The organism is Haloglomus irregulare (genome assembly GCF_007421925.1).
Lineage (GTDB): Archaea > Halobacteriota > Halobacteria > Halobacteriales > Haloarculaceae > Haloglomus > Haloglomus irregulare.
In genome coordinates this window covers 200,073-312,741 of record NZ_QMDX01000003.1, presented here as the reverse complement: position 1 = coordinate 312,741, position 112,669 = coordinate 200,073, and the positions used below count along the sequence as shown (strand labels likewise).

The window sequence follows — 112,669 nt, the reverse complement described above, 5'->3', positions numbered from 1 at the left end:
ACCCCGTACCGGTCCGGGCTCTTCCGGACGACCCAGGTGTCCAGTTTGGAGAACACCGCCTCGTCGACCTCGCGGTCCCGGAGCATCGTCGTCAGCTCGTCGTGGATGGAGGGCGGCATGTAGCAGGAGACGTTGAGCTCCAGCCGCGCGGTCGCGACGAGCTCCAACAGCCGGAGCACCGCACTCTCAAGCGACTCCCCCTCCTCGCGGATCCCCTCGGTGATGAACAGCGACGTGTCGAGGACGAACTGCTGGCGCGGGGGTTCGCCGGCCATATCCGCCCGTTCCGGAGCGACGTACAAAAGCATCCAGCCCACTCGCAGCCCCCCGACGCTTCTCACCGCCACCGGCAACCCCGCCCACGACCTCGATGAGGTGCTCGACGACCGCCGGGAGGGTCACCAGCGCGTCGTCGGGGTCCTGAAGCGGTCGGCGGTGACGGCCGACCGCATCGAGCAGTACCTCTCGGGCGGGACCCGCGACGAGTCGCCGGCGGGCGTTCCCAGTCCCTGGGAGTCGGTCGGGGCGTCAAGGGCCGTCCGGACCCTACGGCCGACGATGACGGACGAAACGGACCGGACCCCCGACACGGACGGCCGTCCGGCATGGACCGTCGTCGATGCCCCGCGCGCGGACGACCAGCCCGAATGGGAGCTGTTCGTGCACGAATCCCCGACCGACCCGCTGCGACACGCCGGCAGCGTGACGGCCCCGACCGCCGACCTCGCCCACGAGCAGGCCACGCTCCTCTTTCCCGACGCGACGACGTTGTGGTGCTGCCCGGCCGCCGAGGTGACCCGCTTCACCCGGCGGTCCCTCGGCGCTGACTACCTTGAGGACGACGACGACGCGGAGGACGCGGGTGAGCACGCGTGATCTCCATCAGCAAGCTGCTCCACGGGCTGGACGCGGCCGGCGACCGGCTCCGGTACGACGCCGAGAGCGGCGCCGAGCAGATCCGCGAGCGCAAGCAGCAGCGCCCGGTCGTCGTCTGGAACGCGACCAAGCGCTGCAACCTCTCCTGTGCGCACTGCTACGCGGGGGCCGACACCGGGCGCGCCCCCGGGGAGCTGTCGACGGCCGAGGCGAAGGGGATGCTCGACGAGCTCGCCGACTACGGCGTCCCCGTGGTACTGTTCTCGGGGGGGGAGCCGCTGGTCCGTGAGGACCTCCCGGAGCTCGTCGGCCACGCCGACGATGTCGGGCTCCGGCCCGTGCTCTCGACCAACGGGACGCTCCTGACCAGCGAGCGGGTGCGGGAACTGCGGGACGCGGGGCTCGCGTACGCCGGCGTCTCCGTCGACGGCTCCCGGGAGACCAACGACGCGTTCCGGGGGCGGGAGGGTGCGTTCGACGCCGCGGTCGCGGGCATCGAGGCCTGTCTCGACGCCGGCCTGAAGACGGGACTGCGCTACACCGTCACCCGGGACACCGTCGACGACATCCCCGAGGTGGTCGACCTGCTGACCGACGTCGGCGTCGACCGGTTCTGCTTCTACCACCTCTCGTACGGGGGCCGCGGGGTCCCCGAGGTCGACCTGACGCCGGCGCGCCGGCGCGAGGCGGTCGCCGAGCTGGTCGAGTTGACCCGCGACTACCACGAGGCGGGCGCGGGCATCGAGACGCTGCTGGTCGGCAACTACTGTGACGCGGCGTACCTCGTCGAGCACGCCCGCGAGGCGTTCGGGCCCGAGCGCGCCGAGCGGGTGCGGCGCTACCTCGAACGCAACGGCGGCGACCCGGCCGGCGAGCGCGTCGCCGACATCGACTACCAGGGGGCCGTCCACGCGACCCAGTTCTGGCAGTCCTACGCGCTGGGCAACGTCCGCGACCGGCCGTTCGGGGCCATCTGGGACGACGAGTCCAACCCGCTGCTCCGGCGGCTCCGCGACCGGCCCGACACCCTCGACGAGCAGTGCCGCGACTGCGCGTACGCGGACCTCTGCCGTGGCGGCTCCCGGCTCCGGGCGCTGGCCGTGACGGGCGACCTGGCCGCGCCGGACCCGCAGTGCTACCTCACGCCGACCGAGCGCGGCGAAGGGGTCGACGAGCCGTCGGCTGCGGACTGAGGGACGGTCCGGGACTGACGCAAAGAACGGTGGGGGGACGGTGGGCGGTGTGGATACCCCGGTTCAGGGGTGGTGGTGGGACGGGGGGTGGTGATCGGTCGGTGCTTCGGGACGGCGCCTCACTTGCCGGCCGCCGTTTCGACCGGCACGACGTAGTACAGGTCGGACGACACTGGGTTCGCCCCCCGAACCCTGTGGGTATTGAAACCAGGGGTGATGGGGAGCGGGGGCCGGAGCTCACGCCCCCAGCAGGGCCGCAGTGTTCTCCGCGCCCCAGACGAACTCGGCCCGGCGGCGGTCGTCGAAGGAGAGGTACTCGCCGACGGTGCGCAACGCCAGCGCCTCGGGGCCGACCTCGGCCGTCCGCGCGTGGGTGACCGCCGGGTCCTCGACCGACCCGTCCGGCGCGACCCACTGCTCCTCGATCACCTCCTCGCGCTCGCGGTAGCGGAGCCGCGCGCCGTTTCCGAACCGGACGTCGACAGCGTCGTCGCCGTCGACGACGACGCGGGTCCGGACCTCGACGATGGCCGGCAGGTCGGTCGTCTCCTCGGGTGCGGGTGTCGCACGCGTCGCTTCCCGTGACATACCGGAAGGAGGGGTCGCGCGGGCATCGCGGCGGACCCCCGATACTGCGGGGGTTGAAACACCCCTCACTCCGCCAGGACGTCGGCGAGCAGCTTCCCCTGTGCGGCCGCCAGGTGCTCCGCCAGCGCCGACAGCCCGATGTCGAGCTCCTCGGCCACGGCCGTCGCGTTGGCCTCGCGGGGGTACTCGAAGTAGCCGAGTTCGTATGCCGTCCCGAGCACCTCGCGCTGGCGCTCGGTCAGCTGTCCCCGGTCGACGACCGTCCGGTCCGTGCCCCCCTCGCCCTCCGCCGCGGCGTGGACGAGGTAGCGGACGGACACGTCGTCGGCGACGGCGTCCAGCTCCGCGACGATCTCGCGGAGTCGCTCGACGCTCTCCATGTGGAGCGTCAGCACCAGCGTCCCGTCGGCGACGCGGACGTCCGCGACGGGGGTTCCCAGCGACTCCACGACCTCGCAGGCGCAGTCGTCGGTCCCGCGGGTGAACTGGTAGACGCGCTCGTCGCCGACGTCCAGCACCGGGTCGGCGTCGGCCAGGGCCGCCGCGTCGGCGTCGACCGCCTCGCCGACACGGAACTCCTCGACCGGCGCCCCGTCGGCGCGGCTCCAGGTCACCTCCGTCACCGGCTCGTCGGCCTCGCGGGAGAGCGCAGCCACCGGGCAGTTCGACGGCCCATCGACCGCCAGCTCCGCACGGACGCCATCGGTCATACCGAGCGGTACGGCCGGTCGGCGCAAAAACCTGGCCCGCCGCGGCGGGTCAGGCCGCCGACGGCGGGGCCGTCTCGCGCCGGCCGAACGCCGCCGCCGTCACCGTGGCGCCACAGCGGATGCAGCCGATATCCAGCAGCTCCTCGCGCGCGCGGTCGTCGACGGCGAACGCGGCCGGGCAGTCCGGACACGTGAAATCGTACCAGGGGCTCATAGCTCGGGAGAGGGGCCCGCGTCCGGTCGGTCCAGCCCCACAGTACTGTGGGTGGCGAGGTAGGACGCCACAGCGGGTATCGGGAGCCGTGCGCCAGCACGCTCGACTCCTCCGTGCGGTACCGCTGACGACTGCCGCGGTCCTGTTGAGCCTGGCCGCGGCCGACGGCCTGGTCGACGCGACCGCCGCGGCGACGGACGCGCCGCTCCCCGGGGCGCCGCTGAACCGCACACTCCCCGCTGCAGCCCTGGTCGCGTGTGTCTCCGTCGTCGCCATCGGCGAGGTACACGGGGCGGACCGTCCCACGGGACGGCTGCTCACACCGGACCGGACGGACGCGGCGAACGGGCTCGCGGTGGCCGCGGCCGCCCCCGTGACCCGGTGGCTCGCCGTCGAGGTGGGACTCGGTGTGGTCGTGGCGTCGGCGCTCGTCGGCCTCCTCGCGGGCCTGCTCGTCCCGAACTACGCCGCCCCGGCCTACTGTGGGTCGTTCGTCGGGATGGCGGCCCCGGGCGTGTTCCCGGGGTACCGACTCGTGACCGCCGCCGGCCTCGTGGCCGGACTGGTGTACGTCGCCGTCGACGGCGTCTTCGACGGGGTCGGCGGCAAGCTCGGGACGACCGCGTTCGTCGGCTGCGGGACGGTCGCCATCGGTGCCGGCGTGACCCCCGGGAGCGGCACGATGCCGGGGGCCACGGCGGCGGCGCTGCTGGTGGCCGTCGCGGGCGCGGCCGCGGTCGGGACGTTCGCCCTCAGCGTCCGGCTCGAGTACGGTCCAGTCGTCGGGTCGGCGGTCGTCGGGCTGGCGGCCGGCGTCGCCGCTCCCCTGCTCCTCCCGGTCGGGGAGGCCGTCGCCGCGGCGGCGTTCTGTGCCTCCTTCGCCGGGATGGTCAGTCCCGATCGGCTCCCCAACGAGTCCGCCACGCTGCTGGCCGGGCTGGTCTCGGGCGCACTGTTCGTCGCGGTGACGCCCGCCTTTGCCGGGTTCGGCGGGAAGCTCGGGACCGTCGCTTTCACCGCCTGTCTGGTCACCGTCGGGCTGCTCTCCGCCGGTCGGGTCGTCGATGCCGCCCGGCGCCGGGCGGCCTCCGGTTGACGGCGCCCGGCGTCGGCCACCTGAACCACCGCAGTATTCGGGGACCCCGCACAGCCGACTCGGGTCACAACCACACGAGCACGGTATGACTGACGACCCTGACCGCGAGTTCGACGCCCAGCCGACGGTCTGTCCGTTCTGTGGTGTCGGGTGTAGCATCGAGTACGCCGGCAACGGGACCACCGGCGGCACCGACGGCCCGGTGAACGAACGAGGGGAGATCTGTCCGAAGGGCGCCGCCGCCTTCGACGTGGTCGCCCACGAGGAGCGGCTGACCGAGCCGCTGGTCCGCGAGCACGGCCACACCGTCACCGCCCCCTGGGACGTGGCCATGGACCGGGCGGTCGAGGGGCTCCGCTCGGTGGTGGCCGAGCACGGCCCCGACGCCGTCCAGTTCTTCGCCTCCTCGAACTGCACGAACGAGGAGAACTACGTGTTCCAGAAGCTCGCCCGCGTCCTCGGGACGAACAACGTGGACAACTGCGCCCGCCTCTGTCACGCCTCGACGGTGGCGGCGATGGGCGAGCGGCTGGGTGCCGGCGCCATGACGAACACCCTGGACGACCTCGCGACGACCGACTGCCTGCTGGTGACCGGCGCAAACCCGGCCGAGCAGCATCCGGTCGCCTTCCGGTCGTACCTGCTGCCGGCGGTTCAGGACGGCGCGACGCTCGTCCACGTCGACCCGCGGGCCAACGACACCACCGACGCCGCCGACATCCACCTCCCGGTCCGGCCGGGGTACGACATCCAGCTGCTGAACGCGATGACGGCGGTCCTCCTCAAGGAGGGGCTCGTCGACGAGTCGTTCGTCGCCGAGCGGACCACGGGCCGCGAGGCGCTGGCCGATCACCTCGCCGACCTCGACGTGGCGGCGACGGCCCGCGAGGCGGGGGTCGACCCCGACGACCTCCGGGCGGCCGCCCGCGCCTACGGCGAGGCAGACGCCGCCGCGGCCGTCACCGGCATGGGGATGAGCCAGCACCGCTCCGGGACGGACAACGTCCACGCGCTGTTGAACCTGGCGCTTTTGACCGGCAACGTCGGCCGGCCCGGAACGGGCGTCAACCCGCTCCGCGGACAGAACAACGTCCAGGGGGCCGGCGACGTCGGCGCCCTGCCGGGGGTGCTCCCGGGCTACGAGCCGGTCACCGACCCCGAGGCCCGCGAGCGGGTCGCCGCCGAATGGAGCGTCGAGCCGCCAGCCGAGCCGGGGCTGACCGAGGTGGCCGCCACCCACCGCTTCGGCGAGGACGTCCACGCGGCGGTCGTGTTCGGCGAGAACCCCGCGGTGACCGAACCGAACGCCACCGACGTCGCCGCGGCGTTCGAGCGGCTGGACTGCTGTGTCGTCATCGACCTGTTCGAGACACGGACGGCCGAGCTCGCGGACGTGGTGCTCCCCGGGAGCAGCTGGGCCGAGAAGGCCGGCACCGTCACCAACACGGACCGGCGGGTGCTCCGGATGCGGCCCAACGCCGACCGCCCCGGCGACGCCCGCCGCGACCTCGACGTCCTGACCGAGCTGGGCCGACGGCTGACCGACCGCCCCGGGGCGTTCCGGTACGACGGCCCCGAGGCGGTCTTCGACGAGCTGACGCGGGTGAGCCCGCTCTACGCCGGCATGAGCTACGAGGGGATCGGCGACGGCGCCCAGCGGTGGCCGTTCCCCGCCGACGCCGAGTCGGGGACTGACGTGCTCCACGCGGAGGCGTTCGCCACCGGGGACCGGACGGCGCCGCTGACGCCGGTCGACCCCGTCCCGCCGGCGGACGAGCTCGGTCCGGACGAACTGGTGTTGACGACCGGGCGCGTGCTCCAGCAGTTCAACAGCGGCGCGCTCACCCGGCGGTCCCCTCGTCTCATGGCGATGCGCGACGAGGACACGCTCCGGATCCACCCCGAGGACGCCGCCGCCCGGGGTATCGAGGACGGCGACCCGGTCGTCGTGTCGAACGACCGGGGGCGGGTGCGGGTCCCCGCGGAGGTCACAGCGGCGGTCCGCAAGGGGACCGTGTTCTGCACGTTCCACTACGCCGAGCCGCTGGTGAACGCCCTGACCGGCGACGCGCTCGACCCGGTCGCGGAGATCCCCGAGTTCAAACATTCGGCCGTGGCCGTCGCCCCCGCCCCGGCGACCGAGGCCGCCGCCGAGGACGCCGAGGCCGACTGAACCGAACCGTGGGCCGGGGCAGCAACACTGCACCCTCCAAACGCGCAGAACACGGGCTGTGAGCAGGCATTCCGGCGAACGGCGTCGCACTGTCGACCGTTGCGTCGAGACCGCGACGCTCGAGCAGCGCCCGCGTCGGGCCCCCCGTGAACCCAACCCGCGGCGAGCGTAGCGTGCGCCGAGCCCCTCCCCCCGACGTACCGACGCACCCACCGGTCCGGAAGCATGACGCTCCGGGTCGCTCCCGCCGACAGGTCGACACGCAGCAGGCGTGTCGTCGGCTCCGACATAGAGCACCGTACAGACGACAGCCCCAAAGCCACGGCCCGCAGCCTTGCAGGAATCGACGTGAACCGGGAGGCGCCGTCCCCAGCCGCTTCAGACCCCCAGTACCACGGGTTCCGACTCACGTGGATGCGGACCGTAGCGGGAACCGATGTCCGAACCCGACGCCCCGCGCAGTATCGCCGAGGGCCACGGCCGAACCACGAGCCCACAGATGACCGTCGTCGGGCTCGTCGTCGCCGCCGGCACCGCCCTGCTGCTGTTACCGCTGCTCCCGGCCATCGCCGTCCTCTGGCTGCTCGCCGACGATGAGGACCGGCAGGTCGCTGTCGAATAGTCGAGATAGTGTGGGGTTTTTCGAACGATATTCCGAATCCGGGTAATAGATCGAGGGATTTGCGGATATAGGCCTACCTCTCGTCGTACCGCGTGAGCGGCTCCAGCTCCTCGGTCGGCGGATGGGCGAAGGCCTCGCGGGCGATGACGCGCTTGTGGACCTCGTCGGCGCCGTCGACGAAACGGAACTGGCGGGCGGTCGTGTAGAAGTCGGCCAGCGGGAGGTCCCGGGCGATGGCGTTGCCGCCGACGAGCTGCATCGCGGTATCGACGACGTCGTTGACGACGGTCGCAGTGAACAGCTTCGACATCGAGACGTCGACGCGGGCCTCCTCCCCGTTGGCGATACGGTCGGCCGTCTCCCGGACCAGCGCGCGGGCCGCCCGCAACCGGGTCCGGGCCTCGGCCACCTCGAACCGCGGCTGCTGTTTCTCGGCCAGCGTCCCCCCGAACGCTGCCCGCTCGTCGGCGTACGCGACCGCGATGTCCAGCGCCCGGCGGGCCATCCCGGCGTAGCGCATGCAGTGGGTCAGCCGCGCGGGGCCGAGCCGCTGCTGGACGTGGGTGAACCCCTCGTTCGGCGTGCCCAGCAGGTGCTCCTCGGGGACCCGGACGCCGTCGTACCGGATCTCGGCGTGGCTCGTCCCGCGGGGCCCGCCGCCGATGTGGGGGATGTTGCGGACGACCTCGACGCCCGGCGCCTCCGCGGGCACGAGGAACAGCGAGCAGCCCTCGTACGGGTGGGCGTCCGAGTCCGTCCGCGCGAGCACGATGAGGAGGTCGGCCTCGACCCCCTGCGTGGTCCACCACTTCTGCCCGTCGATGACCCACTCGTCGCCGTCCCGCTCGGCGGTGGTCCGGATCATCGTCGGGTCGCTCCCGGCACCCGGTGTCGGCTCCGTCATCGAGAACCCGGACCGCATCTCGCCGGCGACGAGCGGCCGGAGGTACTCCTCCTTCTGGAGCGGCGTCCCGACCAGCTCGAGGAGATGCATGTTCCCCTCGTCCGGCGCGGCGACCCGCATCGCCGTCGGCCCCAGGAGCGACCGGCCGGCCGCCTCGAACGCCGGCAGCACCGTCCGGAAGTCGTGGCCGAGCCCGCCGTACGCCCCGCTCACCTGCGGCGCGTACACCCCGTACTCGCGGGCGGCCTCACGGAGTTCCGTCACCGTCCCCTCGGACACCGTCGCCCCCGGTGGGAGGTCGCGCTCGATCGGCAGCACGACCTCCTCCATCAGCTCCCGCGTGCGGTCGGCCAACTCCCGTGCCGCCTCCGAGTCGGTGTGCATACTGGACCGTGTGCCCGCCGCGCCTCTCATCTCCGACCCACAGCAGTGGGGGGTTTCATACGGCCGGCTCCCCGTCATTTGAATCCCCGCAGTATTCGGGGGCCGCCACCAGCCGCGAGCCGGGCGTAGTCGCCGACGATGCGCGTCACACGTGTACGCGAGGTGGCGTCCGGAAGCGTAGAGTGGACCGTGTTGACCGTCTCGTGGGCGGCGCTGGCCGGGCTCACGCTCCTGTTCGGCGGGCTCCGGCTCGCCGGCCACACCCCCTCGCTGGAGACGCAGGCCGCCGTCTACCTGGTGGGGATGGTCGCACTGAACCTGCCACACGGCGGCTACGAGCACTTCGCCAACCTGCGGCGCCGGGTCGCCCGCTTTCGCTACGGCTACGTCGGCGCCTACCTCCTGATGGCGTCGGCGTTCGTCGGCCTGTTCCTGCTCGCGCCGGTCGCGGGGCTGGCGCTGGCGGTCACGGTCGCCGTGCTGAAGGGCGGCGGCGGGGACCTCCACGTCCTCCGGGCGACGACGGGGACGAGCCACCTCCGGTCGCGGGCCCAGCGCGCCCTCGCGGTCGCGGCCCGGGGCGGGGCCGTCATGGCCGTCCCCGTCGTCGCCTTTCCGGGGCCCTTCCACACGTTCAGCGCGCTGATGGTGTCGATGGTCGACCCCGGCGGGCTGGCGCCCGCAGCCCAGCATTTCGATACGACGCGCTGGCTCGTCGGCGCGGGCTACGGTGCCGTCGTCCTGGCACATCTGGGCTGGGGGTTCCGCCGCCGGACGGGCGACGGCGCCTGGCTGGCCGACGCGGCCGAGACGCTGCTGCTGGTCGGCTACTTCGCGGTGGTCCCGGTGGTCGTCGCCGTCGGGCTCTACTTCCCGCTGTGGTACTCGCTCCGGCAGGTGGCCCGCGAGTTCGCCGTCGAGCCGCCGGCGTTCGAGGGCCGGGACCTGCTCGGCGGCACCGACGCCGCGCCGGGGACCGTCGCGCTCCGGGCGTGGGGCGTGCTCGTTGCCGGGGCGCTGGCCACGGCGGCCGTCGCGGGCGGCTTCTGGCTGGCCGTGCCGAACCCGCTGCCGTCGCCGTCGCTCCGCTTCGGGCTGGTCGCGTTCTGGAGCGTCTTCATCAGCGTCATCGCGCTCCCGCACGTCGTCGTCGGGAGCGTGCTGGACCGTGGCCGGGGGATCTGGTACGTCCCCTGAGGGGTCAGAGGCGGCGCGACATCCGGAGCGCCCCGCCGGCGGGGCGCTCCCGCTCGAAGCCCGCGCGCCGGTAGACCGCCCGGGCGCGGTCGTTCCCCCAGGTGACCGAGAGCCACACCCGGGTGACGCCCGCGGCCCGGGCGTGGTCGAGCCCCCGCCGGAGGAGTGCCGTGCCGACGCCCGCGTCCTGGTACCCCTGGTGGACGAAGATGGCGAGTTCGTGGGCCCCGTCGCCGTCCGGGACGAACAGCACGTGGCCGACGACCCGGTCCTCGTGCCATGCCAGCAGCGAGGGGCCCTCGAGGACGCTGTCGAGCCACGACTCGACGGCGTCCCGCCGGACCGGGGGGATGCCCTGCGCGCGCTGTGTCGGGTCGAACGTGGCGTACATGTCGACCAGCGACTCGCGGGCCGCCGGCTCGTAGGGCGCGAACCGGATCGCCCGGCCCGACCCGTCCTCGATCGTCGCGGGCGACACCCCCTCGGCGTCGGTCGTCGACGCGTCGCCGCGACGGGACGAACCCTCACGCGTCCGTGGACGGCCGCCCGACTCCGGGCGGGCCGTCTCGGAGGCCCCCGTATCGGTCACGAGCGTATTAGACACCTGACACGGATAAACCCTATTCCAGTTTTACATACGTTGTTAGCGAGCGGCCGGGGAGCGGGTCGGAGACGAGCACGGGAACGCCGGGGTGGCGGCGTTCCGGGCAGGTGCGATGTCCGGTCGGCCGCCTCAGTCCGACCGGAGGCCGACCCGTGCGAGCGGGCCCGAGGCCGCCGTCGTGGCGTCCGCCGCGACGGCCGCGGCGGCGTGTTCACCGCTGATGAGGCACATCGGCATCCCGATGCCGGGCTCGGTGAACGAGCCGGCGTAGTAGAGGCCATCCATCGCGGCCGAGCGATGGTCCGGCCGGAGGGGCCCGGTCTGGGTGAGCGTATGCGCCAGGCCGAGCGCGGTTCCCTCGGGGTAGCCCAGCGCGGCGAACTCCGAGACGCAGGCCGACGCCTCGACGACGATGCGGTCGCGCAGGTCGACGCCGGCGTGCCGGGCGAGGTCGTCGAGCACCTGCTCGCGGTAGCGGTCGCGCGCCTCGGGCCCGTCGTCCAGCCCCGGCGCGATGGGGACGAGGACGACGACCGTCTCGTGGCCGGGCGGCGCCACCGCGTCGTCCGTCCGGGAGGGGACGTTGACGTAGTAGGACGGGTCCTCGGGCCACGCCGGCTCGTCGAAGATGGCCGCGAAGTGGTCGTCCCAGTCGGTCGGGAGGACGAGGGTGTGGTGCTCCAGCTCCGGGAGCGCCCCCTCGACGCCGAGATAGCAGATGAACGCCGACGGGGCGTAGGTGCAGTCGTCCCAGTCGGCGGGGTCGCGGTCACGGGCGTCCGCCGGGAGCAGTTCCCGCTCGGCGTGGGCCGGCGTCGCGTTGCAGACGACGCGGTCGGGCTCGAAGTCGGGACCCTCGCCCGCGGTCGAGACGAGGAGTCCGTCGGGGAGCCGCTCGATGGCGGTCACCGCGTGGCCGAACCGGAACTCGACGCCCAGTTCGCGCGCGAGGTCGGCGATACCGTCGACGACGGCGGCGACGCCGCCCGTCGGGTAGTAGACGCCCTCGTTCATGTCGACGTGGCTCATCAGCGAGTACAGCGCCGGCGTGTTGTACGGCGACCCGCCGAGGAAGACGAGCGTGTACTCGACCAGCTGGCGGAGCTTGGGATGGTCGAAGAACCGCCCGACCTGGTCGTCCATCGACCCGAGCAGGGTGACCCCGCGGGCCGCCCGCAGCAGGTCGGGGTCGAGCCAGTCGCGCCACCGTGGCCGGCGCTCGTAGACGAACTCCTCCATCCCGACCTCGTAGGCCTCGCGGGCGTCCGCGAGGTAGTCCTCGAGGGCGTCGGCGGCGCCGGCCTCGTAGGACTCGAACAGCTCGCGCTGGCCGGCGCGGTCGGCCGGGAGGGCCGCCGTGTCGCCGTCCTTCCAGTACACCTGGTAGTTCGGGTCGAGCCGCGTCAGGCCGTAGTAGTCCGACGGCGCCCGGTCGAACCGGGCAAAGAACCGTTCGAACGTCGACGGCATCAGGTACCACGAGGGCCCGGTGTCGAAGCGGAACCCCTCGCGCTCGATGCGACCGGCGACACCCCCGGGTTCGGCGCGCTGTTCGACGACGGTCACGTCGGCACCCGCATCGGCCAGATGACAGGCGGCCGAGAGACCGCCGAACCCGGCGCCGACGATGACGACTGACTCGGAGTCGAGGCTGCTGGTGGACATGAGTTGACACGTGGCCGGACGGGGCCGGCCGCACGTGCCCGAACCTACGGTCGGAGGGTGCGTGCTGGTGGCCCCGCAACACTGGGGGTCTCGACCCCCCTGCGGCCGAGCGCCCTCGACTCGGGCGCCACGGGCGCCCGGCGGGTGGACGTCCGGCCCCGTGTCGAGCCGGTCGGCGACGAACGCCTCGGCGCGGTGGATGGTCTCGCTGGTGGTGGAGGCGGCCATCCCGAGGTCGTCGGCCAGCCCCGAGAGGGTGGTCGTCCGCGGCGTGTCCTGATAGCCCCGTTCCAGCGCCGCCAGCAGCATCTCACGCTGCCGGTCGGTCAGCGGCGACGCGGCCCCGACGGACCCGTACAGCCGGTCGAGCGAGTAGCGTAGCCCCGGGTCGCCGAGCGCGGTGATGCGGTCGCGGGAGGCGGTCGCTGCCAGCGCCGCGCGGCCGTCGGCGATCTCCGCGGGGAGCGAGATGGGGACGCCGGAGGCCTCGGCGGGCAGCAGCAGGGGCTGGGTCGTCTCGAACTGGACCACGACGGCGTCGGGGTCCCGGCGGATGGGCTCGACCGCGGTCACTGCCGCGGCCGCCTCCATCCCAGCGAGGACGTCGTCAGGGTCGTCGGTCCGGACCGCGGCCCGAACGTCCTCGGGGAGCGCGCCGACACCGTCGTTCCCAGTCACTGGGAGCCAGCGGTACCGCCGTCAGGCTCCCGGCCCCAGGAACGGCCATGGGACCGACCGACATCGACACGAGCGAGCGGCCGTTCGTCCTCGTCTGGGAGGTGACCCGGGCCTGCGACCTGGCGTGTGACCACTGTCGGGCGAGCGCCCGCCCCGAGCGACATCCCCGCGAGCTGTCGACCGCCGAGGGCCGTGACCTGCTGACGGCGGCGAGCCGCTTCGGCGACGACCAGCTCGTCGTGCTCTCCGGCGGCGACCCGATGAGGCGGCCGGACCTCGTCGACCTCGTCGCCCACGGGACCGACGCGGGCTGTCGGATGACGCTCACCCCCTCGGGAACCGACGGGCTGGACCACGAGGCGCTGGCCGAGCTCCGGAGCCACGGGCTGGGGCGGCTCGCGCTCAGCTTCGACGGCGGCGACGCCGACAGCCACGACGCGTTCCGCGGGGAGGTCGGCAGCTTCGGGACGACCGTGCGGGCGGCCGAGAGCGCCCGCGAGCTGGGGCTCCCGCTCCAGGTCAACACCACCGTCTGCGCCGAGACCGTCGACCAGCTCCCGGCGATACGGGAGCTGGTGGCCGACCTCGGCGCGGCGCGCTGGGCGGTGTTCTTCCTCGTGCCCGTCGGCCGCGGCGCGCTGCTGGACCCGGTGTCGCCGGAGCGCGCCGAGCGCGTGATGCGATGGCTCCGCGACGTCCGCGACGACGCCCCGTTCGGCGTGAAGACGACGGAGGCGCCGTTCTACCGCCGTGTCGCGATGCAGGCCGGCGAGGGCGGGAACGGAGCCACCGCGGACCCGGCGACGAGCCGCCGGCCCGGCATCGTCGCCGGCGACGGCTTCGCGTTCGTCAGCCACCTCGGCGACGTCTACCCCTCCGGGTTCCTCCCCCGGCCCGCGGGGAACGTCCGCGAGGACTCCGTCGTCGACGTCTACCGGGACGCCGACCTGTTCGAGCGGCTACGCGACCGCGACGCCCTGTCGGGGAAATGCGGCGCCTGCGGGTTCCGCCGCGTCTGTGGCGGGAGCCGGTCGCGGGCCTACGCCCACACCGGCGACCCGCTCGCCAGCGACCCGCTCTGCCCGTACGTGCCCGACGGCTACGACGGCCCGGTTCCGGGGCCGGCCCACGAGCCGGCGGACACCGCACACGGGGAGTAGCCGAGAGACGAGCGCAACCGGCGTCGTTATCGAGATGTACTGACTGTAAGTGCACAACAAGACGGACGTATCGAAAACCGGGAGTCGCGTCCACCGCCCGGGAGCGGGGGCTCAGCGCTTGCCCAGCGCGGCCTCGAACTCCCGCTGGGCGCGCTCGTAGCCCTCGTTCCGGTCGACGATGGGGTGGTGATACTCCGGCGCCAACTCCTCGCGCTCGCCGTGCGAGAGGGTTGGCCAGGCCGCGATGCGGCCGGTCGGCACGTCCGCCAGTTCGGGGACGTACTCCCGGACGTAGCTCCCCCCGTCGTCGTACTTCTCGAACTGCGAGACGGGGTCGAAGATGCGGACGTCGACGCTGTCGGTCCCGGTCGAGGCGGTCCACTGCCAGGAGCCGTAGTTGACCGCAGGGTCGTGGTCGATGAGCTGCCGGGTGAAATGGCGGGCCCCCTCCCGCCAGTCGATGAGCAGGTGCTTCGCCAGGAACGAGGCGACGTTCTGCCGGGTGCGGTTGTGCATATACCCCTCGCGGTCGAGCTGGCGCATCCCGGCGTCGACCAGCGGGTAGCCGGTCTCGCCGCGTTTCCAGGCTGCCAGGTCCCGCTCGGCGGCCTCGTCCTCGCGCCAGTCGATCGGGCGCTCGAACCGCTTGTAGTTCTCCGACAGCAGGCGGGGGTTGTGGTACAGCAGGTGGACCATCTGCTCGCGCCAGGAGAGCTCGTAGCGGTACTTCTCGACGTTCCGGTGCTCGCCGCCGGTCGCGGCGTCGAGGCGGTCGCCGACGGCCCGCCACACCTCCCGGATGCCGATGAGGCCGTTGTTGAGGTAGACGGACATCCGCGAGGTGGCGTCCTCGCCGAGCGCGTCGCGGTCGTCGTCGTAGCTCCCGATGCCGTCCCGGAGGAAGGCGTCCAGCCGGTCGCGGGCGGCCTCGTGGCTCGCCTCCGGCAGGGGCACGTCCACGTCGGGTGCCGGGAGCGTGGTGCCGTCGCTCACGGCCGCCAGCGAGTCGGCCTCGGGCGCGGACGCGGGCGGGAGCTTGTGCTGGTCCCCCCAGTCGTCGTAGAACTGCCCGTGGTTCGGATAGCGCTCGTCCAGCCGCTCCGGGCTGACCAGCACCTGGTCGGTGAGCGTCTCCGTCGGAACCCGGTCGGCGAGGGCTCGGGCGCGGTTCCGGCGGACGGGCCGGTAGCAGCGGTTGTGGTATATCGTGTCGGCGCCGTACTCCTCGGCGAGGTCGGTCAGGACGTCGACGGTCTCGCCCTTCCGGACCACGAGGTCCGAGCCGTGCTCGCGGTACGCCTGCTTCAGCCGCCGCCACGCCCGGAACCGGAGCGCGCGCTGGCGCTTGCCGACGTACTTCAGCACCTCGGGGTCGTAGACGAACACCGGGAGGACGGTGTCGTCACTGGCCGCGGCCGTGAGTCCACGGTTGTCGACGAGTCTGGGGTCGCGCTGGTGCCAGAAGATTCGCACATGTGCTGTACGCCCGCCGGCGGTTTGTCGGTTGCGGCGGCCGGGGCCCGCCGGACGGGGCCCGTGGTGCCGGCGCCGGACCGCACCCGTCCACTTCCGCCCCGGAACCCGACCGCTTTTGTCGTCGCCCGCGCCATCCTGCTGGCATGACCGACTCGCCCGACGACGGGGACCGCGACTGGTTCGGCACCGGGGAGCCGACCGAGGCGTCCGGTATCGTCGGCGAGTACATGACACTCCGACGCGGGGCCGAGGCGGACGTGCTGGCGATGCAGATGGGCGACTTCTACGAGTTCTTCGGCGAGGACGCGGAACTCGTCGGCGAGGAGCTGGACCTGAAGGTGAGCCAGCGCTCCTCTGGCGGGGAGTCGTACTCGATGGCCGGCGTCCCCGTCGACGACCTGGCGCCGTATCTGAAGGCGCTGGTCGAGCGGGGGTATCGGGTGGCCGTGGCCGACCAGCACCCCGTCGACGACGGCCACGAGCGCCGGGTCGACCGCGTCGTCACGCCGGGGACGCTGCTGGACCCGACGGGCGACGACGCCCAGTACCTCGCCACCCTCGTCCGGGACGGCGACACGGTCGGCCTGGCCTTCCTCGACGTGACGACGGGCCGGTTCCACGCGACCGCCATCTCGGGGCCGGACGCCGAGGCCCGCGCGCTGACGGAGTGCTACCGGTTCGCGCCGACCGAGGTGCTGCCGGGCCCCGACGCGCGAACCGACGAGGCGCTCGTCGAGCGGCTGCGCGAGCGGAGCGACGCTCGACTCACGCTCCACGACGCCGAGGCGTTCGCCCCCGGCCGGGCGCGACACATCCTCGGCGAGCAGTTCGGCGACGGGGCGACCGAGAGCGTCGGCCTCGACACGGATGCCGCGGTCCGGGCCGCCGGCGCCGCGCTCGGCTACGTCGCGGAGACGGGCGCCGGCGCGCTGGCCTCCGTCTCCCGGCTCCGGACGTACGTACCGGACGACCACGTCGCGCTGGACGCGACCACCCAGCGCAACCTCGAGCTGACGGAGCCGATGACCGGCAACGGCCGGTCGCTGTTCGCCGTGCTGGACCACACCGAGACGAGCGCCGGCCGACGCCTGCTGAGGGAGTGGCTCGGCCGGCCGCGCCGGGACCGCGCCGAACTCGAACGCCGGCAGGGCGCCGTTGCCGCGCTCGCCGCGGACGCGATGGCCCGGGACGCGGTCCGGGAGACGCTCGACGGCACCTACGACCTCGAACGGCTCGCCTCCCGGACCGCGTCGGGCAGCGCGGGACCGGACGCCCTGCTGCGGGTCCGGGAGACGCTCGCCGCGCTGCCGGCGCTGGTCGAGACCGTCGAGGGCTCACCGCGGCTCGCGGATTCGGCGGTCGCCGACCGCTTCGCCGACCTGGACCGCGAGGGCGCCCGGAAGGTGCGCGAGGAGCTGGCGGCAGCCCTGACCGACGACCCGCCAAACTCGTTGACGGCGGGCGGACTCGTCCGCCCCGAGTACGACGACGACCTCGCCGAGCTGGTCGGGCGCCACGACGAGGCCGCGGAGTGGATCGACACGCTGGCCGAGCGCGAGCAGCGCGAGCACGACCTGACGCACCTCTCCGTCGGCCGGAACAGGACGGACGGCTACTACATCCAGGTCGGCAAGAGCGAGGCCGACGACGTCCCCGACCACTACGAGGCCATCAAGACGCTGAAGAACAGCGAGCGGTTCGTCACCGACGAGTTGGCCGAGCGCGAGCGCGAGATCATGCGGCTGGAGGAGGAGCGCGGCGACCTCGAGGCGGGGGTGTTCCGCGAGCTCCGGTCGTGGGTCGGCGAGCGCGCCGACCTCCTGCAGGCGGTGGGGCGGGCGTTCGCCGAGCTGGACACGCTGTGTTCGCTGGCCGAGCACGCGGTGCGCAACGACTGGACCCGACCCGAGCTGACCGACGACGACGTGCTGGACCTCCGCGCCGCGCGCCACCCGGTCGTCGAGCAGTCCGTCGAGTTCGTCCCGAACGACCTCCAACTGGACCGCGACCGCCGGTTCCTGCTCGTCACGGGACCGAACATGAGCGGGAAATCCACCTACATGCGCCAGGCCGCGCTGGTGACACTGCTCGCGCAGGTGGGGTCGTTCGTCCCCGCCCGCGAGGCCCGCGTCGGGCTCGTCGACGGCGTCTACACCCGCGTCGGCGCGCTCGACGAACTCGCGGGGGGGCGCTCGACGTTCATGGTGGAGATGCAGGAGCTCTCGAACATCCTCCACAACGCGACCGAGGACTCGCTGGTCGTCCTCGACGAGGTCGGCCGCGGAACGGCGACGCACGACGGCATCAGCATCGCGTGGGCCGCGACGGAGTGGCTTTCTTCGGCACAGGCTACCGCCCCGTCACCGAAGGTGCTGTTCGCGACGCATTACCACGAACTGACGATGCTGGCCGACCACATCGACACGGTGGAGAACGTCCACGTCGCGGCCGACGAGCAGGACGGCGACGTGACCTTCCTCCGGACGGTTCGTGACGGTGCCGCCGACCGTTCGTACGGAATCCACGTCGCGGAACTCGCAGGTGTCCCCGACCCGGTCGTCGAGCGTTCGCGGGAGGTGCTCCGGCGCCTGCGCGACGAGGAGGCCATCGACGTGCGCGGAAGCGAGGACGAGGTGACCGGCGAATCGAAACAGGTCGTTTTCGACCTCGGGTCGGGGCAGTTCCGTGGGCAGGCTTCCGCCGACGGTGGCGAGGGAGAGACGGTCGACCCTGTCACCGAGTCCGTGCTGGAGGAGTTGCAGGGTGTCGACGTGGAGGATACGTCACCCGTGGAGCTGTTATCGCAGGTACAGGAGTGGCAGCGACGGCTAGACGACTGACCACGGCTCCTTCGGGACGAGCTGGTAGATGTCTTTCCGATACCTGTCTTCGATATCCCGGTAGTACGTGTGGAGGTAGTGGTGCATCGCCGAACCGTCACTCACGGGGTCACCCACCCGGTCGCCACGCATGTACTGGACGAGTTCTGACTGGAGGCCCTGCTCTTTCTTCCAGTAAGTGGTGAAGTAGTGGCGACCGAAGTGCGATGACACGGCTCGGTACTCGTTGGTCTCTCCGTATTCGGGGAGAAATGCATCCTGCCAGACGTTGTTGATGTGGCGGCCGCTGGGCCGGTCGTGGCGCTGCGAGATGGGCAGGTGTTCGTCGTCGACAGATGGCCGGATCAGCAGATAGCGGACGAGGATTCGACGGACTTCTTCATCAATTGGAAGAAGCCGCCCGACGGTCGATTTGTTTCCGTCGCGTTCTGTCTTCGAGGGGATGTAGAGGATATCCGGTCTATCGGTCACTAATTCGTGGGTTCCGAGTGCGGGATAGACCGCCGCGAGCTCTTCGTCCGGGATGTTCAGATCCCTGAATCGGACGTTCCGAACTTCCCCGACCCGGAGCCCGAGCTTCAGCTGCAGAAGGACGCAGGTGTAATCGAGCAAATCTGTGATTTCACTGATCCGCTCACGGATTGCTTCGATTGGTATCGGGTGTGGGCGTTTCGTCTCGGTATCCTCGAACTCGCTCCAGTCGATTTTGTTCCGGGCTGAACGGACGATATCGTACTCCAACGTATGTGGAAGGGTGGGTTCCTCCTGCCAGAAGCGATATGCCCGATTGAGTTTCTGGAGTTTCTGTCGGATCGTTACCACCGATTGGTTTCCCAGATCCTCCTGCAGCCAGCGTGCGAATCCCTGCACGTGCTCTTCGCTCGGGCAAGCAGGGTGTCGACCAACCTCGCTCATGTATTCGCGCCACTGCTGATATGTGACGAGATGGCCTGCGATGGTCCCCTCTTTCAGACCGGAATTGAGCAGGTCTTCTTCGATGAAGAACTCGAGCGGGTCTGCTCGAAGCTCCTCGAAGACCGGCTCGAATGCCGATAGCGGGTCAGTAGTACGCCCGAAGGCCTCTCCGAACGCCTCCTGTGAGTCCCCGCTCTCACTCATCGTCCCCGGCCCTCCATTTTGGCCTTCCAGATGGTCGCTGTCGCATCTCCATTTGCGGCCGCCATCCAAACCGGATGGTAGCAGTGTGGGTGGTCGCGATGTTGCTGCAGCCAGGTGTAGAACGGCTCGATTCTGGTGAAGTATATCTGATAGGCGGAAACTGGAACACAGCGGTTCAGGATCTTCTCACACCAGGAGTCGATATCGTCCGGCCTCGCGAGAGCGTGATGTCGGTCTTGTGCCTCCATGTGTGCTCTCCACGACCGTTCTGTACGGTCGGTGTACTGTGCATAGCGGTCGCTCTGGTGTTGGTCGGTCGCTATATCCGCCCATTCGCCCCAAACGTCGCGGTTCTCGTACCAGTCTTCGTACTGCGATAGCCGCCGATCTGCGGGCATATCCTCCAGCCGTTTGTAGACGCCCATCCAGTCTGTCGGGTCCTTTGATTTCAGTTGGGTCATTGATTCACGGCTGCGCGCTGACAGCCTGCACCCATTGAGGGCGAGACAAACTGTCGCAGGTTCGTATTTGAAGATGAGCTCGCGCTACTACCCGAACAGCCACTGAAGGAGCCCCATACTGTTGCTTCGCTCAGATGAATCGGCGTCCGGAGTCCTGTGTTCAGTCTTCGTCTCTCTCCTGGCGCCGTCGTTTTCCATTTGCTGCTCGAGTGCCTCGATTCGCTCCTGTTTCAGTTTGAGCAACGCCTCTAGTTCACGGACCCGTGTTGCTCCAGCAGTTGGGCTCGTTCCGCCTCGTACTCCTGCCTAACTCCATAGTGAGCGTCCGCTGTCGACCTTTGGTACAGTCGTTCGCCCGAATGACTCTCTTCGGACCTGTGCCCTGATTCGAAGAACTCGTCTTCACCGGCCTGTAGGTATAGGCCGTCAGGAATTCGCCTGGATGAATCAACGCTCCACAAGAGGCACAATCAGGGCAGTGCTCAACAGATCCGGCCGGATGGCCACTGAGCAGTCGACGGTACGTATCGGGGCCGATTCTGTCGGCCACGGTCACTCCTCTCGGCAGTATCCCGTCCGAAAATCTCGGCGCTGCATCGCCTCTCGTCCACATCGCTCACAACGGAAGTACCTCGCACCAGTGGGCTGATTGTATTGGTCGAATTCCCGATGCGGGCCGCTGATTGCATGCTTCCCAGTCGCAGACGGTTTCGACGAGGTCTGTGTGGCTCCACCACCGTAGATGGCGATTCGTGGTTCCGGCTTCGGGAGCCGTCCGTCCGGACGAGGGACTGCTCCTGCGTGGATGTCCAGATCGACTCGGCGCATGTGCTTGCATCCCCCCTCTGGTTCGTTCTTCACCCAGTCCGGACAGGTGCAACTCCGCTCGAAGATGTTGACATGGTACGTGTGGTCCGACTGACTGTGGACGGTGTAGACACCGACGCGAAGGAGCGCAACGTCCATCGACTCCTTGCGTGCTCTCTGGAGACGGTAGAGCGATTCTCGACTGGGGATACTGGTGTTTGGTGGCTCTGGTAGTTGTTCGCTCATAGTTGGTGAGCGGCATTTGCTTGGATGCCCCTCGCCCGTCAGGGGCAGATAGAACTCGGCGTCTCTGTTTCATCGGGAAAGCATTCGACTGTGGTGTTTCGGCAGAAAGCCAAGTGGCTCAGGCCTCTGAGAACTCCGGCCGCTCGGCGTACGCGATGGGGTCTCGGGACCCGGCGTTGCGGAACGCCTGCAGGCGGAACGCACAGGAGTCACAGGTCCCGCACGGGGGGATCGATACTCGGAGAGTATCGGTGCCACGTACGCTCTCGCGACGCGGCTGGCCCCAATAGTCACCGAAGCTTCATGCCCCGTACCCAGCTGGGTGGGGTATGGCAAGCGCGGCGTCGTTCTCGGAGCCCGAAGTGCTCGCCCACGCGAAGCGGCGGCTCTTCCCTGACACCGACGAGCCGGGCAGCTACTCGGTCGTGGACACGCAGTTCGCGATGGACGAGTGGCTGCCCGGCGAGCCGATCGCGGCGAAGGTTCGCGAGGCCCTCGCCCCGTTCAACCACGTCCAGGTCGGGTCGGGCTACCCGGATCTCGTCGGCGTCCGGGTCCTCGACTCGGACCTGCTGGCGGTCGAGCGCCTCGGCGACGACCCGCCGCTCGTCGCCGTCGAGGCGAAAGGTCGGACCGCATCGGGCACTGTCGACGTTGAGCGCGGCATCGTCCAGGCGTACGACCGGCTCCACGAGGCTAACGCCGCCTACGTGGCCGCCCCGGCAGGGGCCGTCTCGTCGTCGAACCGGACGCTCGCCCGGGAACTCAACGTCGGCGTGCTCGGGGTCGAATCCGGGGGTGCGGTGGAGCCGCTGGAGGTGCCCCGCGTCGTCGGCAACCGGACCTCCGACGAGGCGACGGCCATCCGGTTCCAGGCGACCGCGCAGGGCGTCGCGGACCGGTCGTTCGGCCTGAACCACCCGAAGAACTACCTCGGCGTCCCGCTGGCCCGCTATCACTCCGGCGACACCGATGACCTTCTGGCCGAGTACGTGGTCGGGGCGACCGACGACGCCCACCGCGGTGCGGCCTTCCTCGGGCTGATTGAGGACCGACACGGACGGACGGGCCTCACCCCGCTCGGCGAGGAGGTCGTCCGGTTCACCCTGGACCGGTACGGCTCGGTCGGGGCCGCGCTCCGGGCGTTCGAGGACTGGCAGGGGTCCCGGAAGCGGTTCTGCGATCTCGCGCCCGAGTGGGGGCTCCTGACCCGGCGCGTGGTCTGGGCGTACCCGGCGACGCAGCTGCTCGTCGAGGAGCTCCAGACGATGCACGACGACGGCATCACCGACCCGTCGCTCGTGGACCTCGTGGAGTGGCTCCACGTCCAGCACCCGACGTTCACCGTCGAGCTGTTCCTCCGCGGGACCGACGACGCCCGGAGCCGCGTCCTCACGGAGGACGGTGGCCTCCGCGCCGACGAACTCGCCGACGGGAGCGTGTATCACTCACCGACCGTCTTCCAGTTGAAAGCGATGCTGTACCACGCTGGCATCCTCGCCGAGCGCGGCGCGGAGCCCCACCGCCTCGACCCGGAGACGGACTCGTGGCGCCTCCGCGAGCCGTTGGCGTCGATCGGAGAGGGCTGATTGGGAGGCTCTGGTGCTTGATTCGCCTGTATCTCGGCGGAGCACAGTACGACCCCTGACAGCAACTCAGAATGTCGTCGACTCGAATCGCTCCCGTAACATCGCTTCCCGCGCTTCGAACTGCTCGGCTTTCTCTCTAAGATCCGCCTCCACGCGTTCCAGCTGCGCCAGTGCGACCTGACTCTCGATACCCGTCTGTCCGCCGACTGTCTCCGCCTCTGCCTGCTCGCGGTAGGTCCGCTCGACCACCGAGAGCGTCCGCTCGGGATTGAACAGCAGATCGTTCGCTGCCCGCACATACCTGTCGAGCGACCCGCCCTCTCTCCCCCGGAAGAAGTGCGTGAGCGCGTGTGTCGCGCCCGAGTGGAGCATCCACAGGTCAACGACGAAGCCATCGCTCGCGGCGAGCGCGTCGTCGGCCGCCCGCTCGGCCAGATACTCGGGGAAGCCGATCAACTCGTAGAACTCGGCCACGCCGAACGGCGTCTCGGCGAAATCGATATCAATCTCCTGGGCGTCTTCTATGAACGCGTACAGGTCGTTGCTCACGAGTGCGAGTGCCTCGAGGATGCCCTCCCACCACTCTCCGAAGTCACCGATGTCGCCGACGTGCTTGACGATCTGTCTGTCCGTCAGCGACCGAATCGAGTTGGCACAGGCGTTGTCACGGGCGAACCCTTCGACATACACGGCGTGGCCGCCGAAGAAGTCGTATCCGGAGGTCAGCCCCATCGTGATCGGCTCACGTTCTCCGGGCAGCTGTACCTCCAGTCCGTCGAACATGATGTCCATGTGGACCTCACCGCCACCGCGGTACTGACGTATCTCGCCGAACATCACCTCCCCGAGCGTCCGACCATCTAGTTCCGTGTCCCGGAGCACCGTCTCCAGGGGAGCGTAGACGTCAGTCGGATTGATGATAGAATAGCTGTCAGTAGGCACGTGAAACAGCGAGTCCACGCTCTCGTCTCTGACCTGGTCCATCGCCCGCGAGGGCTCGATGATGGCGTTGAACCGGTCGGTCTCGACCCACTCGTTCGAGTAGGGGTTCTGGTAGGCGACGCGTGTTCTGGTCGCTCGCGGGAGCTGTCGGACTGCCTGTGCGAACGGCACTGGGTCCTCCGCGTCTGTCTGTCCACGATACCACTCCGGAAGCCGGCCACCTGTTCGTCCGTCCAGTCCCGCAAAGACCGTCGTCTGCTCGGTGTTGTTCATCGATGTACTCCGCGAGGCACGCTACTACGTCCCCCGCACCCCTCAGGGGGCTACAAAATCGGCGGTGGGCTATCCGGGGCAGGCGAGAGGGTAGGGTGGGTCCCTATCACGTCGCCCGTGACAGCTGTGGGTTGGTCGCCGATACGTTCGCAGCCCTGACGGTTCCGTGTGGAACTCTCGCTATTCTCGATTGAGAATACGCCGATACACCTAATACACTTGTAGACAAAAAGATACACATGCCCATCGACATCGAGACCTTCGAATCCGCTTCCGAGGATCGACTCCAGCACTCCGGGGAGACGAACGCCGACCGCGTGATGCGGTTCCTCACTGCACATCCGGATCAGGCGTTCACGCAGAGCGAGATCCGCGATGCAACTGAAATCAAAGCTGGGAGCATCAGCGTCGTCCTCTCTCGACTCGAAGACCGAGGGCTCGTCCGACACAAGGGCAACTACTGGGCGCTCGGTGAGGTCGACGATGTCGCCGCGTATGGAAGCATGCTCGAGAGTACGCGAGCGGCCAACGACCGCTTCGGTGAGGAGGACATGGACGAGTGGTTGGAGCACGCCGTCGACGACGAGGACGAGGCAACTGAATGAGCTATCAGCGCGGAGATGTCGTCTGGGGACCCGACCCGTTCAAGCCGGGTGAGAACCCGCGTCCGTGGCTGATCCTCAACAACGATACGCACCCCTTCGACGACGAGGAGTACATAACGGTCACCCTGACGACGACGCCCCACGACGAGGGGATTCCCCTCGAAGACGCCGACTGGGTTGAGGGCGGGATGCCCAGACAGAGCTACGCCTCGCCGTGGGCAGTTGCGTCGCCGAAGCACGCCGCGATCGTTCGGCGGCAGGGTCGCCTCAACGAGTCGTTCGTCCAGACCGTTGTCGAAGCGCTCGGAACGTATCTCGAACCACCGACCGAGGAATGACGAACTGGCTATCGGGTCCGTTGTCGAGATGGCCAGCGTCGGAACCGCCGTATGCGACGGACACGCCTCCGTCCGGGATTCGGCCGTGCTCTCGTCCCCGAACGGACTGATTTCCCAGTCTGGGTCGGTCGTCACGGTCCTGCACCCGGTCCTCCGACACCGGAAGGTCGGAATCCGGTGGCGCTCCGCATCGACGCGCGTCACAACACCATCACAATCAGGACAGCACGAATTCATCGGCGACCGTCCCTGCGGAATCAGATATGAACTTCAGTCCCTGCGAAACAGGGCAATTCGACCCAGCAAACAGACTACCGACTATCGTACTCGACGATCGCCTCGCGGCCACAGTTCGAGCAACTCAGGGCACCCGGTTTGGCCGTCCAGCCACACTCGCGGCACTCGAAATAGCGCTCTCCCTCGCGGAAGAGGTCCCGGAACCACTCGCACGGACTCATCGACCCTCCAGTACGTCTCGAATTACGTTCAGACGCGCCCGAAGCGTCACGGTCGTCACGTCCGCTTTCTGGGCCAGTTCTGCCTGTGTGATGGACACCTCCTGCTCCTGTGCAGCCGCATAGATGCACGCTGCAGCCACGCCCGTCGGTCTGGTCCCGGTGTACGCCTCAACGGGGAGTGAGGCCACAATCTCGGTTGCTCGCTCTCGAACGCTATCGGGTGCCTCCACCGCAGACACCAACCGTGGAATGAACGCCGTGGGCTGACGAGGGGGAAGTTCGAGGCCCACCTCCTGTCGTGCGGCCTGGAGCGTCGCTCGGAAGAGACTGCGGTCACAGTCGGCCACTTCCAGCACGTCCGTCTGTGTCCACGGGAGTTCGTTCACCCGGCAGGTCACGTAGACGGCGACGGCCGCAATCGCGTGGAGCGAGCGCCCCTGTGCCAGGCCTGCGTCGTGGAGTGTGGTGAACAGCGAGCAGGCCTGGTTTCGGAGTCCCCGACCCAGCTCAAGCGCACTCGTGAGCCGTCGGACCTCGTAGAGGCCCTCCATCCGATACCAGTCCTGTTTCGAGTGCTCTGTTGAATAGCGACCTCTAGACGGAAGGAAGCGCCGCAGAGTTTGAGGCCACGCCCCTCAACCGCTCACAAGCCGCCTCACATTCTGCCTGCCTACTCAACTACCGCTATTCAACAGAGCAGTTTCGAGTCGAACTGACTTCGACGGTGGAGGTGTCGGAGACGAGAGAGCTGTCGCCGTCGCTTTCCAGATGGCTGACCCGGTCCGTTCTGTCGCCAGCCGATCTCCGTCGAGAGTCCTCCATCGTGGCGTGTCGGAGTCCAAGGAGCACCCGTTCGGGACGGATCTGTCTCCTCATCCCCGAATCGAGTTCGCTCGGGCCCTCTGTCGAGGCTCTCGTCCCTGAAGACGAGTCCACAGTCGTCACAGACGGTTTCGTGTGTGTTCGTCGTTACGCGCCCCTCGCACTCCGGACAGTCGTTCGGTGCGTTCGCTACGTCCTCGTCGAATCTTCGCTCGTACGGTTGTGTGATTCCCATCTCGGCTCCGCGAGACCTCCGAAGGCCCCGCACCCCTCAGGGGCCACAAAATGACGCGTTAAACAGGCCTAAACGAGAATTTCACCGAACTACAAGACTCCGTATTGGATGTCAACTCTGCGCTTAAGCGCGTAAGGTTGGAAACAGCACTGAGAACCCAAGGTTACGCGGGAAACCGAATCTTTGCGCAGGAATGAACCTCGAGGTGATCCCAGTGAGGGTGCCCATCCTTTGACCCATTATTTCCTGATGCGGAACACGGCGCGCGATGAATCGGCGCGCCGGTTGCGCGCCGAGAACGCGCGAGGGGCGGAGCCGGAGCGAAGCGGAGGGCCGACGGCTGGGGAGGGTGGCGAAGAGCGCATCGCGAGGGCGGCATCCTACCACCGCCTTCCAGCAAAAGGGGGGCGAGCGCGGCTACGAAAGCTGTTCCTGCCACGACTCACGCTCGGGAAAGACGACCCGGCTCCGCGATGTCAGTGCGACCGAGACGCGCCCCTGATACCAGCCCTTTGCCGCGCCGTGGATCCGGACACGCTCGCCCTCGTCCATCCACGGCTGGTCGCTGGCGTCCCAGACTGTCACCTTCACCTGGCCCGTCTCGTCCCCGACGAGGCCCACCTGCTGGATCGAAGGGTGCGCTGGTTCCCAGAGCACCACGACTTCGCCCTCGAAGTCGACCTCACCGTGCGGCACGTCGCCCAGCCGCGAAATCGGCGTCACCGTCCCCGGTTCGGTCGTGAGTCGATCAGCCACCGCCACGGTCGCGCTCAGCAGGTCGCCCGTTCGCAGGACCTGCTCTGCGAGTTCACGCGAGATAGCCGCCGTCGATCCCGCTCCGGGGATCCCGGTCTGGATGCGCTTCGCTTCCTGATTGACCGCCGCCAGCTCCTCGCCGCTCAGCCGCTCGCGCGGGTCCGGGGCATCCGGGTCACGTCGGTCGTCCACGCTGGCCGCCCGTCGCTCGAAGGTCACGCGTTGCTCGCGACTCTCCCGTTCCACCACCTGCGCCGTCCGGGTTTCCCGGTCGGACTTCGGTGACCGGTCCATCCGCGTCCGCGTTCGCTCGATCTCCCACTCCCACGCCTCCATCCGCTCTTCTGCTGCGAGTGTCAGCCCCTTCTTCCGGGTGTCGGGGTGGTTTGTGTCGACCTTCGCACGAATCTCCATCTCCACCGTCGCGTGCAGTTCCGGCCGCTCGTCGACGATGTACGCCTCGTCCTCGTCGAGCGCCTCGGCTTCGAGCCCCGCCTCAGCCGCCCACGTCGCCCACTGTTCATTGTCTGTCCGACCCGAAACGTCATTACCGAAGATGTCTCTCGTACTCATTGGAGTTCCTAGGCTCCTGAAGGCGCTCTCAACCGCGTCTTCTTCCTGAATGACTCAGTTCACCCAGCTACGTTTCTCGCTCGCGCCCTCGCCCGGCTTGCCGGGCGCGAGCGAAACATCGTTGAGAGAGCATACACACACAAGCCGCGCAGTGGCGCCCCCGCGACGGGGCGTGGCCAACTTCAAGTCAGTTCTCGGTCCGGCCCGCTTAACGAGTCGTGTCCAGTTGAGGGGTACCGAGCACCTGCGCCGCGGAGTGGCGCGGGCGCGCAGGGGGCCCCGAGACTGGAACGCGAAAGCTCGTCGGGCCGCAACCGAAACTGCACTTGATGCTGGCGGCTGATATGAAGGCCGAAGGCCCCGAGCGAGTGGGCGCCGCGCGCGGCGACCGTCCCTAACTTGGTGCGCTCCAGAGAAGACGCCACGGACGAGGCCGCCTTCTGCCAGTAACGAGTGTTGATATCCGAGCACGACGGGCCCCGACGCGCAACCGGGTGGGAATGAAAGGGCCGGGCGGTCGGGCCCTCCCGGGCGAAGTAAGCACCGGAGCGAACGGAGTGAGCGAGGAGCGCAGCGAGCCCCGGAGGTGAGCGCCACCGGCGCGAACCAGGGAAGTCGCAGTCCGCGCAGGCCAAAGGCCGAGCAGGAACGTCTTCCCGTGGGTCGAGCGCCCGGGGGCTTTCGTAGGGCCTCGAATCACCCCCTCCACCGACAACAGTTATGCTGATAGCTCGCCCTCTGAGTAGCGATTACACGTGGCTGCCGTCGACGACTCTATCTCCACGCCTGCTGCGACACCTTACTTTACGATTCGGCCTGCCGACGTTCCGCTCGACCCTGCGACCGTCGAGACGCATCTCCGGCGCCTCCACGGACTGGCCACCTCGGCGAAGGGTGGCTTCCTCACGGGAGCGCCACGACCAATCGTCGAATGGTTGCTCACGAGTACTGGCGACGAACGCGGTCTCACCTACGCGGTCGGTGTCGACGACGAGGGCGCCCACTCTTCACTCGAACACGCTATCCGCGGGCTCTTCCCCGACAGCTACGCCATCGCTGAAATCGACCGAGAGACACTCCTCGAACCGTTCGCAACTGCCGAAGACGCTGACACAGTCGCACTCGCTTTCGAAGGCAACCCGACACACCGCAAGGACTGGCAGACCTGCCTCACGCCCTTCGCCGACTTCCACGAATCCGAGCGCGACAGAAATCACGTCCGCGCTCCCCTCGCGTCCGTCGCGGAGACGCTCGCCGGCAGCCCGCTTCCGATCTGCTATCAGGTACTCCTCCGTCCGAAGCCCGACTGGTCCGTCGAGGCCGACGAGCGCCGCCTCGACCTCGAACAAGGTTCGGACACGTTCGGCGGGGAACTGATGAACGCGCTCGTCGGCCCGCCGCCCGAGGATGAGCTCGTCATGCTCGGTGTCGACGAGGAGCGGGTCGTCCACCTCCGAGAGCGAGACACACACCGCTCATTCGAGGTGAACGTCCGGGCGGTCCCCGGCCACAGTGCCGATCCGGTAGACGCAGAAAGCGTTCTGTGCGACCTCGCACTCGCCTTCGAGGCAGTGAGCGGCCCGTTCTACCGCGTCGAGGGTACCGTTTCGACTGGATCCGACGCCCAGCAACTCGTCGAGGCTCTCCACGACCGGACGCTGCACCCACCGGCATACGGCCGCACACTCACCAGTCCCGGCCGTCGAACCAGTCCGGGCTTGGTCGTCGACGCTCGCGAACTCGGCTCGTTCTGTGCACTCCCCGGTGACGCCCTCACGAGTGCGGGCGTCCGCGGGGTAGGGGTCACACCGAGCGAACGCACCGGGCTCTCGCTCCCCCCTACCGACCAGCTCACCCCGTACTCGGGTGCAGGCATGATGCTCGGCCTCCCGCTCACCGACGATGACCGAGCCACAGACGAACCACTCGTCCTTCCCCCCTCATTACAACCGCTCCATGTCGGCTGGTTCGGCCGAACTGGTGCTGGCAAATCGACAGCCCTCGTCAACGCGATGCTCGCGAATCACCGCGCCACCGACGGCGCGAGCATCCTCGTCGATCCGAAGGGTGACGGGATGGGCGAAGCCTACCTCCGGGCGCACTTCGCCGAGTACGGCTCGCTGGACGATGTCTGCTATTTCGATTGCGCGGCAGTCCTCCCGGCGATCTCCTTCTTCGACATCCGCGGCGAACTCGAGGCGGGCATCCCCCGCGAGACGGCCGTCGAGGACGCCGTCGACCACTATATCGAGATCCTCCGGGCAATCATGGGCCGCGACCGCTTCGACCAGGCCGTCCGCTCACCGGATATCATCCGGTATCTGGTGAAGGCGCTGTTCGACCCGGTCCACGGCTCGGATCACTTCTCACACCGCCAACTCCACGAGACCGCCCGCAGGATGCACGAGCGCCAGTCCGCACCCGCCGTCTCCGACGACGACCTCGAACGGATGCTCGGGGGCGTGGTCGCGAACCGTGCCCGGACGTTCGACGAGATCATGCAGGGCGTCGCGAACCGCATCGAGAAGGTCCCGGTCGACCGCCGACTCGCCCGCCTGTTCAACCACGTCTACGACGAGGAGAGCAACGGCTCCCACTTCGACCTGGTCGACTTCCTCGACGAGAACGTCGTTATCGTCTTCGACACGGGCGGCCTCCGAACCGAAGCGCAGCGTGTCTTCGCGCTCCTTATCCTCTCGGAGTTGTGGACGGCACTCAAGCGTCGGCGAAAGCGTGCGGTCACAGAGGACCTCCCGCTCGTCAATCTCTACATCGAGGAGGCTGCGAGCATCGCCGTCTCCGGCCTGTTGCAGGAACTCCTCGCGCAATCACGCAGTTTCGACTGCTCGGTCACGCTCGCGATGCAGTTCCCCGCGCAACTCCGTGGCTACGATCAGGATGTTTACGACGAGATTCTCAACAACGTCTCGACCATCCTGACGGGGAACGTCCCCTCGGACGCACGCTTCGCACAGCGGCTGGCGACCGACGACATGGACCCACAGCAGGTCGGAAACCGGATGCGGGCGCTCCGACGCGGCCAGTGGCTCGTCAGTCTCCCGGCCGCGTTCGACCGCCCCGAGCCGCGGCCGTTCCTTGTCCAGTCGGCGCCGCTCCCGCCCGGGCACCCGGACGGCGACCGTGCGCTCTCGTTCGACGAGCAGTCCGCGCTCGCGGCTGCACAGATCGACATGCAGGCTCGGACACGAGCGGCGTACGGTCTCGGGCTCAGCTCACCGAGTGTCGTTCGCGACGGGCCACCGGTTCCACAGGAAGCCGTGGGCGACGGATCCGCCGAGAGTGCAACCCCTTCGGTTCGAGTCGACAGCGCCCTCCCGCACACGAAGCGGATGCCCCCGACGGTAGAGTATGACGGCTCGATTCACGCGCTCCGGTGTACGCAGTGCGACAACCGCTACGACCCCTCTATCGACGGGATGAAGCGCGCCATCGAGTGCTGCTCGTCTATCGACGCGGTCGACAGCGACGATGTCCCCGTCTGTGAGTTGAATCTGAAGCTCACCGAGGCCGAGCGGCTCGACTCCGAGTGGTCGGATGCCCAGCTCATGTTCCTGCAGGCGGTCTACAATGCCCAGCAGTTGCGCTTCGACCCGCTTGAGTACGACCTGCTCTGGGACTCGATGATTCGCCTTCAGGAGTACGTCGGCATCGAGAGCGACGCCGTGCAGGACCTCATCGACGCCGACCTGCTCCGACACGATACGGATCGGCCACATCGGTTGTACACGGTGTCACCCGAGGGGCGGAAGGTAATCGGCGAGAGCTACCGGCAGGGTGTGGATTACGGCCACGGACAGGGCGACCTCGAGGAATCGAGCGATCACGTCCTGGGTGTGGAGATCGGCCGCCGGTATCTGGAGGGCAAGTACCGGGATGACCCAGAGTCCGAGGTGGCTGAGGTGATTCCGTACTACGACCTCGGAGAGAACCAGCGGCTGGATATCGCAGGGGTCGACGAGGAGGGCGGTGTGGTGGTTGCAATCGAGGTTGAGCGGGTGAATCACGACATCAAGCGAGCGGTCCCGGAGGACTTCGATAAGATGGCTGCGTGCGATCCCGCAGAGGCCATCTGGATCGTCATGTCGCACACGGAGGGCCACGAAGTGCTTGCCGCGCTCAACGAACCACTTGAGGGGGAGGTTCGTGTCGAGAAGACCTACGCGAAGACCTCGCCCGTCAGCTCGTTCAAGATCAGCGAGCCTGGACTGACGGCGATGTACACCGTCGAGCAGGTGCGTGAGGCACTCGGTGGGAAGGGACCTGCCGCGTAAGGTCGGTATTCCGTCTCTTGGCGTAAGGTTACGTTCGGGCGTGGTTGTTGGTCCTCCTCGTATCCCAAGGCCGTTAGCCGGTGCTCAGGCATCGGAAGGTTGGCTGCGTTTCCCGCTAGAGTGGGATGGGGTGGTGGCGAAGAGCGACGGTGATCTGATTCGAGGAGCCGCTTCGCTCGGAGACAGGTAGAACGGCTACTGCTTGCAGAGGGGGTCTTGCCGTCGAAATTCCGCGTTACTGTGGTGAGTGCCGATTCCGGTTGCTCTCAGATGAACCGCATATCTCGCATCTTGTTGGTGTAAGGTTGGCGCTGTATTGCGATTCCATGCATCCTTACGTCGATACAGAAGTCTGCCAAGTGGCTTCCTCCCAATTCGAGCGGCCGCTCAACCGCCCGAAACTTCGGGGGTCAAGCCGCGCTGCGATTGGGGCTTCCCATTCTCGCCTCTGATTCTGTCTGTTACTGATTTCAACTCCACACAAACCACTCTAGCGGGAAACGCAGACAAGGTTAGACTGTCACAGCAGCCTTCATACTGTGAATAGAATGGTTTCTATCGTTCATTTCTCCCCGCAGTACCTATGCCCCCTTCCCTGCGAAACAATACGAGGAGCCACGGGTGGGATGTGAATACTACTTCCCAGCAGGATTCCCCATGGCTCTAACTACTTCCGCTACGACGCTCGCCGCTAAGTGAAGTCAGTCGAGAGGGTCTGGTATGAGTCACTACGGAGGTAACTCATGGACGAAGTGCCCGAAGTGCGGTGAGAAGCAGAAAGTCTCGTCGGGGCAGTGGGTAACCTGCCGATCCTGCGGAGAGTCGTTCCACTCGTGATTGGGGCACGGGAGTGGCTTGGGTACTATCTTGGGCGGCAGTACTAACTGACCGGTATCGTACTCGTTGGGTATGACCGATGAATCCCCGGACCTTTACTCTACGTTCATCGACTATCGACAGACGGAGAACTGGGACACCAGAACGGTAAACGACGGGAACGTCATCCGGCGTATCGCGGCCGAGAACTTCGAGATGGAGAAACGACGGTTGGGCGAAGTGATGCAGGACCAGTTGTTCAACATCCCTGAGTACCAGCGGGTATACTCGTGGAAGACAAAGCATCACAGGCAGTTCTGGTCTGATATCGAACAGTTCATCCAGGCGTCTCTGGAACCCGGCGACGACAACGTCTCCGATGTCTTCTTCAGCTCGATGTACTTTGCCGTCGATCCTGAGAGCGAGTCATACGATGTTATCGACGGCCAGCAGCGACTCACGACGACTCATATCCTACTCCGGGTTATCGAGGAACACTTAGCCGAGCTTGACTCGGAGAATATTGAGGACGACGCGCTCCGAAACCTCTGGGAAATCGGCCAACAGAGCATCCACCAGCTACTCTACCGGCACGAACCCTTTTCGGGGGAGAGTCCTCGGCTTACTCTGAACAAGCACGACGAGGCGTTCTTCGAGGCTCTCATCTCGGATGACGAAGCGCGAGTAGCCTACATCTGCGACGACGACCGTGACTACAGCATTCACGGAAACAACAGTAACGCGATACAGGTCTCGGACTGTCTCGACCAACTCGGTATTGACGACGATGACCTCGAATCTCTCGATACGAGTGACCTGCGGTTTTCGGCCTTCTTCAAGGTCAACAACTCACATCAAAAGCTGCTTGACGCGTACGAGTTCTACCGCAAGCAAATCTCCACAGTCGTCGATGACGCCGAAGATTCGTCAGATGCCGCTCGCGCACTCCTGAATATCAGCCACTACGTTCAGTATTCCTATCATGTGGGCGAGTTCGTCATCAGGGAAGCTGAGCCCGACTTCCGGATGCAGATATTCGAGATACTGAACGATCGGGGTGTCGAACTGACGAAGATTGATCGCATCCGGGCCGCAGTGGTGAACGCGTTCTACGACACAGAGCACCAGTCCGAGTACGTCGGCAAGTGGGAGGACATCGTTGAGGCGTTCGCGACCGATGACGACCAGATCGACGAATTCCTCTCGATTTATCTGAGTATCGTCGATGAAGGAGTCGATACCATCGGCGATGCGAGTTCGGAACTAACGAACGCGTTCGACACACGGGCTATTGATCCGAAGGTACATCCGAGACTGGGAGATCTGGAGGAGGCTAAGGAGTTCATTGACTATGCACACGAGCTAGTTGGTTACTATCAGGACATCACTGACCCGAACCTGGAAGCAAAAGACCTGAAACTCGCGGATTATCGCGAGCAGTGTCAAGAAGTCCTCGTGCGATTGAACGACCAGCAGATGGACCAGTGGCGCCCGTTCGTGCTCGCGCTCTATCATCACACGGACCCGGATTCGCGGGCGGATGCGGCGGACTTCTACGATCTGCTCGACACCATCGAGAAGTTGAACTTCCGGCGTCTGCTGGCCTCCGAGCGGCCGAACGTCTTCCAGGAGGTCTTCATCGACGCGGTCCACGAATTCGGCCTCGCTCCGGGGACGAACGAACCGCCGAGTGACCCCTACACGCCCTCGAAGCAGTATCTCATCGAGCAGTTGCGCTCGTCGGCACCACGGCTGTTCGGTGATCGGTTCGTTGATATCATCACGCAGATGCCGTCGTGGAGTACGAAATCCGCCAAGCTGCTCTTCGGGAAGATTGCTCATCACCAGTTCCGCGAGGAGGACGATGTGCTTGAACGCCGGCTGAACATGAGCAGTATTCATCTCGAGCATATCCTGCCGCAAACACCGATCGACGACCCTGAGGACCCCGTATGGCTCCGTAATTTCTTCCGGCTTGAATTGGCTGACACGGAACTCGCTACGGATATCGAGACGTACATCGACTTCGCTCAGCGAGAGACGCTTGATGAGGACGAGGTACGGCATAGAGATAGTATCTTAGAGTCGGTCACTCAGCGGTTTATCGACGATATCGGGAACTTCCTCCTGCTCCGGGATAGCGACAACATCCGGGCGAGTAACCGACCCCTGGCGGAGAAGCTCCCCCAGTACTACCGGAACGTCGACGGGTTCACGAGCATCCACCCGAACCGCTATTTCACCCCTGATGAGGGGCCGATCGACCGGGACAGGCTCGACGAGCTGCTGGAACAGCACCAGCAGGTGGCGGACGAAGAGCGGGAGGCGATTGACGAGGAACTGCTCGAGGAGTTCAACTCGCTGTGGACATACGAGACGCTGCAGGAGCGACGAGTAGACCTTCTGCTTGATGTTCTCGATATCCTCCAGTTCGATGTGATGTCGGATGAATTCGGTCTGGAATCCGACGAAGACGCAGTTTCTGAGGAGATACGCCGGAAGAGCGAGGAGGAGTTCGAGAAGCGGCTTTCAGCGCGTCCGATGTGACGCCGGTACGGACGGCGGGTCGTATGCCGAGGTCCGGGCGAAGACGCTGTTCGCCACCCACTACCACGAACTCACGTCGCTGGCCGAACACCTCCCCCGCGTCGAGAACGTCCACGTCGCGGTCGACGACGAGCAACGCTCGTCGTCTACGGGCGGGACGGAGTCCCGCCCTGCGGACGGGTCCGGCGGTGACGTGACCTTCCTCCGCACCGTGCGCGACGGCGCGACCGACCGCTCCTACGGCGTCCACGTCGCGGACCTCGCGGGGGTGCCGGTGCCCGTGGTCGACCGCTCCCGGGAGGTGCTGGACCGGCTCCGCGAGGAGGAGGCCATCGAGGCGAAGGGCTCGGGCGACGCGACCGACCCGGACGGGACCGTGCAGGCCGTGTTCGACCTCGGCGGCGGGGAGTTCCGGGGCGACGAGGCGACCGCTGACGGCGGTGAGCGCGGGGCGCGAGCCTCGTCGGAGCGGAACTCCGATGCCGGGTCGGACCCCGCGGCACTGGACCCGGCGACGGAGTCCGTGCTGGAGGAGCTACAGGACGTCGACATCGAGGACACCTCCCCCGTCGACCTGCTCTCGCGGGTGCAGGAGTGGCAGCGTCGGCTGGAGGAGTGACCCGCCGACCCGTCACGGGTTACGGGTCGACGTCGTGTAACTCCCAGATGGTCACATCCAGCTCCCGGACCGCCGCGGCTCGCGAGTGGTCGGTCACGAGGTCCCTCCAGGCCGTTACGCCCGGGAACACGAGCGTCCGGGTGTGCTCCGGCACCGCGTTCCAGTCCACACGCCCAGCGTCCGGGACCCGGGTCGCGGTGATGGTAGCGCGGTCGGCGTACCGCTCGGCGGGGGAGGTCGGCTCGGTGCCCAGTCCGAGCCGGTGGGGGGAGCCGACCCAGTGCCAGCGCTGCCCGGCCCCCGCGTGGACCGCCGGCGCCCAGTCGTAGACGCCGCCCGGACGCAGTCGCGTCGTGTCGCCCGGGTGGTCGGTCCGCAGGGCGCGGCGCATCTCGACGGTCCAGGTGGCGTCGGCCCAGCGCCCGCTCGCGCCCCAGTCGGCGGCGCTACCGTGCGGCTCGTGGAGCGGGCGACGCGGGATCATCGCCCCCTCGCGCTCGGCGACAGCGGGGTCGTACGGGACCGTCACCTCCGGCGTCAGCGCGTACGCTCCCGTTCCCTGCGGCGGGTACGTCCCGTCGAGCGCGGCCTGGTAGTCCAGCGCGCCGCCCGCGACCACTGCCGGGTCGGACATCAGCTCTGGTCCCCTCTCCGGGTCCCAGCCCTGTGTGGTGTAGCTGTCGCGTCCGGCATCGGTGTGTCGGTAGTCCAGAACGTGGTGGTCGGTGCCGTATCCCAGTGGGTCCGACCGGTGAGCACGCCACATCGGCAGGTCTAGGAGGACCCCCTGCCGCTTGAGCGCGGCCAGTTCGTCGGGCGGACCGCCCGCCAGTCGTCCCCCGACGTCGAGCGCGCCCCGAGGACAGGAGGGTGGGGGTGCCCCCCCGACGACCGCAACGGATAGCACCGGGGCGGGCCACGGGTTCGTATGCCCACCGTCGACGAACTCCGGGACAGCATCCGCGAGGCCGTGGGGCGACACGCGCGCGTCGAATCGACCGCGTTCACCAAGGAGATGCTCGCGGCGCTCTGCGGGGCGCTGAACGCCGACATCGACACCTCACCGACCCCGCCGAAGGGGGCGATGCGTGCGGCCGTCCTCCGGGCCATCGACGCCCCGGGTGCCGACGCGGACGACGCCGGCGACGGTCCGTTCCGCAAGGCCGAGCTGGTCGCCATCGCCGACGCGGTCGGGGTCGACGAGTCGTAGTCCGGTACGTTGCGGGGGCGGAATCACCCGTGTCGTGCCGGCTCGCGGGCCACGCCCGCATATGTGGGGGTCCAATGAACGTACCAGCAACTGCCGGTGAAGGGCTCACACGGCTGGAGCACGACCGTCCGACCAGCATGAGCGACACCTCAGCCCCGTTCGGCGCGGTCGTCAGTACGCAGCGGCGGTTCATCGACGGAGCCATCGAGGCCCAGCGCAGCCTCTCGCGGGGCGGCCTCCGGCTGACGCGGCGCTCGGCGACGGCGGTCGTCGGCATCGTCCCGGACGACGAGGACCGCGCGGCCGAACGCCTCGACGAGTTCTTCGACGGGATAGCGTCGGCGCAGGACGACGTCTTCGACGGCCTGCAGGACGCTATCGGCGGCGGCCTCGACCGGGTCGAGGGGACGACCGGGGAGGCCGTCGACGCCGCGGCCGATGTCGCCGAAGGCGTCGGGGCCGAACTCGGGGACGCCACCGAGACCGTCGAGTCGGGCGTCGAGGGCGCCGTCGGGGCGGCCGACGAAGCGGCCGAGAGCCCCTCCGTCGAGACGCTCTCCGGCATCGGCTCGACCTACGCCGGGCGCCTGTCCGAGGCCGGCCTCGGTACGGTCGCCGCCCTCGCCTCCGCGAGCGCCGACACGGCCGCCGACGCCGCACAGGTCGGCGAGAGCCGCGCCAGCGAGTGGATCGAGGCCGCCCGCGACCTGAACGAGTGCTGACACCGGCGCGCCCACGGCGCCCGCCGACCCGTCCGTCCGCCCTCCTGCCCCGGCGATTTATGTCGCCGCAGTGAGAGGGGTGGCTCATGTCAGCGAGCGACGACGGCGACGACGGCGCACCGTTCGGCCTCGGCCGGGTCCTGTTCGGCCTGGGGATGGCGCTGCAGGCCTCCGAGGACTTCCGCGACATGGAGGACACCGTGGATTACGCCGAGTCGGCGGGCGTCCCGATGCCCGAACTCGCCGCCCCCTTCGCCTCCGGGATGATGTTGGTCAGCGGGGTCCTGGTGGCCCTCTGGAAGCTGCCGAGGCTCTCGACCGGCGCCATCGTGACCTTCCTCGCCGTCGTGACCACCACGATGCACGACTTCTGGAACGCCGACGAGGACGCGAAGGAGGGCGAACGGCTCGCCTTCTGGGGGAACATGGCCATGTTCGGCGCGGCGCTGGCGCTACTGCGCGAGGCGTACAACTGAGGCCGACGTCCGCTCCTGCGGCGTGTTCATCGTTCCCATCGGTACCAGGGATGCCGATGGGGCGTGCGGGCTTTGTCTCGTTATCCGGGATGGAAGCGTTCAACACTGCCTCCATATCCACGATTCCGTGCTTTGATTCGCAATACCGGTTTCTGGTCCATAATCATCGGGCCCGACGGCGCGGCCGTGACCGCTCAATCCCCGTGTCCGGTCGGGCGCGTCTCCTCGCGGACGAAGGTGTGGGAGCCGGCGCGGGCCTTGGCGCCCTCGGTGACCCGGATGAACTCGACGCCGTCGCGGGCCTCCGGGAGGGTGTGGCCGCCGGCGTAGCTCACGCCCGAGCGGATGCCGGCGAGGAACTCCGGGACGACGTCGTCCAGCGGGCCCCGATGGGGGACCAGTCCGGCGACGCCCTCGTCGGCACCGGGCGCGGCCTCGGCGGCGGTCTTGTCGGAGCGGTCCTCGTTGGCCGCGGTGGAGGCCATCCCGTGCGAGCGCTTGTAGCGCCGGCCGTCGCGCCCGACGACCTCGCCGGGGGCCTCCGTAGTGCCGGCGAAGAACCCGCCCATCATGACGGTGTCCGCGCCCGCCAACAGCGCCGTCACGGCGTCGCCCGACCCCGAGATGCCCCCGTCGGCGATGGTCCGGACGCCGTGCGTGTCGGCGGCGCGGGCACAGTCGCGGACGGCAGTGAACTGCGGCACGCCGGCGCCGGCCACCTCACGGGTCGTGCAGTGGGAGCCGGGCCCGATGCCGATCTTGACGCAGTCGGCGCCGGCGGCGGCGAGGTCGGCGACCCCCTCCCGGGTGGCGACGTTGCCGGCCACGAGCGGCGCGTCGAACTCGTCGGCGACGGTCGCGACCGCCTCCAGCGCGGCCTCCATGTGCCCGTGGGCGACGTCGACCATCAGGCAGTCGGCGCCGGCCTCGAGGGCCCGCTCGGCCCGGTCGAGGTACTGCTCGTCGATGCCCAGCGCGGCCCCGACGCGGGCGCCCGCCCCGACCGTCCGCTCGACGGCGGCGACCTGGTCGGCGACGGTCTGGAACCGGTGGATGGTGCCGAACCCGCCGCGTTCGTGCAGCGCGACGGCGAGCTCCGGGCCGGTGACGGTGTCCATCGGCGCGCTCAGGAGCGGCGCGTCGAGACGGATGCCGTCGGTGAGGTGCGTGGCGAGCGAGACGTCGCTCCGCGACTCGACGGGCGAGCGGGCGGGGACGACCAGTACGTCGTCGTACGAGAGCCCGGTCCGCAGTGCCGGGTCGGCGTGGGATGTCATGACCGCCGCGTACGACGGGATGGAGCCGTTTAGCCGTTCCGTACGCGACCGCTCAGCCCAGCAGCCGCCGGACCCGAGCGAGCAACCCGGACGCCGCGCGCGCCTCCGCCAGCCCGAGTTCCGCGGCGATGGCGTCGAGTTCGGCGTCGTCGAACCGGTCGTCCGCGCGGGCCTCGGCGAGCCAGTCCTCCCACTCGGCGTCGGTCAGCACGCCGCGGGCGTCCTCCCACTGCTCGACCAGCGCGGCGCGGTCCGGGAAGGGGACGTCCATGTCGCCGCCGCCCCAGTGCAGCGGGACGAGGTAGAAGCTCACCTCGTCGGGTCCCGGCCCGGGACCCTCGGCGCGGGCGGTCGTCCCGTCGCGTGCCTCGGCCGGCAGGAACCGGTACGGGTACCCCTCGTAGCAGAAGACGTCCTCGGGTGTCACCGTCTCGCCCGTGGGGAGTTCGAGCGTGTCCATAGCCGACGGTTGGGGCTCCGGGCCCAAAGCCCGACCGGCCGGTCACCCCAGCGACGGCAGCCCGCCGCCGTCGAACACCTCGTCGGCGATGTTCTCCAGCATGATCTCGTCGGTGCCCGCGGCGATGCGCCGGCCCCGGGCGAGCCGATGGAGATACTCCAGTGGGTGGCCTCGCTGATAGCCGGTGGCCCCGAAGGTCTGGAGGCAGTCGCTGACGACGGCCTCGGCGGTCTCGGAGGCGTGGAGCTTGGCGATGCTGGCCCGGAGCCGGTCCGGGTGGGCCGGCGCGGGGGCATCGGCCGTCGTCGACGCGTCACCGCCGTGCGTGTGGGTGGCCGCGTCGTGGGTGAGTGTCCGCGACGCGGCGTAGCGCTTGACCGCGTCGGCGACCTCCCAGCGGAGCCCCTGGAACTCGCCGATGGGCTGGCCGAACTGCTCGCGGTCGCCGGCGTAGTCGACGGCGTGCTCCAGCGCACAGCGGGCCATCGCGGTCGCGTACGCGGCGCTCCCGACCCGCTCCCAGTTGAGTGCCTTCAGTTGCTCCTTCAGGGCCCGCTTCCCCCGGACGAGCACGTGGGACTCCGGAACCGGCACGTCCTCGAAGAACAGGTGGCTCTGCGTGTGGCCGGCCATGTTGGTGTAGTGCTCGTGGACGTCCACGCCCGGGGCGTCGAGGTCGACGAGGACGGTCCCGAGGTTGCCGTCGGGGAACCGCGCCCAGACGACCGCCGCGTCGCTGGCGGGGACGTAGCTCAGCCAGATCTTCTCGCCGTCGAGGACGAGACCGTCGTCGGTCTCGCGGACCTCGGTCGCCATCGCACCGGCGTCGCTGCCGGCACCGGGTTCGCTGATGCCGATGGCGATGGCCGACTCGCCGGCGCAGACCGGCGGCAGGTACTCCTGTCTCAGTGCCTCCGAGCCGAACATCTCGACGGCGCGTGGCGCGACCATCGTCTGCCCGTAGAGCGCGTTCGCCGTGTCCGGACAGACCGCGCCGACCGTCTCGATGGCCAGCACCGCGGCGAACTCGGACATCCCGCCGCCGCCGTACTCCTCGTCCAGGTTGACCGCCCAGAGGTCGTGGTCGGCCAGCGTCCGGACGTTCGCCCACGGGAACCCCCCGTGGTCGAAGGCGTCGGCGGCGAACTCCGCCCGGGCGACCTCGTCGAACACGTCGACGAGCATCCGTTGCTCCTCGGTGAGCGTGACCATGTCGGACCCGGGGCTGGCGGCGGCAAGTAGGTTCCCCCGCGGCGGGAGCCGTCGCTGGGCGGGCGGAGGTCTCGGGGGAGTGGAGCGGCGACCGCTCCGGCCACCCCGGGAGCAAGGGAGCGTGTGTGCGTCCGTGAGGATGACCCGGGAGGGTATAAACGCCGGCCGTCCGCGGTGGAAGTGAAAACCGCACGCAGGGACCGTGTCTGACGGGACGGCCGTCGGACACGGGGCCGTAGCGGGGTCGGGCGTCGCGGTCCTGGGGCGCGGCGGACAGCACCGGTCCCTCCGGTCCCGCCCGGAGTCAGAGCTATACGCCACACGACGGTACGGCGGGTATGGGCGTCGAGGTGACCGTCTACGGGCCGCTGCGGTCGGCCACCGGGGAGAAGCAGATGACACTCTCCCCCGATGGGGGGACGGTCCGGGCGGTAGTGCGTGAGCTCCGGGCCGAGTACCCCCGCACGGAGTCACACCTGCTCGACGACGACGGGGCGCTCCGGCCGAGCGTCCGCGTCACCGTCGACGGCGAGACCGTCGACCTCGACGACCCGTGTCCGCCCGGGGGCGCGGTCGCCGTGTTCCCCGCGATGCGGGGCGGTTAGGCGTACTGCTCGCGGACGACGTCGGCGAGGCCGGCCGCCTCCAGCCGGTCCAGCGGGGCGAGCATCGACAGCTGGACCACGCCCGGCAGCCGGGCGATCTCGACGCCGCCGGTGAAGGTGCAGCGGCTCCGGACCTCCCCCTCGGTCATGTCGAGCAGGGTGCCCGCCCGCTCGAAGGCGGTCTCCGTCGCCTCGTTGACCGTCGCCCCGGAGCCGATGACCTGGATCGGCGCGGCGTCGTGGAGGTCGTCGACGCCGTACCGCTCGGCCACCTCCCCGCCGGCCGCCCGCTCCGCGTCGGTGTACGGCTTCGCGATGTGAGGGAGGTCCGACTCGTTCGGGAGCAGCAGCGGGCCGCCCAGCTCGCAGTCCTTGATCACCTCCACCCGGAGCTCCGTCCGGCCGCTCACATCGGTCGTGTGCAGCGAGAGCTCCCCGTCGCCCTGGTTGGCGTGGAGGTCGCCGACGTAGAGGCCCGCCCCCTCGACCCGGACCGGGCAGACGAGCGTCGCGCCGGGCCGGACCTCGTTGGAGTCCATGTGGCCGTCCGTCCGAGCCTCGAGCGCCGCCTCGTCGGGCAGGCCCCAGTCGTGGTCGGCGCCGATCAGGAACTGGCCGAAGTCGCCGGCGTTGTGCGAGTCGGGGAACTCGCGGGCCGGGGTGGTACCGATGTTGCCGATGAACGGCCGGAGCCGGCCGAGCGTGCCCGGCATCTCGTCGGGACCGTACAGCAGGATGGGGTGCTGCCGGGAGTGCTCCGGGAGCGCCATCGCCGCGTCGGCGTCGTCGGCCAGCATCCCGGCCCCCTCCTCGCCGACCGTCACGCCGACACTGCGGTCGTCGTCGAACGCGACGGTGTAGCCGTACTCGAAGCCGAACGAGGAGGCGTTGGCGCCACACTCCGCACACCGGACGGCGTCCTCGCCGGTCCCCTCGACCACGCTCTCGGGCCACTCGGTGCCACACTCCGGGCAGACGTGGTCGACGAACGGGTCGTCGCCGAAGGCGTCCGCCCGCTCGGCCATGCTCCCGGTGCTGGTGGCGGCGCTGGTCACCTCCACGTCCTCGATGTGGACGACAAGGGCGTCGCCCGGCTCGGCGTTCTCCACCCGGATGGGTCGGGTCACCTCGTGGCCGCCCCGGAACTCCGGCGTGATCATCGGTCCCCAGCACGCCGGCGGCGTGTGCGTCCGGACCGTTCCGCCGTCCGCGACCGTCCCGGCCCACTCCTGCTCGGGCCCGACCAGTCCGAGGGTGAACGCGTCGACCTCCAGCTCCTCCTGGATCTGCTGTGACATACGCTCTCGTTCGGCAGCCGGGCGCATAAATCCAACTCGGGCACATGGACCGCCGGCCGGGCCGACGGGCTCGACGGCGCCCCGGAGATGGCTCACAACGCCCGCTCGTATACCGACGCCGACCTGCGCGACCGCGTCGCCTTCCGCCGGGGGGAGTTCGAGGACCGCCCGTTCGACGACGACTCGCTGGACCACTGTTCCTCCATGGAGTGGAGGACTGAGGAACAACAGTTCCTACTGTTCGGGCGCGACACCCACCGTCAGCAGCGTGCCGAGCTCGCGGTAGCGCTCGACCATCGCTTCGCGAGTCTCGAAGCCCTCCGTCGGGAACGCCGCCGCGGGTGGAATCTCCGTCTCCCGGTCGGGGATGTTGTCCTGCTCGGCGACGAACAGCCCAGCGTCCCGGAACGCCTCGCGGTACTCCCGTCGGTCCCAGCGAGTCATCTCGATCGAGATGTTCTCCTGCCAGGCGTGGGAGTGGACGTTCTCCTCGTAGTAGTTCACTGCACAGTAGAACGTGCCACCGGGCTGGAGCACGCGTCGGATCTCACCGAGAGTCTGGAGCGGGTCTACCGCATAGTAGAACGCTTCCATGGAGAAGACATGATTCAGCGAGTCGTCAGCGAACGGGAGGGCATCGAAATCTCCGCGAATGAACGCGATTGCCGGGTCGTCGGTGTAGGAGCGGGCGTTCCGGAGCATCTCCGGGGCGCCATCCAGTCCGTATCCACGTCGGATATTGCTCGCTTCACGGAGGGCTCGGAGTGCGTAGCCCGAGCCGGTGCCCAGGTCGAGCACGACATCATCCGGCTCGACGGGCATCCGCGCGAGGACGTGCCTGGCGGTATGCCAGTGGCGTTCCTCCATCCCCTTGTCTCGCCCGTCCGACGCCCAGGTATCGAACTCCTCGCGCACGCTCATTGGTTGCTCTGTGAACTCGGTGGCAGAAAGCGCTAATCATCTACAATCGGCCCGCGCGCGGCCCCTCTGATGGGTCTGTCATCGCATCAGAGAGCGACCCATAGCTATGCATGTACTCTGTGGATATTCGAGATTGGGCGGTGTCAGAAGGCCTGACGGGACTGATATCATCGTTCCTCGATACCCGGTATGGGCAATATCCGGGCGACTCTACTGTACGGAAGGGACCGAATCCTTCCCGCACGGTCCGTTCTGCGTTGACTCACGCACGCTCGTGGCAGGCAGGCTCGTCCCGGAAGCGTTCGATGAGGTGACTGAAGCCCTCATCATCCTCGAATACGTCGTAGTCGTCATCAGGACCAGCGAGGAGAGTCGCGGGCCGCTCCTCGTCGTTATCGAGGTCTCTGGCGGCGGCGACGGCCTATGCGTCCCCGACAGATGGGCTGTATGTGGACTTCAGCTCCGACCCATGTTCCCGGAGGTCCTCGATGTTGTGCCCGGTCACGCCCGTATCTCGGAGGGCCTCGATGTGGGCGTCGGCCCGCTCTGGGGATGTCTCTCGGGCGGCGATATACCGGAGTTCGGCGAGGGGGCCGTGGATACGTACCCGTCGGTCACCTTCGAGGGGCACGACCTCATCACCACCGCCACGGAGATGGTCGAGAACCCCCGCGAGAACATCCCGAAGGCCATCTTCGTGAGCCTCGCCGCGACCGTCGTCTACATGCTGGTCGTGACGGTCGCCATCGGGACCCTCGGGGCCGACGGGCTCGCGGCGGCCGGCGAGGCCGGCATCGCTACGGCGGCCACCGCGTTCATGCCGGCCGGCCTGCCGGTCATCCGGAACGGCGGCGCGATCATCGTCTTCGGCGCCATCTTCTCGACGGTGACGGCGCTGAACGCCGTCGTCATCGCGTCCTCGCGGGTTGCGTTCTCGATGGGGCGTGAGGGGCAGCTACTTCCCCGCTTCGGCACCATCCACCACCGCTTCGGGACGCCGTTCCTGGCCATCCTCGGCAGCGCCGTCGTGATGCTCGGCTCGGTGGCGCTGCCGACGCAGAGCGCGGGGAACATGTCCAGCCTCTTCTTCCTGCTGTCGTTCATCGTCGTCAACGGCGCGCTGATCAAGCTCCGCCGGGAGCGCCCGGACATGAGCCGGCCCTACGAGGTGCCGTACTACCCGGTGCCGCCGGTGCTGGCCATCCTCCTGAACCTCCTGCTCACGGGCGTCCTCATCGAGTACCTGTTCCGGACGGACCGGCTGGCGCTGGCGCTGAGCGCCGGCTGGATCGTGCTGGGCGTCGTCGCGTACTACGCGCTGGAACGGCGCCGGGCATCGGCCACCGAGGACGCGCCCGCCGCCGGCATCGGGCCCGCCGAGGAGGGCGACGACTGACTGGCGGGGCCTCAGAGCGACCGCGCCAGCCGCTCGCCCGCCTCCACCCGGGTCTCGAGGGTGTTCTCCGGCGGTGCCAGCGGACAGGCGAAGGCCTCGTTGTAGACGCAGAACGGGTGGTACGAGAGGTTGAAATCGAGCGGGAGCGACTCGGCCGCGGCGAGATCGCCCGCCACCTCGAACTCCATGTACCGGCCGGCGCCGTAGGTGGTGTCGCCGGTCGTCCCGTCGCGGAACGGGACGAACAGCGTCGTCGGGCCCGCATCGGTACCGTCACCGCCCTGCGCCTCGGCCTGGCGGTAGGCGTACAGCGCGCGCTCCTCGCCGCCGAGTTCGAAGGCGAGCCGGGCGACGCGCTCGTACTCCCGAGGCTCGCCCTGCGTCATCTCCAGCTCGATGGTGTCCGTGCCGTCGACGGGCTCGACCCGGGCCGGGACCCGGAACGAGGGGTCCGGGTCGTAGTAGGTCAGCCCCTCGAAGTCGGGCTTGTCCGCCTCGGGGAGCGGCGACTGCGGGTGGTCGGCGAAGAACTCGTCCTTCTGCTCGCGGTGCTCCTCCAGTTCGCGGACCCAGGCGTCGGCGTCGAACTCGGCGTCGTCGGTGCTCATGGACTGATATTACACGGGGGGCGTGGTAAACCGTCGGACGTTGGTGACGCCCGTGGTGCCGGCGGGGGGTCAGGACGGGTCGTACGGCTCCCCGACGACCTCGCGGACCTGGGTGGCGGTCACCTCGCCGACGCCGTCGACCGCCTGCAGCGCGTCGGTGTCGGCGGTCATCACGGCCTCGACGCTGCCGAAGTGGTCCAGCAGCGCCCGCGCGGTGACCGGGCCGACCTCCGCGACCGAGGAGACGACGTACTCCTGCTGCTCGGCCAGCGTCTTGGATGACTTCTCCCCGTGGACCCGGACCTCGCGGTCGTCGCGGTCCTGCTCGCGCCGGGCGATGACCTCCAGCAGATCGGCGGTCTCGTCGGCGTCCCGGGTCTGGAGCACGCTCGTGCCGAAGTCGACCGCCAGCGAGGAGAGCGCCCCCCGGATGGCGTTCGGGTGGACGTTGCGCTTCTCGTACAGTCCCTCGCCCTCGACGATGACGACCGGCCGGGCGTAGTGCCGGGCCGCGTCGCCGACCTGGTCGAACATCGAGCGGTCGTTGCCCAGCAGCGTGTCGAGGAAGTCCTCGACGGCCTTCCGCTCGACGGCGACGCGGTCCGAGAGGACGTAGTCGCCGACCGCGAGCGTCTCCAGCCGGGTCGTCACGCCCTCGCGCGTCGAGAGGTCCCGCGCGATGTGCGAGTCGAGTTCGCGCTGGTCCGCGACGATTTCGACCGCCTCGGCATCGGGGTCGCCGCCAGCGGTCGCAACGAGGCCCTCGTCGCCATCGGCGTCGGCATCCACGGGAGCGTCATCGGCCTCCGCGTCGTCGCCGTCGCTCCCGGCGAAGTCGCCGAGTCCCGGCTGGCTGTCGGGAGCCGAGTCGGTATCCGTGTCGGCGGCTGTAGCGGCAGCCGCCCCGTCGTCGTTCGGGTCCGCGTCGCCCTCGCCACCGTCGTCGAACGCGTCGAGCGACTGCTGGGAGTCGTCCAACTCGGCCACGATGTCGTCCTCGGCGCCCTTCAGCGACCGGAGCTCCTCCTCCATCTTCTGCTCCTCGTTCTTGGAGATCCAGTAGAACGCCTCGTCGCGGGTGTCGTTGGCGATGAGGACGACCACGCGGCCCTCCTGTGCGCGGCCGGTCCGGCCCTTGCGCTGGATGGAGCGGACGCCCTTCGGAACGGGCTCGTAGAACAGCACGAGGTCCACGTCCGGAACGTCCAGCCCCTCCTCGGCGACACTGGTCGAGACCAGTACCTCGAACTCCCCGTTCCGGAAGGCCTCGAGCGTGTCCTTCTGCTCGGTCTGTGTCATCCCGTCGGAGCCCTCCTTATCCCCCTGGCCGACGAACCGTCGCACGTCGAAGCTCTCGCCCAGGAACGCCGTGAGCGCCTCGGCCGTGTCGCGGGACTCGGTGAAGACGATGACGCGCTCACCGTCCCGGATACCGAGCGTCTCGGCCAGGAGGAGCCGCGTCTTCCGGAACTTGGGGTGGAGGTCGTCGAACGCCTCGGCCTTCCGCATCGCCGACTTGACGCGGGGCTCGGAGACGAACCGCTGGGCGGCCTTCGACGCGCCCGAGGATCGGGCGGCGTTGCGCTGGCGCTCGAAGTAGCGGCGCAGCGAGTCGACGCTCTGGGTCTCGACCAACTCGACCGCGCGCCGGAGCTTCATGATCTCGGCGTGGGCGCTCATCCCCTCGTACCCCTCCGACTGATCGTTGTTGATGAGCTCCTGCAGCTTCGCGCGGACCGCGTTCAGCTGCTTCTGTGACATCGAGGGGTCCGTCGAGTTCGTCACGCCGAGCTGCTTGAGCTGCTCCAGCCGCTCGCTGATGACCTCGTTCAGCCCGTCACGGATCTCCAGTACCTCGTCGGGCAGGTCCAGGTGTTCCCAGTCGACCTCCGTCGTGTAGGTGTGCTCGGCCACGTCGGCGTCGGCCTCGGTCATCACCTCCACGTCGTCGATGCCGAGGTTCCGGCAGACGACGAGGATCTCCTCCTCATCGCCGCCCGGCGACGCGCTCATCCCGGTGACCAGCGGGCGGTCGGCGTCGGCGTGGTAGCGCTCGGCGATGTAGTTGTAGGCGTAGTCGCCGGTCGCGCGGTGGCACTCGTCGAAGGTGCAGTGGACCACCGGCGCGAGGTCGATGCGGTTGCCGACGAGGTCGTTCTCGACGACCTGCGGGGTGGCCATCACCACGCGGGCGTCCTGCCAGACGGCGGCGCGGTCGTCCGGCCGGACCTCGCCGGTGAACACGACGATCTCGTCGTCCGGGACCTCCAGGGCCTCGCGGTAGAACGCGGCGTGCTGCTCGACCAGCGGCTTGGTCGGGGCGAGCATCAGCGCCTTGCCGCCGTGCTCGGCGAGGCGCCGCGCGGTGACCAGCAGCGAGACGGTCGTCTTCCCGAGCCCGGTCGGCAGACAGACCAGCGTATGCCCCTGGCCCGCGGTCTCGGCCAGCCGGGTCTGGTACGAGCGGTCCTCGAGGAACCCCGGCGTCAGCAGTGGCCCGTCGAGGTAGTCGGTCCCGCCGTCGGCGTCCGTGGCCGCCATTACGCCGCTATACCGCGTCCGTGCCGATAAGGGTTCGCTGGGCAGGGTGGAAGTGGAACCCCGCCCGCTGCCGGCGTCAGCGGCCTCCCGCGGCGACACCCCTCTGTTTCGTGTGGAGATACCGAATGGTACGCCGGCACCGTGCCGGGCCGGACGGCCACGACCCGCGACCAGACCGGGTAAGTGGGCCGGCACCCGACGCACCCCATGGACGGTCGGACGACGGTCGGCGGGCTCCTGATGGCGTCGGGCGGCTTGTTCGCGTTCGTCGCCGGCCGGGCCCTGCTCCGGGGGCTGCGCGACGCCGGCACCCCGTCGCTCATCGCGCTGGGCGGTATCGCGACCATCGCGTCGGCCATCGCGGCGCTGGGCGTGTTGCTGGTGTTCCGGTCGCGACGCGACGACGCCGGGGACGAGTGACGGCTCGCCCCGCCGTCACCCCCGGCGGTCGATGACGGCTCGCCCCACCGTCACCCCCGGCGGTCGATGACGGCCTTTGCCTCCTCGGCGGCCTGCTTCCAGCCGTACCCCCGCTCGTAGACGTGCTGCTTGTCGTCGACGACCTCCTCCGGCGAGGACTCCTCCCAGCCGCCGCGGGCCCACGACCCGGACTCGCGGAGCCAGCCCACCACCTGCTCGCGAGTCTCCCCCCACGAGAGCCCGACCATCTCGTAGTAGGCGACCAGCGCGAAGACGCTGTGGTCGTGGGCCCCCGGGACGCTCCCCGCCTCGTAGATGGTCTTCAGCGGCTCGTGGGTCGGCTCCCGGACGAGCTCCGTGTACTCCGCGGCCGTGAGCAGCCGGAGGGGACCGTCGTCGTCAACGACGCGGCGCTCGGCGACCAGCCGGCCCAGCGCGTCGGCGTGGAGGCCGCTCCACTCGCCCGGGACCGCGTCGGGCAGGTCCTCGCGCTCGACCGGCCGCCGGGAGAGCGCCGACAGCACGTCCATGTACGCGCGCTCGACGACCGCGCGGGTGGTGCCGTCGTGCTCGCAATCGGCGTCGTGGAGGTTACTCGTCGTCCGACAGTCCGGACACGGGTACGCGAAGCGCGCCACTGTGCTCTACTACCGGCTGTGCGCTGGCCGGGGCATGAACGTGTCGGGACCCGGTCGCGGGGCCGAGGGACACCGGAGCGTGTATTCCCCGCATCCCCGGTTCGACACGGCTGTATTCGCAACTGTATTTCAAATCCGGACTGAAATCCGTAATCTCGGCCTTGTTCTCTCAAGTCGTTCGTTAGATGATATATGCACCACGATACGGGGCTGCAGGAGCCCGACCGCTCGGTCCGCCACACCGAGGAACCGGTCTCGGCCGGGACCGCGAGGGCCTCGGTGGCAGTCCCGTCGTCGGCGGAGTTGCCGTCCGACGGCGATCGACCGCGCGAACGGGCCACATATCACCTCAACCTTCGCCAGCCGACCGGATCGACGAGGTCGCTGTCCTGCGATTTCACTTCCACCCACCTGTTGACGAGACTTTATATGATGGGCGGACGAACCGTTGGATATGTCGACCACTGCTGACCTGGAGAACCTGCCCGGTGTCGGACCAGCGACGGCCGAGAAGCTCCGCGAGAACGGCTACGAGTCGTTCCAGAGCATCGCCGTCGCGAGCCCGGCCGAGCTGTCGAACCAAGCCGACGTGGGCGAGTCCAGCGCCTCGGACATCATCAACGCCGCCCGTGACGCCGCCGACATCGGCGGCTTCGAGACCGGCGCGGACGTACTGAGCCGGCGCGAGGAGATCGGGAAGCTGGAGTTCATCATCGACGAGGTGGACGAGCTGATGGGCGGCGGCGTCGAGACCCAGTCCATCACGGAGGTGTACGGCGAGTTCGGCGCCGGCAAGAGCCAGGTCACCCACCAGCTCTCGGTCAACGTCCAGCTCCCCCGGGAACACGGTGGGCTGGAGGGCCGGGCCATCTTCATCGACAGCGAGGACACGTTCCGCCCGGAGCGCATCGACGAGATGGTCCGCGGGCTCCCCGACGAGACCATCGAGGCCGCCCTGGAGCAGCGCGAGATCGAGGGCGACGCCGGCGACGAGGACGCGCTGGAGGCGCTCGTCGAGGACGTCCTCGACAAGATCCACGTCGCGAAGGCGTTCAACTCCAACCACCAGATCCTGCTGGCCGAGAAGGCCCAGGAGATCGCCGGCGAGCACGAGGACGACGAGTTCCCCGTCCGGCTGCTCTGCGTGGACTCGCTGACGGCCCACTTCCGCGCGGAGTACGTCGGCCGTGGCGAGCTGGCCAACCGCCAGCAGAAGCTCAACAAGCACCTCCACGACCTCGACCGCGTCGGGAACCTCTACAACACGGCGGTCATCGTCACCAACCAGGTGCAGTCGAACCCGGACGCCTTCTTCGGCGACCCGACCAAGCCCATCGGCGGCAACATCCTCGGCCACAAGTCCACCTTCCGGCTCTATCTGAAGAAGTCCAAGCAGGACAAGCGCATCGTCAAGCTGGTCGACGCGCCGAACCTCCCCGACGGCGAGGCGGTCATGCGCGTCAAGGGCGTGGGGCTCAAGCCCGAGTAGCGGCCACTGCGACCCCGCATCAGGGCGTCAGCCGCTCCACCGCGAGCCAGTCGATGCCCGACTCGGTACCGTCGTCGGCCAGCGCGAACACCATCCGCTTGCGGACGCCGTGGGCGAGCCGCACGTCCAGCGCCAGGTCCCGCATGGCGAAGCGGTGGCCGGCGGGGAGCACGCGCACCAGCAGTTCCGAGTGCCCGAGTTCCTCGACGGAGTCGACCTCGGCGTAGGTCCGGAAGTCGGCGCCGAACTTGAACCCCGTCTTGGGGACGACGCCACGGTCGCGGAGGCTCGTGTAGACGGCGAGTCGTCGGTCGAACCGGTCGCCCTCCGCCTCGCGGCCGCGGACGACGACGGCCTCGCGGCCGCCCCGGTCCCCGTCCGGCGTCCGGACGTCGAGCACGCCGGCACCGGCGAGATACGCCGCCTCGACGAGCGAGAGCTGGACGGCGTCGTCGTCGCGGTCGAGCGGCTGGCCGTAGAACGCCCGCTCGTACAGCGCCGCCGGCGGGTCCCAGGCCACGACGCGGTCGCCCAGCAGCGTCGCGTCGACGCCGCCCGGCAGGTCCGCCTCGGTGGCACCGTCGACGGTCGGCCGGGCCGTGTCCAGGTAGGTGATCTCGGACTCCTCGTCGACGACCGCGAGGACGCCGCCGGCCAGCCGCGCCGCGGGGACGGTCGCCCGCTCGCCGACGACGTGGACCCGGTGCTCGATGACGTCGTCCCAGGGTCCCTTGCCGCGGGGGTAGACGAGGAAGTCGGCACCGTCGTCGGGGCTATCGGTCCAGCCCTCGCGGACGGGCGAGCAGTAGAACCCGCGGTCCCGGAGGTCCTTGTAGACGAGGAAGCGGACGGCGAGACCGTCGACGACGGACAGGTAGTCGCGGAACCCCCGGCCGTCGACGGCCTCGAGGTCGTCACGGTAGAGCAGATGCGCGGCCTCGACCGGCGCCAGGTCCAGCGCGTCGCCGGCCGGGCGGCCGTAGCCACGCGAGTCGTAGAACCGCTCGCGGGCGTTAGCCGGGACGCGGACGACGCCATCGGACCGGGATTGGCCCTCCATGCCCGGAGGTTCGCCTCGCCGGGCATAGCGGTGACGGTGGGCGGTCGGCCTACGACCCGTGCTCGCAGCCGGCGTCGGCACACCGCTCCGGCCCGCCGGTCCGGGGCTCGTACGCGGGGAGCCCGCAGTCGCAGTCGCCGGTGAGAACCCCGTCCGGCACGGGCACGTTGAACTCGCAGTCCGGGTAGGCGTCACAGCCCAGCAGCAGGCCGCCGCGGCGGAGGACCCGCAGTGGGTTGCCGCAGTCCGGGCAGTCGTACTCGCGGTCGAACGCCGCGGTGACCGCCCGGTCGAGCGACTCGCAGGCGCGGTCCAGACAGACGGTGAACGGCTCCCCCCGTTCGGCGCGGAACCGGGGGAGCCCGCAGTCGGGGCAGGACTCGTCCGTGACCGTCGCGTCCCCGGGGAGCCCGTACCGCGCACCACACGCGATGCAGGCGACCCCGTCCGCGTCCCGGACGAGGCGGCCGCCGCAGTCGCAGTCCCCGACCGGGTCGCCCGCGGCGGAGGTCGGATGACGCTCCCGGGCGGCGGCGTCGACCCGGACCCGGAGCCGGCTGTCGCCGTCGACCGCGGTGACGACGGTCCGTTCGGCGGCGTCCGGGCCCGCGTTCGCGGTCCCCGGCGGGCGTTCGCGCTCGACGGTGACGTGCTCCGGGCGGGTGAGCCAGGCGACGGGCTGGTAGCCGCTCGCGTCGTGGACCAGCGTCGTCCCGTCCGGCTTGATGACGGTGACCAGCCGGCCGTGCTGCTCACGCTCGGGTCGCCAGGCACCGTCCACCTCGGTGAAGAAGGTGGTCGTGCTCTCCCCTGCCAGCAGCCGGACCGTGTCGGTGTCGGGCATGAGGTGGTTGGCCGCGTCCCCCTACAAGAAGTTGCGTCCCCGCGACTCAGTCCGTCCGCGGGCTCTCCAGTTCGAAGTCCAGCTCGTCCAGCAGCTCCTCGGCCTCCTCGCGCTTCTCCTGGTGCTCCTCGAGGAACGCCTCCATCAGCCGGGCGGCCTGCTCCTTGCAGTCGCCACAGAGCCGCTCGCCGCCGACACACTCCTCGTACACCTCCGTCGCGAACTCGTCGTCGTCCCCGGCCAGCAGGTAGGCGTACAGCTCGTAGACGGGGCACTCGTCGGCCTCGCCGCCGAGTTCACGCTGCTTCTCCGCGGTCTCGCGGCCGCCGGTCGTGGCCGACTTGACCTTGTCGTACCCCGTCTCCGGGTCGTCGAGCAGGCTGATGTGGCTCGCCGGGACCGAGGAGGACATCTTCCCGCCGGTGAGGCCGGTCATGAACCGGTGGTAGACCGAGGAGGGGGGCTGGAAGCCGTAGCCGCCGTGCTCGACCTCGACCTCGCGGGCGAGGGCCTCGGCCGCGTCGCGGTCCATGTCGAACGTGTCGATGTGACCCTCGAAGACGCGCTTCTCGCCGTCGATGGCCCCGATGAGCGCCTCGAACGCCTCGTCGGTCGCGTTCCGGTCGAGGAAGCGCACGCGGGGCCGGAGCGGCTCCTTCCCGGCCGCGTCGAGGCTCTCGACGACCCCCTCGCGCGCGTCGGACGCCGGCTCGTGTTCACGCAGCCAGCCGGCCGCGTCCGCACAGCGCACCGGGCTCGCCTCGTCGTGCGCGGCCTCGAGCGCCTCGTACGCCCGGGCGAGCAGCTCGCGCTCGGCGTCGTCGACCTCGAAGCTGGCGTACCCCTCGGTCACCTTGAAGAAGCGCATCCGCGCCGCGAGGTCACGGGCCAGCCGCATGTGCGGGTCCTGGTCCGGGCCGACCGGGATGACGGTCGGGCGGGGTTTCTCCAGCTGCGGGTAGAGGATGTCGGCCATCTGCGTGACCACGCTCTGCATGTAGGAGACCTCCGTCTCCCCGTCGAAGTCGTAGATGGCCGACAGCTCCGAGAAGTTGGCCCTCGTCCCGAGCTCGAACGCGAGGTCCTGTACCTCGCGGTTGGTGGACTGGCGGTAGAGCTCGCCGTCCCCGGGGTCGAAGCCCAGCGCGAGCAGGGAGAGCAGGTACGAGCGCGTGTGCTCGTCGATCTCGTCCCAGGAGAGCCCGCGGGCGGCGTGGGCCTCCAGATCCGCGATGAGGCCGAACGCGTCGGCGCCGCGCTCCTGGTGCCAGATGATCTCGTCGAACACCATCTTGTGGCCGATATGCGGGTCGCCGGTCGGCATGAACCCGGAGAGGACGGCGGCGTCGGCGGGCTCGTCCGGCCCCGTCTCGTCCTCGCGCATCGCGCGGGCCACGCGGCCGTAGTCCCGGTGGCCGAAGATGACCCCCCGGCGCATCAGGTAGTGTGGGGCGGGCACCTCCGGGAGGACGTCGTCGAACGCCCCGATGCCGAACTCCTCGAACAGTTTCCGGTAGTCGCCGACGGTCGAGGAGCCCCACGGGTCCAGCGCGACCTCGTCCGCTCCTGCTGCGCTCCCACCGTCGGCGCGGAACGCCGGCGGGCCCTCGCCCCCGGGGACACCGTCCGTTCGCGCGTCGCCGGCGTCCGTCCCGGCATCGGTGGGGTGCGTGCCGTCGCCCCCGTGAGTGTCGTCGTCGGTCATCCGTACGGTGATACGGTCGGCGGGTCGGCGCAAAAAGCGTTCGTTCGGGTGTGACGGTGTGTCACTGGGGGACGTGCGGACTCCGGAGTCGGAGGGGGTAGCCGTCCCGCGGGGCCGGTGCGGGTGTCGTAACTCCGGCCCGCGCCCTCGAGCGGCGAGGTATAGAGTCTTTGAACGGCTATTTAGATTCCAGTATACATCATATACAGCTTCAACAGCGCCCCGGGCGCGTGGTAGATTGATAACTCCGGCTCCATCGACGAGACGGCGGTTCCTTGGCGGGACGAGTGCTGTACTGGCCGCGGCCCTCGCCGGGTGCACCGGCGGCGACGGGGGCGGCAGCGGGGACGGCGACGACGGCGACGGCGGCGGGTCCGACCCGACCGACACCCCCGTACCGTACGGCAACGGGGAAATCAACTTCATCATGTCGCCCTCGGAACCACAGGACTACATGGAGAGACAGTACCAGCCGGTCAAGGAGCACCTCGCCGACGAGGTGGGGCTGACGACGAAGCTGAAGTACGCCCGCAACTACAGCGCCGTCCTCCAGGCCATGGGCTCCGGGACGGCCGACATCGCCGAGACGGGGCCGTTCGCGGCCGCACTCGGCGTCAACGCGGGCCGGGCCGACATCGCGCTGCAGCGGTACGCCTACGGCTCCTGGGACTACACCTCGGTCATCGTCACCAAGGAGAGCTCGGACATCGAGTCGCTGTCGGACCTGGAAGGGGAGACGATCGCCTTCGCCGACCGGCTCTCGGCCTCCGGCGCGCTGTTCCCGCTGTTCATGCTGAAGGAGGCGGGGCTGGGCATCGGCAACTTCCCACAGGACAAGGGTAGTGCGGAGTTCGACGCCACCTTCTCCGGCCACGCGCAGGCGTTCACCCAGCTCGAGGAGGACCAGGCGCCCGCGGCCGGCGTCGGCCAGTTCATCACGCTCAACGACGACCGCGAGCTGAAGGACGGCTACGAGTACGTGGAGACCTACGACGGCATCCCGCGTGCGCCCATCGTGACCAGCGTCGAACTGTCCGAGGCGGAGAAGTCGCAGCTCGTCGACGCCCTGGAGGGCGCGTCGGACGGCATCTACCACGGCGCCGACGGCGAGGCCGACACCGACGACGACCTCTGGTTCAGCGACGTCCGGCCCGCCGACGTCGACACCTACCAGCCCGTCATCGACGTGGCGGTCGAACTCGGTGTCGGGGCCGACCAGCTCGAAGCCTGAGGACCGCCCACACGTCATGCCCGTCGTCTCACTCGCGAACGTCCGGAAGGTCTACGGCGAGGACGTCGTCGCGCTCGAGGACATCTCCCTCGATATCGAACAGGGGGAGTTCGTCGTGGTGCTCGGCCCCTCGGGCGCGGGGAAGTCGACGCTCCTCCGCGTGCTGAACGGGCTGACCACGCCGACCAGCGGCGAGGTCGTCATCAACGGCAGCCCACCGGCAGCCCGTTCGGAGGTGGGCATGGTGTTCCAGATGCACTACCTCATCGAGTCGATGTCGGCCTACCGGAACGCCCTGACCGGGGCGCTCTCCCGGACGGGCTGGCTCCGCAGCCTCCTCACGGCGTACGCCGAGGAGGACAAGCAGGCCGCGCTGCGGGCGCTCGACACCGTCGGCCTGCTGGACGCCGCCCAGCAGCGCGCCGGCTCGATGAGCGGTGGCCAGAAGCAGCGCGTCGGCATCGCCCGCGCCCTGGTGCAGGACCCCGAACTCCTGCTGGCCGACGAGCCGGTCTCCAGCCTCGACCCGAAGGCCGCCCGCGACGTGATGGGCTACCTGAAACGGGCGGCCGACGAGCGCGGACTCACCACGGTCGCCTCGCTCCATCAGGTCAACGTCGCCCGCGAGTTCGGCGACCGCTTCATCGGGGTCCGCGACGGGGAGGTCGTCTTCGACGGCCCCCGCGAGGCCCTCTCGATGGACGTGGTCGACGACCTCTACTACGGCGAGGGGACCGACGGCGTCTACGCCGATGAGGGGGCCGACGGGACGCCCACGGGGGGCGCCGGTGGCGAAACCGGCACCGACCCGACCCCCGTCGAGGAGGTGCCACAGGATGACTGACGACACTCGGGCAGACGGCGGGACCGCGGCGGCGAGCGACGCCGAGCCGACCGACGACCGCGTCGCCGAGACCCTCGCGCGGATCGAGCGCCGCACCCTGTTCCGCCGGCTCGGCGCGCTCGCACTCCTGGCGGTCGTCCTGCTGTCGACCTACTTCGGCATCGGCTACCTCGCCGGCAGCTCCGTCGGCAAGTTCCTGGCGGATCTGGGCCGGCAACTCCCGACCTTCCTGGAGAGCCTCCGCGAGTTCCTCGCGCCGAACTTCGTCGATTTCACCGTCCACTCGCAGGACAACGAGGTCACCGGCCTGCAGGGCCTCGTAGGGTCGTTCCTCAACCCCGGGACCTTCGTCGAGACGGCGCGGACCGGGTCGGCCTCGTACATCGTCTCCGGCGCCGTCGTGACGGTCATCATCGGCTTCACCGGGACGGTCCTCGGCTTCCCGCTCGCGCTGCTGTTCGGCGTGCTCGGCTCCGAGCGGGTCACCCCGTTCCCGTTCAACTTCCTCTTCCGCGGGACGATGTCGACCATCCGAGCGGTGCCGGCGCTGGTGTGGGTGCTCATCTACATCCCGCTGGTCTCCATCTCCCCCATCGGCGCGATGCTGGCGGTGGCGACCGACACCGTCGGCAACCTCGGCCGGCTGTTCACCGACGAGCTGGAGGAGATCGACGAGGGACCCATCGAGGCCATCCAGTCGACCGGCGCGAACCGGCCCCACGTGGTCTCGTTCGGGATGCTGTCGCAGGTCTCCTCCTCGTTCATCGCGTGGACGCTCTACATCCTCGAGATCAACACCCGCATCGCCGTCTCGCTGGGCGTCGTCGGCGCCGGTGGCATCGGCCAGTACCTCCAGCTCAAGCTCGGCTTCCTCGCCTTCGACCGGGCCGTCGCCGCGCTGGTGATGGTCATCTTCATCGTCCTGGCCGTGGAGCTCACGTCCTCGCGGCTACGGGCCCGCCTCCGCCCGGACGAGCACGAGGCGACCAGCCTGACCGACGCCGTCCGTGACCTGTTCGACGGCCGGAAGTGGCTCGGCTACCGCGACCGATGACCGACCCGTCGCCGGGGCACGCCGAGGCGGTCGAGCGCCGGCGCGTGGCCCGCCGCGCCGCCCGGGTCGGCGGGGCCGTCGCCGCCGACCACTTCGGGACCGCGGTCGCCCTCGAGACGAAGGCCACCCCGACGGACTACGTCTCCGAGGCCGACGCGGACGCCCAGCGCGCCGCCGCGGCCGTCCTCCGCGACGCCTCCGACGCGCCCGTCGTCGGCGAGGAGGACGGCGAGCGCTCGACGCTCCCACCGCGGGGGCCGGCCTGGGTTGTCGACCCGATCGACGGCACCAACAACTTCGTGCGGGAGCGCCCGGAGTGGGTGACAAGCATCGCCGCCGTCGACGACGGCGAGCCCGTCGCCGCCGCCACGGTCGCGCCGATGTTGTCGACCACGACGGTCGCCGGCGCCGACCGGACCCGGCGGAACGGGGCGGTCGTGACGACGAGCGACCGGACCGACCCCGCCGCCTGCATGGTCGCGCCCACCGTCTACTGGGAGCGGGACCGGCGCGAGGAGTACGCCGGCGTGCTCTCGGGGCTGGTCGAGCGGTTCGGCGACATCCGGCGGCCCGGCTCGGTCCAGCTCGTGCTCGCGGCGGTCGCCGCGGGGGCGCTCGACGGCGCCGTCACGACGGTCGCGACCAACCCCTGGGACACCATCGCCGGCGTGCACCTCGTCCGGCGGGCCGGTGGCCGCGTCACGGACCTCCACGACGAGCGCTGGCAGCACGACAGCGTCGGGCTCGTCGCCTCGAACGGGGAGCCGGCGGTCCACGACGCGCTGCTGGCGGCCGTCGCGGACTGGGCCTGAATCCGAAGGCCCGCCGTCGTGTCTACTGGGGCGCGTCGCCGTCCGGCGTCGGCAGCGCCCGCAGGTCGCGCGGCGGGACGAGGAAGTTGCCGCGGTGGCGGACGAAGATGTACTCGAGGATGCCGTTGTTGACCCGCTGGCGGACGGCGGGGGTGATCTCGGTCAGGTCCTGCCCGTTCATCGCCTCGCGGACGGCGTCGAACTCGGACATCTCGCGCTGGAGCGAGGGGAAATGCAGCGAGGCGATGCCGTCGTCGGCGGACTCGAAATGGCGGCGGTTGAGCTTGACCGTCCCGTCGGGGTCGCGGTTGGCGCGGGCGGCCTTCTGGGCGTGGCCGACGCGGCCGAACTCCGTCGCCTGCTCCTCGATGGTCGCGACCGTCTCGTCGACCCGGGAGCCGTCCTCGAGGTTCGCCCCCACGCCCTCGACCCAGTCGTTCTCGGCGTGCATCGGCGAGAACATCTCCATCACGCGCTGAGTGAAGTCCTGTTCCCCGTACCAGTCCTCGAGCCGCTGGCGGAGGTTGGCGACGTGTTTCGTCGTCCCGCCGGCGAACGGGCCGTCCTGGATCGTCACACGGTCCTCGGGCGCCTGGTTCCGCGCGAACCCGGCCTTGAATCCCATGAACAGCGGGCTCCCGTCGGGGACGGGACCGTCCTCGGGGACGCCCTCCAGTCCGCCCTGTTTCGCGGCCGGGAGGCCGGCGCCGATGAACCCCGTCCGGCGGTCGTCGACGGTGAAGACGTCCGTGAGCGCGGCGTCGAAGTCGACGCCGTTGGCGCTCGCGCGCTCGCCGGTCAGGGCCTGTTCGGCCGCCAGCAGCGCGTCCGGGCGGTCGCTCGCCAGGTGGAGCAGCGCGTCCTGCCGGTCGAACTCCGGCGTCTCGAACGGGGAGAGCCGCCTGGCCGGGTAGATATCGAGGGGCTCGGGGAGCGCCGTCTCGTACCGGTCGAAGTACTCGGGCGAGTAGGCGAGCGAGCGCAGCAACCCCTCGTGGGACCACGCGTACGCCTCGTCCAGCCGCGTGAGCGCGGTCTCGACGGTCGCGCGCTGGTCCGCCGTCGGCGGGCCCTCGCCGGGGAGGGTCAGGTAGAGCAGCGTCTGGTGGGCTGGCAGCTGCTCGTTGCCGAACTCGTCGCGGCGGATATGCTCGCCCCAGGCGAACTGCCGGGTCGGGAGCGTCGAGAGGTCCTCCGGGCCGGACGGGACCGCCTCGGTCCCGCTCCCCTCGCCGCCGTCGATGGCGTCGAGGCAGGCCGAGAGGCCCACGCTCCCGCCGACGGCCACCGCGGCCTTCAGCACGTCGCGGCGGCTCCGACCCCCGTCGCCCGTCGCGTCCGGTTCCCTCATGGTTCCCCTTCGTGTCGGTGGCTTCTTACTCGTTCCATGATCGCGGCTCACAGTGTCAGTTCGGTCGGCGGCATCCCGACGAACGCCGTCTCGTACCCCTCGTGGCGGGCGACCTGCGGCGGCGTCGGCACCCGCAGCTCCAGGTCGGCACCGGCGGGGACCGCGTCGACCGCCGCCCCGTAGTGATAGCCCAGGTCGGGGTCGAGCGTCCGCGTCAGTGCCCCGTCGAACAGCGTTCCGTCGGCCGTGAGCGTCGCCTCGACGGCCATCGCCGGCAGCACCATCCGGTTGTACGGGGTGCGGGCCGACACCGCCAGGTACGTGCCCCCATCGGGGGCGTCCACGCCGGCCGGCGGCGCCGCCAGGGTCGTCACGGCCAGCACGGCGTCGCCCGTCTCGGTCGTCCCCCGGGGGTCGCCCGGCAGTTCGTCGGCCGGCGGCAGCACGGAGTTCGGCATCCCCATCTCCATCGGCTCGCGGGCCGTCGGGTCGCCGGCGCGGTCGGGCGTCTCCTCGAAGGCGATCCCGTCGCGGTCGGACTGGCTGTACTCGAAGCCGATCGTCGCCCGTGCCGGGTCGCCGAAGCGCCCGTCGAACGAGCCGGTCCGACGCGTGTTCGTCCCGCCGACGGAGACCGTCACCTCGTACTCCCCGTCGCCGTCGAGCCCGAAGTTCGCGCCGTAGTGAAAGCCCATCGGCTGGGAGAGCATCGGGTAGATGACCTCCTGGCTGACCAGCTCGCCCCCCTTCGATATCTCCACGTCCAGCCCCGTCTCGGGGAGGACCGTCCCCGTCTCGGGGTCCCAGACGGTCGCCATCAGGTGGACGTCGTCGGCCTCCTCGACGGGCGTCCTCGTGACCTCCCCCCCGGTCACCGTCCAGAACCGGTGGGGGTAGCTGTACATCAGCGCGAACGCGTACTCCCCCGCGTCCGCTCGTCCGGTCATCGCCATCCCCTCGACGTGCGTGGGGAAGTAGACGGCGTCCGGCCGGTTGGACAGCACCGGCGGTCCCGAGAGCGACCGCGTCTCGACCACCTCACTACAGCCTGCCAGCGCCAGCGCACCCGCCGTGCCGACGCCCGACAGGAACGCTCGTCGTCGCATCGCCTCCCACTCGGTGCTCGGGATAGAAACGGGTTCTGGTCCGACCGTCGAAACCGATGACAGCCCCGGTGCCCGCCGGCCGCAGGCCGGGTCACGCGCGACGCCGAGCGGTCAGCACCAGCAACGCACCGGCGACCACGGCCGACAGTGCCGCCAGCACGCCGAACCCGGGCTGGCCGCCGGTGTCGGTCGCACCGCTGGGGTCGGCGGTCGCAGTGGGCGTGGCGGTCCCGCTCCCCGGGGGCGCGGTGGTCTGCACGGGCGTCGTAACGACCCCTCCGGCCCGTGCCGGTTCCACGCCGAAGCGGGTAGCGACGGTCCCGTTGCCCGTCCGGACCGGCCGCTCGTCGCCGTCGAACCGACCGTCGCCGTCGTCCCGGTAGAGGCTCACGTGTGCCGCAAACGAGCCCTCGGTCTCGGCGTGGAACGACCCGTTCACCGCGACGGAGACGTTCTCGTACGTGCCCGCCGCGAGCGCCCGACTCCCGACGACCCGGCCGTCGGCGGTCCGGTTCCGGACGACCAGATGGCCGTCCGCGGGCAGCGACGCCCGGCGGACGGTCACCCGTGGTCCGTCCGGGCGCTGCGGGAAGTCGTCCTCCCCGGTCACGAGAGCCCGGTCACCTTTCGAAACCACGAGCCGGTCCGTGACGACGGCGCCGAACCCGCCCAGCGGCGGGTCAGACGACGTATACTCCCCATCACCGTCCTCGCCGTGGAGCACCACGACGACCTCCCGCGTCGTCCAGTCGCGCCAGGTCTGATTACTGATAGATACCGAGATGTCGGTGTAGAACGCGTTCCGCCGCGGGAGCCGCGTCGCGCCCAGTGCCTCGCCGTAGCCGTCCGCGGTCCGCTCGTGGACCACCACCCAGCCCGACTCCTCGATGAACAGCCCCTCCACGACGACGGTCCCGTCCGGCGTGACCTGCGGGTCGGCGGAGACGTAGTTGACCGAGTGCCCGCTCGCGACCCCGGCGCCGACGAGCGTCGTCGCGAGCAGCAGGACGGCCCCGGCGGCCGCGAGCCCTGTTCGCATCGGCGGCGGTTGGTCACGCGATCCCAAGAGGCTGCGGGTTCGGGAGTCGCGCCAACGGACGCCCCGTGGTCTGGCCCGTGGGGGAGTCCTCGTTACAGTAGATTGCGAATATGCGACGTCCTTCGGGTCAAACCCGGGAACAGTTCTTCAATCCGGCATAGAACTGCCATACCGACGGTAACGCAGAACTACTCCGACTCGTCCAGCAACCGCTTCAGCTCCGATAGCCGGTTCAGCGCTTCGAGCGGGGTCGTGTTCCCCAGGTCGACGGCATCCAGTTCGGCGACCAGCCGCTCGACGTCGTGCCCGCCGTCGCCGGAGACGGAGACGGCGGCCGGGTCGGTTCCACCGGAAGCGGGGGGGTCGCCAGCGGCAGGGGCCGTTCCACCGGAAGCGGTCCCGTCACGACCCGAACCGCCCGCGTCCCCGGCCGATTCGTCCGGCTGGCCCGCACCGTCGGCCGTCTCCCGGGCCAGCAGTTCGTGTGCGCGGGCGACCACGGACTCGGGGACGCCGGCGGCGTCGGCGACCTCCACGCCGTAGGAGGCGGTGGCGGCGCCGGGCTGGAGGTCGTGGCGGAAGACGACCTCGCCGTCGCGCTCGGTGGCGGGGAAGTGGCGGTTGACGGCGTCGGGCAGGTCCGCCGCGAGTCCGGTGAGGTCGTGGTGGTGCGTGGCAAAGAGGACGGTGGCGCCGACCTCGTCGTGGAGGTGCTCCGTGACGGCGCGGGCGAGCGCGAAGCCGTCGGCGGTGGAGGTGCCGCGGCCGACCTCGTCCAGCAGCACGAGCGAGCGCGGCGTCGCGGCCCGGAGGATGTCCGCGACCTCGGTCATCTCGACCATGAACGTCGAGCGGCCGCCGGCGATGTCGTCGCTGGCGCCGACGCGGGTGAACACGCGGTCCACGACCGGGAGCTGGGCCGCGGTCGCGGGGACGAACGACCCCACCTGCGCCAGCACGCAGACCAGCGCGACCTGGCGCATGTAGGTGGACTTCCCGCTCATGTTCGGGCCCGTGATGACCGCTATCGTCCCGGGGTCGAGGTCGGTCCCGTTGGGGACGAACCGCTCCTCGGCGCGTTCGACGACGGGGTGGCGCCCGCCCTCGATCGCGAACCGGTCGGCGCCGACCGTCGGGCGGGTGTAGCCGTGCTCGGCTGCCACCGTGGCCAGCGCCACCAGCGCGTCCAGGTCCGCGACTGCCGCCGCGAGGGCCTGGATCCGTTCGGCCTCGGCGGCCACCTCGTCGCGCAGGTCGCGGAACAGCTCGTACTCCAGGTCGTCGGCCCGCTCGGTGGCGCGGAGGATCTCGTCCTCACGCTCCTTCAGCGCGGGCGTGACGAACCGCTCGCTGTTCTTCAGTGTCTGCCGGCGCTGGTACTCGTCGGGCACGGCGTCGAGGTTCGGGTCGGTCACCTCGATGTAGTAGCCGTGGACCTGGTTGTGGCCGACCTTCAGCGAGTCGACGCCGGTCCGCTCGCGCTCGCTCGCCTCCAGCTCGTCGATCCACCGCTTGCCCTCGCGCTCGGTCGCGCGGAGCTCGTCCAGCCGCTCGTCGTACCCCTTCCGGATGACGCCGCCCTCCGTGAGTTCCGGCGGCGGGTCCTCGGCGACGGCGGCGTCGATGGCCTCGCGGACGTCCGCGACGGGGTCCAGCCGCTCGCGCAGCCGCTGGAGCGGTTCGCCCTCGGCGTCGACCAGTACGTCGCGCAGGTCCGGCACCACGGCCAGTGTCTCGTGCAACGACCGGAGGTCCCGGGCGTTGGCGCGGCCCCGGGAGACCCGGGCGACCAGCCGCTCGATGTCGTAGACGTCCGCCAGTCGCTCGTGGAGTCGCTCGCGGGTGCGCACGTCGCGGACGAGTTCGCCGACGGCGTCCTGCCGGGCGGCGATGCGGTCCGTGTCCAGCAGCGGCCGGCGGAGCCAGTCCGTGAGTTCGCGCCGGCCGAGCGCACAGGCCGTCTCGTCTATCACGTCGGCCAGCGCCGTCCCCGCGGCGCCGTGGACGTGCCGGGGTTCGAACAGCTCCAGGGACCGCACCGCGACCGCGTCCAGCAGCATGTACTCGCGGGGGTCGTACCGGGTGAGGTGGTTGAGGTAGGAGAGGCGCGGCTCGGCGGGCACCTCGGCCGGGTCAAGGCCGGACTCGTCGACGGCGCCGTCGTCGACCGCACCGGCGTCCTCGTGGTAGCCCCCGCGGGTGTACTCGGCGTACGCCAGTAGCGCGCCGCAGGCCCGCAGTTCGGCGTCGCTCGCGAGCGTCTCGCCCGCGTCGGCGAAGTAGGTCCCGACCCGTTCACGCGCCACGTCCGCGTCGAACGCGACCGAATCGTACCGGGTGACCATCGCCTCGGCGGGGAACGCCTCGGCGACGGCATCGTCGTCGATGTCGGGGCCGACCACGACCTCACTGGGGACGAACCGGCCGGCCTCGTCGGCGACGGCGGAAAGCGAGGCCAGCCCGGTCGCGTAGAAGTCGCCCGTCGATACGTCCAGCAGCGCGAGGCCGTACTCGCGGCCGCCGTCGAGGGGCCCATCCGTGTCGTCGTCAACGGCCAGCGCCGCGACGAAGTTGTTGTCCGCCCCGCGGAGCAGCGCGGCCTCCGTCAGCGTCCCCGGGGTGACGACCCGCGTGACCGCGCGCTCGACGCAGCCCGACGCCTCGGCGGGGGCCTCGACCTGGTCGGCCACGGCGACCCGGTAGCCCGCGTCCAGCAGCGTCTCGATGTAGCTCTCGGCGCTGTCGACCGGGATGCCGGCCATCGGGTACCGGCCGGTGGAGTCCTCGCGCTTGGTGAGGGTGATCTCGCAGAGCCGGGCGGTGGTCTCGGCCGCGGCACAGAACGTCTCGTAGAAGTCGCCCACTTGGAAGAGGACGAGCGAGTCCTCGTAGCGGGCACACAGCTCGTAGTACTGGGAGAGCATCGGCGTCAACTCCTCGGGGTCCATCCCGTCGGGCGCACCCAGCGCCGGGTCCGGGGCGCCGGTCGCGTCGTCCGTGTCGCGGGCGTCCGTGTCGCGGGCGTCCGCGGCGGGGTCGGCGCCGTCGCCGTCCTCGTGCATGTCCGTCGGATGCGCCCGGGCCGGCAAATACCCGACGACCGCGCGTCGCCGGCCCGCGCCATCGGCCGTGGCGTCGCCACGGGAACCGGTCGCGAAACCGGCGCGAACGCCGGTATGTGGCGCCGTCTCGTGGGGGCTGATCACACGGGAACTCCTGAATAAAGGCCCGGAGAACTGCCGGATGAACGCTTTTGCGGGTGGACACGCTGGAAACCGTATGACTGACGACGCCGACGAGACGGGGGTGGCCGCCGACGGGGCCGGTATGGTCGACGCCGGTGCGCCCGAGCCGGCGCCGCTGCCCGAGCGCCGGGACGACATCGCGGCGACGGGGATGCCACGCCCGGGCCCGGACGCGCTGTACGGCGAGCACCCGACGCCGCCGCCGCTGGAGAACGGGCCGGGGTGGGAGGCCGACCCGCTGCTGGTCGCCGGCACCGAGGGCTACGACGACGGGGAGTACTGCTACCAGGACCACGTCTTCGACGACTACGGCGCGGACGTGTCCCCCATGTTCGCCGAGCCGCCCGAGGGCGCCAAGGCGGTCGGCGGCGTCTACCAGCAGCCGACGGGTGACTACTACTACCCGCGTAACGAGGACCGCTACGCCTACAACGCGGCCGATCTGGTCGAGTTCCGCGCCCGCCCCACCGACGAGGGCGTCGCCTACCGACTCACACTCAACACGATGCGGGCACCGGACGCGGCCGCCGTCGCGGTCGGCATCGACACCTCCGGCGAGGGCGACCCCGATGGGGGGACGACCGACTGGGGCGACGGGCTGGGCGACCTGGGCGCCCCGGTCGACCACACCCTCGTCACCTGGGGCACGGGCGCCGAACTCGACGGGGAGCCGCTGTCCGAGGAGCGGCTCGTGGTCGACGTCGAGCGCAACCAGATCGAGGTGGAGGTGCCCTTAGAGCCCGGCGAGGCGACCTGGCGCCACTACTGCGCCGTCGGGCTCTGGGACCGCGAGCGCGGGACGTTCAAGCGGGTCCGCGGGGCCGTCGACGACGAGTACCCCGGCAGCGGCGAGGGGGCCGAGGACCTCCCGCCCGTGTTCAACGTCGGCTTCCGGTTCGACGAGCCCGTAGAGCGCAACGTCGAGGTGGACGGCCTGCTGTCGCGGCTGGCGTCGATGGGCGTCGACCTACCGGGGACGCTGCTTGGCGAACTGCGGAACCCCCCGCGGCTGCTCGGCCGGGTTCAGGACCTCGGCGACGCCATCGGCGAGAGCCTCTCGGACCCGCTCTCCGGGAACCTCATCGGCCCGCTCGGGCTGGCCGATGACGTGAGCGACATCGTCGGCGACCTGGACGGCTATCCGCGCGTGTTCGGCTACGGCAACTGGCGCGAGACCGCACAGGCGTTCGCGCTCGCCGAGCGGGACATCTCCGAGTTCCACGCCGACATCGACTTCGGGAAGCTCCGGGACGGCGTCACCGAGCGCGAGCTGCCGACCGGCGGCTACCACACCTTCCTCTACCCCTCCCGGTCCGACTACGACCACGAGGGCGTCGACCCGCAGCGGAACGTCTTCTACGGCCGGCTCCAGCCGTACAGCGCCTACATCCCCGAGGAGTACGAGCCCGACGAGCCCGCGCCGCTGGCACTGTTGCTCCACTCGCTGGGCTGCTCGTTCAACCAGTACGCGACGTTCATGCCCAACTACGTGAAGGGGTTCGCCGAGGAGTACGGTGCCATCGTGATGACCCCGCAGGCCCGCGGGCCGGGGCTGTGGTACCAGCGCCACGCCGAGCTCGACGTGTTCGAGGCGATGCGGGACATCCGGGCGCGGTACAACGTCGACATGGACCGCGTGACCGTCTCGGGCTACTCGATGGGCGGCTACGGCGTCCACCTGCTTGCGGGCAAGCACCCGGACGTGTTCGCGCGGGGCTTCTCCATCGTCGGTACGCCCTCGGAGGACCCCCTGGAGGGTCCGACCAACAGCGTGCTCCAGACGCCCGCCGAAATCATGACCGGCCTGTTCGGCGGCGAGGAGGGCGGCGACATCATCACCGTCTTCGGGGAGCAGCCGGAGAACGCCCTCCGCCTGACCGACAACCTCCGGCACGTCCCGATGCTGCTGTGGAACGGCGTGGCGGACCCGCTGGTCCCCATCCTCGGGCCGGCGAACTATGCCCGCCGGCTGGACGAGTTCGACTACCGCCACCGCATCGACGTCTTTCCCGGCGGCACCCACATGATCCTCGCGGCCTGCGACGAGTGGAGCGGCGGCCCGGAGTACGTCGCCAAGGGCCACCGCGAGGGGGACCCCGACCGAGTGACCTACAAGCGTATCCCGGAGTTCGACTACCCCGGGTTGGGCCTGGTCCACGACAGCGCTTACTGGGTGAGTGGCATCACGGTCCACGAGGAGTTCTCCAGCGGCCGCGTCGACGCCATCTCGCTGGCGGACGGCTACGAGGCACCCCACGTCGAGCAGTTCAACTGGACGGGCACCAGGCCACAGCCCCACGTCACCCGCGGCATCGAGTGGGTCGCCGACCCCAATGCGGACGGGGAGCGCAACCTCGCGGACGACGACGAACGGGACGGCCACGAGCGGTACGCGCCGGCCAACGCGCTCAACATCACCTGCTGGGGCGTCGACGAGGTCACCGTCCACGTCGAGGGGGCGGGCCTGGACCCCGGCTCGGAGCTCCGTATCGACTACCGCGCGAGCAACGACACGACCGTCGTCCTGACGAGTTCCGTCGGCGAGCGCGAGGTGACGCTCCCGGGGGACCGCGACGGCGCGACGGTGACCGTCGGGCCGCTGGCCTGAGCCGGCCGCCGGACCCCGTCACCGACCGCCGACTCCGTATGAATGGCCGGTGGGTTTCCGGCTAAACGGATTTACTGTTGGACGTTCAACGGGACGTATGTCTGAGGACCACGGCAACCCGGGCGAGTTGCCGACCACGTCTCCGCGGCCGGGGCCGGACGCACTGTACGGGTCGAACCCGACCCCGCCGCCGCTGGAGAACGGGCCCGGGTGGGAGGCCGACCCGCTGCTGGTCTGCGGGACGGCCGCCTACGACGACGGGGAGTACTGCTACCAGGACTACGTCTTCGACGACCACGGCGCCGACCAGCGGTCCGTGCTGTCGGCCGCTCCCTCGAACACCAACAGCGCGTACGGGAGCTTCTCCCCGGCCACCGGCGACCTGTTCTACCCCAACGACCACGACCGCTACGCGTTCAACTGCGCCGACCTGCTGGAGTTCCGGGCCCGGGTCGACGCGGACCCCGACGAGGGCGACGAGATCGTCTACCGGTTCACGCTCAACGCCATGGCCGAGCCGGACCTGACCGGTATCGCGGTCGGCATCGACACGACCGCCTCGGGCGGCCCGGTCGACGGGGCGAGCGACTGGGGCTACGGGCTGGGCGACCTCGGCGCCCCCTGCGACCACGTCCTCGTCACCTGGGGCACGGGCGCGGAACTGGACGGCGAGCGGCTCGCCGACGACCGCGTCAGCGTCGACGTCGAGCGCAACCAGATCGAGGTCCGGGTCCCGCTGGACCCCGGCGTCGACACCTGGCGCCACTACTGCGTCACCGGGCTGTGGGACCCCGAGGCCGACCGGTTCAAACAGCCCCGTGAGAGCCCGACCGACGACCTGCCCGGCGGGGCCCGGCCCTCCTCGCATCCGCCGCCGGTGTTCAACGTCGGCTTCCGGTTCGAGGAGCCGCTCCGGGAGGAGGAGCTCAACCTGCTGGGGCTGAGTCAGGCGCTCCGGAACGTGCTGGCGGGCGGGCTGCCGCGACTCCTCACGGGGACGCTGAGCCGGCTGACACCCGTTCCCGGCGTCGACTCGCTGGTCGACGAGGTGGCGGCCGCGCTGGACGGGGAGCTCCCCCGCACCATCGGCCGGGGGAACTGGCGCGAGTACGGCCAGGCCCGGGCGCTGGCCGAGCGGGACATCTCCCGGTTCCACACGGACCTGGACTTCGCGAAGCTGCGGTCCGGGCTGGACGACAGTCGCGTCCCCACGACGGGCCACCTGACGATGCTGTGTCCCTCGCGCTACGACTACGGCCGCCAGGGGACCGACCCGTACAACGACGTGTTCTGGGGCCGCATCCAGCCGTACGCCGCCTACGTCCCGCCGGAGCACGACCCCGACGAGCCCGCGCCGATGACGCTGCTGCTCCACTCGCTGGGCTGCAACTACAACGAGTACGGCGTCTTCATGCCCGGGCTCGTCGAGAGCATCGGCGAGGAGCAGGACGGCATCGTGCTGATGCCCCAGGCCCGCGGCCCGGGGCGCTGGTACCGGAAGGAGGGGGAGGTGGACGTGTTCGAGGCCTGGCGGGACCTGGAGACCCGCTACGAGATCGACCGCGACCGCGTGACGGTGGCGGGCTACTCGATGGGCGGGTTCGGGACGCAGATCCTCAGCGCGAAGTACCCCGACCTGTTCGCGCGGGGGTTCTCGGTGGTGGCGCCGCCCTCGGAGGACCCCGTCGAGGGGCCGACGGACGGGCTGCTCCGGTCGCCGCCGCTGCTGACGCAGGGTCTGCTCGGCGGTCGGGGCGGCGGGGAGTTCCTCACCCTGTTCACCAGCCAGCAGGAGAACGCGATGGACCTGAGCGACAACGTCCGGCATATCCCGATGCTGCTGTGGAACGGCGGCGTCGACGGGCTGGTGCCGGTACTGGGGCCGGTCAACTACTCCCGCGAGCTGAAGCGCCAGGGCTACCGCCACCAGCTCGACGTGTTCCCCGCGGCCGGCCACCTGCTGCTCGCGGTCCGGGACGAGTGGGACCGCGCCCCCGGGTTCCTGGGCCGGGGGGAGGTCAAGCGCAACCCGACGCGGGTGACCTACCGCCGGGACCCCGAGTTCGACGAGCCCGCGCTCGGCCTGGCCCACGACAAGGCCTACTGGGTGAGCGACATCACCGTCCGGGACGACTCCGAGGGCGGGCTGGTCGACGCGCACTCGCTCGCCGAGGGGTACGACAAGGCGGTCCCCGAGAGCTTCAGCGAGACGGGCTCGGACCCACAACAGCGGCTGACGACGGGCACCAAGTGGGTCGACTTCGAGCACGTCCACGATCCGGCCAACGAGCTCCACGTCAAGCTGGAGAACGTCGACGGCGTCACCCTGTGGACCGAGGAGGCCGAGCTCGAACCGGACGAGGATCTCCGGCTCATCGTCCGGAGCGACGGGCTCGCGACGCTCACGCTCGCCGGCTCGTTCGGCCGCGAGACCGCCGAGGTCGTCGAGGGCGACACCACCATCGACCTCGGGCCGCTCGTCGACCCGCACCCCGCCGAGGCCGGCGCCGCCGAGCAGCCCGGCGAGGCAGACTGACGGGCGCTCCCGCGACGGCGCTCGGGCGCGGCGCCTGTCGCGGCTCGGAATGCAGGGGTCTCGCCCGGCTCCGCCAGTATCATGACCCGGGCAAGAGCGGCTCGTCACGGCTGGTCGGCATCCAGTAGGAGGAGTTTTCATCGGGGACGTCGGAGTTCGGGACATGGATGCGACACGGGGCCTCGCGGCTGGGTCTATCGGGCTCGCCGGGGTGGCCGGGAGCTGGCTCCCGCTCGGCTTCCTCCTCGCGGGCGGCGGATCGGTCTTCGGTATCGCACTCGCACTGCTCGGGGTGGTGCTCGGGGCCGTACTCGTCGCGGCGAGCGTGCTCCTCTACCGGAGTGATATCGCCACCCGGGGCGTGCTCCGTATCGGGGGCTGGCACTTCCTCGGTATCGCGGTGCTCGGGCTGATACTCGGGCTGGTCGAACTGTACGTCCCCGGTGCACTCCCGGCGTTCGCCGCGGCGGACATCGTGCTGGTCAGCGCGTTCGCGCACCTCCTCATCGGCTACAACGACGTTCGGCAGATCCGGGCCGACGAGTTGGCCGACCGGAACCGGCGTCTCGACGTGTTGAGTCAGGTCCTCAGGCACAACCTCCGCACCGAAGCGCAGGTGCTTCTCAGCCACGCCGACGGCATCCAGCGCAGCGGGACGCTGGACGCGGCTGCCGCCAGTGGGAAGCGGGTCGAACAGCGCGCCGAGTCACTGGCCGCGCTCAACGAGAAGGTCGGCGAGGTGTACTGGGCGATGGAGTTCGACGCGGACGATACGGCCCCCACGCCGGTCGCGCCGACCCTCGAGTCGGTGGCGAACGAGTACCGTACCCGGGCGAGCGTGACGGTCGACTGCTCGTGTCCGTCGGACGCGTCGGTGTCGGCCGGGGAGCGGCTGGAACGGGCGATCGGCTATCTGGTGAGCGACGCCCTCGTCGACGACACCGCGGACCAGGAGGTGACACTGACCGCCGAGGCAGTCGCCGATGGGATCGAGATACGCGTCGCGAGCCCGGACGGTCACATCACCGATACCGAGCGCGAACTGCTCGAAGGGGGCACGGAGATCACCCAGCTCAACCACTCGCGCGACATCGACCTGTGGGTCGCACAGTGGATCGTCGACGCGTACGGCGGGACCTTTCGCATCGACGAGGACGCACCGGGGAGTTGCGTCGCGATACGGCTTCCCCGCTCGCGATGAACCCGGGGACCCGTACGCGAGGAGCGTCACGACGGGTCCGCGGCGGCCTCGCAGCCGCCGGGCGCCGGGGCCACCTCCGCACAGTCGGTCTCGTCGAGGACGAACTCGAACGCCGGCGGGTCGTCACTGGGGCCGAAGTCGTCCCCGTGTCTGACGAACGCGACGACGCAGTCGGGTGGGCGGAGCGCGCCGGCGACGAGGTCGAACCGGTTCCACGCCCCGCCGGCGCGGCGGACGGAGACGACGTAGTCGCCGGGGACGTGCGCCCAGGTGCAGGGGAGGACGGCGTTCGGGGGTGAGTTCGACTCCGACTCCGGGTCGTGTGCCGCGACCTCGTGGGTGGACTCGTGGACGACGTCCCCGTCGCGCTCGACGCGGGCCTCGAACCGATAGCTGCGCGCCTCGTAGTAGTTGTAGATGGCGAACCAGCCGAGCGTGGTCTCGCCGACGGTCGGCACCGCGTCGAGGCAACCGGCGAGGCCCGCCACCCCGGCAGCCCCGAGACCGGCGAGCAGGTCGCGTCGTCTCATCACCCGTGCTCGTGGCGGGAGGCTGTTCTCGACGGCCGTGCGGCGGCCGGACCGACGCCGGCCGAGCGGAGGGCGATGCGGGCAGCCACGGCGGGACGTTCCCGTATCGGACGGTATGGGTCTTGGGGTGGTTACGACGGCCGTCGCGCCCACCGCGGCGGGCGGCCCGTGTCGATCGGCATCCCCGACGGTCGGGTGTCGACCGGTGGGCCCCGGGGTGGCCGCCGAGCCACCGGACGGGGAGGAGTCCGACCGCGGTCGGACCGCGCGGCCGAAGCCGGACGGAGGGCGGTCGCTATCGGTCCCGCCCGCCGTCCGCGGCGACGGCGTCCGGGTCGTCCGAACTGGTATCGGTCGCGGCCGCCGTGTCGCCGGCGCCGCTCCCGGGTCGACCCTGATGGAGGGAGAGCCGCCGAGTCGGCGGAGCCTGACGGTGAACGACGACCCAGAGGGCCACGCCGATCGCCCAGATGACCGTCGCGAGACAGACGAACACCCCGCGGGCGAACCCACCGGCGACGGCCCTGTCTGCGGTGGGACGTACGCGGTCAAATAAATCATGAGCTAATGAAAGAACATCCAAACATACAGTAACTGAACGGGTGTCGAACGAACCAGCGACACGATTGATTACTGCGGTCTCAGGCATATTTCTGCCCAAGACTGCTTCCACGCATGAGCGGAGGTGTTCCCTGTGCTGTGTTCCGGCTCGTCTTTACAATCACCAACTACAGGCGAGGAAGTCATTGTTTTATAACGTTATTAACTAACTTTCCATTACACCCCCTCATACTGACGGATGTAGTGTTCGCAGCCGAATCGCCCCGAACCACCAAATCTATGATGATTCGGGGGATGAGCGAAATCTTCTCTTTTAGCTACGTTCGCCCAACCTTATCAAAACAAGTATACGATTGAGAATTATTCGGAGGTGATGAATCTCCGAGGTGGAATTGACATGAAATCGGAATACGGTATATAATTGAGCGGCAACAGGTAGCTTTCTATCCATCATATAGCAATATAAATCGCCTTTTTACGATATCGCGAAAACGACCCAGAAGTCGCCATGTTTTGGTACTGCACGTTCACAGGCGTAACGAATCTTATATCCGCCAAGATTGTAAGGATGCTAATTATCTCTGTGGGAGTTCCAACCACTATCTCCCTCTTGTTCGAGATGAGCAACAATAGCGGGGAATTGTTCCTCTGTATCCGTCATTTCTGAATGAGCGAAGCCCAATATTCCATTTGCACACGCCCGCTTGAGCGCAATTCGATTCCGAACCTTCCAGATTAAGCATTACTTATTACCATTCTCAGGCCATTATTACATTCGGTCGGGTTTGGCATTTACCTTGATTCTATTAGTGACAAACCTAGCGGTATCAATGTCATCGTCGTATCCGTCTTCCAGTATATAGTATGCTCAGACAGGATATCTGACGTATGTTAGGACGCCTTTTTGATTTATTACAAGGACATCTCGGCAGGCGAGGAGTGCACCATTTATAACCGATTTCCGCGATCGGGGCACACTAATGATTATATATGGGTATATGACGTCCAGCTCAATTAAAAGTATTCATAACCGTTCGTATCCGCACGTCACCGTTTGCAGTTCGAACTCAGTATTTAAACACATCAGCTTGAGCAGTGAGAACAGCAAGTTGTTATATAAGCGTGCTGCCATATCAATCTTTTATTCTTCAGAGTTGCGAGGAATGGTTGGTCGCTGGCCGAATTCATATTAGACAAAATACAATATTTTATTTATCTATATAAAATCGATAAATAAAATTCATGGCCGCGGTAGATGAGCGTTCCAGCAACATCAAATACGGTCATCGTCTTCTAACATCGTTTTTGTTGGTTTGTCACGGTCAGCTGATGAATTATATTTGTTGTGTTCTCTGTCCCGCTACAGCTCTTTTTTCATTTCGTTACGGCGGTATCGTTCAAGAAGTTCATAGCCGGTTACCTTCCCGGCCGCATCAAGTATAATCTCGTATCGACCAATGATATCTTGCGTATCAGGGATAGCACTCCGTTCAATGACTTCAACGACCGTCCGCCAGCCGCCGCTATCCGATGTCTCCGCTTTGATAATCCCTTCAAATTGGTGGTCTAGCAGTTCTTCCGCTGCCTGCTCCGCTTGTTGTTGAGCGGCAACGAGAGTGAGTGTCTCATTCGACGGTGATGAGACATCTTCGTCGCCCGGCGTATCTTGATCGGTGCCGCCGTCGTTGGCGTCTACTGGTGTTGATGCTTCCTCTCCGTCGGAGGAGGACGGTGGTTCGGTGCTTTCACTCTCGTTGTCGTGACCTGATTGGTCGTTTGCTGGATCTGGCATGCTTCTATCTGATGGAGCAAGTCTTAGGAATGGCTGGCTCCCATCTCGTCAAATATAGTCTCGATATCATTTCGTAAGTCGTGGACATCACTCCGTTGGGCGACTTTTGAGGCCAGCACGTCCGTGCAGATGTCGGCTAAGATCGCCTGGTCAAGCGTGTCAACGGTAGTCGCTCCTTCAGCGGCCATGATTGCGGCCCGCGTGCCGACAGTGATATCAAGACCCTCACGCAGTTCGCGCATCACTCGCACGATTTGTTCGATTTCCGCACTGCCAGGTTCTTCCACATGTGCTTGAACAATCTCGATTTCTGTCTCGAGGTCGTAGAAATCCATGTAGATGCCGATTAGGCGGTCAAGCAGCGCGTCCTGCGGTTCGTGGACACCAGCATACTCGACAGAGTTCGATGTCAAGATTGCTCGAAACTCGGGATGGACATCGACGTACCGCGACTCACCGCGTTTTCCCGGCAACTCAAGCACACCTTCCTCGAAGACCGACAATAGCACGTTGTTCGCTACCGGCTTGGTGCGGGAGAACTCGTTGTAAACGAGCGTTGCGCCTTCTTGTACGGCGAGCGTCAGCGGATTGTCCACCCACCGATCTCGGATGATATCTTTGCTTTTGACGACGTTGTGTATGAACTTATCCCGTTCCGAGATCCGCTCCTTTTCAGCATATTCGCCGACGAGGTCGCTCGTCGTGAGTTCGGCGTCCCCATTGATCCAGACCACAGGACAGTCACGCTCCCGTGCGACATGCATCGCCAGCGAGGTCTTTCCAGAGCCGGTGGGGCCAATCACATGGACAGGACGCCCAACATCAAGCCACCGTTCCATCCGCGTTTGGACTTGCTTGATTGCATCCGTCTTGATGAACAACTGTTCCTCAGGGGTGAAATTCACATCACGGTCAGTCGGTGGCTCCTGACGACGGCCGCCATGTTGCTTGTTGAGTCGCTCAAGTTTCTTGTCCTCCCGGTGCTGCGTTCGCTGCCGTTGCTTCTCCTCGTGTGAGGAGCGAATCTGGGAACCGCGTACTTTGCGTTTCCGGGACCCATCTGTCATGCCTGGTCACCCGGGCGAAGCGGGACATCTTCACCGAATTCGTCGCGGTACGCCTGAATCGTCATATCGTGCGTCTGAAGATGGGGCTCCGTAATCGCCTGATAATATTCGCCACAGACTCGGCATTCAATCATGTCTTCCGACGTTTCTTCCTTTGTCTCCTCCTCTCCATTTTTTTCTTCAGCTTCGTCTGTCGCGTCTACAGGATTGCTGTCTGCGTCCGGAGCCGCCGTTTCTACTTCGACCGACGCTGACACTTCGCCCTCGGTATCGGCGGATTCTCCGCCAGCTTCGTCTGGAGGACCCTCTGCTTCCGCGTCTACGTCCGTTTCACCCGACAGGGACTCGGCTTCCGCTTCGGCGGCGACTGCCTCGGCCGTGACCCCGTGGCCGTAGAAGTCACGGGCGAAGGTTGCGAAGGCGTCCTCAGTCGTTTCAAACTCCGCTCGGAAATCACTGATTTCCTGCTGGAAGTCATCAATCGCCTTAACTAGCGATCCTACCTCCTCACCATAGAACTCCTCTCGATACTCTACGAAGGCGTCGGTGGTCGCGTCAAAGCTGTCGCGTTGGTCTGCGATGGTGGTATGGAACTGGTTGATTTCCGCATCGAAGTCAGCAGCGTAGTCGTCAAACGCGTCGTACACGGCGATGAATTCCTCTCGCAGGTCGTCGATTGCTGCAATCAAATCAGATATATCACGGAGCGCAGTGACATCGGCTGCGAAATCGTCTGCGTATGCGCCAAACGTCTCCTGGGTTGTGTCCATCTCCGTTCGAAGCGACTCAACCGCAACTAGGAGATCGTCGATATCTTGTTTATTTGTGACATCTGTAGCGAAGGTGTCAGCATACGCCCTGAATGCGTCCTGCAATTCACGGATTACGTCCCGCTGGGCGTCAATATCGGTACGGAGCCGGTCAACCTCAGTGGCAAACTCGTCATTATAGGTGTGAAACGCATCTGTTGTGCTGGTCATCTCCGCCTGGAAGTCGCCAATCACATCAACGAAGTTATCTACCTCGTGTTGTTGTGCCGCGACATCAGCTGCAAACTCGTCAGCGTATGATTCTAATTCGGACTGTGCCTCCGCGAATTCCTCGCGAGCTGTACGCATCTCGTCACGTTTGTCTGTGACACTCATGTGTTTAGTGTGTATCAAAGAAGGGTGTTAATCATAGTTTGCAATCTGCTCACATCTCTTGCACCGTGCCAAGGGAGGTCCGTGCGTCAGACCTCAGGAGCCGCCTCGGCGCCGGCGGTAAGTTCGGCTTGTTCGATTTTGGCGATTTCTTCTGCGTAGTGGAGGAAGGTGTCCACCGAGGAGACGACGACCCGCGCCTCGACGGTCAGAATCTCGATGCCGACAAGCGACACGCGAGCGAACACATCTACGACGATACCTTTGTCCAGTACGCGATCGAGAACTTCTGCCAAGCTTGAGGAATCTGGCTGCGCCATTGTTGATCTGGGATATAACCCACCCCAAACTCTACTCGCTCGAAATAAAATAGTATGTACAGTTTCAGCACTCGTTTCATCTCCTGTAATGGGTCGCGGTTTTAAGTAGAGAGATAATGAAGGCCTGTATAGTCGGTATGTAAGAGAATACTCACCCGTCCATCATGAGTGTTCTACCTCAACCGACTGGAAAAAAGTAATGAATTCATCCAGTTTAGGTCAACTGCCCACAGACCACACCGGACTCGCGTTGTTCCCACGCGAGATTAGCCAGTTTTTTATGGGTGATGTCGGGCAAACGCTCCTCATCAATGGCGCACCAGGCACGGGAAAGACCCTGTTTACAATCCGCGGTCTTGATGTGTTGGAACAAGATGGAGATGTCCTCTACGTGTCCACACGCGTTGACCAGGAGACGATTCACGAGATGTACTTCAAGGACCACTCCTCACTTGACACGGCCGCGATTCTTGACCTCTCACAGGACCCATTCGAACTCCCACTGGACGTAGACGTTCCATTCGAAAAACTCGATCTGGATTCGCTCCTCAGGTGGATACAAAACATCAACGATGCGACCACACAGCTCACAATCGTATTTGATAGCTGGGAAATCATTTACGATTACTTAGCGACGCGCCACGGCGATTCCCCCAGCATCGAGACAGTAACGAATCAACTGGTCGTTCTTGCCCGCGAACAGAATATGCGTCTGATGTTGGTGTCAGAAACAGCGGAGTCTCCATCACTTGGGTATATTGTCGATGGTGTCGTTACGCTTGAGGTCAAAGAAGACGATCGTGGGCGAACACATCGACATCTTCGGTTTGAAAAGCTTCGGGGTGTTCGAATCGGTAACCGCTTACGGCCGTTTACGCTTGCCGACGGCAATTTCCAAGCGATCACGCCGGTCAAGTTATCAGCTATCCAAGCAGTAACGGGGGATGGCATGTGGGACCCCCTGCCAAATTCGAAGGCGAAGTTCTCAACTGGCATCCGTGATCTTGATCGTATCCTCTCGGGTGGCTACAACCGCGGCAGCGTCATTCATCTTGACCTCGGGCCTGATCTGTCCCGTGACGCGTGGAGCGTGTTAACACTCCCGACAATTCGTAATTTCCTCGTTCGGGAAATGTGTGTTGCGGTTGTCCCGCCTCGGGAGGGTAGCCCCGGCTTACTCCACAACGATCTCGATAAGATACTCCCTGCACAGGTATTCAATAGTTACTGCCATGTGTTCGAAACGTACGCTGGCCCCTCTGACGATGCAGACCGGTACGATCAATTCAACACCGATGGACCACGCTCAACGGGTGTAGATATGGGAGGTGACCAGTCCCATCCAACTGATGATAGGGTTAGCCTTCCTATAGAAGGCGGGCAACTCGCGTACGAGCCATATATCACCTACGTTGAGCAGGTACGAAATGAAACTGAAAATCCGTTGTTGCACGTGGTTAGCATGGACACGGCACAGGAGGCGTTCGAAACTCGGCTGGGTGACTTTGCGAATTATGTCGCTCTCCACAACGACTTAGCAATACTTATTACCAAGCCAAGCACCGAACTTCGCACACGATCAGATCGGGTTGCCGATATGCACTTCCGGCTAGAACGGTCCGGTGACGCCGTCATCATGTATGGTGAAAACCCACAGACACCTCTGCTTGGTATCGGCATCAGCCAGTCAGAGTCGATTCCCAAAGTCACGCTCACGGAGATGGTCTAATATGGACGACCTGCTGGAAAGATTCGCCGGGGCCATCGACGCCAACGCCACACTCTCGCTCACAGCATCCGATCTCGAATCGGTGATCGACTCCGATGCTACGTCAGTTCACGAAGACCAGCCGTACGGTGAGGGAGCGGCACAACGGTCCACGGATACGCCGCTGACTGACGATGCGGTTGATATAAGAGACGAGTGGCTTGACAGTGACCAACTGCACACAATCAATGACGAGATTGTTACCGAACACGTCGACCCGATTCTCATTCTCCTGGTCGCTGCGCGGGGGGGCGCGTGCGGCAAAGAACTGTTACAAGATATTCGGCGATTGTTTGGGACGGACCTGAGTCCAGGCACAGTGTATCCGCACTTAACTGATCTTGCAGACAACGATGTTCTTGAAATGCAAAGATTGAGCAAGCGTAAAATGTATTATCTTTCTGACTCTAAAACAGCCCTGGCACGAGTAGACCACGCAGTCGATCAGCTGCTATTGTTCTCGCTTGTTCTAAAGACACTCTTGTCCGACTGCAACGCCAATCAGTCACAATCCACATGTCACCGGAGTGAGGCCAATGAGTGAGAACCTGTACACGTACGGCATTATTGAAAAGGAAGATTTCGAATTGGATGTAGAAGGTGTCGCTGGCGCAGACCGGATTTACACGGTCGATTACAAGAATTTCTCCACTGTCGTGTCCGACATCGACACGACCGAGCCCGATCGCACCGATGAGCGCGTGGAGGCACATAACACCGTCCTTCAACACGTGCTGGAGTACGACGGTGGGCGCACCGTCGTGCCGATGAGTTTCGGGATGGCGTTCAAAAGCGAGCGTACGCTTAAACATGTGTTGCGTGGCGCACGACGCGCGCTACGGAGTACGCTCAACAATATTGAGGGGACCGTTGAACTCGGGGTGAAGATACTCACCCCTGCTGACGGCGCGGCCCCTCAGGAAGGCATCCAAGCAACGGTCACAGATCGGCTGGCAGAGTTGAGCATCAACGAAACCGAGAACGATCTCTTCACCGACCGGTTAATCGTCAATAAGTCGTACCTCGTGGACCGCGACCAACGTGACGTCTTTGATGCCGCGATTGACGAGATTGGAGCAGAGTACGACGAGCTGATTATCAACTACACGGGTCCGTGGCCCCCATACAACTTCGTGGATATTCATATCGGGGCCGAACAACGGGGAGGGGGATAATATATGTTCCTCGTGGACGACCTGTTGGTAAAGCCGTTTCTCTCGCTGCTAGATATCCTGCACACGATGGCAGTCGATGAAATGTACGATACCGACGCAATTCAGGATGATATCAAGGAGAACCGCCTCCTCTATGAGATTGGTGAGCGGTCCGAAGAGGAATACCAGCAGCGCAAGCAAGAGCTTGAGACACAACTCGAAATGGCACAACAGATCCAAGAGCAGATGCGCGGCCGCATAGAGATCAAACAATAATGCCACCCGATAAAAGCAACGACGATACATCCGACGGCAAGCGCGACAATACATCCGCCGAGCCGACGGGTCTGCTTGACCAGTTGCGTACCCTTCTTAAGATGCTTGCCGAAATCGAAGAGGAGGAAGCAGGCCACCGCCGTGGGTCAGGCCAGATTAACCATGGAACAAGCCGGGTGAATTACAATTACGATGTTTCCATCGGGCTGGGACAGTATAATCAATCATCGACTACGAGGTCATCATCGCATCAGTCGCACTCCGAACGGCGATCGCGTCACCAGCGAGCGACAGAGGATTCGGTATCCATCGAAACCCGTGAGGGGACGAGTGACGACGAACTCGTCGTAATCGCGGATTTGCCTGGCGTGGCTGACGAGGATGACGTAGATGTTGACCTCGATGCTGATGAGCCAGCTCTGATCCTCTGGATTGATGAGAACGAGATGAAGCGGATTCCGCTTGACCAGTCCGAAATGACAATCACTGATATGATCATCAATAATCAGGTACTCGAAATTCGCGTCTCGCGCGAATCGGACTCAAATAGAGGAACGACCAATGAGTGACAAACAACAGCAACAACACGAGCAGAAAGCACAACAAGCACGGGTCAAAGCCCAAATCAACCGAGACAAAGCCCGCCAGAAGTTGCTCCAACAGCGCGAAAAACTCGCCCAACGGCGGAAGCGCAACCGGAAGCGGTCGGAAGCCCGACGTGACGATGCAGGTGATGAGGACGGCGTCGAGAATCCAACGGCACACTCGACGATGCCGCCGCAGAAGACGAACGCCGAAAATGCGGCTCGGAACTCTCACTCGACTGTCCCGCCGACCCCGAAATACTCGGATGTGGCAGGCCGCAAACGGTTATACGGACGGCGTCTCCACCAGCAAACAACAAGCGACACCGCGGAATCCTCTGGTACTTCGGATACCACCACGACTCCGTTAGACCGTGACGCTGACGGGAACCAAACCGATGAGTGACCCAAAGCCGACGCGCTCGCAGGGCGATCTCGCCGAGATGCTGGAGATGCTGTTGGACAAAGGAGTCGTCGTCAACGCCGACGTCGTCGTCAGCGTTGGCGACACGGAGCTGCTCGGGATTGAGTTGCGGGCCGCGATTGCCTCCTTCGAAACAGCAGCTGAATACGGACTCGAATTCCCAACCGGCACAGATATGGAGCGCGTTGAATCTGCTGCGAATATCTCATCAGACCCATCCGAGTCCGACGCTGAGACGGGGTCCTCGTCAGAGACCGAATCTACAACCTCCCCGTCGGATGACTCCTCGCCGACGGCATCTTCGTCGCCGCAGCGAGGTGAGTAAATATGGAATTGGCTCTTGATGATGACGCCAATAACATCCAAGGTGGCCTGACAGCACTGGTTGTAACTGTTATCGAACTGTTGGTTGAGGCCCTAGAACAGGAAGCCGTCCGTCGGATGGAATCGGGAACACTCTCAGATGAGGATATCGAACAATTGGGGCAGCAATTGCAGGCGTTAGAAGACGAACTCGAGCGACTGAAACAGCAGGAAGACATCAACGACGACGTATCCGACTTCAAGAAGGATCTGGACCACGTCGTCCGCGACGCGATTGACCAGCTGTCTGAGCACGAAACAGGCTCACTCTGGCAATCAGCGCACGGCAAGGGCGACGACATATGACGGATCACCCCCAATCACTGGACGACGCACAGACCACAGCGACGGACGACGAGCAGCCTCTCCAGCAGGGGCGTTATTTGTACTGCGTGGTTGATACCACTGCCTCGGACACGGAGACACTCTCCACGACAGGCATTGCTCAGAATCCGGTCTACATCATTGAAACTGACAGAATCGGTGCTGTTGTCCACAATTGTGAGACAGTCCACGATGTAGACGATGCCGATCAACTAAAACAATGGGTGGTCACCCACCAGCAAGTGGTTGATGTGGCGAGTGACGTATTCGGGCCACCGTTGCCGATGCGGTTTAATACAGTGCTTGAGGGTGGTAATGCAAGTGTCGAAGACTGGCTGGTTACGCATTATGAGAGCATTCATGATGAGTTGCAATCGTTTGCAGGGATGTGGGAGTACCGCATCACTCTGTTGTGGGATTCGTCCCCGTTTGAGGACCGAATTACGGAGCAGGATGACCATCTTCAGGAATTGCAACAGCGCCAGCAGCAAGCGGGTGCAGGGAAACGATTCCTGCTTGAGAAGCAATATGAGAAGCGCATTCAAGAGTTGAAACAAAATCAACGGACAGACCTCGCAGAACAATTGGCGGAAACAATCACGCCGGTCGTGAACGACCTCGCCGAGCAGGAATCGCGTCCCACACTCTTTGATGACACCCACTCATCTACTGAACGGGAACAGATCCTACGGGTAGCCGTTCTTGCAGATAAGGACAGGGAAGTTGCTCTCGGAAATCGGTTAGATACAATCGTTGAACCGGATGGAGTAGAGATTCGATTCACGGGGCCGTGGCCCCCATATACGTTTGCGCCAGATATCGGAGCGGAATAATGGAGCCAGCAAAAAATGAAATGCACGCCATAGTCGAGTTTGTTGACGTGTTATTACGTGAGGGGGTCGTGGTTCAAGCGGATGTGATGGTGACAGTTGCCGATATTCCGCTGGTCGGAATTAGTCTCCGGGCTGCAATCGCTGGTATGACAACAATGACGCACTACGGTATATTCAAAGACTGGGACGCCGCGCATCAACACTAGCAGAGAGACAACGGTTTGATATCCTTCGCTGCTGATTATGAAAAGTATTTACGAGTGAGTATTACTCGTCAGAAGGAGTTGGCCACATTTTACCACTCATTGCAGCACGAGTGGCGTATTATGATTTTATGATAGGACGAAAAAATCAAGCCCATGTACGACAACATTCTCTCTCTGCGTTATTTGTTGCCCTGTCACAGTGTTATCCTCCGAGTTCCTCGAATAGTGCTGAGGAACCCGGCGCGGTCAAGCGAGAGGACAAAGTTCAGATGCCTGTCCTCGTCTGGGTGTTCGTGTTCGGCTTCATCACGGGCGAGAGCCGAACACTCGTCGGGGTTTAGACGGAGCTACAACTCCACAGCCAACATGACAATCTCTCCCGACAGCTTCTATCGTCGGCTGACGCCGTCTCCTATAGAGTATCTCCGCGACCTCGTTGAGCACGGTTTCAGCGAGTTGCTTGACCCGGGCGGCCTGGTCCTCGGTGGCATCGGCGATATCGGCCGCGCGGTCGCCGGTCCGTGCGGACTGCTCCAGCGCCGTCTCCAGGGTGGCCGTCACCTCCTCGATGCGGGCCGCCTGGTCGTCCGTGGTGCGGGCGACCTCGGCGATGCCGTCGGCGGCCTCGTCGACCTCCTCGGCGATGGCCGCCAGCGCGTCGAACACGGCCTCCATGCTGTCCTCGGCGGACTCGATTCGGTCGTGGGACCGGGCGGCGGCGTCCGCCGTCGCGTCCGTCCGGCGTTCGAGCTCCGCCAGGCTATCGCTGATCCGGTCGGTGTGTTGCTGGGTCTGGTCGGCCAGGCTCTTGACCTCCTCGGCGACGACGGCGAACCCGTCGCCGTCCTCGCCCGCCCGCGCGGTCTCGATGTTGGCGTTGAGCGCCAGGAGGTTCGTCCGGTCGGCCACGTCGGCGATGATCCCGGTGATCTCCTCGATATCCTCCATCGTCTCGTCCAGGGCGGCGACGCTCTCGACCAGTTCGTCGCCGATGTCGACCACCTCGGTCGTGGCCTCGCGGGCGTCCTCGCTGGCGTCGAGCCCGTTCGTGGCCGCCTCGCGGGCGGTTTCGGCCGCCCGGTCGACCCGCTCGGCCGTGGCCGCCACCTCCTCCATCCCCGCCGAGAACGACTGCATCTCGCTGACGCCGTCCTGCAGGCTGTCGTGCTGCTCGGCGATGGTCCCGGAGATGGTCTCGGCCGCCTCGGCCGTGGCCTCGGCGGTCGACTCCAGCTCCCGGGTCTGCGCTCGTACCGTGCCGACCAGGTCGGCCAGGCTGTCGGCCATCGAGTTGAACTCGTCGACGAGCACGAGCAGCTCCTCGTCGAGCGTGTCGAAGTCGGTATCTCGTTCGACCCTGGCCTCGAGATCACCGTTCCCGATGTCGCGTGTCGTGTCCCGAACCGCGCCGACCAGCGACTCGACGGCCGCGCGTTTATCGACGTCCTCGGTGCGGTCGACGACCACCTCCAGCACGCCGACGAACCGGTTCCCCTCGTACAGCGGGGTGGCGGTGAAGTCGATGTGTTTCCGCTGGCCGTGCTGGTCGAGCATCGTCGACGTGTCCCCGTACCGCGGGACGGTCGGGTCCCGGACGCCGACGTCGAACGCGTCGGCCGCGGTCTGTGGTGCCTCGACCACTTTGTCGGCCAGGGTTCGGGTCCGTCGGCCGTCCGGGTAGAACAGCTCCGAGACCTGTCCGTGTCCCAGCGCCTCGTCGCGGGAAGCCCCCGTCAGCGCCTCGATGGCCGCGTTCCACCCGGCCACGTGGCCGTGAGGGTCCAGTACGAAGGCCGGAATGCCGAGGGCGTCGAGCAGGCCGGCCTGCCCGACGGCCGCCATCGGGTCGGGGGTGTCGGGGGCGGAATCGGCAGCCGCGTCCGCTCCGGCCGTACCGTTCCGAACGCCCCCGTCGCTACACAGCTTAGCGGGGCCGGGCCGGGCCGGCGGTCGCAGAATATCGGTATCGGCCTGTGCACGAGGTGGGGACAGCAAGCGCATGTAGCATGGACCTGCGCGGGCTGGTGTTTATCTCACGTCCCGGTTTCGAGCGCCGATTCCGTGCGGCCGTGGTTCGAGTCCCGAAACGGGTCCGGAGTCGTCACTGCTCGCGGACGGCGTCGTCCGTGCGGACCGGTGCGCCCACGAACGCTCACGCCACGGGCGACCCCGAATCGGACCGTCCAACCTCCGTAGCAGGCGCCTTCCCGCTCAAGGTGGTCAGCGGGCTTACCTTCGGCTGCTGCAGCGCCGCCACGGTGAGCCGAACGCAACCGGTATCACGGGTCCCACACCGACCACACGTATGGGCGAGGAGGGTCCGGTGGGCTGGTTGTCCGAGCGCGTGGGGCTGCTCTGGGTGGCAGCGGTGCTCCTGTACGGCGTGGGGGACACTGTGGCGACCCTGGTCGGCCTGTCGACGGCGAGTGTCGCCGAAGGGGGGCCGGTCGCCGGGCCGGCGCTGGAGGCGTACGGGCCGGCGGGCCTGATCGGACTGAAGACGGTCGTCATAGGGGGGTTCTTCATCGTCTGGCGGCTCGCCCCGACCCCGGGCCGCGTCGCCCTGCCGCTCGCGCTCGTCGTCACCGGCGGAACCGTGACCGGCTGGAACCTGTTCGTTATCGGGACCTCCTGAACACGGGCATCAGGACAGGACGGCCTCGAACGCGGTCGGAACTGATAGCTCAGTGGCCGGGTTCTGCGAGTCGGACCACCACACGGGTCCCTGTCTCCTCGGTGGTCCCTCGATGGCCGGTGACCAGTTAGGCAGCGGGACCTCGGCCGACGGAGACCGCGAGGGGCCGAGTCCGTCACGGCCCGGGCAGTAGTCGAGCGGCAGTTCGGTGGCGGCTGCGAACGGGCCACGGTCGCCGCCCGGCAAGGAGTACCCGGCGAGCGGCTGTAGGGTAGCCATTGCGGCCGAGATGCGGGCAGCGTCATCGGCGCCGACCACAGACGAACGGGGGCACGTGCCGCGTACGGGACCGGCAGCGGCGGGTTCGTGACGACCGGCCGCTCGGGGGCACTACGGTTCCGGAGGTCGTCGGTCGTAAGGGGGTCGCGCGTTCGGGGAGGGGGTTTCAGCGCCCGCCGTCCGTGTGTGCCGGTGGCCGTCCCGATGACACCACGTCCACGTCGTCGGCCTGTGCCGCCGTCGATGACGCCGACGCCGCCTCACCGGCCTCGTCGCCGACTGCCGTATCGAAGACGGCAACCTGCTCCGAGAGCTCGCGTGCCATGTCGGCGAGTTCCTCGACCTCGGTGACCGTGTTCTCCAGCGACTCCACCTGGCTCGCCGTCCGCTCCGCGACGTCACTCGACTCGCTGGAGGTGGACTGACTCGTCGCTGCCACGCTGTCGACCATCGATGCGATCTCCTCGGCGGATGCCGCCTGGTCATCGGCCGCCTCGCTGATCTCGGCGATACCGTTCTCGGCCTCCTCGATCGCGACGGCGATCTCGTCGAACATCGAGATCGTCTCGTCGATCGTCTCGGTGCCCGTCTCGACCTGCTCGCTCATCCGCTCGATGCTGGTCATCGTTTCGTCGGTCACCGTGCGGGCCGACTCGATCCGCTGCTCGATCTCGGCGGTCGCGTCGGCGGCCTCCTCTGCCAGCTGTTTGACCTCGTCGGCGACGACGGCGAACCCGTCGCCGTTCGTGTCCGCCTTTGCGGCCTCGATCGAGGCGTTCAGCGCGAGGATATTGGTCTGCTCGGTGATGTTGCTGATCATGCCGACGATCTCGCTGATCTCGTCCATCCGGTCGTTCAGCGCCGCCATCTCCTCGGTTACCTCGTCGGCCTGGGACCGGATCGCGTCCAGTTCGTCCGTGGCCGTGTGGGCGTACTCCTGGCCGGTCTCCCCACGGTCGACCGCCGTGGCGGCCGTCGCCGCGACCTCCTCGGAGGACGACGCCACCTCCTCGACGGTCGCCGAGAGGTCGCCGACCTCGCTGGCGACGGTCTGTAGCTGCTCGTCCTGCTCCTCGGCACGCGAGGCGACTCGCGAGACGGACTGCTCGACGTCCATACTCGACTGCTTGATCTCCGTCGACCGGCTCGCGACGTCGGTACTGGCAGTCGAGACGGTATCGGCGAACGACTGGATATCCGCCATCGTCCGCTCGACGTCGCCGATCATATCGTTGAACGCCTGCGCGATCGACGCCATCGCCTCGTTGTCGGTACCGGCGTCCAGCCGCCGGGTGAGGTCGCCGTCGGCGCACGCGACCATCGTCGACTGGAACTCGGCCGCGGTCTCCTCCAACTCGGTGTTCAGCGTCGCCATCTCCTCCTTCTGTCTGGCGGCCTCCTCCTGTTTCTCCTCGGCCAGCTCTCGCGCCTCCTCCGCCTCGTCGAGCTTCTCTTGGATCTTGCGGCGAGCCTGCCGGCGCTGGATCGCCAGCGACTGCCAGAGGAACGTGATCGACGTCGCCAGCATCAGGACGCCGACCGCGTGAATCCCGCCCCAGACGACGGGGTTCGCCATCGCCGCCGGGTGGTTGTACACGGTGAACCACTCTATCAGCCCGAAGACGCTGTGTTGCGTCGCCACGTAGGCGATGGTGATCCCGAACGGGACCCAGTCCTCGTAGAGGGCGACGACGCCGACACCGACGAAGTAGAGGAAGTGCGCCTCGATGAACCCGCCGGTGAAGTAGGCGAGGACGGCACCGACGGTCATGAACGCCCCCGCGCTGAGGGCGGACCGAGCGCGGCGCGGTAGCTGCGGAACCGCAGCGGCCGCGAGCAATGCTGCGATGAGCCCGATGCCGGCGACCGAGTGTGTGAGCGGAATCGCGGGTAGTTCGGCCCCGGTGACGGACTCGACGCCGCGCATCCGGCTGATGAGGAACACGAGCGGGAGGAGTGCCGTGGTGAACAGCAGGATGCCACGATGGCGATTTCTGAACGACTCCCCCGGGATTTCGGTTCCGTTCGGCGTGTTCTCGATGTACCGTTCGAGCGCCGACCGTCCCGACTCGGCGGACATGAGCAAGCATGCAACCAGAGGACTACTTAAGTTATCCCGCGTTACGGACCGTGAGTCGGCACTCGCTGTCAAGAGCGGTTGCCGGTGAGCCCCTACACCGGGTCGCGTCGGCGGACGGGTCGGGTCGCGTCCATCGACGCTCGGCGAGGCGACGGCCGAGAGGACGGTCGGATCGTGACGACGGGTGATGGTCCGGGGAGCGCGGTCCGTCGTGTCGTCCACTGCCGTCACACCGTTCCAGGGCCGAACGCGGACGTGGGGCTCGCCGTCGACGCGGGGCGTTCGGGTCCCGGTGGCCGCCACTGGGCGACCGTGACTGGTTCCGGGGGGTCGACACCGCGCCCCCGCCAGTGCCGGGGTACGAGCGACACCCCCTCGGCCATCGTCATCGGGGCCTCCTCCGGTATCGTGGAAGCGCTGGCTCGCGAGTTCGCCGACAACAGCTACGAGGTCGGGCTGGCCGCCCGCCGGCGCGAGCGACTGGAACGCATCGGCGACCAGCTCCCGACGCAGGCCTGCGTGGCGAGGATGGACGTGACCGGGACGGCCGACGCCCGAGAGGGGTTCCACGAACTCGTCGACGCGATGGACGCGGTCGACGTGGTCGTCCTCTGCGCGGGGGTCGGCGACCCGAACCCGGAACTGGAGTGGGAGACCGAACGGCAGGCGGTCGAGGTGAACGTCCGCGGGTTCGTCGCCCTCGCGACGGCCGCGGTGGACCGGTTCGAACAGCAGGGGCACGGGCACCTGGTCGGCATCTCCTCGGTCGCGGCACACATGTCCGTCGGCGACGTGCCGGCGTACCCGGCGTCGAAGGCGTTCGTCTCGGGCTACTGCGACGGGCTCCGCTACCGGGCCCGGAGCCGGGACGCCGACGTCCACGTGACGACCATCGAGCCCGGGTTCGTCGACACCGACCTCGCGGGCGGGACGTTCTGGATCTGCTCGCCCGAGACGGCCGCGAGCCAGATCCACCGGGCGATACGCAAGCGGAAGGCCAGGGCGTTCGTCACACGCCGCTGGCGGCTGGTCGCCGGGCTCTCCGAACTGCTGCCGGACGTGGTGAAGCGGCAGCTCCTCCCCTGAGCCGTGCGGACGCGCGCTCGCGATCGCCACCTCGCTCTGTGGCGGGGTGTCCGTCGTGAACTGGAGGTTCGCGTCGATTCCGCCCGTCTCGCCGGGGTTCTGCTGGCTCCGCCCCGGAGCGCCGGCGCCCGGTCCGGAGCCGCTGGAGGCGGTCGTCCACGGCGCGCCGGTCGGTGAAGGGCGTCCGACCGGCCTACCGCGCGTTCCCGTCCCGGTTCTCGTCGTCCTCGCCGTTCTCCTCGCCCGCCTCGGAGCGCTCGTCGCCGGGTTCGTCGTCCTCCTCGGGCCCCTGTCCGGGCGCGTCGCCCTGCGAGGACCCGATGTCGACGTCACACGTCTCCTCGGACGGGCTAGTGTCGAAGGCACAGTCGAAGCCGACGCGGAGCTGCTGGCCGCCGCCCACGACGACGAACCGGTCGCCGCCGCCGAAGCGCTGGTCATCGTCGTCGGCGTAGTTGTCGCCGACGTAGTCGACCGAGAGCGGGCCGAAGGTCAGCTCGCCACCCTTGTCACAGGAGTGATGCGTGGGCCGGCCGACGCAGTCGACCGCACCCTCGCTGCTCCCATCCTCGGTCTCGCCCTCGTAGCCGGCGGCCAACGTCGAGTTGAGCCCCTCGCCGTCGGCAACGCCGACCTCGGCGGAGGCGCTCCCGGGCACGTCGTCGGCGTCGTCCTCGTCGTCGCCGTCGCTCTCGCCCAGCGGCCCGGGCGCGTCGCCCTGCGAGGACGTGACGTTGACCGTGCAGTCGTCCCCTCCGGGAGTCGTCTGCGATGCACAGTCGAACTCGACGGTCACCCGCTCGCCGCCGCTCGCGACGGTGACCTCGTCGCCGCCGCCGTAGCGCTGGCTGCTGTCGTTCCCGTAGTTGTCGCCGGTGTAGTCGACCGACCCGGCCGACGTGTCGGCGCTACCGCCCTTATCGCACTCGTGGTGTGTGGGCTGGCCCTCGCAGTCGATGCTCCCGGAGCCGCTCTGCCCGCTGAGGTTGCCCGAGGCGCTCAGGTCGATCGTCGAGTTGCGGCCGTCGCCCGTCGCGACACCGATGTCGTCGTCATCGTCGTCCGCCGCCGCAGGCGCGGCCGCGAGCGCCAGCGCGACGACGAGCACCGCCGCTCCCACCAGGGCGACCCGAGAGTCGGATTCCATAGCTATCCATGTGGTGTGGCTACGCCCGGTTTGCGGTTGTCCCGTCCCTGAACGGCTCTTGAAGTGAGCATGCGGCACCGACACGTACGGGACTCGCCGTGGCGGCCGCCGGTCAGGTGTCGGCGGCAGGAAGCTGACCGTGACGGTCGTGCCGCCGTCGTCGGAGTCGAAATCGACGGGCCCGCCCAGGGCTGAGACACTCCACTGTACCAGCCAGAGACTGATCCCCTGGCCGTGCTGGAGCGGTCGTCCACCCTCCCTCGCGGGGCGTCGCCGGTTCCGTCTCGCCGGATCCGGATGGCAGCCGTCAGTCACCCGAGCCCCACGCCGACGGCCAGGGTACAGTAGCGAAGATCGACCACGTTACCATGGGACATGATGCGGCCTCGTGAGCAGAGATGCGGCCCCCGGTGCCGGTGGGGTCCGAGCGGGAGGGGTCGCTCCGCTCGTGAGCCGTCACCGTGAACTCGCCACTACGGACACAGCGGAGGACCGACAGCAGCGCACCCCCGACCGGCGACCCGGCTAGTTGAGACCACCGCTGATTGCCTGCGGAAGATTCAGCCATGCGGCGACCGTAGAGCATGTACTGTCCAGCCATGCCATTCCAGCACGTCCTCGAGGAGGGTATCTCCGCGGCCGAGACGGGGCTCGCGGCCACTTCGCAGGGACTCAGGCTCGGCGCGAAGGGCCTCGAGGCGACGCGACAGGGGTACGAGGCGTCGAGGCGGGGTCTCGACGTGTTCGTCGAGGACCCGCTCATCGTCACCAGCGCGCCGCGGGCGACCGAGGTTGCACTGACCACCGCGCCGGTCGTGACGGGGCTCACGCGCGACCAGCGGCGGACCACCTCGAGCGGCGAGCGCGAGCGGCGTGGCGAGCAGCTCCGGTCGGTGTTCACCGACCTCGGGCCGACGTTCGTGAAGCTGGGCCAGACGCTGTCCGTGCGGCCCGACCTCGTCCCGGAGGAGTACGTCGACGCCCTCGAGAAGCTGCAGGACCAGGTCCCGCCGGCGCCCTGGGACCACATCGAGGGCGTCATCGAGGACGAACTCGGCCCCGTCGACGAGGTGTTCGACGACTTCGACCGGGAGCCGCTCTCCGGCGCGAGCCTCGGGCAGGTGTACCGCGCCGAGCTCGACGGGGGGACGGTCGCGGTGAAGATCCGGCGGCCGGACGTCGAGACCCGCATCCAGCGGGACCTGCGCCTCGTCGAGTCCGCCGTGCCGGTGGTCTCCGCGTTCCTCGACGACGGCCGGGCGTTCACGCTCGAGACCATCGTCGACCAGTTCGGCGACACGATCCGCGAGGAGCTGGACTACGAGCGCGAGGCCGAGATGATGCAGCGCATCGGGGCGAACTTCGCGGACGACGACCGGGTCGAGATACCCGGCGTCGTCGACTCGCACAGCAGCGAGCGCGTGCTGACGATGGAGTTCGTCGGCGGGACGAGGATCTCCGATCACGAGGCGCTCGACGCGATGGCCATCGACCGCGCCGACCTCGCGAACAGACTGCGGGAGCTCTACCTGCAGATGACGCTCGTCGACGGGGCCTTCCACGCCGACCCACACCCCGGGAACGTCGCGGTCCAGCCCGACGGGACCATCGTCCTCTACGACTTCGGAATGTCCGGCACCATCGACCCCGACGTACGGGCCGGCATCGTCGAGTTCTTCGCGGCCATCACGCGGGGTGACGTCGAGGGCATCCTCGAGACGCTCGTCGAACTGGGGACGCTCGACCCGGCGGTCGCGGGGACCGACGACGACGCCCTCACCGAGGTGGTCGGACGGTTCGTCGAGTGCACGCGGGCGGGCGAGTTCGACGCCCGGGAGTTCGAGTCGCTCGCCGACGACTTGGAGGAGGCGTTCTACGAGATGCCGTTCAGACTCCCGCCCGACCTCACGCTCGTGCTGCGCCTGATGGCGATCACCGACGGCGTCGCGAACACGCTGGACCCCGAGCACGACTTCTTCGCCGTCGTGGAGGCGGTCCTGGCCGACCGGGGCCTGTCGGACACCGCCGAGACCTCATGAACCGGTGCCCGGTGCTCGTTCGTCGTGGCACGGACCGGGTGTCTGCGACGTGACTATGGCGCTGCGTCCCACATAACCGCCGTGGACCACCTGTACCGGCCCCGACCGGAGTTGCGCGCCGCGCTCCAGGAGGCCCTCACTGCGGAGCGCGAGCAGTTCCGGTCGGCCGTCGAACGGCTCGCGGCGGACCACGGGTTCGACGCGGGACGACTGAGGAGGGACCCCGAGACGTTCGAGCCGCCGGCACCCGCCCGGGCGGGAGCGACGGCTCGTCTGGCGGGCGTGGACGCTGGCTGACGCACCGATCGGGGTCGTCCTCACCGGGGCGGCGTACCACGACAACCCGCTGCTGTACGCGAATCACGCGACCCGGCGGCTCACCGGCCACTCGCTGGCGGAGTTGCGGGGTGACAACCTGCGGCGGCTCCAGGGTCCTCGGACCGACCCTGCCGCCGTCGACGAACTCCGCGGAGCGCTCCGCAACTGGAACGCCACGACGGTCGACCTGTGCAACTACCGGGCCGACGGCACGCCGTTCACCAGTCGAGTCTCGCTCGTCCCCGTCCCCGACGAGAACGGCACCGTCGAGCACTGGTTCGGCCTGCAAGCGGCCCTGCCCGAGGAGTAGCGCCGTCGTCGGACGCCGGTTCGGGCCGCTCTGCCGGACGCGGGCGGACCCGGCACCGCTGCGCTGTCGCCGGCACACCCGGGCGTCGAAGCCGGGCGGAGCCCCGGGCCGGAGAGTCGTCACCGGGGCACCGACCGACGGCGCTCACCCGACCACGCGGACGACGAACGTCAGGTCACGGTATCCCCGCGGCGTCGTCACCTCGACGTCGAGCGCGACGGCCAGGACGACAGTCACCCCCGCACGCTCCTGCACCACGACACCCCGGTCCGCCACGCAGGGGCCGAACTGCCGTCCGGAGCCACCGGGACAGTTCGTGGCCCCCCAGCCCTCCGCGGCGGAGCGGTTGTACCGGGTCGTGTACGCTACCCCCTCGGTGACCTGCGAGGCCTCGAGCGTGTCGAGTCGCGGCGCCAGGTCCTCCCGGACGGCCCCGACCGCGCGGTCGCGCTCGCTCCACGGCCGACCGGTCGCGTTCGCGCCGGCCTCGTGGACCGCCCGCTCGAGGAACCGCTCGGCGTTCGCACTGTGGCCGTCGTAGTCAGTGCTCGCGGCCACGTCGGGGTGGTAACCCAGTTGGACGTGGGCGACGGCTACCGGTACGAGCGCCAGCGCGATGAGCGCGGCCGCGGCGAGCACCAGCTGTGCCCGTTCGGGCCGCTCCGCGCCGGACCCTGACGGCGGCTCAGGCATACCACACCTCCACGGTCACCGGGCCGTCGAGGCTCGTGACCGTCGCCCGCCCGACCAGTACATCGGCCGGCCGCTGGAACCCGACCGCGCCGTGTGGTGTCTCGACCCGGTAGAGCAGGTTGTCGGGGAGGATACGGTCCACCCGCCGGTCGAGGGCCGTGCGTTCGCGCTCGAACGCCGACGCCGACCGGGTCACCTCCGACAGCCGGGTGGCGCCCCGGTGTCGTGGCGGCTCACCGGCCAGCACCGTCGCGGCGTCGTCGGCGTACGCCTCCAGCTGTGGGGTTCGGGTGTCGGCTGCCGGGACGCCGGCCGCGAGCGTCACCGCCACGGCCAGGATGAGCGTCACGCCGACGGCCGCCTCCACGACGGGCAGCGAGAGCTGTCCCCGGTCGGTGGTATGCCGGGTGCGGGGTCCACCGGAAGCGGCGGGGTCGTGGCCGCGGGCGGTCCGCCGCGCCGGGTCGCGCTCAGCCATCGACCGTCACCGCCAGCGTGGCCTTCGTCGTCCGTGCCGGTCGGTAGCCGACGGTGATGTCGCCCCGTTCGAGCGGCTCGGCCGCAGTGAACGAGAGCCGCAGCGTCTCGTATCGCGAGGTCCGGACGCGGTACGTCCCGCCGAGGCCGTCCGGGTCGTGCAGGACGACCCGGTCGTTCGCCCGGACCGTCGTCACGCCCGGGCTGGGGTCGATATCCAGGGTGACGCGGTCGGTCCGGCGGGGGAGCGTGGTCGCGTTGTCCGCGAGCGGGGGCGTTCGTTCGACCCGTGAGGTGTTCCGAACGAGGACCACACGGCGGACCGTCACCCCGCCGCTGGCGTCACCGCGGGCGAGGACCGTCCGGTCGTCCAGCCGGACCCGAACGTCGTGGGCCCCGACGACCGGGAACCGCGATCCGATATCGGCGGCGGCGAGCCGGTCGTGGTCGAGCACGTTCGCGCGGGCGGTGTGGTCGGCGTCGGCGGCGACCAGCCGCTCGGACAGCGCGACCGCGACCCGGCGCTCCTCCGGCTGGCGGTACGCACCGGCGAAGGCACCGTCGGCCAGCGTCAGCGCGGCGCCCAGCGTGGCGACGAGCACCAGCAGGGCGACCGCCAGCGCCGGGAGGTTCATCTGTGCCCGGACGGTCGGGGCATCCGCCGACGAGGTCACGTATCATCACCCCGCAGGAGACGGACGACGAGGCCGGTGTCTGCCCGCTCGACCCTGACGACCGCCGGCTCGCGGCTCGACCACGACCCCTCGACGCGGTCGACCCGGTCGGGGAGCGCGAGGCGGCTTCTGGCGACCAACGCCCCGTCGGGATGGTCGAGCACGAGCGTCCGCCCGTCGGTCCGGACGTGATACCCCGCACCCGCGATGGTCCGGGGGAGGTCGACACGGGTCCGCGCCGTCGCGTGCCGGGCCGTCGGGGGGACCGTCTGCTGGACGCGCTCGGCGGCGCTCGCCAGCGTCCGGTCGGCGACGCGCTGGCCGGCGACCCGCTCGTACCCCGGCACGACGGCCGTCGAGAGCGCCGTCGTCACGAGGACGACGAACAGGACGACCAGCCCGGCCTCCAGCGCCTTCCCGACGACCGGCGTGACCCCGCGGTCGTCGGGAGACCGCAGGTCGAGCCGGGTCACGAGCCCTCACCCCCGTCGCCGGGCTCTGCGAGCGCGTCATCCGGGGCCGGCAGGCCGACGGGTGGTGCTCCGTCGTCGTTGTCGCCCACACCCTCACCGTCGGTGTCATCGTCATCGCGCTCCGTCGCGGGTGTCGCCGGCGGCCCCGAGGACCCCCCGATGGAGAGGTTCAGGTCGTGGACGACGAGGTACGCCCGTCGCTGGCCGGGATACCGGGCCACGACACTCGGAACGCCGTCGTCGTCGATATCCCGCCGCGTCACCGTCGCCCCCTGGTCGCGGAAGTGCGACGCGACCGCCGCGGGCGTCCGGGTCTCGATAGCGATCCGGAACGTCGAGACCCCGAGGTCGGCGCGGTCGTGGCTTACGTTCGCCCGGAGCGGAACCGTCGTCCCGCCGGCGCCGCTGACGGTCCGCCGCTCGGTGCCGAGGCGGGGTGCGCCGACGACGAGCACGCCATCGTCGCCGCCCCGGGACGCGGTTACCGGTGGCGCGGCGTGGAGGACGGCGTTCCCGGGCGGCCCGTTGACGACCGCGCCGGCGACGGACGCGACGCGGTGGTCCCCGCTCGTCCAGACGAGGGCCCCCACGTCCAGCGTCCGGACGGTCCGCGTCCCGTTGATCACCCGCAACTGGCGGTCGACCGTCCGGACCCGGCCCCCCGTGAACGCGAGCGTCTCGCGGAACCGACCGGTCCGCTCGACCGACGCCAGGGCGCCCGTCATCCCGTCCGCGACCCTGGCAGCGTCGGCGCTCGCGGCGTTCTCCTCGACCACGGCGCCGATGCCGGCGGTGAGCGCCCCCAGCGAGACGACGGTCAGCCCGAGCAGTACCGCGACGCCGACGACCTCTGCCGCACCGCGGTCCAGTGCCCCCGAGCCGGTGGCCAGTGGCCGCATTCAGACCACCCCCGCCGCCGCGAAGGCGACGTGACAGACCAGTGCGAGCGCCGCCGAGTGGAGCAGCGCCTCGTAGCGACCCCGGGCGGCGGTACCGGCGAACCAGCCGCAGGCGAGCATCGTCGCCTGCGCGACCCAGTAGAACCGGCGGCCGGACCTGGCCCGGTCGACGGCGGCCGGGTCCAGCGCCGTCGTCGCGGCGCTGCCGCCCGCGTCCTGGACCGCCGACAGCTGCGCGAACCCGTCGAGGACGTGGCCGTGGACCGCGAGGACGATGCCGACGACCAGGAGCGCGGTGGTCCAGCCGACCGCGACGTAGACCAGCATCGACGACCGGAGGGCCTTCCGCTCATGTCGGAGCCGACCGACCTCCGTCTGGAGCGTCTCGAACGCCGCCTCCGGGTCGCCCCCGAGTTCGAGCGCCCCCGTGACGAGGCCGATGGTCTGTTCGGCGAGCGGCGTCCCGACCGACTCGACGAAGGCGTCCAGCGCGGCGGTCCGGCCGTCGGCCGTCGACGCGTCCGGCTGGTCGGCGTCACCGGCACCTGGTGAGGGGGGCGCGGCGGCGAGGTCCAGCCGGTAGGCCAGGTCCGCGACGTCGTCGCTCAACTCGCCGAGGTCGGTCTCGCGGGCGACCGCCGCGACGGCGTCCGCGAGGGGCCGGCCCAGCGTGACGCGCCCGGCGACCGCGTGGACGAAGTCCCGTATCTCCCGGTCCTTGGCATCGTCCAGTCGGGCCCGTCGGACCGCGACCAGCCCCACCGGAAGCCCGTACGCGACGTACGCGAGCAGGGTGGCGCGGGCCGGCGGGTAGCCGAGCGCCAGCGCGGCGCCGAGGACGGCGAGCCCCGGGACGACCGCGACGACCGCGGCGCTGGCCGGGTTCCGGGGTGCGGTCAGGAGCGTCCCGAGACCGCCGGGGCGTTCGTGGGTCGGGGGGGCCGCGCTGGGGGGCTGGAGCGACGCGACCAACGCGGTCGCGCCGGCACCGATGACCAGCACGAACACGGCGCTCCCGTAGGCCAGCAGCGCCCGGGGCGTGGTCCCCCCGAGCGGTGTCGACACCGGCTCGGACAGCCCCGGTGCGAGCACCGCGAGGACCGTCACCACCACGACCAGGAGGGCCGGCAGCACGAGCAGCACGACGAACAGTTCCGCGACGAGTTCGAGGAAGTCCTCGGCGCGCTGACGGGCCCGCGCCTGCCGGTGGGAGAGCATCCGGGACTCCATCTCCAGGAACTGCGACAGCGCGTCGGCACCCTGGTCGGCGTGTTCGCGGAACTTCAGTAGGAACGGCGCCAGCGTCTCCCGGGAGGGGGTGTCCCGGGCGACCCGCCGGAGGCCGACGTCGAGGCTACCGGTTAGGGCGGCCCGGTTCAGTACGCGCCGGAACGCGGCGCTCGTCTCACCGTACGCGTCGGCCGCGGCGACCTGGCCGAGCAGCGTCCGACCGTCGTCGCTCCCGGTCGCGAGCGCCCGCAGGTACCGGACCGCACCGGGCAGCGTCCGCTCGATAGCCGCCCGCCGGGCGCTCGCAACCCACCGCAGGTAGGTGCCCGCGAGCCGGACGGTCCCGCGCCGTGCGAGCCACCCCGCCAGCAGTCCCAGCCCGACCGCGACCGGGAACCGGGGGAGGGCGGGCCACGAGAGTCGCTGGACCAGCGGGAGCCCGTCGTGGGCGACCGCCGCCAGCGCGGCCAGCCACCCCGCCGGGACGACCAGTCCCGCGAGGACCGTGAGTGCCGCCGCCCAGAGCCCGACGAGCCACGAGAGCGCGTACGCCCGTGCGAGGTAGCGGTCGAACCCGACGCGCAGGTCGGCCGCGCGATACCACTCCCGAGCGCGGTCGTGACGGGAACGGTCGGCATGCCGGGCGAACAGCGCGTACACACCGCGGTCGAGCGTCTCGGCGACCGCGAACCGGCCCGGCCCCTCTCCCTCTGCCCGGGTCGACACCTCACCGCTCACCCCGCTCCCATCCCGGCCTCCGGCGGCGGGCCTCGTCCGGTATCATATACGGATATGGACCCGGTATCCGACTTAAATTTTAGTATACACTATTAGCCAAATATCGAGCCGACGTGACGGCCACGAGCGGAATCCATACCTGCGGACCGCTCATAGAGCCTCCTATGCACACAGAGGGGCAGTTCGCGCCCGCGTCGGCGGCCGAGGCGCGTCGCCTGTACGCCGAACTCGGGGGCGCCGCGGGGGCGGTCGTCCGGGAGGCGGTCAAGACGATGGACTTCGACCGCGAGGAGTACAACGAGCGCGTGACCGACGACGTCCGTTCGACCGCCCGAGACGCGCTGTTCGCGTCGCTGCTGGAGGTGCGGGTGGGCGACCGCGAGGCGTTCGAGTCCTGGCGGGCGACGTTCGACGGCGACTGTCGCGTGATGGGGAGCGACGGCGTGCCGAACGTGGTCTGGCACGTCGTCCCGTTCGGGGCGACGGGGCCGCCTGACCGCGCGGCCGACGACAACGGGGGGCGAGATCCCCCGGGGAGCCGGACGGAGTCCGGTGAGGAGGCCGTGACGCCGGTCGCGGTGGCCGCCACGTTCCAGGACGAGCCCGAAGCCGCCAAGGCGACGCTCCAGCGGACCGTCTTCGGCCGCGTCTACCACGAGGTCATCCACGCCGACCCCGTGGGGACGGGGGCGCACTCGACGGAGCCGCCGGAGGACGAGGACGGTGCCGAGGGCGGGGGCGAGTAGGCGGCAACCCGGACCCGCGCTGTTCGACGTCCGTTGTGCGACCGCGCGTCCACCCGCCGAACCGGTAAATCGTCCGGCGCCGTACACCACTGTATGTCGCGGACAGTCGTTATCGGCGGTGTGGGGTCGACGTTCGGTGAGTCGCTCGCCCGCGAGTTCGCCACCGCCGGGGACGAGGTCGTGCTCTGGGCCCGGAGCGAACCGTTCATCTCGTCGCTCGCGGCCACGCTGACGGCCGAGACCGAAGGGGAGACACTGGCCGTCACGGCCGACGTTACCGACCCGGCGGCCGTCAGCCGGGCAGTCGACCGGACGCACGACGCGTTCGGCACCGTCGACGTGTACATCCACAACGCGCGGCCGCCGAACGGGTACGACGGACCACTGGCGCACGACGCCGACGATCTGGCGGCGTACTTCGATGTCCACGGCTACGGGCTGGCCGTCGTCGTGGACGAACTCCTCGCGGACCTCCGCGCGGCCGGCGGGACGGTCATCCACAACGGGAGCGAGCGGGTGCGCTGGATAAGCCGGGCGATGGCCGAGCAGCTGGCTCCGGACGGTGTCCACGTCGTCTGGAGCTACATCGATGGGTGGATCGATGGCGAGGACGTCGATGACGCGGTCCCCGAGCGGAAGCGCGCCGACCCCGACGAGCTCGCCGCGGAGTACCGCCACCTGGTCGAGCAGGACCGCAGCGTTGGACGTTCAGCGCCGACTTCCGACCCTGGGGGGACGACAGCTTCCGGGCGCCCTGAGCGGGAGCGGAGCCCGCCGCCCGGCACGGATGGGAACGCATACCTGCCGGACCGACGTACCGTCGCGCATGAACGGAGCCGAGTTGCCGTCGGCACGGCCGTGGCCGACACCCGCCGGGGTGGCCCGGCCGTGAGGACGATCACCCGGAACGCCATCGTCGTCATCCTGGCGGTGGTGGCGCTGCTGCTGGCGCTGGGGGCGCTGCCGTCGTACCTGAAGAGCGGCGACCCGTACTACGTGACGGCGACGACCGCCGACGCGCCCGCGGGAGCGGTGAACGTCTCGAACCTCTCGGAGCGGCGCTTCGAGTACAGCACGACCGCCGTGACGACCGCCGCCGCGGGCGACGGGACCGGCCGGTCCGACCCCTACTGGCGGGGACCGTTCGGCCTGAAGGAGGGGTTCAGCCACTCCCCGTTCGACGAGTTCGATGCGCTGACGCGGGACTACCCGAACGCGACGGGGAGAGTCGACGACGACACCCGGGTCTACGCCGCGCTGAACGGGACCACCTACCGGCTCGACATCGCGCAGACGCCGGGCGCGGGTGGCGGGACCGGGGACGCGGACGGGAGCGCGGCGCTCGCGGCGCCGGGCGAGGTCCCCCCGGCCGAAGCCGAGCCCGTGGCGGTGGCCGGATGAGCGACGACGACGCGGACCGGACCACGGCGGACCACGACCCGGCGACCCACGACTGGCCCGTCGTCGAGTCCGTCGCGGAGTACGAGACCGGCTGGTACACCGGCGGCTACGACCTGGTCGAGCAGCCCGACGGCTCCCGGAAGAAGTACTACTGGGCGGAGCTGCCGGCGGCGGTCGTCGTCGTGGCGGTGGCGGACGACTCGCTGCTGATGGTCGAGCAGTTCCGGCCGACCATCCGGGAGACCTGTATGGAGCTCCCGGCGGGCGTCGTCGAGGACGGGGAGTCGTACACGGGGGCGGGCGCCCGGGAACTCGCCGAGGAGACCGGGTTCGAGCCGTCGGGGACGGCGCTGCTGGAGTCGTTCGACTGCTCGACCGGCGTGTTGCGCCACGAGCGCGGCATCGTCTGGGCGGAGGGGCTCACCCCCGTCGAGCGGAAGCTGGACGGCAACGAGTTCATCAACGTCCACACGGTGCCCGTCGCGGACGCGCTGGACGTGGCCCGTTCCGAGCCGGCCAACGACGCCACCATCGAGGGCGTCCTGCTGGCACAGGAGGAGGGACTCATCTGAGGTCGCAGTGGGACCCGAACCGGGGTCCGGGGCCGGTCCGGCGCCGACTCGGCGCCCGAGCCGTGGGCCGTCGACACGACCCGGAACGGGAGGGGCGAGAGCTCGTGACCGCCGGACAGGATTATCCGATAACGGTTCGTGTTGATCGGATATACCCCACTTCAACCGATAATGAGCCGGGGCCGAGCGTCTACCTGGGTGTTTCTCGCCGGGTTCTCGCGAGTCGCTCAGTCGCACGGGATCGTTCCCGGGATGCCGAGCGCGCCGTATCGCGGTGCGACCCGTCACGGGTCGGGGGGTCCCCGTGGTCCGCGTCCCGATGGAGGTGGTTCCGGTCGGCGCGACGGTGCCGCACCGTCGGCGTGGATTTAAGCGCATCCACCACCCCAGTCGGGGTATGGACGACGAGATATCCGCCGCGGAACTCCACGACCTCCTCGAGGGGGGGGCCGACGTACGCGTCGTGGACATCCGCTCGGCGGACGCCTTCCGGCGGGGCCGCCTGCCGAACAGCGAGAACATCCCGTTCCCGGAGCTGACGGGTCGTATCGAGGAGCTCGCGGACGCGGACCACGTGGTGACGGTCTGTCCGCACGGCGAGGCCAGCGTGCAGGCCGCGCGGCTGGTCGCCTCATACGAGGGGTTCGACGGCCGCATCGAGTCGATGGCCGACGGCATCACCGGCTGGGCGGAGCAGTACGGCCTCGAGAGCGCGTCGTCGCGCGATGGGGACCAGGAGAGCGGGCAGCGCCCGCGCGACGCCGAGATGGCAGCCGACGGGGAGGGCGACGCGGACGAGGGGCCCGAAGCGCCGTTCTGAACGCGCTCCGCGGTGGCGAGGGGCGACGGAACAACGACTAAACGGCTCCGAGCGGTGGGAGTCGTACGGGAGACCATGGGGCAGGGAGAGTCGACCGTGCCGTCGGTAGTCGAAACCGCTCAGCGGAGACTGGCCGTCCTCGAGACGTTGAGCGACGGCCCGCTCGGGGTCCGGGACGCGGTGGAGCGGGTGGACCGGTCCCGCTCGACCGTCTCGCGGGCCATCAGCGCGTTAGAGGACGCGGGCTTCGTCGACCGTGTCGACGGCGGCTACCGGGCGACGCTGGCCGGCCGGCTCGCCGCCGAGCGGGTTCGGCACCACTTCGAGACCATCGACGACCTCGCAGCGGCGGGAGCGGCCCTGGCACCGCTGGCGCCGGACGCCCCGGTCGGGCCGGCCATGGTCGTCGGGGCGGAGGTGTGGGTCGCCGACGACCCTGCCCCGTACCGCGTCAACGAGCCGGTGAGCGACGCCCTGCGGGAGGCGGCAGGGTTCCGGTCGCTGAATGCGACCATCCCCGAACCCGGTTTCATCCAGCAGGTGTACGAGCGGACGCTGGCTGGGGGGCTCGAGGGGGAGGCGATAATCAGTCCGCGGGTCCACCAGGCGCTGCAGGCCGATTTCGCGTCCGTCGTGGCCGAACTCGTCGAGACGGACCGGTTCCGGCTCCTGCGGGCCGACGGCCTCCGCTACGGGCTGCTCCTCGTCGACCGGCCGGCGGACGACCCGCCCGCGTTCCTGCTCACCCCGGACGAGCAGGGGCGGACCCACGGATTGCTCGCGAACGACACCCCGGCGGCCCGCGAGTGGGCCGAGGAGCGCTACCGGACGGTCCGCGAGCGCGCGACGGACGTGACCGACCAGTACCGTGGCGGGGACGGGGGGTGACGGGCGGGTCGGCCGGGCACCGGACGGCCGTTCAGCCCGTGAACCACTGACCCAGCCGGTGAGCAAAAGCGACGGCCCGACGAGGCCGCACGCATGTCGACACGTCGGCCGCCGGCACCGGACAACCTGCCGGTCCTGCGCGAGACGGTCCCGTTCATGACCGACCCGCTGGGGACGGCCTGTACGGTCCGCGAGGAGTGCGGCCCGGTCGCCCGGCTCTCGGCACTCGGCCTCGGCGAGTTCTACACCGTCGCGAGCCCGGACGGGTTCGAGCAGGTGCTCGTGGAGGACCGGGACGCCTTCCGCAAGTCGGAGGGGTTCCGCCTCCAGTTCGGCGAGAGCGTCCTCTCGACGGAGGGCGAGCAGTGGGAGCACCAGCGCGAGGCCCTGGAGGAGTTCTTCTACCCTGCGAAAATCCGCTCGTACGTCGACCGGATGGTCGAACTGACCGAGCGGCGCGTGGACCGCTGGACGGCCGGCGAGCGGTTGTCGCTCCATCGAGCGATGAGCGACGCGGCGCTGGAGAACTTCTTCGGCACCGTCTTCGACCGGCCGCTGGACCCGGACGGTGACGCCACCCTCCGGCGGGCCGCGAGCGATCTCAATCTCTGGTTCAAGCCGACCTCGTTCCTGCTGCCGAACTGGGTGCCGACACCGGCCCGGCGGCGGTTCTTCGACGCCGTCGGGACGCTGGAGGACGAGGCCAGGCGACTCCTCCGCGAGCGCGAGCGCGCCCACGAGCGTGGCGAGGCCGGCGAGGACCTCCTGTCGACCCTGGTCGAACTCCGCGAGGACCGGGACGCCGACCTCTCCGACCGCGAGATCGTCGACCAGATGCTCGCGCTCACGTTCGCCGGACACGACACGACCGCCCTCCTGCTGACCTATGCGCTCCACCAACTCGGCCAGCACGACGCGGTCCGCGACCGGTTCCACGGCGAGCTGGCCGCGGTGCTCGGCGGGGACCGACCGACGCTAGCGGACGTCCGGGAGCTGGCGGTCACGCGACGCGTGATCGACGAGACGCTGCGAGCGTTCCCGCCGATCCACACGATCCCCCGTGAGACGGCGCGCGCCGTCACGGTCGGCGGCTACCGGCTGGCGCCGGATACCCGCACGCACCTGTCCGTCTGGGCGCTCCACCGCGACCCACAGCATTGGGCGGCGCCGGACGAGTGGCGACCGGCGCGGTGGCGGGACACATCGCCGGGGGAGGCGGGGTTCGCGTTCGCGCCGTTCGGCGCCGGGCCCCGCGCCTGCCTGGGCCGACGGTTCGCGCGGCTGGAGGCGACACTGGTGCTGGCGACGATCGGTCGGCGCTACCGACTCGACCCGGCGGGGGGGCTGTCGCTGGACCCGATGTCGACGCTCCAACCCGCCGACGGCGTGCCTGTGATCGTCCGGGAACGGTGAGAGGACGGCCGGCGGGAGCAACGGCGTCTGTCGGGGGTGCGACTGGTCGGGAGATGGGCCGCGAGCAAGAGACGGCGGGGCCGCTCGACGTGCGGTCAGGTCTCAGGCAACGTTGAATCCCTTCTCGCGGAGGAAGTCCTCCACGCGGCCGGTGTGGTTGCCCTGGAGTTCGATCGAGCCGTCCTCGACGGTGCCGCCACAGGCGAACTTCGACTTCAGGTCGCTGGACAGGCTGTCCAGGTCGACGTCCTTCGGGTCGAACCCCTCGATGACCGTTACCTCCTTACCGTATCGGCGCTCGTCGATGCGGATGTTGATCTCCTGAGACTCCTTAGCCACGTCCTCGCAGACGCAGAGTTCCTCAGGGAGCCCGCACGTCGAGCAGACTTCCGACATTACAGGCTGAGTGTAGTGCGGGACCGTTATTAAATCCTGTCGGGAGGGCGAACACCCCGGCTAAGCGGCGGTGAGCGGGCGTTAGCCGGTCGCTGTCGGGGGTCCAGCCCGGGCGGGTGCGGGTGTCGGGCCGGGGGCGACGCGTGACTCAGTCGATGCGCGGGCGGTCGGCGACGAGACCGTCGGCCAGCTCGACCGCCTCGGTGGCCTCCTCTGCGGCGACACCGCCGCCGTAGCGGGCCCGCTCGTGGAGCGTCGCCAGTCTGCGAGCCCGCTCGTCCGGGCCGTCACCGCCGACGCGGGCCGCGAACTCGCGTGCGGTCTCGCCCGGACGGCGGGGCGCGCCGGCCTTCTCGGCGAGGAACTCCAGACGGTCGAAGGCACGGGCCACGTCGACCGCGGGGTCGTCAGTCCGGGGCTGGTAGCGGAGGCGGAACTCGCGGTAGAGCCGCGAACCCGCGCCCGAGCGGTGGACGCCGGCGGCGACGCCGGCGAGCACCACCAGCCCCAGCACGGTCTGCTCGCGAGTCGGCTGCGGGATGCCGCCGTCCTCGTCGCTCCCGCCGCCGCCGGGCGAGGCGATGTCGGGCCCGTTGGGACCCAGGGCGCCACTCGTCACGGTGCCGGCGTCGGTCCCGTTGCCCGCTGGCGTCGTCGGGGTGGCCGTCGGGGTGGTGCCGGCGTTCGGGCCCGAGCCGTCGGCCGTCGGCGTCGTCGGCGTCGGTGACGGCGTCGCGGTGAAGGTCCGGTTGCGCGTCTCGTCGGTGTCGACGCCGGTCCCACCGGACTGGCGGGCCTGCTGGACGCGCTGGCGCTCGGCCGCCTCGCGGGGGCCGGCGGGCGTCGGGTCGAACCGGATCCAACCCTGGTCCGGGAAGTAGACCTCGACCCAGGCGTGCGAGTCCAGCCCGCGGACGACCCAGCTGTCGTCCTCGACCTGCTGGCCGGGCGTGTAGCCGACCGCCAGCCGCGCCGGCACCCCCTGGCTCCGGAGCATCGTCACCATCGTCGTCGCGTAGTAGGTGCAGTAGCCACGTTCCATCTCGAACAGGAACGCGTCGGCGATGTTGCCGCGCGGGCGGTCGACCTCGAGCGAGTACTCGCGGTTGTTCTCCAGCCATCGCTCGATGACCCGGGCCCGGTCGTACGGGTTGTCGGCGTTGGCGGTGATGCGGGCGGTCCGCTCGCCGACCCGGTCCGGCGTCGAGTCCGGGAGCCCGGTGTACCGGTCGACGATGCGGTCGGGGTAGTCCGTCCCGGCCGTCCGGAGGTCCTGGGCGCTGGCGACCGGGCGCTCGGACTCGACGGCGTACGTGTCGCCGGGCTGCAGCTCCCCGTCCGGCCCGAGCCCGCCGCCGGGCTGCTCGAACAGGCCGACGGGCGACTCGGAGACCGCCGTCGCCTTCCAGGCCGCCGGCAGCACGGTCAGCTCCGACTCGACGGTGTAGCGCTGCTGGACGGTCCGGCTCTCGCCGGCCGGGCCGCGGAGCTGTTCGTCGTACGGTCTGTCCGCGCCGGTCCGAATCCAGCCGCTCCCGGTGTAGCGGTCGTAGGAGCCGACGCGCCAGTAGCTGGCCTCCGTGCTGGTGACGGTGAACCGGGCCTTCGGGGAGAGCCGGATGGAGCCGAGGATCTCGACGCTGTCGCCGGCGTTCGTGAGGCTGGACTCGACGGTGGACTCGTCGGTCCCGATACCGACGTCGAGCGGGTCCGCGCCGCCCGTCGGCACGACGCTGATGAACAGCGCGACGGTCACCATCGCCGCCAGCACGACCGCCACCGTCTCGGCGGTCGCGAGGTCGCCACCCCGCCGCTCGACGTCGCCGAAGCCGATGGCACCGGCGGCTGCGACCACGCCCAGCAGCGCGAGCGCCCCGCCCGCATCGCTCGTGAGGACGAACAGTGTCAGCATCGCGCCGCCGACGATGACGGCGCCGACGTAGCGCCGACGCAGGGCGAGATACCACGCCACGAACGTCGGCGCGGGCGTCGCGGCCAGCGCCCACAGTCCGGCGTTGACGATACGGAGCACGGAGAGCCCGGTCAGGAGCTCGATGCCGTCGTTCAGGAACAGTACCAGCGTCTCCTCGGCGGCGACGCTGCGCGGGAGCTGGGCCAGATAGACGTACGCCCCGGCCGCGAGCAGGAGCGCCGCGAGCCCGAACGCGACCCGCTCGGGCACCAGCCGCGCGACGACCGTGGCCACGACCAGCGTCCCGACGGCCACCAGCAGGAACGTCGAGACGTCGCCGGCCACGTCGGAGACGCGGTAGAGCACGGACAGGAAGGTGCCGAGCAGCCCCGCCACGCCGGCGAGCGCGAGCAGGCGGACGGGGTCGACCGACGCCCGGACGCGGCCGAACCGGCGGTCGCCGTCGGCGGCCGTGCCGCCCGTCGCGTCGGCGGTCGGGGCGCTCACGACATCACCCCCCGGACCCGGTCGGCGAGCCCCTGCTCGGGCTCCTCGGTCGTCGCCGCCGTCGGCTCGCCGGCGAGGCGCTCGAACGGGACCGTCCGGCCGTCGACGGTGACCGTGGTCCCGTCGGGGCCGGCCCGGACCAGCACCGCGGCGTCACCGTCGACGGCGCCGCCGCCCGTCCGCGCGAGGAGTTCCAGCACCCGGTTGCGGGCGGTCTCCCCGCGGTCCGCCTCGACCTCGCCGCCCGGCACCCGGACGCCGATGATGAGGTCCGCGTCCAGCAGGTAGGTGGCGATGGAGCCGACGGCGTCGGCCATCTCGTCGACGTACCCCGGGCCGGCCTCGCCGGCGACGGTGATGCCGCCCTCGTCGGCCGCGGCGTACTCCGTGACCACGAGGTCGCCGTCCATCTCCTTGGCCGAGGCCTTCCAGTTCACGTCGCGCAGCGGGTCGCCGGGGACGTACTCCCGGAGTTCGTCGAAGGCGGCCCGGTCGTCGGCGGTCGCCCTCTCGACCAGCCCGGTCAGCGGGCCGGCGTCGGCCAGCCCGACCACGTCGGGGTAGACGACGACGGAGCCGGTGCCGGGCAGCGTCCGCTCGCTCGTCAGCAGTCCCAGCGAATCCCGCAGTCGGGCCGTCGCCGGCCCCAGGTCGTGGACGCCGCGGCCGACGAGTTCGCAGTCCAGCCGCACCGTCGCGTCGCCGGGCAGCGAGACGCCGACCTGGCCGTCGGTCACCGTCCCTGCGTCCGGGCGCTCGCGGCCGTTCGGCCCGAGGACGGTGGCCCCCGCGACCCGGAGCCGGTCGGGCACCGTCTCCTCGAGGTCGAACTGGACCGTCGACTCGACCTCGACGGTGACGGTCCGGCGCTCGCCGGGGAAGCCGGCGGGCGGGGTCGACCGCTCGACGGTCGGCGTCGGGGCGCGGTACAGCTGCGTGGCCCCGACGACGTAGCCGACGAGGACCGGGACGACGAAGGCGTTCAGCCCGACGATGCCGAACCGGGCGCCGACGACCAGGGCGACGACGGCGACGGCTAGGGCGGCGAGACCGCGTCGTGTCGGGCGCATCTACTCCACGGCGACCGCGTCGAGTGCCTCGGCGACGAGCTCCGCCCCCGTTCCCTCGCCCGCGCTCCGGCGGATCCGATGGGCCATGACGACCTCCGCCTCCGCCTGCACGTCGTCCGGGATGGCGTAGTCACGACCGTCGAGGACGGCACGAGCCTGGGCACCCCGGAGCAGGGCGATGGCCCCCCGCGGGCTCACCCCCAGCTGGGCGTGCTCCCGGGTGTATCGCGCCAGCCGGGTGACGTACTCCCGGAGCGGCGCCTCCACCGTCACCTCGCCCGTGGCCTCGCGGGCCGCCCGCAGGTCCGCGGTGGTGGCGACCGGGTCGAGCTCCTCGATGGGGTGGTCGCCGACGACCCGCCCCAGCAGGTCCGCCTCGTCGGCCTCGTCCGGGTAGCCAAGCGACAGCTGGACCATGAACCGGTCCAGTTCGGCGGCGGGCAGGTCGTAGGTCCGGTCGCGCTCGACGCTGTTCTGCGTCGCGACCACCGTGAACGGCGAGGGGACCGGGTACGACTCCCCGTCGACGGTCACCTGCTCCTCCTCCATCGCCTCCAGCAGCGCGGACTGGGTCTTCGGCGGCGCGCGGTTGATCTCGTCGCCCAGCACGACGTTCGCGAAGACGGGCCCGGACCGGAACTCGAACTCCCCGGTCTGCTGGTTGTAGACGTTGACGCCGGTAATGTCGGTCGGCAGCAGGTCCGGCGTGAACTGGACCCGCTTGAACTCGCACTCGAACGACCGGGCGATGGACCGGGCCAGCATCGTCTTCCCGACGCCGGGGACGTCCTCCAGCAGGACGTGCCCCCGGCCCAGCATCGCACAGACCAGATGCTCGATGGCCTCGTGGTTGCCGACGATCACCTGCTCGACGTTGTCGATGACCGTGCGGGCCGTCTCGCCGGCCGCCTCGACGGTGGGTTCGGCGGCCGCAGCCGCGTCCGCGGTGGAGGGTGACTCGCTCATGGGGACCTCGCGGAGGGATGACGACGGTTCCGGTAACTGTCTTGTCCGTCCACACGGGGCCTCACATTCGACGGCTCCCCGACTCTCATTGTGTCATGCGAACGGCCGGCGTGCTTGTAACTCTGCTGGGTGTGGGCGCCCGCTATGGACGTACTGTGGGGTATATACGGATGGAGAGCCAGCCGGCACCATCGGCACGGAGACGATCCGTACCTCGTCGGTCTCGGGGGGCTCGGAGCGGAGCTTCAGGTGACTGCCGGTCCGGTCAACCGGGCGGAACCCGTGGCTCCGCGGGACGCTCGCGATCTCGCGGCCGGAGAACGATGTCCGGGCCACGTTACTCCATGAACTCCGGGGGGTCCTCGTCCGCGTCCGGGTCCAGGCCGAACTCGCGCAGGTCCTCCTCGTCGACCGGTTCGCCACCGCCCGCGTGGAGTTCCAGCGCCGCCGCCAGCATCGCGAGGGCCTCGGCCTTCGTCTCGTCGTAGGAGGCCACGCCGGTCTCGATGTCGCGGGCGGTGATCCGGCCGTCCTCCCCGTGGACGGACTCGACACCTTCCTCGGGCTCGTCGGCCGGCTCGGAACGTGCCATCTCGCGTTCGGGTTGGTCGGCTTCGCTGATGGGGGTTCGTCGGGGGCGGGCAAGACCTAAGCGGCGGACGCCCACGATGGGGGACGATGACCGCGTCGACGTTGGACGATTTCGACGACTCGGTGACGATCTACAAGGCGACCGGGCCGCCGGACCACTGGGTCACGACGCTCAACACCGGCATCTGGGGGTTCACACCGGACAACGAGACGGGGTGGGACCGACTGGACGAAGGCGACATCGTCCTCTTCCACTCGACCGGCAAGGACACCGAGGGAGGAAGGTGGGATTCCGGGATCGTCGGCTACGGAATCGCGGGGGAGAAACGACGGAAGGAGGAGCCGCTGTGGCGGACGGAGTTCGAGGTCAGCGAGAACCAGTACCCGTTCGTCGTGGACCTCGAAGCGACCTACTGGCGCGGCGACGTGGACGACGTATCGAGCGCGACGGTCGCCGAGAAGTCGGACGGCCGACTCGACGCGGATATCGAAGCGTTGCTGCGTAATCGGCTAACGCTTGATCGGACGAAGGAGGCCACCGGGGACCGGTTCCCGGTGATGGGATCGTTCAACGAACCCAGCCACGGGGAGCAGTATCTCGAACTCCTCCACGAGGCACCGCTGACGGCGGTCCGGTACCGGCAGCGCGAGGCGACCGGCGAGGACACCGCCCGTGGCATTGTCGATGAGACCGACTTCTCGCATCTGTTCGGCGGCGAGCTCGAACTCGATACCGCCGGACTGTTCGACGGGCTCTACTTCGGCAGCGACGAGCGCAAGCGCATCCGGAGCGCGACCGTCTCGGCCGTGCAGTCGGGCAAGCACATCGTGTTCACGGGACCGCCGGGAACGGGGAAGACGGAACTCGCGGAGAACCTCTGCCGGGCGCTGGAGGGAAACGAGCAGTACACCGGCTACCGGCTGACGACGGCGACGGCCGACTGGTCGACGTTCGACACGGTCGGCGGATACATGCCCCGCGAGGAGGCCGGTGGCTCGCTGGAGTTCAAACCGGGACAGGTGCTGAAGCGACTCCCCACGGCGGATGCTGCCCGGAACGAGCTGCTCGTGGTCGACGAGATCAACCGCGCGGACATCGACAAGGCGTTCGGCCAACTGTTCACCGTGCTGTCGGGGCAGGCCGTCCAGTTGCCGTTCGAGAAGGACGGTGCCGAGGTCGAAATCATTCCGGGTGAGGACGTGGACCCGGCCGTCGGTCCGGCACCGCACGAGTACGCGGTTCCGGGGTCGTGGCGACTGTTCGCGACGATGAACTCCTACGACAAGACCTCCCTGTACGAGATGAGCTACGCGTTCATGCGCCGGTTCGCCTTTGTTCGCGTCGGCGCGCCGACGCTTCCGGACGACGACGAGGCCCTGGAGGAGCTCATGGTGGAGTACGACCGAGCCTGGGGGGCCGACGGAGCGGACCGTCCGGAGCGGCTTTCGGTCGGTCGCGTGTGGCGGGCCGTCAACGGGGCCACCGAGGAGCGGGCCATCGGGCCGGCCATCGTCAAGGACATGCTGGAGTTCGTCCGGACACAGCCGGCCGACGCCGGCGACGCGGCCTTCGACCGGGCGCTCACGGAGGCGGTCCTGAGCTACGTCTTCCCGCAACTGGAGGGCGTACCGAAGCGGAGGCGAATCGTCGAGAGTGTCGCAGAGATAGACAGAATCGATGATATTCGGTTAATAGAATCCGCAAGAGAGATGCTACAGATAGAATTGAGCACGGATGGATAGAGACGAGATACTCGCCCAACTCACACAGGACGTACTGAGCTACGTCATGCAGGGCGGGTTCCCCGAGTCCGAGGTGGCCCGTTCGATCAGACCGGCGGGGTTGGACGAGCGGTTCGCTGAGTACGAGTCCCTGCTGGACCTGCATTTCGTGCTGAAGGGAGGGGTGGTCGAGTTCGTCCGCGAACTCGACTCGCGGCTGCGGGCCGTCCGGACGGAGACCGAACGCGTCAGTCGAACCCGACGCGGGACCGTCGACGGCCGCATCGACTGGGCAGCCACCACCAAGCGCCGCTACTCGGGGAACCCCCACGACCGGTCACTGTTCGTCTGCGAGAACCGCTCCGAGGACTACGACATCCCCGAGAACGTCGTGCTGAAGCGACTGCTCTCGGTCGTCTACACGACCCTCGAAGCGGCCGAGGAGTACCTCAACGGCGACTACGAGTGGGTCCGCGAGACGTGGAAGGGTGACGAGCAGTTGATCGCGGACCTGCGCCGCGTGATGGAGCGGAACGTCCACGTCCGGCGCATCCGCGACCCGGAGAGCTACGAGCCGACCGAACGGATGCTGACGGCGGCCGAGACCGCCCGGCAGCCGGTCTACCGGGAGGCCGCCGCCCTGCTCCGGACCCGGGACCGCGTCTTCGACGGCGACGAGGCCGAGATCCGGTCGCTGCTCGACGAGACCGCCGTCACGCCTGACGACGACAACACCCTGTTCGAACTGTTCGTGTTGTTCCGGTTCGTGGCGGTGCTCGAACGGCTGGAGGACGGACAGGTCCAGTTCGAGACCATCTCATCGGGTCGGCAGGAGGTCGCCCGACTCGACGGCGACCGGGAGATCGTCCTCTACCACGACAACTCGGCCGCCGACCGCGACCTCTCCTTCCTCGCCGAACCCGAGTCCGGACCCGACGAGGCGAGTCGCACGGAGCGGGTCCAGCAGGTCGCACTCGACGTGGCCAACGGCTACTTCCAGGACCGGTCGTTCCGGAACCACACCGGTCGGCCGGATGTCATCGTGCTCGAAATCCGTGACGAGGACGCCGACGAGCGCGAGTACCTGGTGGCGGAGGTGAAGAACAGCACCCGAACCGACACCATCCGCCGCGGTATCAAGGAGACGCTGGAGTACCTCGCCTTCCTCCGAGTGAACGAGGAGTTGGTCTTCGAGGGCGACTACTTCGGCACGGGCTGGAACGGCGTACTCGTCGTACAGGACCTCGACGAGCCGACCGCGAACGTGGACGAGCAGGCCGACCGCGAGATCAAGATCCTGCAGGCCTCGGAAATCGAGTCGCGACTCGGAGCCGTACTCTCCGAGATTCTCTGAGGCGTTGTCCGCGCTCGCGGACGTGCGCGATGGGCTCGACACGTACCGCGAACAGGTTGAGCGCGCCGCGGAACTGGACGAGCAGATCGAACGCACCGATGA

98 protein-coding genes and 8 pseudogenes (1 of these 106 running past the window's edge) are annotated in these 112,669 nt (G+C 68.5%); 54 read left to right on the top strand and 52 right to left on the bottom strand.

Features of this window, described 5'->3' with window-relative positions; all coding sequences use genetic code 11:
- Positions 1–275: pseudogene (locus tag DP107_RS07595) on the bottom strand (RNA ligase partner protein) (it extends 389 nt beyond the left edge of the window).
- Here DP107_RS07595 and DP107_RS20730 point away from each other — a divergent pair.
- Both DP107_RS20730 and DP107_RS07585 read left to right on the top strand, forming a co-directional pair.
- Positions 223–876 (top strand): Htur_1727 family rSAM-partnered candidate RiPP, encoded by a 654-nt coding sequence (locus tag DP107_RS20730; protein ID WP_238330814.1) that lies wholly within the window; start codon positions 223–225, stop codon positions 874–876. The pseudogene DP107_RS07595 and the gene DP107_RS20730 overlap by 53 nt on opposite strands.
- Positions 873–2,069 (top strand): TIGR04347 family pseudo-SAM/SPASM protein, encoded by a 1,197-nt coding sequence (locus tag DP107_RS07585; protein ID WP_144261538.1) that lies wholly within the window; start codon positions 873–875, stop codon positions 2,067–2,069. Before DP107_RS20730 ends, DP107_RS07585 begins: the two co-directional genes overlap by 4 nt.
- Positions 2,070–2,306: 237 nt before the next feature.
- Here the strand turns inward: DP107_RS07585 and DP107_RS07580 are convergent, their stop codons facing one another.
- From DP107_RS07580 to DP107_RS07570, 3 genes are all read right to left on the bottom strand, one after another.
- Positions 2,307–2,657: a hypothetical protein gene (locus DP107_RS07580; protein WP_144261537.1), complete on the bottom strand. Its 351-nt coding sequence runs from the start codon at positions 2,655–2,657 to the stop codon at positions 2,307–2,309.
- Positions 2,658–2,722: 65 nt separating this feature from the next.
- Positions 2,723–3,367 (bottom strand): helix-turn-helix domain-containing protein, encoded by a 645-nt coding sequence (locus DP107_RS07575; RefSeq protein ID WP_144261536.1) that lies wholly within the window; start codon positions 3,365–3,367, stop codon positions 2,723–2,725.
- Positions 3,368–3,416: 49 nt separating this feature from the next.
- Positions 3,417–3,581: a DUF7560 family zinc ribbon protein gene (locus DP107_RS07570; RefSeq protein ID WP_144261535.1), complete on the bottom strand. Its 165-nt coding sequence runs from the start codon at positions 3,579–3,581 to the stop codon at positions 3,417–3,419.
- An 88-nt stretch (positions 3,582–3,669) separates the two neighbouring features.
- On the opposite strand from DP107_RS07570, the gene DP107_RS07565 reads away from it, so the two are divergent.
- From DP107_RS07565 to DP107_RS07555, 3 genes are all read left to right on the top strand, one after another.
- Entirely contained in the window at positions 3,670–4,677 is a 1,008-nt protein-coding gene (locus DP107_RS07565; RefSeq protein WP_144261534.1) for a hypothetical protein, read from the top strand.
- An 85-nt stretch (positions 4,678–4,762) separates the two neighbouring features.
- Positions 4,763–6,850, top strand: a complete 2,088-nt coding sequence (fdhF, locus tag DP107_RS07560; RefSeq protein ID WP_144261533.1) for a formate dehydrogenase subunit alpha — start codon at positions 4,763–4,765, stop codon at positions 6,848–6,850.
- Between the two features lie 436 nt (positions 6,851–7,286).
- A complete protein-coding gene (locus DP107_RS07555) occupies positions 7,287–7,472 on the top strand; it encodes a DUF7535 family protein (protein ID WP_144261532.1) in 186 nt (61 codons plus the stop codon).
- Positions 7,473–7,545: 73 nt separating this feature from the next.
- On the opposite strand, the gene DP107_RS07550 is transcribed toward DP107_RS07555, so the two are convergent.
- Entirely contained in the window at positions 7,546–8,760 is a 1,215-nt protein-coding gene (locus DP107_RS07550; protein ID WP_144261531.1) for an acyl-CoA dehydrogenase family protein, read from the bottom strand.
- A 138-nt stretch (positions 8,761–8,898) separates the two neighbouring features.
- Here DP107_RS07550 and DP107_RS07545 point away from each other — a divergent pair, with 138 nt between their 5' ends.
- Positions 8,899–9,957: a Brp/Blh family beta-carotene 15,15'-dioxygenase gene (locus tag DP107_RS07545; protein ID WP_144261530.1), complete on the top strand. Its 1,059-nt coding sequence runs from the start codon at positions 8,899–8,901 to the stop codon at positions 9,955–9,957.
- Positions 9,958–9,961: 4 nt separating this feature from the next.
- Here DP107_RS07545 and DP107_RS07540 read toward each other — a convergent pair whose 3' ends face one another.
- From DP107_RS07540 to DP107_RS21110, 3 genes and pseudogenes are all read right to left on the bottom strand, one after another.
- On the bottom strand, positions 9,962–10,546 hold the full coding sequence (locus tag DP107_RS07540; RefSeq protein ID WP_144261529.1) for a GNAT family N-acetyltransferase: 585 nt from the start codon (positions 10,544–10,546) through the stop codon (positions 9,962–9,964).
- Between the two features lie 144 nt (positions 10,547–10,690).
- The gene (locus tag DP107_RS07535; protein ID WP_238330824.1) at positions 10,691–12,226 is read right to left on the bottom strand and encodes a phytoene desaturase family protein; all 1,536 of its coding nucleotides are present in this window, start codon (positions 12,224–12,226) and stop codon (positions 10,691–10,693) included.
- Positions 12,227–12,421: 195 nt separating this feature from the next.
- Positions 12,422–12,817: pseudogene (locus tag DP107_RS21110) on the bottom strand (helix-turn-helix domain-containing protein); the annotation flags it as partial.
- A gap of 134 nt (positions 12,818–12,951) precedes the next feature.
- Here DP107_RS21110 and DP107_RS07530 point away from each other — a divergent pair.
- Positions 12,952–14,064 carry a TIGR04053 family radical SAM/SPASM domain-containing protein gene (locus DP107_RS07530; RefSeq protein WP_144261527.1) on the top strand — a complete coding sequence of 371 codons (1,113 nt, stop codon included), beginning with the start codon at positions 12,952–12,954 and terminating at the stop codon, positions 14,062–14,064.
- A 111-nt stretch (positions 14,065–14,175) separates the two neighbouring features.
- Here the strand turns inward: DP107_RS07530 and DP107_RS07525 are convergent, their stop codons facing one another.
- Positions 14,176–15,537, bottom strand: a complete 1,362-nt coding sequence (locus DP107_RS07525; protein WP_144261526.1) for a cryptochrome/photolyase family protein — start codon at positions 15,535–15,537, stop codon at positions 14,176–14,178.
- A gap of 146 nt (positions 15,538–15,683) precedes the next feature.
- Between DP107_RS07525 and mutS (DP107_RS07520) the strand changes: the two genes are divergently transcribed.
- Positions 15,684–18,380 (top strand): DNA mismatch repair protein MutS, encoded by a 2,697-nt coding sequence (gene mutS, locus DP107_RS07520; RefSeq protein WP_144261525.1) that lies wholly within the window; start codon positions 15,684–15,686, stop codon positions 18,378–18,380.
- Here the strand turns inward: mutS (DP107_RS07520) and DP107_RS20720 are convergent.
- The 3 genes and pseudogenes from DP107_RS20720 to DP107_RS20715 all read right to left on the bottom strand — a co-directional run.
- Entirely contained in the window at positions 18,369–19,499 is a 1,131-nt protein-coding gene (locus DP107_RS20720) for a tyrosine-type recombinase/integrase (RefSeq protein ID WP_144261524.1), read from the bottom strand. The two genes, mutS (DP107_RS07520) and DP107_RS20720, sit on opposite strands and share 12 nt — an antisense overlap.
- Entirely contained in the window at positions 19,496–19,960 is a 465-nt protein-coding gene (locus DP107_RS07510; RefSeq protein ID WP_144261523.1) for a hypothetical protein, read from the bottom strand. Before DP107_RS07510 ends, DP107_RS20720 begins: the two co-directional genes overlap by 4 nt.
- Before the next feature lie 1,171 nt (positions 19,961–21,131).
- Positions 21,132–21,242, bottom strand: a pseudogene (locus tag DP107_RS20715) (7-cyano-7-deazaguanine synthase QueC); the annotation flags it as partial.
- A gap of 100 nt (positions 21,243–21,342) precedes the next feature.
- Between DP107_RS20715 and DP107_RS07500 the strand changes: the two are divergent.
- Complete coding sequence (locus DP107_RS07500) at positions 21,343–22,602, top strand: hypothetical protein (protein ID WP_144261522.1); 1,260 nt, start codon at positions 21,343–21,345, stop codon at positions 22,600–22,602.
- A 66-nt stretch (positions 22,603–22,668) separates the two neighbouring features.
- On the opposite strand, the gene DP107_RS07495 is transcribed toward DP107_RS07500, so the two are convergent.
- Complete coding sequence (locus tag DP107_RS07495; RefSeq protein ID WP_144261521.1) at positions 22,669–23,817, bottom strand: hypothetical protein; 1,149 nt, start codon at positions 23,815–23,817, stop codon at positions 22,669–22,671.
- A gap of 239 nt (positions 23,818–24,056) precedes the next feature.
- Between DP107_RS07495 and DP107_RS07490 the strand changes: the two genes are divergently transcribed.
- Positions 24,057–24,422: a MarR family transcriptional regulator gene (locus DP107_RS07490; protein WP_144261520.1), complete on the top strand. Its 366-nt coding sequence runs from the start codon at positions 24,057–24,059 to the stop codon at positions 24,420–24,422.
- A complete protein-coding gene (locus DP107_RS07485; RefSeq protein ID WP_144261519.1) occupies positions 24,419–24,760 on the top strand; it encodes a type II toxin-antitoxin system PemK/MazF family toxin in 342 nt (113 codons plus the stop codon). The genes DP107_RS07490 and DP107_RS07485 overlap by 4 nt, the downstream gene beginning before the upstream one ends.
- A gap of 311 nt (positions 24,761–25,071) precedes the next feature.
- Here DP107_RS07485 and DP107_RS19920 read toward each other — a convergent pair whose 3' ends face one another.
- The 4 genes from DP107_RS19920 to DP107_RS07470 all read right to left on the bottom strand — a co-directional run bounded on the left by DP107_RS19920 (position 25,072) and on the right by DP107_RS07470 (position 27,604).
- A complete protein-coding gene (locus tag DP107_RS19920; RefSeq protein WP_185977220.1) occupies positions 25,072–25,218 on the bottom strand; it encodes a hypothetical protein in 147 nt (48 codons plus the stop codon).
- On the bottom strand, positions 25,215–25,769 hold the full coding sequence (locus DP107_RS07480; RefSeq protein ID WP_144261518.1) for a transcription initiation factor IIB family protein: 555 nt from the start codon (positions 25,767–25,769) through the stop codon (positions 25,215–25,217). The genes DP107_RS19920 and DP107_RS07480 overlap by 4 nt, the downstream gene beginning before the upstream one ends.
- Positions 25,770–25,906: 137 nt before the next feature.
- Positions 25,907–26,275 carry a TFIIB-type zinc ribbon-containing protein gene (locus tag DP107_RS21405; protein WP_144261517.1) on the bottom strand — a complete coding sequence of 123 codons (369 nt, stop codon included), beginning with the start codon at positions 26,273–26,275 and terminating at the stop codon, positions 25,907–25,909.
- A gap of 417 nt (positions 26,276–26,692) precedes the next feature.
- Positions 26,693–27,604 carry a DNA-binding protein gene (locus tag DP107_RS07470; RefSeq protein ID WP_185977219.1) on the bottom strand — a complete coding sequence of 304 codons (912 nt, stop codon included), beginning with the start codon at positions 27,602–27,604 and terminating at the stop codon, positions 26,693–26,695.
- Between the two features lie 755 nt (positions 27,605–28,359).
- On the opposite strand from DP107_RS07470, the gene DP107_RS07465 reads away from it, so the two are divergent.
- The 3 genes and pseudogenes from DP107_RS07465 to DP107_RS07455 form a co-directional block, all read left to right on the top strand.
- On the top strand, positions 28,360–31,896 hold the full coding sequence (locus DP107_RS07465; RefSeq protein ID WP_144261516.1) for a type IV secretory system conjugative DNA transfer family protein: 3,537 nt from the start codon (positions 28,360–28,362) through the stop codon (positions 31,894–31,896).
- Positions 31,897–32,805: 909 nt separating this feature from the next.
- A complete protein-coding gene (locus DP107_RS07460) occupies positions 32,806–35,259 on the top strand; it encodes a DUF262 domain-containing protein (protein WP_144261515.1) in 2,454 nt (817 codons plus the stop codon).
- Between the two features lie 28 nt (positions 35,260–35,287).
- Positions 35,288–35,878, top strand: a pseudogene (locus DP107_RS07455) (MutS-related protein); the annotation flags it as partial.
- 19 nt (positions 35,879–35,897) lie between these two features.
- On the opposite strand, the gene DP107_RS07450 reads toward DP107_RS07455, so the two are convergent.
- A complete protein-coding gene (locus DP107_RS07450) occupies positions 35,898–36,785 on the bottom strand; it encodes an ethylbenzene dehydrogenase-related protein (RefSeq protein WP_144261513.1) in 888 nt (295 codons plus the stop codon).
- A gap of 21 nt (positions 36,786–36,806) precedes the next feature.
- On the opposite strand from DP107_RS07450, the gene DP107_RS07445 reads away from it, so the two are divergent.
- The 3 genes from DP107_RS07445 to DP107_RS07435 all read left to right on the top strand — a co-directional run bounded on the left by DP107_RS07445 (position 36,807) and on the right by DP107_RS07435 (position 38,286).
- A complete protein-coding gene (locus DP107_RS07445) occupies positions 36,807–37,088 on the top strand; it encodes a hypothetical protein (RefSeq protein ID WP_144261512.1) in 282 nt (93 codons plus the stop codon).
- A gap of 137 nt (positions 37,089–37,225) precedes the next feature.
- Positions 37,226–37,810 carry a helix-hairpin-helix domain-containing protein gene (locus tag DP107_RS07440; RefSeq protein WP_238330812.1) on the top strand — a complete coding sequence of 195 codons (585 nt, stop codon included), beginning with the start codon at positions 37,226–37,228 and terminating at the stop codon, positions 37,808–37,810.
- An 86-nt stretch (positions 37,811–37,896) separates the two neighbouring features.
- Positions 37,897–38,286, top strand: coding sequence for a DoxX family protein (locus DP107_RS07435; protein WP_144261511.1), 390 nt, complete (start codon positions 37,897–37,899; stop codon positions 38,284–38,286).
- 194 nt (positions 38,287–38,480) lie between these two features.
- On the opposite strand, the gene DP107_RS07430 is transcribed toward DP107_RS07435, so the two are convergent.
- From DP107_RS07430 to DP107_RS07420, 3 genes are read right to left on the bottom strand one after another with little or no spacing between them, the layout of a single operon-like run.
- Positions 38,481–39,563, bottom strand: a complete 1,083-nt coding sequence (locus DP107_RS07430) for a guanosine monophosphate reductase (protein ID WP_144261510.1) — start codon at positions 39,561–39,563, stop codon at positions 38,481–38,483.
- Between the two features lie 52 nt (positions 39,564–39,615).
- Positions 39,616–40,023: a hypothetical protein gene (locus tag DP107_RS07425; RefSeq protein WP_144261509.1), complete on the bottom strand. Its 408-nt coding sequence runs from the start codon at positions 40,021–40,023 to the stop codon at positions 39,616–39,618.
- Positions 40,024–40,065: 42 nt separating this feature from the next.
- Positions 40,066–41,235, bottom strand: coding sequence for an acyl-CoA dehydrogenase family protein (locus tag DP107_RS07420; protein ID WP_144261508.1), 1,170 nt, complete (start codon positions 41,233–41,235; stop codon positions 40,066–40,068).
- Positions 41,236–41,573: 338 nt separating this feature from the next.
- Here DP107_RS07420 and DP107_RS07415 point away from each other — a divergent pair, with 338 nt between their 5' ends.
- The gene (locus DP107_RS07415; RefSeq protein ID WP_144261507.1) at positions 41,574–41,840 is read left to right on the top strand and encodes a ubiquitin-like small modifier protein 1; all 267 of its coding nucleotides are present in this window, start codon (positions 41,574–41,576) and stop codon (positions 41,838–41,840) included.
- On the opposite strand, the gene DP107_RS07410 is transcribed toward DP107_RS07415, so the two are convergent.
- A complete protein-coding gene (locus DP107_RS07410; protein ID WP_144261506.1) occupies positions 41,837–43,138 on the bottom strand; it encodes an acetamidase/formamidase family protein in 1,302 nt (433 codons plus the stop codon). The two genes, DP107_RS07415 and DP107_RS07410, sit on opposite strands and share 4 nt — an antisense overlap.
- A 234-nt stretch (positions 43,139–43,372) precedes the next feature.
- Positions 43,373–44,059: a class I SAM-dependent methyltransferase gene (locus DP107_RS07405; RefSeq protein ID WP_144261505.1), complete on the bottom strand. Its 687-nt coding sequence runs from the start codon at positions 44,057–44,059 to the stop codon at positions 43,373–43,375.
- 274 nt (positions 44,060–44,333) lie between these two features.
- On the opposite strand from DP107_RS07405, the gene DP107_RS20480 reads away from it, so the two are divergent.
- Complete coding sequence (locus DP107_RS20480) at positions 44,334–45,455, top strand: APC family permease (protein WP_238330811.1); 1,122 nt, start codon at positions 44,334–44,336, stop codon at positions 45,453–45,455.
- Between the two features lie 11 nt (positions 45,456–45,466).
- Here DP107_RS20480 and DP107_RS07395 read toward each other — a convergent pair whose 3' ends face one another.
- Both DP107_RS07395 and DP107_RS07390 read right to left on the bottom strand, forming a co-directional pair.
- Positions 45,467–46,063 carry a DUF1684 domain-containing protein gene (locus DP107_RS07395; RefSeq protein ID WP_144261504.1) on the bottom strand — a complete coding sequence of 199 codons (597 nt, stop codon included), beginning with the start codon at positions 46,061–46,063 and terminating at the stop codon, positions 45,467–45,469.
- Between the two features lie 69 nt (positions 46,064–46,132).
- Positions 46,133–48,604, bottom strand: a complete 2,472-nt coding sequence (locus DP107_RS07390) for a DEAD/DEAH box helicase (protein WP_144261503.1) — start codon at positions 48,602–48,604, stop codon at positions 46,133–46,135.
- Between the two features lie 207 nt (positions 48,605–48,811).
- On the opposite strand from DP107_RS07390, the gene DP107_RS07385 reads away from it, so the two are divergent.
- Entirely contained in the window at positions 48,812–49,024 is a 213-nt protein-coding gene (locus tag DP107_RS07385) for a hypothetical protein (protein ID WP_144261502.1), read from the top strand.
- A 50-nt stretch (positions 49,025–49,074) separates the two neighbouring features.
- On the opposite strand, the gene DP107_RS07380 is transcribed toward DP107_RS07385, so the two are convergent.
- Positions 49,075–49,662, bottom strand: coding sequence for a DUF7474 family protein (locus tag DP107_RS07380; RefSeq protein WP_144261501.1), 588 nt, complete (start codon positions 49,660–49,662; stop codon positions 49,075–49,077).
- Positions 49,663–50,116: 454 nt separating this feature from the next.
- Between DP107_RS07380 and radA the strand changes: the two genes are divergently transcribed.
- Entirely contained in the window at positions 50,117–51,151 is a 1,035-nt protein-coding gene (radA, locus tag DP107_RS07375; RefSeq protein ID WP_144261500.1) for a DNA repair and recombination protein RadA, read from the top strand.
- Positions 51,152–51,170: 19 nt separating this feature from the next.
- Here the strand turns inward: radA and endA are convergent, their stop codons facing one another.
- The 3 genes from endA to DP107_RS07360 are packed head-to-tail and all read right to left on the bottom strand — an operon-like array spanning position 51,171 to position 54,760.
- On the bottom strand, positions 51,171–52,211 hold the full coding sequence (endA, locus tag DP107_RS07370; protein WP_144261499.1) for a tRNA-intron lyase: 1,041 nt from the start codon (positions 52,209–52,211) through the stop codon (positions 51,171–51,173).
- 49 nt (positions 52,212–52,260) lie between these two features.
- The gene (locus tag DP107_RS07365) at positions 52,261–53,055 is read right to left on the bottom strand and encodes an endonuclease NucS domain-containing protein (RefSeq protein WP_144261498.1); all 795 of its coding nucleotides are present in this window, start codon (positions 53,053–53,055) and stop codon (positions 52,261–52,263) included.
- Positions 53,056–53,101: 46 nt separating this feature from the next.
- Positions 53,102–54,760: a tryptophan--tRNA ligase gene (locus tag DP107_RS07360; protein ID WP_144261497.1), complete on the bottom strand. Its 1,659-nt coding sequence runs from the start codon at positions 54,758–54,760 to the stop codon at positions 53,102–53,104.
- A gap of 238 nt (positions 54,761–54,998) precedes the next feature.
- On the opposite strand from DP107_RS07360, the gene phnD reads away from it, so the two are divergent.
- From phnD to DP107_RS07340, 4 genes are read left to right on the top strand one after another with little or no spacing between them, the layout of a single operon-like run.
- Positions 54,999–55,991 (top strand): phosphate/phosphite/phosphonate ABC transporter substrate-binding protein, encoded by a 993-nt coding sequence (gene phnD / locus DP107_RS07355; protein ID WP_238330810.1) that lies wholly within the window; start codon positions 54,999–55,001, stop codon positions 55,989–55,991.
- 16 nt (positions 55,992–56,007) lie between these two features.
- Complete coding sequence (gene phnC / locus DP107_RS07350; RefSeq protein ID WP_144261496.1) at positions 56,008–56,835, top strand: phosphonate ABC transporter ATP-binding protein; 828 nt, start codon at positions 56,008–56,010, stop codon at positions 56,833–56,835.
- On the top strand, positions 56,828–57,889 hold the full coding sequence (locus DP107_RS07345; RefSeq protein WP_185977217.1) for a PhnE/PtxC family ABC transporter permease: 1,062 nt from the start codon (positions 56,828–56,830) through the stop codon (positions 57,887–57,889). Before phnC ends, DP107_RS07345 begins: the two co-directional genes overlap by 8 nt.
- Positions 57,886–58,701 (top strand): inositol monophosphatase family protein, encoded by an 816-nt coding sequence (locus DP107_RS07340; protein ID WP_144261495.1) that lies wholly within the window; start codon positions 57,886–57,888, stop codon positions 58,699–58,701. The genes DP107_RS07345 and DP107_RS07340 overlap by 4 nt, the downstream gene beginning before the upstream one ends.
- A 22-nt stretch (positions 58,702–58,723) precedes the next feature.
- On the opposite strand, the gene DP107_RS07335 is transcribed toward DP107_RS07340, so the two are convergent.
- The 4 genes from DP107_RS07335 to mutS (DP107_RS07320) form a co-directional block, all read right to left on the bottom strand.
- Complete coding sequence (locus DP107_RS07335) at positions 58,724–60,052, bottom strand: DUF7405 family protein (RefSeq protein ID WP_144261494.1); 1,329 nt, start codon at positions 60,050–60,052, stop codon at positions 58,724–58,726.
- Between the two features lie 47 nt (positions 60,053–60,099).
- On the bottom strand, positions 60,100–61,158 hold the full coding sequence (locus tag DP107_RS07330; protein WP_144261493.1) for an iron transporter: 1,059 nt from the start codon (positions 61,156–61,158) through the stop codon (positions 60,100–60,102).
- A gap of 91 nt (positions 61,159–61,249) precedes the next feature.
- On the bottom strand, positions 61,250–62,197 hold the full coding sequence (locus DP107_RS07325) for a DUF7282 domain-containing protein (RefSeq protein ID WP_144261492.1): 948 nt from the start codon (positions 62,195–62,197) through the stop codon (positions 61,250–61,252).
- 188 nt (positions 62,198–62,385) lie between these two features.
- On the bottom strand, positions 62,386–65,145 hold the full coding sequence (gene mutS, locus DP107_RS07320) for a DNA mismatch repair protein MutS (RefSeq protein WP_238330823.1): 2,760 nt from the start codon (positions 65,143–65,145) through the stop codon (positions 62,386–62,388).
- A 331-nt stretch (positions 65,146–65,476) separates the two neighbouring features.
- Here mutS (DP107_RS07320) and DP107_RS07315 point away from each other — a divergent pair, with 331 nt between their 5' ends.
- The 3 genes from DP107_RS07315 to DP107_RS07305 all read left to right on the top strand — a co-directional run bounded on the left by DP107_RS07315 (position 65,477) and on the right by DP107_RS07305 (position 71,787).
- Positions 65,477–68,050, top strand: coding sequence for a carboxylesterase family protein (locus tag DP107_RS07315; RefSeq protein WP_144261490.1), 2,574 nt, complete (start codon positions 65,477–65,479; stop codon positions 68,048–68,050).
- A 97-nt stretch (positions 68,051–68,147) separates the two neighbouring features.
- A complete protein-coding gene (locus DP107_RS07310; RefSeq protein ID WP_144261489.1) occupies positions 68,148–70,586 on the top strand; it encodes a PHB depolymerase family esterase in 2,439 nt (812 codons plus the stop codon).
- Positions 70,587–70,749: 163 nt separating this feature from the next.
- Positions 70,750–71,787: a HAMP domain-containing histidine kinase gene (locus DP107_RS07305; RefSeq protein WP_144261488.1), complete on the top strand. Its 1,038-nt coding sequence runs from the start codon at positions 70,750–70,752 to the stop codon at positions 71,785–71,787.
- Between the two features lie 26 nt (positions 71,788–71,813).
- Here DP107_RS07305 and DP107_RS07300 read toward each other — a convergent pair whose 3' ends face one another.
- A complete protein-coding gene (locus DP107_RS07300) occupies positions 71,814–72,317 on the bottom strand; it encodes a hypothetical protein (RefSeq protein ID WP_144261487.1) in 504 nt (167 codons plus the stop codon).
- A gap of 205 nt (positions 72,318–72,522) precedes the next feature.
- On the opposite strand from DP107_RS07300, the gene DP107_RS07295 reads away from it, so the two are divergent.
- Positions 72,523–72,873 carry a hypothetical protein gene (locus DP107_RS07295; protein WP_144261486.1) on the top strand — a complete coding sequence of 117 codons (351 nt, stop codon included), beginning with the start codon at positions 72,523–72,525 and terminating at the stop codon, positions 72,871–72,873.
- A gap of 1,365 nt (positions 72,874–74,238) precedes the next feature.
- Here the strand turns inward: DP107_RS07295 and DP107_RS21105 are convergent.
- The 4 genes from DP107_RS21105 to gvpA all read right to left on the bottom strand — a co-directional run bounded on the left by DP107_RS21105 (position 74,239) and on the right by gvpA (position 77,199).
- Positions 74,239–74,670, bottom strand: coding sequence for a gas vesicle protein GvpO (locus tag DP107_RS21105; RefSeq protein WP_144261485.1), 432 nt, complete (start codon positions 74,668–74,670; stop codon positions 74,239–74,241).
- A gap of 23 nt (positions 74,671–74,693) precedes the next feature.
- The gene (gvpN, locus tag DP107_RS07285; RefSeq protein WP_144261484.1) at positions 74,694–75,737 is read right to left on the bottom strand and encodes a gas vesicle protein GvpN; all 1,044 of its coding nucleotides are present in this window, start codon (positions 75,735–75,737) and stop codon (positions 74,694–74,696) included.
- Positions 75,734–76,882: a MucR family transcriptional regulator gene (locus DP107_RS07280; RefSeq protein ID WP_144261483.1), complete on the bottom strand. Its 1,149-nt coding sequence runs from the start codon at positions 76,880–76,882 to the stop codon at positions 75,734–75,736. The genes gvpN and DP107_RS07280 overlap by 4 nt, the downstream gene beginning before the upstream one ends.
- Before the next feature lie 86 nt (positions 76,883–76,968).
- Positions 76,969–77,199 carry a gas vesicle protein GvpA gene (gvpA, locus tag DP107_RS07275; RefSeq protein WP_144261482.1) on the bottom strand — a complete coding sequence of 77 codons (231 nt, stop codon included), beginning with the start codon at positions 77,197–77,199 and terminating at the stop codon, positions 76,969–76,971.
- Between the two features lie 199 nt (positions 77,200–77,398).
- On the opposite strand from gvpA, the gene DP107_RS07270 reads away from it, so the two are divergent.
- The 11 genes and pseudogenes from DP107_RS07270 to DP107_RS20705 form a co-directional block, all read left to right on the top strand.
- Positions 77,399–78,928 carry a gas vesicle protein GvpD basic region 2 domain-containing protein gene (locus tag DP107_RS07270; protein ID WP_144261481.1) on the top strand — a complete coding sequence of 510 codons (1,530 nt, stop codon included), beginning with the start codon at positions 77,399–77,401 and terminating at the stop codon, positions 78,926–78,928.
- A gap of 1 nt (position 78,929) precedes the next feature.
- Entirely contained in the window at positions 78,930–79,511 is a 582-nt protein-coding gene (locus tag DP107_RS07265; protein ID WP_144261480.1) for a PadR family transcriptional regulator, read from the top strand.
- Positions 79,504–80,142, top strand: coding sequence for a gas vesicle protein GvpF (gvpF, locus tag DP107_RS07260; RefSeq protein ID WP_144261479.1), 639 nt, complete (start codon positions 79,504–79,506; stop codon positions 80,140–80,142). Before DP107_RS07265 ends, gvpF begins: the two co-directional genes overlap by 8 nt.
- A 3-nt stretch (positions 80,143–80,145) precedes the next feature.
- On the top strand, positions 80,146–80,397 hold the full coding sequence (gene gvpG / locus DP107_RS07255; protein ID WP_144261478.1) for a gas vesicle protein GvpG: 252 nt from the start codon (positions 80,146–80,148) through the stop codon (positions 80,395–80,397).
- Positions 80,397–80,966, top strand: a complete 570-nt coding sequence (gvpH, locus tag DP107_RS07250) for a gas vesicle protein GvpH (RefSeq protein ID WP_144261477.1) — start codon at positions 80,397–80,399, stop codon at positions 80,964–80,966. The genes gvpG and gvpH overlap by 1 nt, the downstream gene beginning before the upstream one ends.
- Positions 80,959–81,387 carry a protein gvpI gene (locus tag DP107_RS07245; RefSeq protein ID WP_144261476.1) on the top strand — a complete coding sequence of 143 codons (429 nt, stop codon included), beginning with the start codon at positions 80,959–80,961 and terminating at the stop codon, positions 81,385–81,387. The genes gvpH and DP107_RS07245 overlap by 8 nt, the downstream gene beginning before the upstream one ends.
- Entirely contained in the window at positions 81,380–81,730 is a 351-nt protein-coding gene (gene gvpJ / locus DP107_RS21400) for a gas vesicle protein GvpJ (RefSeq protein WP_144261475.1), read from the top strand. The genes DP107_RS07245 and gvpJ overlap by 8 nt, the downstream gene beginning before the upstream one ends.
- 2 nt (positions 81,731–81,732) lie before the next feature.
- Complete coding sequence (locus DP107_RS07235; RefSeq protein ID WP_144261474.1) at positions 81,733–82,074, top strand: gas vesicle protein K; 342 nt, start codon at positions 81,733–81,735, stop codon at positions 82,072–82,074.
- On the top strand, positions 82,071–82,925 hold the full coding sequence (gvpL, locus tag DP107_RS07230; RefSeq protein WP_144261473.1) for a gas vesicle protein GvpL: 855 nt from the start codon (positions 82,071–82,073) through the stop codon (positions 82,923–82,925). The genes DP107_RS07235 and gvpL overlap by 4 nt, the downstream gene beginning before the upstream one ends.
- Positions 82,925–83,131, top strand: a complete 207-nt coding sequence (gvpM, locus tag DP107_RS07225) for a gas vesicle protein GvpM (RefSeq protein WP_144261472.1) — start codon at positions 82,925–82,927, stop codon at positions 83,129–83,131. Before gvpL ends, gvpM begins: the two co-directional genes overlap by 1 nt.
- A 181-nt stretch (positions 83,132–83,312) precedes the next feature.
- Positions 83,313–83,599: pseudogene (locus tag DP107_RS20705) on the top strand (IS4 family transposase); the annotation flags it as partial.
- An 87-nt stretch (positions 83,600–83,686) separates the two neighbouring features.
- On the opposite strand, the pseudogene DP107_RS07220 reads toward DP107_RS20705, so the two are convergent.
- A pseudogene (locus DP107_RS07220) lies at positions 83,687–84,973 on the bottom strand (methyl-accepting chemotaxis protein); the annotation flags it as partial.
- A 463-nt stretch (positions 84,974–85,436) separates the two neighbouring features.
- Between DP107_RS07220 and DP107_RS07215 the strand changes: the two are divergent.
- Positions 85,437–85,766: a hypothetical protein gene (locus DP107_RS07215; protein WP_144261470.1), complete on the top strand. Its 330-nt coding sequence runs from the start codon at positions 85,437–85,439 to the stop codon at positions 85,764–85,766.
- A 445-nt stretch (positions 85,767–86,211) separates the two neighbouring features.
- Here DP107_RS07215 and DP107_RS07210 read toward each other — a convergent pair whose 3' ends face one another.
- Entirely contained in the window at positions 86,212–88,125 is a 1,914-nt protein-coding gene (locus tag DP107_RS07210) for a methyl-accepting chemotaxis protein (RefSeq protein ID WP_144261469.1), read from the bottom strand.
- 312 nt (positions 88,126–88,437) lie between these two features.
- On the opposite strand from DP107_RS07210, the gene DP107_RS07205 reads away from it, so the two are divergent.
- Positions 88,438–89,211 carry an SDR family NAD(P)-dependent oxidoreductase gene (locus DP107_RS07205; protein ID WP_144261620.1) on the top strand — a complete coding sequence of 258 codons (774 nt, stop codon included), beginning with the start codon at positions 88,438–88,440 and terminating at the stop codon, positions 89,209–89,211.
- Positions 89,212–89,404: 193 nt separating this feature from the next.
- Here the strand turns inward: DP107_RS07205 and DP107_RS07200 are convergent, their stop codons facing one another.
- Positions 89,405–90,358: a putative sodium/potassium/calcium exchanger gene (locus tag DP107_RS07200; RefSeq protein ID WP_144261468.1), complete on the bottom strand. Its 954-nt coding sequence runs from the start codon at positions 90,356–90,358 to the stop codon at positions 89,405–89,407.
- A 584-nt stretch (positions 90,359–90,942) separates the two neighbouring features.
- On the opposite strand from DP107_RS07200, the gene DP107_RS07195 reads away from it, so the two are divergent.
- The 3 genes from DP107_RS07195 to DP107_RS07185 all read left to right on the top strand — a co-directional run bounded on the left by DP107_RS07195 (position 90,943) and on the right by DP107_RS07185 (position 93,025).
- On the top strand, positions 90,943–92,397 hold the full coding sequence (locus DP107_RS07195; protein ID WP_144261467.1) for an ABC1 kinase family protein: 1,455 nt from the start codon (positions 90,943–90,945) through the stop codon (positions 92,395–92,397).
- Positions 92,398–92,478: 81 nt separating this feature from the next.
- A complete protein-coding gene (locus DP107_RS07190) occupies positions 92,479–92,694 on the top strand; it encodes a hypothetical protein (RefSeq protein WP_144261466.1) in 216 nt (71 codons plus the stop codon).
- Positions 92,687–93,025, top strand: a complete 339-nt coding sequence (locus DP107_RS07185) for a PAS domain-containing protein (protein WP_144261465.1) — start codon at positions 92,687–92,689, stop codon at positions 93,023–93,025. Before DP107_RS07190 ends, DP107_RS07185 begins: the two co-directional genes overlap by 8 nt.
- Positions 93,026–93,169: 144 nt before the next feature.
- Here DP107_RS07185 and DP107_RS07180 read toward each other — a convergent pair whose 3' ends face one another.
- Genes DP107_RS07180 through DP107_RS07155 form a run of 6 tightly spaced genes read right to left on the bottom strand, consistent with a single transcriptional unit; the run spans position 93,170 to position 98,197 of the window.
- Positions 93,170–93,718, bottom strand: coding sequence for a DUF7261 family protein (locus DP107_RS07180; RefSeq protein WP_144261464.1), 549 nt, complete (start codon positions 93,716–93,718; stop codon positions 93,170–93,172).
- Positions 93,711–94,196 (bottom strand): DUF7262 family protein, encoded by a 486-nt coding sequence (locus DP107_RS07175; protein ID WP_394348531.1) that lies wholly within the window; start codon positions 94,194–94,196, stop codon positions 93,711–93,713. The genes DP107_RS07180 and DP107_RS07175 overlap by 8 nt, the downstream gene beginning before the upstream one ends.
- Entirely contained in the window at positions 94,189–94,869 is a 681-nt protein-coding gene (locus tag DP107_RS07170) for a DUF7263 family protein (RefSeq protein ID WP_238330808.1), read from the bottom strand. The genes DP107_RS07175 and DP107_RS07170 overlap by 8 nt, the downstream gene beginning before the upstream one ends.
- Positions 94,866–95,342, bottom strand: a complete 477-nt coding sequence (locus DP107_RS07165) for a DUF7266 family protein (protein ID WP_238330807.1) — start codon at positions 95,340–95,342, stop codon at positions 94,866–94,868. The genes DP107_RS07170 and DP107_RS07165 overlap by 4 nt, the downstream gene beginning before the upstream one ends.
- The gene (locus tag DP107_RS07160) at positions 95,339–96,241 is read right to left on the bottom strand and encodes a DUF7289 family protein (protein WP_185977214.1); all 903 of its coding nucleotides are present in this window, start codon (positions 96,239–96,241) and stop codon (positions 95,339–95,341) included. Before DP107_RS07160 ends, DP107_RS07165 begins: the two co-directional genes overlap by 4 nt.
- Entirely contained in the window at positions 96,242–98,197 is a 1,956-nt protein-coding gene (locus DP107_RS07155; RefSeq protein ID WP_144261616.1) for a type II secretion system F family protein, read from the bottom strand.
- Positions 98,198–98,373: 176 nt separating this feature from the next.
- On the opposite strand from DP107_RS07155, the gene DP107_RS07150 reads away from it, so the two are divergent.
- The 7 genes and pseudogenes from DP107_RS07150 (at position 98,374) to DP107_RS07125 (ending at position 104,049) form a co-directional block, all read left to right on the top strand.
- On the top strand, positions 98,374–98,955 hold the full coding sequence (locus DP107_RS07150) for a DUF5809 family protein (RefSeq protein ID WP_144261463.1): 582 nt from the start codon (positions 98,374–98,376) through the stop codon (positions 98,953–98,955).
- A gap of 93 nt (positions 98,956–99,048) precedes the next feature.
- Positions 99,049–99,453 (top strand): annotated as a pseudogene (locus tag DP107_RS21395) (SDR family oxidoreductase); the annotation flags it as partial.
- A gap of 390 nt (positions 99,454–99,843) precedes the next feature.
- A pseudogene (locus DP107_RS21390) lies at positions 99,844–100,242 on the top strand (hypothetical protein); the annotation flags it as partial.
- 110 nt (positions 100,243–100,352) lie between these two features.
- A complete protein-coding gene (locus DP107_RS07140; RefSeq protein ID WP_144261461.1) occupies positions 100,353–100,928 on the top strand; it encodes an NUDIX hydrolase in 576 nt (191 codons plus the stop codon).
- 397 nt (positions 100,929–101,325) lie between these two features.
- The gene (locus DP107_RS07135) at positions 101,326–101,748 is read left to right on the top strand and encodes a rhodanese-like domain-containing protein (protein WP_144261460.1); all 423 of its coding nucleotides are present in this window, start codon (positions 101,326–101,328) and stop codon (positions 101,746–101,748) included.
- Positions 101,749–101,823: 75 nt separating this feature from the next.
- Entirely contained in the window at positions 101,824–102,636 is an 813-nt protein-coding gene (locus DP107_RS07130; protein WP_144261459.1) for a helix-turn-helix transcriptional regulator, read from the top strand.
- 93 nt (positions 102,637–102,729) lie between these two features.
- The gene (locus DP107_RS07125; protein WP_144261458.1) at positions 102,730–104,049 is read left to right on the top strand and encodes a cytochrome P450; all 1,320 of its coding nucleotides are present in this window, start codon (positions 102,730–102,732) and stop codon (positions 104,047–104,049) included.
- A 102-nt stretch (positions 104,050–104,151) separates the two neighbouring features.
- Here the strand turns inward: DP107_RS07125 and yciH are convergent, their stop codons facing one another.
- From yciH to DP107_RS07095, 5 genes are all read right to left on the bottom strand, one after another.
- Positions 104,152–104,445 (bottom strand): stress response translation initiation inhibitor YciH, encoded by a 294-nt coding sequence (yciH, locus tag DP107_RS07120; protein WP_144261457.1) that lies wholly within the window; start codon positions 104,443–104,445, stop codon positions 104,152–104,154.
- Between the two features lie 148 nt (positions 104,446–104,593).
- Positions 104,594–106,864 carry a transglutaminase TgpA family protein gene (locus DP107_RS07115; protein WP_144261456.1) on the bottom strand — a complete coding sequence of 757 codons (2,271 nt, stop codon included), beginning with the start codon at positions 106,862–106,864 and terminating at the stop codon, positions 104,594–104,596.
- A complete protein-coding gene (locus DP107_RS07110; RefSeq protein ID WP_144261455.1) occupies positions 106,861–107,934 on the bottom strand; it encodes a DUF58 domain-containing protein in 1,074 nt (357 codons plus the stop codon). The genes DP107_RS07115 and DP107_RS07110 overlap by 4 nt, the downstream gene beginning before the upstream one ends.
- The gene (locus tag DP107_RS07105) at positions 107,935–108,900 is read right to left on the bottom strand and encodes an AAA family ATPase (protein WP_144261454.1); all 966 of its coding nucleotides are present in this window, start codon (positions 108,898–108,900) and stop codon (positions 107,935–107,937) included. It abuts the gene before it with no gap.
- 337 nt (positions 108,901–109,237) lie between these two features.
- Positions 109,238–109,492 carry a type II toxin-antitoxin system HicB family antitoxin gene (locus DP107_RS07095; protein WP_144261453.1) on the bottom strand — a complete coding sequence of 85 codons (255 nt, stop codon included), beginning with the start codon at positions 109,490–109,492 and terminating at the stop codon, positions 109,238–109,240.
- An 86-nt stretch (positions 109,493–109,578) separates the two neighbouring features.
- On the opposite strand from DP107_RS07095, the gene DP107_RS07090 reads away from it, so the two are divergent.
- Together DP107_RS07090 and DP107_RS07085 are read left to right on the top strand one after the other, a co-directional pair.
- Positions 109,579–111,234 carry an AAA family ATPase gene (locus tag DP107_RS07090; RefSeq protein ID WP_144261452.1) on the top strand — a complete coding sequence of 552 codons (1,656 nt, stop codon included), beginning with the start codon at positions 109,579–109,581 and terminating at the stop codon, positions 111,232–111,234.
- Positions 111,227–112,567, top strand: coding sequence for a hypothetical protein (locus DP107_RS07085; protein ID WP_144261451.1), 1,341 nt, complete (start codon positions 111,227–111,229; stop codon positions 112,565–112,567). Before DP107_RS07090 ends, DP107_RS07085 begins: the two co-directional genes overlap by 8 nt.
- Positions 112,568–112,669: the final 102 nt, after the last annotated feature.

Excerpts from the sequence above, each read along its gene's own strand:
- DP107_RS07315 (WP_144261490.1), top strand. The coding sequence starts at position 65,477 with ATGACTGACGACGCCGACGAGACGGGGGTGGCCGCCGACGGGGCCGGT.
- phnC (WP_144261496.1), top strand. The coding sequence starts at position 56,008 with ATGCCCGTCGTCTCACTCGCGAACGTCCGGAAGGTCTACGGCGAGGAC.
- gvpG (WP_144261478.1), top strand. The coding sequence starts at position 80,146 with ATGTTCCTCGTGGACGACCTGTTGGTAAAGCCGTTTCTCTCGCTGCTA.
- DP107_RS07215 (WP_144261470.1), top strand. The coding sequence starts at position 85,437 with ATGGGCGAGGAGGGTCCGGTGGGCTGGTTGTCCGAGCGCGTGGGGCTG.
- DP107_RS07130 (WP_144261459.1), top strand. The coding sequence starts at position 101,824 with ATGGGGCAGGGAGAGTCGACCGTGCCGTCGGTAGTCGAAACCGCTCAG.
- DP107_RS21405 (WP_144261517.1), bottom strand. The coding sequence starts at position 26,275 with ATGGGAATCACACAACCGTACGAGCGAAGATTCGACGAGGACGTAGCG.
- DP107_RS07365 (WP_144261498.1), bottom strand. The coding sequence starts at position 53,055 with ATGCCCGACACCGACACGGTCCGGCTGCTGGCAGGGGAGAGCACGACC.
- DP107_RS07390 (WP_144261503.1), bottom strand. The coding sequence starts at position 48,604 with ATGGCGGCCACGGACGCCGACGGCGGGACCGACTACCTCGACGGGCCA.
- gvpM (WP_144261472.1), top strand. The coding sequence starts at position 82,925 with ATGGAGCCAGCAAAAAATGAAATGCACGCCATAGTCGAGTTTGTTGAC.
- DP107_RS07180 (WP_144261464.1), bottom strand. The coding sequence starts at position 93,718 with ATGCCTGAGCCGCCGTCAGGGTCCGGCGCGGAGCGGCCCGAACGGGCA.
- DP107_RS07510 (WP_144261523.1), bottom strand. The coding sequence starts at position 19,960 with ATGACCCAACTGAAATCAAAGGACCCGACAGACTGGATGGGCGTCTAC.
- DP107_RS07530 (WP_144261527.1), top strand. The coding sequence starts at position 12,952 with ATGGGACCGACCGACATCGACACGAGCGAGCGGCCGTTCGTCCTCGTC.
- mutS (WP_238330823.1), bottom strand. The coding sequence starts at position 65,145 with ATGGACCCCGAGGAGTTGACGCCGATGCTCTCCCAGTACTACGAGCTG.
- DP107_RS07545 (WP_144261530.1), top strand. The coding sequence starts at position 8,899 with ATGCGCGTCACACGTGTACGCGAGGTGGCGTCCGGAAGCGTAGAGTGG.
- DP107_RS07280 (WP_144261483.1), bottom strand. The coding sequence starts at position 76,882 with ATGAGTGTCACAGACAAACGTGACGAGATGCGTACAGCTCGCGAGGAA.
- DP107_RS07580 (WP_144261537.1), bottom strand. The coding sequence starts at position 2,657 with ATGTCACGGGAAGCGACGCGTGCGACACCCGCACCCGAGGAGACGACC.
- DP107_RS07140 (WP_144261461.1), top strand. The coding sequence starts at position 100,353 with ATGAGCGACGACGACGCGGACCGGACCACGGCGGACCACGACCCGGCG.
- DP107_RS07360 (WP_144261497.1), bottom strand. The coding sequence starts at position 54,760 with ATGACCGACGACGACACTCACGGGGGCGACGGCACGCACCCCACCGAT.
- DP107_RS07105 (WP_144261454.1), bottom strand. The coding sequence starts at position 108,900 with ATGAGCGAGTCACCCTCCACCGCGGACGCGGCTGCGGCCGCCGAACCC.
- DP107_RS07150 (WP_144261463.1), top strand. The coding sequence starts at position 98,374 with ATGCACACAGAGGGGCAGTTCGCGCCCGCGTCGGCGGCCGAGGCGCGT.
- DP107_RS07305 (WP_144261488.1), top strand. The coding sequence starts at position 70,750 with ATGGATGCGACACGGGGCCTCGCGGCTGGGTCTATCGGGCTCGCCGGG.
- DP107_RS07535 (WP_238330824.1), bottom strand. The coding sequence starts at position 12,226 with ATGTCCACCAGCAGCCTCGACTCCGAGTCAGTCGTCATCGTCGGCGCC.
- DP107_RS07420 (WP_144261508.1), bottom strand. The coding sequence starts at position 41,235 with ATGGTCACGCTCACCGAGGAGCAACGGATGCTCGTCGACGTGTTCGAC.
- DP107_RS07265 (WP_144261480.1), top strand. The coding sequence starts at position 78,930 with ATGGACGACCTGCTGGAAAGATTCGCCGGGGCCATCGACGCCAACGCC.
- DP107_RS20730 (WP_238330814.1), top strand. The coding sequence starts at position 223 with ATGAACAGCGACGTGTCGAGGACGAACTGCTGGCGCGGGGGTTCGCCG.
- DP107_RS07485 (WP_144261519.1), top strand. The coding sequence starts at position 24,419 with ATGAGCTATCAGCGCGGAGATGTCGTCTGGGGACCCGACCCGTTCAAG.
- DP107_RS07330 (WP_144261493.1), bottom strand. The coding sequence starts at position 61,158 with ATGCGACGACGAGCGTTCCTGTCGGGCGTCGGCACGGCGGGTGCGCTG.
- DP107_RS07550 (WP_144261531.1), bottom strand. The coding sequence starts at position 8,760 with ATGCACACCGACTCGGAGGCGGCACGGGAGTTGGCCGACCGCACGCGG.
- DP107_RS07500 (WP_144261522.1), top strand. The coding sequence starts at position 21,343 with ATGGCAAGCGCGGCGTCGTTCTCGGAGCCCGAAGTGCTCGCCCACGCG.
- DP107_RS07445 (WP_144261512.1), top strand. The coding sequence starts at position 36,807 with ATGCCCACCGTCGACGAACTCCGGGACAGCATCCGCGAGGCCGTGGGG.
- gvpJ (WP_144261475.1), top strand. The coding sequence starts at position 81,380 with ATGAGTGACCCAAAGCCGACGCGCTCGCAGGGCGATCTCGCCGAGATG.
- DP107_RS07200 (WP_144261468.1), bottom strand. The coding sequence starts at position 90,358 with ATGGAATCCGACTCTCGGGTCGCCCTGGTGGGAGCGGCGGTGCTCGTC.
- radA (WP_144261500.1), top strand. The coding sequence starts at position 50,117 with ATGTCGACCACTGCTGACCTGGAGAACCTGCCCGGTGTCGGACCAGCG.
- DP107_RS07570 (WP_144261535.1), bottom strand. The coding sequence starts at position 3,581 with ATGAGCCCCTGGTACGATTTCACGTGTCCGGACTGCCCGGCCGCGTTC.
- DP107_RS07430 (WP_144261510.1), bottom strand. The coding sequence starts at position 39,563 with ATGACATCCCACGCCGACCCGGCACTGCGGACCGGGCTCTCGTACGAC.
- DP107_RS07555 (WP_144261532.1), top strand. The coding sequence starts at position 7,287 with ATGTCCGAACCCGACGCCCCGCGCAGTATCGCCGAGGGCCACGGCCGA.
- DP107_RS07460 (WP_144261515.1), top strand. The coding sequence starts at position 32,806 with ATGACCGATGAATCCCCGGACCTTTACTCTACGTTCATCGACTATCGA.
- fdhF (WP_144261533.1), top strand. The coding sequence starts at position 4,763 with ATGACTGACGACCCTGACCGCGAGTTCGACGCCCAGCCGACGGTCTGT.
- DP107_RS07085 (WP_144261451.1), top strand. The coding sequence starts at position 111,227 with ATGGATAGAGACGAGATACTCGCCCAACTCACACAGGACGTACTGAGC.
- DP107_RS07410 (WP_144261506.1), bottom strand. The coding sequence starts at position 43,138 with ATGTCACAGCAGATCCAGGAGGAGCTGGAGGTCGACGCGTTCACCCTC.
- DP107_RS07470 (WP_185977219.1), bottom strand. The coding sequence starts at position 27,604 with ATGAGTACGAGAGACATCTTCGGTAATGACGTTTCGGGTCGGACAGAC.
- yciH (WP_144261457.1), bottom strand. The coding sequence starts at position 104,445 with ATGTCGGAAGTCTGCTCGACGTGCGGGCTCCCTGAGGAACTCTGCGTC.
- DP107_RS07575 (WP_144261536.1), bottom strand. The coding sequence starts at position 3,367 with ATGACCGATGGCGTCCGTGCGGAGCTGGCGGTCGATGGGCCGTCGAAC.
- DP107_RS07125 (WP_144261458.1), top strand. The coding sequence starts at position 102,730 with ATGTCGACACGTCGGCCGCCGGCACCGGACAACCTGCCGGTCCTGCGC.
- DP107_RS07135 (WP_144261460.1), top strand. The coding sequence starts at position 101,326 with ATGGACGACGAGATATCCGCCGCGGAACTCCACGACCTCCTCGAGGGG.
- DP107_RS07300 (WP_144261487.1), bottom strand. The coding sequence starts at position 72,317 with ATGAGACGACGCGACCTGCTCGCCGGTCTCGGGGCTGCCGGGGTGGCG.
- DP107_RS07415 (WP_144261507.1), top strand. The coding sequence starts at position 41,574 with ATGGGCGTCGAGGTGACCGTCTACGGGCCGCTGCGGTCGGCCACCGGG.
- DP107_RS07270 (WP_144261481.1), top strand. The coding sequence starts at position 77,399 with ATGAATTCATCCAGTTTAGGTCAACTGCCCACAGACCACACCGGACTC.
- gvpH (WP_144261477.1), top strand. The coding sequence starts at position 80,397 with ATGCCACCCGATAAAAGCAACGACGATACATCCGACGGCAAGCGCGAC.
- gvpF (WP_144261479.1), top strand. The coding sequence starts at position 79,504 with ATGAGTGAGAACCTGTACACGTACGGCATTATTGAAAAGGAAGATTTC.
- DP107_RS07210 (WP_144261469.1), bottom strand. The coding sequence starts at position 88,125 with ATGTCCGCCGAGTCGGGACGGTCGGCGCTCGAACGGTACATCGAGAAC.
- DP107_RS19920 (WP_185977220.1), bottom strand. The coding sequence starts at position 25,218 with ATGAGTCCGTGCGAGTGGTTCCGGGACCTCTTCCGCGAGGGAGAGCGC.
- mutS (WP_144261525.1), top strand. The coding sequence starts at position 15,684 with ATGACCGACTCGCCCGACGACGGGGACCGCGACTGGTTCGGCACCGGG.
- DP107_RS20720 (WP_144261524.1), bottom strand. The coding sequence starts at position 19,499 with ATGAGTGAGAGCGGGGACTCACAGGAGGCGTTCGGAGAGGCCTTCGGG.
- gvpN (WP_144261484.1), bottom strand. The coding sequence starts at position 75,737 with ATGACAGATGGGTCCCGGAAACGCAAAGTACGCGGTTCCCAGATTCGC.
- DP107_RS07405 (WP_144261505.1), bottom strand. The coding sequence starts at position 44,059 with ATGAGCGTGCGCGAGGAGTTCGATACCTGGGCGTCGGACGGGCGAGAC.
- DP107_RS07340 (WP_144261495.1), top strand. The coding sequence starts at position 57,886 with ATGACCGACCCGTCGCCGGGGCACGCCGAGGCGGTCGAGCGCCGGCGC.
- DP107_RS07090 (WP_144261452.1), top strand. The coding sequence starts at position 109,579 with ATGACCGCGTCGACGTTGGACGATTTCGACGACTCGGTGACGATCTAC.
- DP107_RS07345 (WP_185977217.1), top strand. The coding sequence starts at position 56,828 with ATGACTGACGACACTCGGGCAGACGGCGGGACCGCGGCGGCGAGCGAC.
- DP107_RS07175 (WP_394348531.1), bottom strand. The coding sequence starts at position 94,196 with ATGGCTGAGCGCGACCCGGCGCGGCGGACCGCCCGCGGCCACGACCCC.
- DP107_RS07480 (WP_144261518.1), bottom strand. The coding sequence starts at position 25,769 with ATGGAGGGCCTCTACGAGGTCCGACGGCTCACGAGTGCGCTTGAGCTG.
- DP107_RS07425 (WP_144261509.1), bottom strand. The coding sequence starts at position 40,023 with ATGGACACGCTCGAACTCCCCACGGGCGAGACGGTGACACCCGAGGAC.
- DP107_RS07495 (WP_144261521.1), bottom strand. The coding sequence starts at position 23,817 with ATGAACAACACCGAGCAGACGACGGTCTTTGCGGGACTGGACGGACGA.
- DP107_RS07195 (WP_144261467.1), top strand. The coding sequence starts at position 90,943 with ATGTACTGTCCAGCCATGCCATTCCAGCACGTCCTCGAGGAGGGTATC.
- DP107_RS07440 (WP_238330812.1), top strand. The coding sequence starts at position 37,226 with ATGAGCGACACCTCAGCCCCGTTCGGCGCGGTCGTCAGTACGCAGCGG.
- DP107_RS21105 (WP_144261485.1), bottom strand. The coding sequence starts at position 74,670 with ATGCCAGATCCAGCAAACGACCAATCAGGTCACGACAACGAGAGTGAA.
- DP107_RS07245 (WP_144261476.1), top strand. The coding sequence starts at position 80,959 with ATGAGTGACAAACAACAGCAACAACACGAGCAGAAAGCACAACAAGCA.
- DP107_RS07385 (WP_144261502.1), top strand. The coding sequence starts at position 48,812 with ATGGACGGTCGGACGACGGTCGGCGGGCTCCTGATGGCGTCGGGCGGC.
- DP107_RS07335 (WP_144261494.1), bottom strand. The coding sequence starts at position 60,052 with ATGAGGGAACCGGACGCGACGGGCGACGGGGGTCGGAGCCGCCGCGAC.
- DP107_RS07110 (WP_144261455.1), bottom strand. The coding sequence starts at position 107,934 with ATGCGCCCGACACGACGCGGTCTCGCCGCCCTAGCCGTCGCCGTCGTC.
- DP107_RS07395 (WP_144261504.1), bottom strand. The coding sequence starts at position 46,063 with ATGAGCACCGACGACGCCGAGTTCGACGCCGACGCCTGGGTCCGCGAA.
- DP107_RS07435 (WP_144261511.1), top strand. The coding sequence starts at position 37,897 with ATGTCAGCGAGCGACGACGGCGACGACGGCGCACCGTTCGGCCTCGGC.
- gvpL (WP_144261473.1), top strand. The coding sequence starts at position 82,071 with ATGACGGATCACCCCCAATCACTGGACGACGCACAGACCACAGCGACG.
- DP107_RS07235 (WP_144261474.1), top strand. The coding sequence starts at position 81,733 with ATGGAATTGGCTCTTGATGATGACGCCAATAACATCCAAGGTGGCCTG.
- DP107_RS07160 (WP_185977214.1), bottom strand. The coding sequence starts at position 96,241 with ATGCGGCCACTGGCCACCGGCTCGGGGGCACTGGACCGCGGTGCGGCA.
- DP107_RS07095 (WP_144261453.1), bottom strand. The coding sequence starts at position 109,492 with ATGGCACGTTCCGAGCCGGCCGACGAGCCCGAGGAAGGTGTCGAGTCC.
- gvpA (WP_144261482.1), bottom strand. The coding sequence starts at position 77,199 with ATGGCGCAGCCAGATTCCTCAAGCTTGGCAGAAGTTCTCGATCGCGTA.
- DP107_RS07325 (WP_144261492.1), bottom strand. The coding sequence starts at position 62,197 with ATGCGAACAGGGCTCGCGGCCGCCGGGGCCGTCCTGCTGCTCGCGACG.
- DP107_RS07490 (WP_144261520.1), top strand. The coding sequence starts at position 24,057 with ATGCCCATCGACATCGAGACCTTCGAATCCGCTTCCGAGGATCGACTC.
- DP107_RS07310 (WP_144261489.1), top strand. The coding sequence starts at position 68,148 with ATGTCTGAGGACCACGGCAACCCGGGCGAGTTGCCGACCACGTCTCCG.
- endA (WP_144261499.1), bottom strand. The coding sequence starts at position 52,211 with ATGGAGGGCCAATCCCGGTCCGATGGCGTCGTCCGCGTCCCGGCTAAC.